This window comes from Providencia sp. R33 (assembly GCF_019343475.1).
Taxonomy (GTDB): Bacteria; Pseudomonadota; Gammaproteobacteria; order Enterobacterales; family Enterobacteriaceae; genus Providencia.
In genome coordinates this window covers 3,853,253-3,968,595 of sequence record NZ_CP072453.1, presented here as the reverse complement: position 1 = coordinate 3,968,595, position 115,343 = coordinate 3,853,253, and the positions used below count along the sequence as shown (strand labels likewise).

The window sequence follows — 115,343 nt, the reverse complement described above, 5'->3', positions numbered from 1 at the left end:
GTCAGTACTGAAGAACTTGTCGAGCACTTTGAGGTTAGCCCTCAAACCATTCGACGAGACCTCAATGACCTCGCTGAGCAAAATAAAATTCAGCGGCACCACGGTGGCGCAGCACTGCCTTCAAGCTCCGTAAACGCGGCGTATAATGACCGTAAAATCATGTGGTCAGACGAAAAAGCCCGTATTGCGCAGCATGTCGCTAGCCAAATTCCTGATGGCGCGACGTTATTTATTGATATCGGGACGACACCTGAAGCCGTTGCCCATGCGTTGGTTAACCATAAAAACCTGCGTGTGGTAACCAATAACCTTAACGTTGCCACGTTACTGATGCCAAAAGAAGACTTTCGCTTAATTTTAGCGGGGGGTGAAGTACGCTCGCGTGATGGTGGCATTGTGGGTGAAGCCACCCTCGATTTTATCTCTCAATTTAGATTGGATTACGGCATCCTCGGTATTAGCGGCATTGACATGGACGGCTCGCTACTGGAGTTCGATTATCATGAAGTGCGTACTAAGCGCGCAATTATTGAGAATTCACGCTGCGTGATGCTAGTCACCGATCACTCTAAATTTGGCCGTAATGCGATGGTCAACCTCGGTAATATGAATTTAATCGACTATTTATTTACCGACAAACAACCACCAGACAGCATTCTCAAAGTGATTGAGCAACATAACGTCCAGCTCGAACTTTGCTAATCAAATCATTAGGTTCATGATGGCAGTGCCCTTGCGCTGCTATCATGTTTTTGAATATCGCCGTTCTTCACAATCCCCCTATTTTTCTTTCTATTTCTCAATTCGTTTCTAATCATTATTTAACTAACGCGTTATACACAAAATAATTCTCATCACAGCTAGGCGGTAAATGAAGCTAAGCCCTAGGAGCGTACAACAAGTACGTGACTAGGGTTAGCAAGTGCGGCCAGCAACGCTGTGGTGGGAAGAATGACGTGTATGAAATTTGTTATCGACATCACGCAGTTGTTATTTTTCTTCATTATTAGTTGGCATACTAATGGAATTTGATTACAATCAAATGAGCGAAAACGAACATTATTGAAAGTGTTTCGAACATCTCAGGGGGATGCATGGAAACTAAAGACTTGATTGTCATCGGCGGCGGGATCAACGGCGCTGGTATTGCAGCTGATGCTGCAGGTCGTGGATTATCGGTATTACTGCTCGAAGCTCAAGACTTAGCGAGTGCAACCTCATCAGCGAGTTCAAAGCTGATCCACGGTGGCTTACGCTACCTCGAACATTATGAATTCAGATTAGTCAGTGAAGCACTGGCTGAGCGCGAAGTCCTATTACGACTGGCACCGCATATTGCGTTTCCAATGCGTTTCCGTTTACCGCACCAACCTCATTTACGCCCAGCTTGGATGATCCGTATTGGCCTGTTCCTTTATGACCATTTAGGTAAACGTGTAAGCCTACCAAGCAGTAAAAGCTTAAAGTTCAACCAGAACTCTGTCTTGAAACCTGAGTTAACCAAAGGGTTTGAATACTCTGACTGCTGGGTTGATGATGCGCGTTTAGTTGTTCTAAACGCTCAAGAAGTGGTACGTAAGCATGGTGAAGTTCGTACTCGCACAAAAGTAACGCGTGCTTATCGTGAAAATGGCTTATGGGTCGTTGAGGCACAAGACTTACGTACGGGCGAAACTCATACGTGGAAAGCGAAAGGACTGGTTAATGCGACGGGTCCATGGGTCAAAGAATTCTTTGACGATGGTTTGAAATTAAAATCGCCATATGGCATTCGCTTAATCAAAGGTAGCCATATTGTTGTTCCACGTGCTCACGATGAACCGCAAGCTTACATCCTGCAAAACGAAGATAACCGCATTGTCTTTGTTATTCCATGGATGGATGAGTTCTCAATCATCGGTACAACGGATGTGGAATACAAGGGCGATCCAAAAGACGTCAAGATTGATGATAAAGAAGTCAGCTATTTGCTTAAAGTGTATAACGACCACTTCAAAAAACAGTTAACGGTTGAAGATGTGGTATGGGATTACTCAGGGGTTCGCCCATTGTGTGATGATGAATCTGACTCACCACAAGCGATTACCCGTGACTACACATTAGATATTCACGATGAGCAAGGGCAAGCACCGTTACTGTCTGTATTCGGTGGTAAATTAACTACTTACCGTAAATTAGCTGAAGCCGCAGTGAATAAACTCGCCACTTACTACCCGAACGCAGGTAGCCCGTGGACTAAAAATGGTCAATTACCGGGTGGTGATATCGAAGGTTGTGACCGTGATGGTTATGCACGCGTATTACGCCAACATTATCAATGGCTTCCAGAAGGCATCGCCCTGCGTTATGCAAGAACTTACGGCAGCAACAGCAAACTCATTTTAGACGGCGCGAATTCGCTCAGCGATCTCGGTGAATCATTCGGTGCCAACGTCTATGAAGCCGAACTGCGTTACTTAGTGAAAAATGAGTGGGTAACAGAATTAGATGATGCCATCTGGCGTCGTACTAAATTGGGCATGTGGCTGAATGATTCAGAAAAACAGCGCATTGCACAATGGTTGTCAGAGCATACCTCTGCATAATCGTAAAAATCTCGTTGTTAGTACAAAGCCAGTCAAGTGACTGGCTTTTTTATATTTAAAGCCTATAGGTTGCTTAAATTGATTTTCTTTGCCTATAATATGCACGTCTTTTATCCTATCATTTAACTTAGCAGGTACTCCCTACGATGAATTAAGCACTGCCAGAAAATATTTCCCAATACCGCCTTGGTATTCATTTTTCTGTTCCTGGCAGGCAACGCTATTCATCGACGCTTCTTGATAAGTCAACGACGTTGTCTGCACTCTTTATTTTTGGAGGTGCCTATGACAATTGCGTGTCACTTTTCACAACTGAATATCGAATTTAACCAAACCGCCCTGTTTCCTCCTTTAAGCGGGACGTTATCTTGCCAAAAAAATGCCTTAATTGGTCATAATGGGCGAGGTAAATCGGTGCTTATGAAGCTGCTTGCTCAAGTTCTACCGCCTACACAGGGGAATGTGCATTGGAATATGCCCTTTATCCATATTAATCAGCTCACCCGCTTAGCAGGTGAAACGCTGATTGATGCTTTAGGTATTACGGAGCTGTATCATGCTTTTTCTCGCATTGAATCAGGTAATGGCTCACAGCGCGATTTTGAGCAAGTAGACGACAAATGGCATTTACCATCTCAATGGCAAAGTTTATTGGATTCCGCTCGGTTACCCATTTCGATGGACACCCCTATCGCCCATCTTAGCGGTGGCGAACGCACACGCCTTGCCCTATGCCGTGCCTTTTTACAGCAAGATAGCTTCTTACTGCTTGATGAACCAGATAACCATTTGGATGCGACTAGCCGTCAGTGGCTAAGCCAAAAACTGACTGAGCACCGAGCGGGTAGCCTTGTTATCTCTCATAACCGAGCACTGTTAAATGAAATGGCAACCATTTTTGAGCTCACCGAAAAAGGCTTGCAGGAATATGGGGGAAATTATGGGTTATATGACACCCAGAAGAATTTCGAAATTGCCGCGATTGATGCTCAAGCTGAGCGTTTAGAAAAGCGCATTAACCAAGAGAAAAAGCAGCAACAGGCCACGTTGCAAAAGGCCGCTCAGCGGAAAAAGCAGGGAGAAAAAATCCGTTATGGTGGTTCTCAATCCTTATTGCTACTCGATATGCAGAAAAACCGTGCGGAAAAAAGGCAGTCTAATGTTGCTGAACGTCATCAGCGAGTGATGGATAACTTGCAAGGCCAACAACAAGAAAACCAAGAGAAAATACACCATACTAAGCAGCAAAAAATGGTGATTGACTACCAGAGCGAGGGGAAAAAAGTGACAGTTTTCGCTTCAGATCTTTGCTTACCCTATGGCCATTTATCACCGCTGTCATTCACCGTATACAGTGGGGAACATTGGCATATTCAAGGTGATAATGGTTGTGGTAAATCCACCTTACTTAAGGTGCTTTCTGGGCATCTCCAAGCCCAATCAGGTGAATCTCGTTTAAGTGGCCATTTTTGTTATTTAGATCAGCACTTAAACTTGCTCGATAAAACGCTACCAGTAGGTGAAGCTTTACATCAATACCAACCCTCATTTACTGTTGAACAGTGGCGGACACAACTGGGTATGCTACGGATTAGAGGTGATAAATCCTTGTTGCCATTACAACAATTGAGCGGCGGCGAACAGCTCAAAGCCACATTATTAGCCCTGACTCATAGCCCAAACCCACCTGCGATTTTGTTACTCGACGAACCAGATAACCATCTGGATTTAGAATCGAAGCAGTTACTGGAGGATTTATTGAATCATTACCAAGGTACATTGCTACTGGTTTCCCATGATGACGCCTTTATTGAGCGCTGCAATATTACCCATACATTAAATCTTTCTGGTGAATAGAATTGAGAGCCACCTTCAAGGAAGGTGGTTAATTTTTAGCGAATAAACGTGTTTTTGACGCGGTTAGAGACTAAAAAATACGGTATCCATAACACACAATAGAAGCTGCCATTAATCGCTGCGATAACGTTTGAGTAATTAATTTCCATACCAAATGTATAAGGGAAGACAAAGCGGGCAACAAACACCATCAAGGTGTATAACAACATGGTTATGATAAATAACCACTTCGCACTTTTTTTCCATTTAACTGCCGCGATGAAGGCCCACAGTAGCAATGCAATGAGCACCCCATAACCCGTTTGTAACAGATAATAAGCCGTTGAAAACCCAGGCACATAAAAGTCGGAATCAACCCGCGTGGCAAGCGGCCAGACTGTTTTCACTTGGGAGATGTCTTGCATTAGCATCATGACCATTTTATACAACATATAAAACAGCCCAATGACTGGCCAAATCAACCAACCCCCTAGCCCTTCAAGCGATTTTTTCGGCGCAGGCTGTGGGACAACTTGCGCAGCAACCTGCTCTAATTGAACAGTGGGTTGAGAATTCTCCATTTAACGAACCTTTTTATCCTGTATTTTTTCTTCAATGTATTCTTTGAGTACAATCGCTTGATTATGTTCTGTATTTTTTGCGCTATACAATAGCGTCAAGTTGCCTTGTTGCGCCTGTGCAACTAACGTTTTCCACGCCTGCGTATTATTCAGTTCTTCATGGTATAGCTGCACAAACTGCTCGAATTGGTCGGTATGTTGGTGGAACCATTTGCGTAATTCATTAGAAGGAGCCACTTCTTTATTCCATTCATCACACTGTAGATCAGTTTTTTTAATCCCTCTGGGCCACAGCCTGTCGGCCAAAACACGGTAACCATCATTTTCAGTTGCTGAGTCATACACTCTTTTGCAATAAATCATTATGTCACCTCTATGACGGTATTTAATTCACAAAAGTATTTTTTACACGCTTAGAAACCAAAAAATACGGTATCCAAATTGCGCAGCCAATCAGAGCGCGAAGAATGTCGTGAATATCTGATGCTTCAACTTCTAAATCTAATAATGTGCCTGCCAGTATAATATCTGAAACAGTCAACACTAAAGAAAATAGCTGGAAAAAAATGTAAATTCTAATCGTGAGTTTTTTCTTCGTAAAAAAGACATAACACAAGAAAAGTAATAAAGCGTATAGAATCGCATTCCCTAAAAGCTCAAAATAAATAAGTTCTTTAAACAAGGGAATGAATGTATCGAATTGAGGATTGGTTAGCTCATCCCAGTACTCAATAACCTGAATATTTTGCCCGTAAATTGCAAATGGAAGAATAATAATGGATAGCACAATCCCTAACATAGGCAAAATTAGCCAACCACCAATCCCTGTTAATTCAGGTACAGGCTTCGAAGGGATTGAAGGGTTATGAGATGAACTGCAATCTTCAGTTTTCATTTCACTTCCTTATTAAATATAAACACCATGTTATTTACGAAATAATCAATCTCATTAAGATAACATACTTGTTCATTAAAATATGAGTTACTTAATACGCTAATACACAATATATTGGGATTAAAGAAAAATCTTATAAGGTCATCATAATGCAAACATTTACTGTTAATTTACCGCTCCCACAACCTTATCGCTCTGAGGACTTTTTTGCCTTTCATTTAAGAGACCAACAGAATGTGGCGGAGATTGTTGTCGATAATTGTTTGCAAAAAGGCCTAATTTGGCAAAACTACCCAACCAAAATTCAGTTAGCGATTGAAAACCAACAAGCGACCGTTTCTTTGGATATTGATTCTTCCAATATTTTCCCAACTGAAACAGAAATCAGCACCCTTGGGAAACACTTATTAGGCTTACATCAACCCGTTAATGAATTTGAAACGCTCTACCTAACAGACCCAGCGCTTGGTCAACTGATTGAAAAACAAAAAGGATTAAGAATTTATCAATCCTCTAACGCTTTCGAAGCCTTAGTATGGGCAATTATTGGACAGCAAATTAGTGTTCATGCCGCTATCGCTATCCGCCGGCGATTTATACAAGCTGTGGGAATACAGCACTCATCGGGAATTTGGTGTTTTCCTGATATCCAACAAGTGGATTTAGTCAGTGATGGCACACTCCGGCAAGCAGGCTTTTCATTAGGAAAAATTGTTGCACTCAGGGCGCTATGCGAAGCAATTAAAAACCAACAGATTGATTTATCAGTACAAGTCACCCATGACAATGCTGATGAGCTTACAGAGCAACTGCTCAAAATTAAAGGAATTGGCCCTTGGACGGTCAGTTATGCGCTCTTACGGGGCTTTAATTATCTCAATGGTTCTTTGCATGGTGATGTGGCTGTAAGGCGTAACTTGCAAACATTATTAGCCAGCCAAGAACAACCGACTGCTAAAGAAACAGAAAAGTGGCTGATGCAATTTTCACCATGGCGAGCACTCGTTGCCGCCCACTTATGGCGTAATCAATCAGCGGCAGGTTATTAACTAGCTGTCTATAAAGAAAAAAAGCCCAATCAATGATTGGGCTCCTTGGTTAACCAACAGCCCGTATTAACGCAACCAGTTAGTTTTCACCAATTGAACGACTTCATCACCGCGCCCGCTCATAATGGCTTTTAGCATATATAAGCTGAAACCTTTTGCTTCTTGCGCAGCAATTTCTGGCGGCATTGAAAGCTCTTGTTTTGCGGTTAAGACATCTACCACCACAGGGCCATCATGGGCAAAAGCCTCTTTAAGTGCACCGTCGAGATCTTCGCTTTTTTCGACTCGAATACCTTTAATACCCGCTGCATTCGCAATCGCCGCGAAGTTCGGATTATGCAAATCTGTTCCAGCAGTTAAGAAACCTGCAACCTTCATTTCCATCGCCACAAAGCCCAGTACCCCATTGTTATGAATGATAATTTTAACCGGTAGCTGCATTTGAGAGAGAGAAATAAAATCGCCCATTAACATGCTAAACCCACCATCACCACACATGGCAACCACTTGGCGTTTTTTATCAACCGCTTGAGCACCAATGGCTTGTGGCATCGCATTTGCCATCGAACCGTGATTAAACGAACCGATTAAACGACGTTTACCATTCATTTTCAAGTAACGCGCAGCCCACACCGTTGGTGTGCCCACATCGCAAGTGAAGATTGCATCGTCATCTGCCAGTTCACTAATTTTAGTCGCCAAGTACTGCGGATGGATTAATCCTTCATGCCCTAGTTTTGCAAGGTCGTCTAACCCTTTACGCGCTTCCTCGTAATGTTTCAACGCACCCTCAAGGTGTTTATTATCTTGTTTAGTTTGTAGATGTGGCTGCAAGGCATCCAAAGTTGCTTTAATATCGCCAATCAGCCCCATATCGATATGGCAGTGAGACCCTAAGCTCCCTGCGTTAATATCAATTTGAATAATTTTCGCATCATTCGGGTAGAAAGGACGGTATGGGAATTGTGTTCCAAGTAACACAACAGTGTCAGCATTCATCATTGCATGGTAACCCGATGAAAAACCGATTAAACCTGTCATCCCAACACTATACGGATTATCCCATTCAATGTGTTCTTTCCCGCGTAGTGCATGAACAACTGGGGCTTTCAAGGTTTCGGCGAGTTTGATCACTTCATCATGTGCGCCTGCGCAGCCATTACCACAGAATAATGTGACATTTTTAGATTCATTCAGCGCTTGCGCTAATTGTTCAATTTCTGAACGCTGTGGCATGATCAATGGAGCTTGTGGTTGATACCATGTGTCTTTAGCGGTCTCAGGCGCATCTTTTAATGCAATATCCCCCGGAATGACAACAACGGATACCCCTTTATTCAAGATTGCTTTGCGCATTGCAATGCCAAGCACTTGTTGGATTTGCTCTGGATTCGACACCATTTCACAATAATGGCTACATTCACGAAATAGCTCTGTTGGATGTGTTTCTTGGAAATAATTACTGCCAATTTCGCTTGATGGTATATGCGCCGCAATCGCTAATACCGGTACTCGGTTACGGTGGCAATCATATAATCCATTGATAAGATGCATATTTCCTGGCCCACAAGAGCCAGCACAAACAGCTAACTGCCCTGTAAGCTGAGCCTCTGAGCCCGCGGCAAATGCAGCAACTTCCTCATGACGAGTGCCTAACCATTCAATCGCCCCTTGGCGGCGCAAACTGTCGGTTAAGCCATTCAATGAATCCCCAGTAACGCCCCAAATACGTTTAACACCTGCATTATCAAGCACTTTTGCAATATAGGATGCAACACTCTGTTTTTTCATAATGGCACTCTTCTTCGTCGGAGGTCATACGCGCTTATCTTGTTATTCACTAAAATACCGCACGTACTCTTTTAGAAACCCAATAAAATTTATTTTCAATTTTATTGCATTCTCTGATTATCAAACTTATTTACAGTCATTTGTTTGATTGTAACCAAGTCAATTATTCATTCCTACTCATCAAGTCCATTATAAAACAGAACGACACAATCCTCCGTTATTATCAAAAGAAGATGATAATAACGGAATAAATTAAGAGTCTATTGTTAATATTAATCAACACAATAAGAATATCGTAAAATGAGCGATATAATTATCTAATCAGTTTTCGAATGTTTAAATTATACTTTCCATAGTAAAACACCCGTTTGATAACCTGCACCTAATGACCAGAAAATAATCAAGTCACCATCATGAAGTAACCCTTTTTTCAAACGACTCGCATAGGCAACAAATGGGCTATTTACACCTGTGTAACCATATTCATCACCTATATACTCAATATTATCCCAAGAAATATTTAATCCTTGTTGTATCTTTTTTATATTCGTTTTTGATAATTGAGAAAAGAAAAAGCAGCGAATATCTTGTAATTTAATGTGGTGTTTTTTAAGTTGATATTTAATACCCTCGATAGCAAAATCTAAACTTTGAGCGCCCGTAAAGTTATTCCAATAAAGCTTTTCTGTCTTCATATTTGTAGATTGCGAAACGCCATAGCGGGGGTAGACAATAGTGTCCACAAACTGACTATCCGTAAAATACATGCTATCAATTAATCCAGCGCCTGAATTATCCTCCGTCTTCTCCAGTACCATAGCAACAGCGGCATCCCCCATTAAGGCATTAGGCACTAATTCATTTGGATTAGTAAAATGAGAAAAAAAATCAGAAGCAACAATTAATGCCTTACGATAAGACACTTTAGATTTTAACATCATTGCGGCTTGCTCAAATATCGTTATCATACCTAAACAATTACTGTTCATATCTATACATACACAACTATGCTTAATATTTAATTCTCCATGCAGGCGAATAGCATGGATGGGTGAAATATATTCAACCGTTGTGGATGCAAAAAGAATAATGTCAATATTATCATCTTGAATAATAGGCTTAGCTGCATTAATTGACATCGTTAAGACATTTTCACTTGCCGGATCCGCAATATAACGTTTATCACAGCCGAATGACTCTAACATCTTCGCTATATTTTCTATTTCTGGATGCCTCACAATGAAATAATCATTACCTCTAACTTCTGAGGGATGATAAACATTAATTGCAGATATTTTCACTGAAGTATTCATCTCGTACTCCCAAAATACATAGAATATTCAGCATAGAAGAACCCCCAAAAAAAATAAACGTAACATTATGATTATTAATTACTTTATAGTTTAAACGCCGATTTATTCATTTAGTATATTATCGGCTCAAATAACATTTTGGTATAAACCTGACAACCCAAAACAAAACGCCGATTAAACAGTTAACTATGGATTAAAAGCCCATTGATTTTACATTTTCAAGATTTTAATGTACCATAGTTGACCTGTTTGGTTATTTTCAGGTGGTAAATTTTGCTTTATTTACAAAAAAACATGCCTTATTTTTCCCTCTATTCCCGCTGGATCGCCCCTTTATTTAGCGTCACTATAAATACTTAAAACTTATCAAATATTCATACAGCGTCTATTCTAAATAATAAGGTTTTTACGTTATTAAAGTATGAAAACCCACACCTTAAATGCGATTGATCTGGTTGTTGAAATTCAATTAAGAGGATGGTTTTATGAAATTCAAGAAGAAAAAAGAAAAACCCTTAAATATTAATGACATTACAATCATTGATGATGGTAAATTAAAAAAAGCAATTACCGCTGCTTCACTGGGTAATGCGATGGAATGGTTTGACTTTGGTGTATATGGCTTCTTAGCCTACGTTTTAGGTCAAGTTTTCTTTCCAGGCGCATCACCGAGTGTTCAGATGATTGCTGCACTAGCAACATTTTCCGTTCCCTTCTTAGTTAGGCCGCTAGGGGGCGTGGTATTTGGTATCTTAGGCGATAAATATGGCCGACAAAAAGTGTTATCGATGACCATTATTATTATGGCGATAAGCACTTTCTGTATTGGTCTTATCCCGTCTTATGAAAGAATTGGTATCTGGGCTCCGATTTTGTTACTCGTTGCCAAATTAGCACAAGGTTTCTCCGTAGGGGGGGAATATTCAGGAGCTGCAATCTTTGTTGCTGAGTATTCCCCCGACCGTAAACGTGGTTTTATGGGAAGCTGGTTAGACTTTGGTTCTATTGCGGGTTTCGTACTGGGCGCTGGTGTGGTTGTCCTGATTTCCAGTATTGTTGGAGAGGCAAACTTCCACGATTGGGGATGGAGAATTCCATTCTTCTTAGCCTTACCTTTAGGGATCATTGGGTTATATCTACGTCATTCCCTTGAAGAGACTCCCGCTTTCCAGCAGCACATTGAGTCACTAGAAAAGCAGGATAAAGCCAATATCCAAAATCCGCCAAAGGTTTCAGTGCGCGAAGTAGCATCTAAATATTGGAAAAGTTTATTAATTTGTGTGGGTTTAGTGATTGCGACTAACGTCACGTATTACATGTTGCTGACTTATATGCCAAGTTATTTATCACATAACCTGAATTATTCAACTGACCATGGTGTGTTGATTATTATCGCCATTATGATTGGTATGCTATTTGTTCAGCCCGTGATTGGCTTAACCAGTGACAAAATTGGCCGTCGTCCGTTTGTCATTATCGGTAGTGTTGGTTTAGTGTTCTTGGCTTACCCTGCTTTTATGTTAATTAACAGCGGCTCAGTTGGGTTAATTTTTGTTGGGTTGCTGATCCTAGCGGTATTACTAAACTGTTTTACTGGGGTCATGGCATCAATTTTACCCGCAATTTTCCCAACACATATTCGTTATAGTGCCTTAGCCATCGCCTTTAATATTTCGGTATTAATTGCGGGTGCGACACCAACCGTTGCAGCTTGGTTAGTTGAATCCACCACGGATTTATATATGCCTGCCTATTACTTGATGGTGATTGCGTTAATTGGTTTATACACCGGTATTCGTATGCCAGAAACAGCAAACAAGCCATTACGTGGTGCGACGCCAGCGGCATCGGATAAAGCAGAAGCGAAAGAAATCTTAAGTGAGCACTTTGACAATATTGAGCAGAAAGTCGAAGATATTGACCAACAAATTGCTGAACTTGAGAAAAAACGCCAGTCGTTAATTAATCAGCACCCTAAATTGGATTAACATCACAACGCGAGGAGGAAAGCGATGGCAGCGAAGCAGATTTGTCATCTTATTTGGTTTCGTCATGATTTACGCGTCACCGATAACAAAGCGCTTTCCTCGGCCTGCGCTGACCCGCAGGCCAATGTCATCGCTCTCTACACCGCAACACCAGAGCAATGGCAACAACACGATGTTTCTGCGCGGCAAATCGCCTTTATTCACCAAAATCTGGTGGAATTACAGCATTCCCTTGCGCAGCTAGGCATTCCGCTTATTTGCCATACCGCTGCATATTTTACCGATGCGGCTAAATGGGTGCTGGATTACGCCAAAGAACAGCAGGCCGATGCCCTGTTTTTCAATCGGCAGTATGAATGGAATGAAAAAAAGCGCGATGAATGGCTGATAGAACACGCACCACCAATGCAAATCCATGCTTTTGACGATGCGTTGTTACTGCCTCCAGGCGTAGTCACAAATCAAAAAGGCGAAATGTACCAAGTTTATACCCCGTTCCGCCGTGCTTTTATAACCCAACTCACCGTCACCGACAGCCGTTCATTACGTGCACCAGACAAGCGTTCAAAGCCATTAAACATTGAGACAACCTCGCCCCTATTTCCCCATGAGCATCAAGATATCGCGCAACCGTTCCCCGCGGGTGAACAAGCCGCCTTAAAACAGCTCAGGCAGTTCTGCGCTCAAAAAGTTGCAGATTACCAACACGATAGGGATTTCCCCTCAATTAATGGCACTAGCCAGTTATCACCGTATCTCGCAATTGGAGTACTATCACCTCGCCAGTGCTTCAATCGCTTACAAACTGAAAACCCACAGGTTCTTGACTACCCTGATAGCGGCGCATTCACTTGGTTAAACGAACTAATTTGGCGTGAATTTTATACTCACCTCTTAGTGGCATTTCCTCACTTGTGCCGCCACCAGCCCTTTATTCAATGGACGCAATATATTCACTGGAATGATTCACCTACCGATTTTGAAGCATGGAAAAGCGGAAAAACGGGCTACCCAATTGTTGATGCGGCCATGCGCCAGCTGAATACCACTGGCTGGATGCATAATCGGTTACGAATGATTGTGGCAAGCTTCTTAGTCAAAGATTTGCTCATCGATTGGCGAAAAGGGGAGAAATACTTTATGGCCCAGCTCATTGATGGGACTTTAGCGGCCAATAATGGTGGCTGGCAATGGTCTGCCTCTACAGGTGTGGATGCCTCTCCGTGGTTTCGTATTTTCAACCCAACCACACAAGGGAAAAAATTTGATGCACAAGGCTCGTTTATTCGCCATTGGCTCCCCGAATTAGGGGATATCCCGGATAAATATATCCATACCCCTCATGAATGGGCAGAAGAAAACAATACAACCATTGATTACCCTAAGCCTATCGTTGATCACAAACAAGCGCGTTTAAACACACTGGAAGCGTTTGAAGCAGGTAAACGCAATAGTCTTAAATACGATAAATAGCAAAGTTATTATTTGTGTTAATGGGTATTATGCAGACCTAACAATAAGGAGATGCAATCAATGAGCGTAATTTTACAGGTAGACTTCCCATACCAAGGCCCATGGGGCGAAGAAATGACAACAGCAATGAATGATTTAGCTGAGTCAATCAACCAAGAACCCGGTTTTATCTGGAAAATTTGGACTGAAAACCAACATACCCAAATGGCGGGTGGCGTTTACCTGTTTGCTTCTGAGTTAGAGGCAAAAGCTTACTTAGCCAAACACAGTGCACGTTTAAAAGCCTTTGGCGTGCCTGATGTCAGAGGTGAAATTTTTGCTGTAAATACTGCGCTCAGCCAACTTAACCAAGCGCAGTTTATTGCGAAATAAGCACTTATTGGCGATGAAATTCAAACAGCATTACGTCAGAAGTAAATGAACCGTCTGCTTGTACTGCAAAATGCTGTTTTGCCTCATCACTGAGAGTATTTTGGAATTGGCGAATTGCCTCAACCAACGGTTTTGGCGTTCGCATCCGCTCGACCCAACTGGTAAACTCAAGGGGTAAACGAAAGCTTTGAACCCCACTAACAAATAGCCCAGCATTATTAAACATCCCTGACCATTCTCCTGCAGAATAATCACGAATATGCGACGTATCCCTTAGCACTTCAACGGTTTGCAGGTAAATATCCAATAATGGATGGCCCGGCGAGACAACATCGATAAAAATACCTTTTCCACCGACTTTCAGGACACGGTGAACCTCACGCAGCGCTTTTTCGACATCATGCCAATGGTGCGCAGAATAGCGGCTAATCACCCGATCAAAATGATTGTCCGCAAACGGCAATTGCTCCGCTGTGCCCTTGCTCGTAGTAATATTGGTTAGCTGGCGCTCCTGTGCACTCTTTGCCACGACATTCAACATCGAGTCAGATAAATCATAAGCAGTGACCGATTTTACCCATGGTGCCGCACAAAAACTTGCGTGCCCCGCACCACAACCAAGATCAAGAATGTCTTCACCCTGACAACCTTGTAGCCGCTGCTGTAAAGCGAGTAAATCTTCCCCCTGAGCATGAACTGTGCTGGTTAAATAGGCGTTAGCTTGCTCATCAAATTGTTGATAAACCGCTTGGTGGTGCGTTTTCATCTCTGCTTCCTTACATTCTGTTGGCCATTTCCCCATCACAACAGAAAATGATTGAAAAAGCACCTATTTGTTCATGGCTGATTAATCAGTGAAAATCCCCAGTTCGGCGCTCCACTAGCGTTAAAATGCTATAAAGCGCTACGGCTGTACCCTCCTGGTTGAATACCTGCACATCCCATTCAACAACACCGTTTGGTTTATCTTCAGCTAATTTTTGAGGCTTTTTAATCTTTTTCTTGCACGTTAGGCGAACTTGAATGGTATCACCGATTTTTACAGGTTCGATAAAACGCAAGTTTTCCATCCCGTAATTCGCGATAACAGGACCAACCCCTGCATCAACAAATAAACCCGCCGCCGCTGAGACCACAAAATAACCGTGTGCGATACGCTCGCCAAACAAGGATTGTGCCGCGCCGATTTTATCGACGTGAACATAGAAATTATCACCACTAAGGCAAGCAAAGTTCGTAATATCCGCTTCTGTGACGGTACGCCTTGCGGTAAGCAAAGTATCGCCAATCACTAAATCTTCGAAATATTTTCTAAAAGGATGAACAACATCAGCAACGGTATCTGCACCACGGAGCCACTGCTGGTTAATAGCAGTTAACATTGATGGGCTAGCTTGAATTGCCGTGCGCTGCATATAATGCATCACTGCTCTCAACCCACCAAGTTCCTCCCCACCGCCTGCACGCCCAGGTCCTCCATGTACTAAAAGTGGCAATGGCGAACCATGCCCTGTGGACTCTACTGCTGATGCCTCATTTAGCACCAACATGCGGCCATGTGCTCGCGCACTCGCACGAATCACCGACTGTGCAACTTGTGCATCCGCTGTCACTAATGTACCTGCAAGGCTGCCGCCCCCTAAAATGGCAAGCTGTACCGCTTGCTCAAGATTTTCGTAACTCATTAGTGTAGAAACTGGGCCAAAAGCCTCGGTTTCATGAACGGCTGAAGATTTAAACGGCTCTGCACAATACAAGAGTGTTGGAGGGTAAAATGCACCGTTTTGACTATTCGCACCAATGACGTCTAATTGTTCGAACTGCCCACCGCAGAGCACCTCACAACCATTGCTACGCAGATAATCCACTTTAGCTTGCACATCTTGCCGCTGCTCTAAATTAATCAACGCCCCCATACGAACCCCATCAACCGCAGGGTCACCCATTGTGGTACCTGATAAGCGCTTAAGTAGCGCCTGTTTGACATTATCTAACTGGTTTTGCGGCACAATAATGCGGCGAATTGCCGTACATTTTTGCCCCGCTTTCGCAATCATTTCACGGGTAACTTCTTTGATAAACAATGCAAATTCAGGCTGTTCTGGTTGAACGTCATTACCTAAAATTGCACAGTTCAGCGAATCGGCTTCCATAGTGAAAGGCACCGATTTTTCAATAATGCGAGGGTGGGATTTAAGCTTTTGCCCTGTAGAGGCTGCCCCTGTGAACGTCACCACGTCCTCAAAATCAAGGTAATCAAACATATCCCCAACACCGCCACAAACTAGCTGAATAGCCCCTTCTGGGACAAGACCGCTGTCAGTCATCAATTTCACCATCGCTTGGGTAACTTGGGCGGATGCCGTTGCAGGTTTAATAATGGCAGGCATGCCAGCTAACCATGTCGGTGCCAATTTTTCTAACATTCCCCAACAAGGAAAGTTAAACGCATTAATATGCAGCGCAACACCACGGCGAGATGTCAAAATATGGTGACCAATAAATTGCCCCTGTTTAGACAAGGGAACCATATCGCCCTCAGGCCAAATAGTGTCATCGGGAAGCTCTCTACTTGCTAACCCTGAATAGGCGAATAGCGTCCCGATCCCCCCTTCAATATCCACCCAGCTATCTGTTTTCGTTGCCCCAGTTTGCGCAGAAATCGCATAGAGTTCGGCTTTATGTTCTAACAGGTACTTGGCAACCGCTTTTAGCATCTGACCCCGTTGCTGAAATGTCATCGCAGATAACGCTGCTCCACCTACATTTCTCCCATAGGCCAGACTCTCGGATAGCGGAAGCCCCTCTGTTGTCACTGCATATAAAGCTTGATTGGTTAACGCATGGTAAATCGTCCGCTCTTTCCCCTTACCCTGTACCCACTTCCCCATAATGTAACTTGTTAAATGCTGCATATCCGTCTCCAGAAATAAAGGTAATAAACAAAACCGATACTTAAATATGTATCATAAAAACAATCACAGATGCCACATTAAATTTAACAAACTAAGAACAAATTCGTCATTAAACCCATTCCATCACCAAATACACATAAAAAACGGCATCTTTATTATCATGTTTTAATTGAATTTAAAATAAAACCTTGTGAGACGCATCGCAAAACCAAGCTAATGAATATTGATCTTTTTGTTAACAATTTCTAGCATTGATGTTAAATAAATATGATTCGATATTTTAATTTAAAAATTAATTTTTGAATCACTTAATGGAAAAATCAATGAGCAATATAAATCAGGCTAACTTCGAAGCCAAAATCGAAGCAGATGTTTCCATCGAGCCCAGGGATTGGATGCCCGATGCCTATCGGCAGAACCTTATCCGCCAAATAGGCCAACATGCCCACTCTGAAGTGGTGGGGATGCTTCCAGAGGCCAACTGGCTAACGCGAGCACCTACACTACGTCGCAAAGCGATATTACTGGCCAAAATTCAAGATGAGGCAGGCCACGGTTTATACCTCTACAGCGCTGCGGAGACGCTTGGCTGCTCCCGCCAAGATATCTATCAAAAGCTGCTTGATGAAAAAATGAAATATTCCTCCATTTTTAATTATCCCACGCTGAATTGGGCGGATGTCGGGGTAGTTGGCTGGTTAGTGGATGGCGCCGCAATAGTGAACCAAGTTGCGCTGTGCCGAGCCTCGTACGGCCCGTATGCTCGTGCCATGGTGAAAATTTGTAAGGAAGAAAGTTTCCACCAGCGCCAAGGCTATGAAGCTGTAATGGCGCTGGCACAAGGAACTGATGAACAAAAAGCCATGCTGCAAGATGCGATAAACCGCTTTTGGTGGCCTGTTCTAACCATGTTTGGCCCAAATGACTCTGATTCCCCGCACAGTGCTCAAAGTATGGCGTGGAAAATCAAACGTTTCAGTAATGACGAGCTGCGCCAAAAATTTGTCGACAACACGGTGCCACAAGTCGAAGCACTCGGTATGACCATCCCTGACCCTGATTTAATTTGGGACGATGAGCTAGGTCACTACCGCTTTGGGGAAATTGATTGGGCAGAGTTTTACCAAGTGCTCAAAGGTAACGGCATTTGTAACCATGAACGCCTCAGTGCAAAGCGCAAAGGCTGGGAAGACGGCGCATGGGTGCGTGAAGGTGCCATGGCACATAGCCGCAAGCAAAAAACTGTGAAATCAGCCGCTTAACTTACTGATCGAAGCCGAGAAAAGGAAAATACCATGAGTAACCAAGACTGGCCTTTATATGAAGTTTTTGTTCGCAGTAAACAGGGTTTAGCCCATCGTCATGTGGGAAGTTTACATGCTGCAGATGACCAAATGGCACTGGAAAATGCTCGCGATGCCTATACCCGACGCAGCGAAGGCTGTTCCATTTGGGTCGTCAAAGCAGCGTATTTAATTGCTTCACAACCTGAAGATAAAGGCATGTTTTTTGACCCAGCAGACACCAAGGTTTACCGCCACCCGACGTTTTATACCATCCCTGATGGCATTAAGAACATGTAAGGAGTCGTCCATGAATCAGCAAGAACTGCTCCATTATTACACGTTACGACTCGGTGACTCCCCCTTAATTCTGGCTCAACGCCTGTGTGAGTGGTGCGGACATGCCCCTGAACTTGAAATCGACCTTGCGCTCTCCAATATTGGCCTTGATTTACTGGGGCAAGCTCGCAATTTTTTAAGTTACGCCGCCCAGCTAAAAGGCAATGGAAGTGATGAAGACAAACTGGCTTTTCTGCGCGATGAGCGAGAATTCAGCAATTTGTTACTCGTTGAGCAACCAAATAATGACTTTGGTGACACTTTAGTGCGCCAGTTCTTTATGGATGCTTATCACGTTCCATTATATGAATCCCTAATTCATAGTCGTGATGAACAACTTTCAGCTATCGCAGAAAAATCCCTCAAAGAGGCCATTTACCACTTACGCTTTAGCCGTAATTGGATTATCCGTTTAGGGGATGGCACGGCGGAAAGCCACCGACGAATCCAACGTTCCATCAATGAATTATGGCGCTTTACAGGTGAGCTTTTCCACGCAGATAACATTGAAATTACCCTTAGTGAAGCAGGTCTGGCCGTTGATCCTCGTTCATTGAAAGACGCATGGTTAACCACTATCACAGAAACTTTTGATGACGCTACACTCAGCGTGCCTGAGAAAGACGCTTACCGTTTAGGGGGCAAGCAAGGCAGCCACACTGAGCATCTCGGCCTACTCTTAACGCAATTGCAATTTATGCAACGCGCTTACCCAAATAGCCAGTGGTGATGCAATGGAACAGAGACTGCAATTAAGCGAGCTTCAATCACCCCAAGTTCATCAGATCTGGCAACAGCTGCATCAAATTCCCGATCCTGAGCTGCCTGCACTCTCTATTACTGATCTTGGCATGATCCGCAATGTGCTTCCAAGCGATCAAGGTTGGAAAGTTATTTTTACACCCACGTATTCCGGTTGCCCAGCCACTGAGTTTTTAATTAATGAAATTAAAACCATTTTGGGTGATGCAGGTTTCGAACAGGTTGATATCGAAGTGATGCTAACTCCTGCGTGGACAACCGATTGGATGAATCAAGATGCCAAAAGGCGCTTGCGCGAATTTGGTATCGCACCGCCACAAGGCACCTCTTGCGAGCACCCTGAACACAAAGGGGCGATTCGCTGCCCACGCTGTGATAGCGAACAAACGGAAAAAATTAGCGAATTTGGTTCAACAGCATGCAAAGCATTATATAAATGCACCGAATGCTTAGAGCCGTTTGATTACTTTAAATGTATTTAGGGGCATTCATATGACTGTATTTCATCGTTTAAGTATTGCCGCCATTGAGCGCGACACCCCTGACGCCGTTGCGGTGGCGTTCAATGTTCCTGACGCCTTGCGCGAACAATATCGCTATCGCCCTGGGCAACACCTCACCTTAAAAGCCGCCATTAATGGTGAAAATTTGCGCCGCTGCTACTCCATTTGCAGCTCACCCGACGAAGAGACACTAAAAATTGGTGTAAAAGCTATTTATGAAGGGCGCTTTTCTAATTTTATCAATCAACAACTGAACGTCGGCGATAGCCTCGATGTGATGATCCCGCAGGGGCAGTTTGGCTACCAGCCTGAAACACATACCCATGCACACTACCTCGCCGTTGCGGCAGGCTCTGGGATCACCCCTTTGCTTTCCATCATTAAAGCCACATTGCAAACCGAACCTAAAAGCCACTTTGTGTTGATTTATGGCAATCGTAATAGCCGTTCAGTGATGTTTAAAGAAAATATTGCGGACTTAAAAAACCGTTTTGCTGCGCGTTTTCAAGTGCTTTATCTCTTTAGCCAAGAACCTCAAGATAGCGAACTTCTTAGCGGTCGTATTAGCCAACAGCAGCTTTCTGCATTAGGCAATACATTGTTAAATTTCAAACAATTTGACCGTGCGTTTATCTGCGGCCCTGAAAGTATGATGGATGAAGTGCATGACACCCTCGTCAATTACGGCATGCCAAAAGAATTCGTTCACACTGAGCGCTTCAACACATCAGGGGCAAAATTTAAACCGACTTCAGTGCAGTCTAATGAAACACGCCAAGTCAGTATTCACCTCGATGGGCGCACCTTAGATATCAGTATGGACAGCCAAGATGACAGCATCTTAGATGCAGCATTGCGCCAAGGTGCCGACCTGCCATACGCATGTAAAGGGGGCGTGTGCGCAACTTGTAAATGCAAATTGCGCTCAGGGGAAGTGGAAATGGGCGTCAACTACAGCCTCGAACCAGACCAAATCGCCGATGGGTACATCTTAAGTTGCCAAGCATGGCCGAAGGGCGATGGCGTTGTTTTAGACTTTGACGTATAGGAAGCGTAATGGAAAATCCGTGGATTTTATCTCAACAAAACCAGCGCGTTCTCACCCTAACGTTGAACCGCCCCGAAGTGCGCAACGCACTCAGCACACCGTGCCTTGAACTCCTGGTACAACACCTTGAAGCGGCTGATAACAATGCGCAAATTGGTGCGATAGTGATCACTGGCAACCCGCGATTCTTTGCAGCAGGCGCAGATCTTAAAGAGCTACAACAGCAAACTATCGCCAGTGCGATGATAGATAAACGTCCTCAAGTGTGGCGTCGTTTATCCATGATATCAAAACCCATTATCGCTGCCGCCAATGGGTATGCACTTGGAGCGGGCTTCGAACTGCTCCTCGCCAGTGACATGGTGATTGCTGGAGAATCCACCCGTTTTGGGTTGCCCGAAATTACCCTCGGTTTAATGCCCGGGGCGGGCGGTACGCAACGTTTGATCCGTGCAGTAGGCAAATCTTTAGCCATGCAAATGGTACTAACAGGGGAATCGATTAATGCTAAACGCGCACTCCAAGCGGGGTTAGTCAGTGAAATTTGTGTCGATGATTTGGTTCTCGAACGCGCTCAGCAGCTTGCGCAACGTATTGCAACCCACGCACCTTTAGCTGTGCGCGCAGCAAAGGCCGCCTTAGTTCACGCCCAAGATAGCCACCTTACTGAGGGGTTACAGCTGGAGCGCCAATATTTTGTGGCCTTAGCAGGCACGCAAGATCGCCAAGAAGGGATCGATGCTTTCTTCGAAAAACGCCCACCTCAGTTTACAGGACAATAAAAATGACAAACGAAGCGATGATCCTCACCGCACTGGAAAATGGGGTTCTCACCATCACCTTAAACCGCCCTGATAGGCTCAATAGCTTTAACGATGAAATGCACCGCCAGTTAAGTGATGCCATCAAAATTGCAGAACGTGACGATTCCGTACGTTGCTTAGTGATCACGGGTGCAGGCCGCGGCTTTTGTGCAGGGCAAGATCTCAACGATCGTAATGTCAGCGTGGGTAGCGAAGTGCCTGATCTGGGTTTTTCTGTGGAAACCTATTATAACCCGCTGATCCGCCGTCTTACCGCTTTACCAAAACCAATTATTTGTGCCGTCAATGGTGTCGCAGCAGGTGCAGGTGCAGCTATCGCACTCGCTGGGGATATCGTTATCGCTGCCAAAAGCGCGAGTTTTATTCAATCATTTTGCCGCCTAGGCCTAGTTCCTGACTCAGGAGGAAGCTGGTTTTTACCCCAACTCGCTGGGCACGCCAGAGCAATGGGTATGGCATTATTGGGAGACAAAATCAGTGCAGAGCAAGCATTGCAATGGGGAATGATTTGGCAAGTTACTGAAAATGAGGCACTCACAGACACCGTTTTGCAACTAGCTCAACACCTTGCGACACAACCCACCTATGGTCTTGGTCTTATCAAAAAAGCCATTTACTGTGCAGCAACCAACACCCTAGACGAACAGCTAGACCTTGAGCGTGATTTGCAGCGTTTAGGGGGGCGAAGTGAAGACTATCGCGAAGGGGTAAATGCTTTTTTAAACAAACGCGAACCACAGTTTAAGGGGCGATAAGCATGACACTCCCTTTGAATTATGCCATCAAGACAGTCGCCGTTATCGGCGCTGGCACCATGGGTATTGGTATTGCACAAGTGGCCGCCACTGCAGGTCTCACCGTTTTACTGTTTGATATGAACCAAGATGTATTAACCCGTTCATTAAACACCATGGCGCAACGTTTGCGTAAACGAGTCGAACAAGGAAAAGCTGAGTCGAAAACCGCAGAAGCGCTCATTGCCAACATCCATGTTGCTAACAGCTTATCTGAATTGTCGAGCGCTCAGCTTGTCATTGAAGCTGTTGCAGAAAGACTGACAATAAAACAAGCTATTTTCGCTGAACTTGAAGATATTTGTCGCGAATCAACGATATTTGCGAGTAACACCTCTTCATTGTCGATTACAGCGATTGGTTGCCACTTGAAACACCCTGAACGGCTTGCGGGATTGCACTTTTTTAACCCCGCCCCAGTGATGAAATTGGTTGAAGTCATTCGTGGTCTAGAAACATCACTTGAAGTGATTGAACAATTGAAAGCATTAACTCTCTCATGGGGGAAAGTACCCGTTATTTGCCGCTCAACACCCGGTTTTATTGTTAATCGTGTTGCAAGGCCTTTTTATGCTGAGACTTTACGCGCCCTTGAAGAGCAAGTTGCCTCCCCAGCCACATTAGACAGCGTACTGCGCGATGCTGGTGGCTTTGCGATGGGGCCATTACAACTCACTGATTTAATTGGTCATGATGTTAACTATGCCGTGACGGAATCTGTATTTCAGGCATTCGGTTATGACCCGCGATTTCAAACCTCATTAATGCAATTGGAATTAGTGCAAGCGGGGCATTTTGGCCGTAAATCAAAACAAGGTTTCTATCATTATGATGATAATAAACCACATCCCACTGCGTCATTTGCAGCAAAAGTGCATCTTAGCCATCCCCAAGATGTAAAAATTCGTGGCGATTGGCAGATATTTCCTGAGTTTGCGCGGCTTTTATCTGAAAATGGGATCTCACTCGAAGGATTAGCACAACAATCAAATCAATCCCCCACCCTCATTGTTAATGACGTTATTATTATGTTAACAAATGGTGAATTGGCATCATATTATGCGCAACGATATAACCAAGCGGTGGTTTTCTTTGATTTATCGGCAAATTACCTTGCCTCAACCGCCATCACGCTAACCTGCGCAACGCAAAACAGTACGCAACAAAACCAGCACGCCATTGCCTTTTTCCAGTCCCTTGGAAAAAACGTGATTGTACTGCCTGATTACCCTGCGCTCTTAACGATGAGAACAGTTGCAATGTTATGCAATGAAGCGCTCGATGTAGTGAATAAAGGTGTTGCGACTGTACAAGATACCGACAATGCCATGCGCTTTGGCGTGAATTACCCCAAAGGCCCACTCGCTTGGGGGGCTCAACTGGGTTGGACACGCGTGTTATCAGTACTTGAGCAACTCGTGCAGTTTTATGGCGATAACCGTTATCGCCCCAATCCATTACTTAAACAGTTAGCTGCGGGTTATCAGTCTTTATCCTTCAAGGAGTCCCTATGATTTCAGTACCAAATATCACGACTGCTCAACAATCAGCTCACATTATGTATCGCGATGATGCATGTGCAAAAGCAATGGGTATGTCGATTGAAAAAGTCGAAGATGGCTTTGCGCAATTAAAGATGCCAATCACTGCAAAGATGCTTAATGGTCATAAAACCTGCCATGGCGGGCAACTGTTTAGTCTTGCCGACACGGCATTTGCTTACGCCTGTAATAGCCAAGGGTATGCTGCTGTTGCGTCGATGTGCTCAATTGATTTTGTCCGCCCAGGCTTTGAAGGGGACTTACTGACAGCTACCGCAACAATGAAGCACCAAGGTAAGCGCAACGGGCTATACGAAGTCGAGATAACTAACCAAGACGGGAAAATACTTGCCTTATTCCAAGGTCGTTCTCATCGCTTAGGGCACCGTTTAGAGGAAAACCACCATGATTGATGCTTATATTTGCGACGGTGTTCGTACACCGATAGGCCGTTATGGCGGCACACTTTCTTCTCTACGTCCTGATGACCTCGCCACTTTACCATTAAAAGCCTTGATGGCAAGGCACCCACAATTAGATTGGTCATTGACCGATGATATTATTTTAGGTTGCGCAAACCAAGCGGGTGAAGACAATCGCAACGTCGCTCGCATGGCGGGTTTATTGTCTGGCTTACCCATTTCGGTTTCAGGCACAACCATCAACCGCTTATGTGGCTCAGGGCTGGATGCTATCGCACTTGCCGCTCGCAGTATTAAAGCAGGTGAATCCGGGTTAATGATTGCAGGAGGTGTCGAGTCGATGAGCCGCGCGCCTTTTGTGATGGGAAAACAGGAGGCCGCTTTTTCGCGCCAAGCACAAGTGTTTGATACCACAATCGGTTGGCGGTTTATCAACCCATTAATGGAACAACAATGTGGCACTGACTCCATGCCAGAGACCGCTGAAAATGTGGCTGAAACCTACAAAATCAGCCGTGAAGACCAAGATGCATTTGCACTACGCAGCCAACAACGCACTGAAATTGCAAAAGTTAACGGTATTTTTGCGCAAGAAATTATCCCTGTCACCATTAAACAACGTAAAAACGAAATCGTGGTTACCGAAGATGAACACCCTCGTGCAGAAACCACTTTTGAGCAATTACAAAAGCTGAAAACACCATTTCGTGAAAACGGCACGGTAACTGCGGGTAATGCTTCTGGTGTGAATGATGGCGCTGCCGCGTTAATCATTGCATCCGAACAAATCGCGAAACAGCAAGGCTTAACCCCTCGGGCTCGCATTGTTGCTACCGCCACTTGTGGCGTTGAACCACGACTGATGGGGATTGGCCCGTTACCAGCCTCACAAAAAGTCTTAAAAATGGCGGGGTTAACTATCGACCAAATGGATGTCATTGAGTTAAACGAAGCATTTGCCGCACAAGCCATCGCCGTATTGAGGGGACTAGGCTTACCCGATGACGCGCCACACGTAAACCCGAACGGCGGAGCGATTTCCTTAGGTCACCCTTTAGGAATGAGTGGTGCAAGGTTAGCCATCGCCGCGATTAATGAACTTCATCGCAAACAAGGCCGCTATGCCCTATGCACCATGTGTATTGGCGTAGGGCAAGGCATCGCCATGATTATCGAACGAGTCTGAACAACGTATTCATATCAATAATATCCGCCTGAAACCCTACACCTGCTCAGGCGAAAACCAGTAACGTTATCAACGAAAACTGGTTACCATAATAATTATGAGGACTGGCAATTATGAGCATGATACAAGATAGCATCGACCCAATTGAATTTGCCTCACGAGATGAAATCGAGTCATTACAGTATTCTCGAATGAAGTGGACACTCACTCACGCCTATGAAAACGTGCCAATGTACCGTAAAAAGTTTGATGATGCGGGTGTGCACCCTGATGATTTTAAAAAATTAAGTGATATCGAAAAATTTCCCTATACCACCAAGCAAGATTTACGGGAAAACTACCCATTCAGTACGTTTGCCGTGCCAATGGACCAAATCATCCGTATCCATGCATCTTCGGGTACTACTGGCCGGCCAACGGTTGTTGGTTACACGCAGCGTGATATCGATAACTGGGCGGATTTAATTGCACGTAGTTTGCGCTCTGCGGGAACGGTACGTGGTGATAAAGTTCATGTAGCTTATGGTTACGGCTTGTTTACCGGCGGTTTAGGCGCACATTATGGCGCAGAACGCCTTGGTGCCGCCGTCATTCCAATGTCAGGTGGGCAAACCGAAAAACAAGCCCAACTAATTGCTGATTTTAAACCCGATGTCATTATGGTCACACCATCATATTGTCTGAGCATTATTGACGAACTCGAGAAAATCATGGGTGGTGATGCTAGTAAGTGCTCACTTAGATTAGGCGTATTTGGCGCTGAACCTTGGACAGAATCCCTGCGCACTGAAATCGAAACACGCTTAGGCATCAAAGCATTAGATATCTATGGGTTATCAGAAGTGATGGGCCCAGGTGTCGCCATGGAATGTGCTGACGCTGGTGCCAGCGGCCCAACCATCTGGGAAGACCACTTTTACCCTGAAATTATTTCCCCTGAAACTCTCAAAACATTAGGGGATGGCGAGCATGGTGAGTTAGTGTTCACTACCCTGACAAAAGAAGCTATGCCAGTAATTCGTTATCGCACACGGGATTTAACTCACTTAATGAATGGCGTGAATCGCAACATGCGGCGAATCGGTAAAATCACAGGTCGCTCCGATGACATGATGATTATTCGCGGAGTGAATGTATTCCCTTCCCAAATTGAAGAACAGATTATGCAGTTCAAAGAGCTATCCCCACACTACCAGTTAGAAATTGGTCGCCAAGGTAATATGGATAACTTATCAGTCCGTGTTGAGCTGAAAAACCCAGCGCAACTCACTTATGATGAACGCTGTAATATCTGTCACCACCTAAAACACCGTATCAAATCTATGGTAGGGATCAGCACGCGAGTCAGCATTGTGAATTGCGGTGACATCCCACGTTCACAAGGTAAGGCAGAACGTGTCATTGATACTAGAATTGCAATTTAAATCAATAAGTTAAGGCATATACAGAATTGATTTTTCTGATATGCCTAATTAATGAAACTGGCTCAATAAAAAACGAAGCGAGACAATATTCTATTTTATGTCTACTATTCAGGAAGCATTCTGATACAGAAAATTTATGGATGAAACATAAGTGAATACCAAACTCGACCAATTTATCCAACATGCCATCGCCAGTCAGCCCATTAGTGGCACGTCACTCATTAGCTCCTTATATGGTGATGCGCTACATCACCGAGGAGGTGAGGTTTGGTTAGGTAGCCTAACCAAATTATTAGAACCCATGGGGTTTACTGACCGCTTTGTACGCACATCCGTTTTTCGTTTGCAAAAAGAAGGTTGGTTAGATGTCGAAAAAATTGGCCGACGTAGCTACTACCGGATTTCAGCCCGCGGGCAAAGCCGATTTCGACGAGCAGAACAAAAAATTTACCTTGCAGAGCAACCTGATTGGGATGGCAAATGGAACTTATTGTTGCTAGAAGCCGCTGATAAAGAAGAAAAAATCAGATTAAAAAAAGAACTTAGCTGGCTAGGGTTTGGTCAGTTTAATACGTCTTTAATGGCCGCGCCAAGTTGCGCACAAAGTGACGTACCTGCGTTATTAAATGAGCTCAATGCCACTGAGCAAGCCATTTATTTTCATGCAGATTACCCCTACAGCCGTTCAGAAAAAAACCTGAAAGACTTGGTGTCTCAGGCATGGTCTTTGCAAGAAATTTCAGAGCATTATCACCAATTTATTTCATTATTCAGGCCTCTTGCATTATTGCTCAAGGATAATGCAGGAACACAAATCAGCCCTGAACATTGTTTTCAGTTACGGCTGCTCTTAATTCACTTTTATCGCCGTGTCACGCTCAAAGACCCGTTGCTACCTGATGAACTTTTACCTCCCCAATGGGAAGGCCATATTGCACGCCATTTGTGTACCAATATTTATCAACGTATCGACCAAGCTGCAACCCAATATGTTTCAGAGAATAGCGAAACAACTGTGGGTGAACTTCCTCAACCTTCTAGCGCTTATTATCGGCGTTTTGGTGGAGTATTGCGGGAAATTGCCGCTTAAATTAACCGTTAAGGAGCCTTTATGCCTTTTTATCAAATTGATGGAATTACACCTGTTGTCAGCCCAGACAGTTTTGTTCACCCTACGGCAGTCGTTATTGGTGATGTCGTCATTGGTAAAAATGTCTATATTGGCCCCAATGCCAGCCTACGTGGTGATTTTGGGCGTTTAATCATTAAAGATGGGGCGAATGTTCAAGATAACTGCGTGATGCATGGGTTCCCGCAATTTGACACCATTATTGAAGAAGATGGCCATATTGGTCACGGGGCTATCTTACATGGCTGCCATATCAAACGTAATGCTTTAGTCGGGATGAATAGCGTAATTATGGATGGTGCAGTAATTGGTGAAAATTCGATTGTTGGCGCCTGTGCATTTGTTAAAGCAGAGACAATATTTGCACAAAATAGCTTAATAGTCGGTACGCCAGCCAAAGTGTTACGCACGCTATCAGAACAAGAAATTACGTGGAAAAGTAACGGTACTAAAGACTACCAGCGCCTCGTCACGCGCTGTTTAAATACGTTTAAAGAAATTGAGCCATTAACAGAAGTCGAAGCCAATCGCCCTGTGCTTCAGTTTGAGAATATTATCCCAAAATCTCAGTTATAACTCATTAGGGCACCCATAAAACGGTGCCCTAACCCTCAGAATTACTTCGCATTATTACCAAATGGCGGCTTAGCGAACCAAACGGTGATGATTAGAACAATAAACACCCAGCCACATAGCCAGAAAATTTCATTCGCTGCGATAATTAACCCTTGGCTAGTAATTTGCTGCGCAATAAACCCCGAGGTCTGCTCCGTACTTAGCCCATGAGCAGCCATGCCTTGGTACATATCCAAAGACTCTGGGTTATAATCCGTAATAAACTCAGTAAGTTGGCTGTGATGCACAGATTCGCGGTCACTCCACATCGTGGTTGTAATTGACGTGCCAATTGACCCAGCTAATGTACGGAAAAAGTTTGCCAAACTGGAAGCCGACGCCAATTTTTCAGGGGGAAGCCCCGAAAGCGTCAATGTCGTCAATGGCATGAAGAAACACGCCACGGCCATGCCCTGCACTAATTGAGGCCAAACTACCGCGGAGAACCCCATGCTCGGCTCAAAGGTATACGCCCGCCAAAAAAAGCAAATGGCATAAAAAACAAAACTAAAGGTCACTATCCAGCGAATATCTAAAAAGTCGGATAATTTTGCCACTGGGGCTGAAAATAAAACAGGCAACAGGCCAATTGGTGCAAGTGCAAGCCCCGCCCACGTTGCGGTATAGCCATACACCTCTTGTAGCAATTGGGGCAACAATACAATCGCCCCAAAATACGCCATATAGGCCAAACTAACCGAAATGGTACCTATGGTGAAATTGCGGGATTTAAATAAAGACAGCTCGACAATCGGGTTTTTATCGGTCAGTTCCCAAATCACTAAGAATACCAACGCGATAGCCGAAACGACCGCTAAAATCACAATCTCATTTGACGCTAGCCAACCCAGCTCTTTCCCTTTATCCAACAGCACTTGTAAACAGCCAACACCGACGGATAATAACGCCAAGCCAATCACATTGAACGGCACTTTAACCACCGTCGATTCCATTCCTTTAAGGATAATAGAGCCCACAATAATCACGAAAATACCAAGAGGCACGTTCATAAAGAATATCCAGCCCCAATGGAAGTTATCACTAATATAACCACCAAAAATTGGACCGAATACGGGCGCTAAAATAATGGTCATCGACCAAAAGGCCAGCGCCATATTCTGCATTTTCGGTGGGTAACACCGCATAATCAAACTTTGGGATAACGGGATAACAGGCCCTGCAACAGCACCTTGTAAAACGCGATATAAAATCAACATTCCAAGGCTATCAGAGAAGCCACAAAGCAATGAAAACAAAGTAAAAAGCGCCGTTGCCCATAAGAAAACGCGAATCTCACCAAAGCGCTTAGCAAGATACCCCGAAATGGCAATTGAAATGGCGTTCGATACCCCAAACGAGGTGATCACCCATGTCCCTTGCGAAACGGAAACACCAAGGTTACCCGCAATTGTCGGGATAGCGACGTTTGCAATGGTGGAGTCGAGTACTTGCATAAAGGTCGCCAAGGACAATGCGATGGTTGCCCAAACTAGCTTCGCGCCTTTTAGGGGTTGGATATCTGCCACAGCCACTCCTTACGAGCTAATCCGCATTATCACTGATAATGTTGTCGATAATGTGGTCGACATCCGCCAATTTCAGCACTAACACATCGCTTTCAAATGCAGGTGTTGTACGCTGAACTTCAGCTAACACGGGGCCATTTTGGTCTTTAATATCAATGGTAACGTTCATCGATAAACCAATGCGTAATGGGTGTTTTGCCACTTGTTCAGGGTCAAGCTCAACTCGCACAGGCAACCGTTGAACGACTTTGATCCAGTTCCCAGTCGCATTTTGCGCAGGCAATAATGAAAATGCGCTTCCCGTTCCCATATCTAAGCCAACCACCGTACCGTTATACACAATGTCATCACCATAAAAATCACTGTTGATGGTGACTGGCTGGCCAATGCGCACTTTTTCAAGCTGAGTTTCTTTGAAGTTTGCATCCACCCAAACAGGTTGAACAGGCACAATCGCCATTAAAGAGCTTTGAGGGCTCACTTGGGAACCGACTTGCACATTACGCCTTGAAACGTAACCTGTCATTGGGCTTTTAATTTCAGTGCGTTGCAAATTAATCCATGCACTGCGCACACTATCAGCAGCTTGTTGGATGGCTGGCTGTTTTCTTAGTGCCGTGTTGCGTAACAAAGCGCGGTTCGCATTATATTGCTGAATGGAGATATCCAACGCAGCTTGTGCTAATTGCACAGCTTCTTGGGAATGTTGTAGGTCTTCTTTCGAAATGGTTCCGCTGCGCCCAAGTGCCGCACGGCGTTGGTAATCTTTTTGTGCTTGCGCAAGTGAAACGCGGTTTTTCTGTATTTGCGCCTGATACTCATCACCGTTGATGTATAACTCTTTTGTTTTACGCACCGTGGTGGCTAAATCATGCTTAGCTTGCTCGAATGCCAACTGAGCGTTAGTTTTATCCAACACCACCAGCACATCACCTGCTTTCACCAAGTCAGTATTTTCAAAATTAACTTGGGTCACGTTACCCGTTGTTTGCGCAATAATCGGAATTTGCAAACCCGAGACATAAGCATCGTCGGTATACTCTTGAAAACGTAAGACTAAAAACCAATAAACACCATAAGCCACAAATAATAAAATGATGATTATTGTGGCGATAGACATCCATACTGTTCTACGTTTTTCACTTTTCGTTTTTTGATTATTTGTTTCTGAATGGGCTGATTGACTCATAATAACTCTCAAGGCCTAAAATCACTATTAATCCTCCCCCTATATTCAGGAAGTAAATGTAATAAAGCAAGAGCTAATATTTTACAAATAAAACAATCACCCCGAAAAATAAATAACCAATTGATAATTTTAAAATAAATAAAACATTTAACCATCAGGAAAGATATATTCATTTTATGATTTATTTAAACAAAACCATTCATAATTAGATAGCTTTTATTCAACTTTAATAAATTTAATATCAATTAAATATACTGAATACGTTAATTCGACAATAACCATTCTTTTTTTGATTGATTATTATTATTTAAATGAAGCAAAAACCGGCACATTGGCCGGTTTGTATTTACCACTGTTTAATATTGCGGTCTTCTTGCGTCACTGAGGTGAGTTTTGCCAGTTGCGGTAATAATTTATGCTTTAAATCATCCATCAAACTGTAAATTACTGGTACAAATAGCAAACTCAAAATTGTCGAGCTCAATAAGCCGCCAATGACCGCGATAGCCATTGGCGCTCTAAATCCAGCATCTGCACCACTGGTTAAGACAAGGGGGATCATCCCAGCAATCATGGCAAATGTCGTCATGATAATTGGGCGAATACGCTCCTGACCCGCCTCAATAATTGCCGCTTCCCTTGGCATTCCTGAACGTTGTTTTTCAAGAATAAATTCCACCAACAAAATCGAGTTTTTGGTCACAATCCCCATTAGCATCAAAATACCGATAATCACGGGTAAATCGATCATTGCGCCATATAAAACAAGCGCGATAATGGCACCACCAATGGAAAACGGTAACGCCACCAGTATGGTAATTGGCTGCATAAAGTCTTTAAACAACACGATTAAGATGGCAAAGACCAACAAAATACTGAATACCATTGTGGTGCCAAAGCGCTCGAACATGTCAATCATATATTCCATATCGCCATATTCCACTTGTGAAACGCTGTGGGGTAATTGCTGATATTCAGGCAGTTGTGCCACTATTTCCAGCGCCTCACCGAGCGTCAACCCTTCCAAGTTTGCTTCTATCGACATCTGCCGTTGTCGGTTAATTCGCTCAATCAGTGAAGGCCCATCACTGGAATCGATTTTAGCGACCGATTTCAGCGGTACAGCTTGCTCCCCTGTACTATTCACATATAGATTATTCAGCACATCAATATTGTTTTGTTGATGCTCAGGTAAAATCACCTGCACAGCCAGTTGTCTGTCGGGTAAATTAAACTTGGCACTGCGTGAGTTGGCCTCCCCCATAGTCGCAATACGTAACGTATTAGCGATTTCCTCAACATTGACGCCTGCTCGGCCAATATCCACTAGATTGGGTTTAATAATCAGTTCTTTACGTAATAGCGGTTTTCGCACTTGAACGTTTTTTAACCCTTCCACTTTCGCCATCGCATCACGCAGCTTTTGCATTGATGCTTCAAGCTCTTGAGGGTTCGTCCCTGTAAACATTAAGGAGAACTCTTTGCCACCATTACTGTTGCTAAAGGTATAACGGGCATCTGTTTTTTCACTTAACCACTTTGATATTTCAAGCTCAAATTGCTTTTGTGATAATTCACGTTCACTTGGTTCTACGAGGGTGAGGATCATTTCACCTTTATGTTGAGCAACCCCCTCGGAATCGTCCGCGATCCCAGCAACCGTATACGTCGAAAGAATTTCAGGCCTATCTTTTAACTGTTTTGTTATTTCATTCATTTTTTGCTGCGTTTGCTCAACCGGCGTACCCGGTGGCAGCTCAATATTGATTTGGCTGATACTGATATCACCATCAGGCATAAAACCGACGGGTAACAAGCTGGTCACCGCCACAGAGCCGATTAAAAAGCTCCCTGCCAATGCAGACGCTAATTTTCGGTGCTTTAATGTGAGTAATAAAAACCGCGTGTAACGCGCTATCCAGTTCGGGATTTTCGCACCATCGTGCGCCCCCTTTTGTGGTAACAACACATAAGCGGCCATTAAAGGCGTCACCAAGCGAGCGACTAGCAATGAAGAGAGCACTGCTGCTGACACTGTCACACCAAATGGCACGAAATACTGCCCAACAAAGCCCCCAATAAAACTGACGGGCAAGAACACCGCCACAATGGTTAATGTGATTGCGACAATCGCAAAACCGATAGCATCAGACGCTTTTAATGCCGCTAAATAGGGGCGCTCGCCACGCTCGATATACTTTTGGATATTTTCAATTTCAACAATGGCATCATCTACCAATATCCCAATAACCAATGTCAAAGCCAGCAACGTAATACTGTTCAAGCTGTAATCAAACAGCGCCAATATAAAAAAGGTCGGCAAAATCGATAACGGTAATGCCACTGCCGCCACCAACGTTGCACGCCAGCTTTTCAAAAAGAAAAAAACGATAATGACGGTGAGAAATGCCCCTTCTAATAAGGTTTGAATCGTTAAAAAGAAGCTCGATTCTGTATATTTAACCGTTGAAGAAATCAGGCGAATATCAATATCTGGATTCGCTTTTTGCAATTTTTCGACCGCTTCAGTGACGCCTTGCCCTACTTTGGTGTCACTGGAGCCTTTAGCGCGATAAACCGCAAAACCGACCACATCCTGACCATTGAACTGCGAAATAGATTTCACATTCTTATGGCCATCATAAATATTGGCAATTTCACCCAATCGTACCGATTGCTGGTTATCAACGGGTAACATGATATTTTTAATCTCATCCGCGGTCGATTTTTCACCTAATACACGGATGGTATGCTGCAACGAATTATATTTTGAGTTACCACCAGCCGAGTTCTGGTGATTGTTTTTCAGTAATTCATTAATACTGGCTATGGAGATTTGCATCGCCGCGAGTTTGTTCGCATCGGGTTCAATGCGGATCACGCGTTCGGTATCCCCTAAGCGACTGACTTTTTGCACCCCTGGTACCGTGATCAATTGCTTACTGACCGTGTCATCCACAAACCAAGACAAATCCGCGAGAGATTCGGTTTCAGACGAAACGGCGTAGCGTAGAATCGCTCCACCCTCGACATCGATGCGGTTAATCAGCGGTTCATCTATTGTTTGAGGTAGCTCTCCACGAATTTGCCCCATTTTTTCACGCACATCATTGGTGGCAACATGGGCATCGACACTGAGGTCAAATTCAATGGTGGTGCTCGATGCGCCTTCGCTAATCGAAGAGGTAATATGGCGAATACCCGGTATGCCAGACACCGCGCGCTCCACCCGCTTGGTGACTGCATTTTCCAGCTCTGTTGGCGATGAACCATCTTGGGTCACTGTCACTGTGACTATCGGGAACGTCACTACTGGGTTGGCAGTCACGGGTAATTGATTAAATGAAAATAACCCCGCGATCGTTAATGCTAAAAACATCACTATTGTGGGGATCGGCCGCGTGATGGCCCAAGAAGATAACTGTAATTTCATTGGCTATCCTTTACAGGCACAACAGTGTCATCATCCGATAAAAAAGCTTGTGCATAAGCCACGACCTCTAAACTTGGCGCTAATGGTGTTAACACTTCCACTCGCCCTTGCTGAACTTTGCCAATTTGTATTTTTTGTTTCGCCACTTTGCCGTCTGCCACGGTAAAAATAAAACGTTCGCCATTAGGCTCTGTACGAATAGCGCTATAAGGTAGCGATAGCTGTTCGCGCGGTGAATTGCTGTACACCATGGTGCCTGTTTCACCTAGACGCACGTGTTTGGTTGGCTCAGTCAGCGCCACACGGATTTTCCCAAGTTGGGTTAATGCATCTATTTTTGGCGACAAATAGCGTAATTTACCCGATGTTGATTGATTTTCATCAAGGTTAATCACGACGGGATTACTGCCTACAATGCGAGAAAGCTCTGAAGGGTGTGCCTGCGCTTCAAATTCCAATTCATTATTTTCAATCAGCTTAAATAACAAGCTGTTATCTGACAGCGTGCCATTCATCGCATGACGCTCACTGATCACCCCCGAAACAGGCGCAATAATTTTCGATTTGTCTTCTTGGCTTTGTTCACGCATTAACTGGGCTTTGAGTTGGCGCAGTTCCGCACGGCTTGCCGTTAACAATGCACTCTGTGCGGCCGCTTCTGATTTGGCTTTACCAAATTCATTCGCCGAAATCACCCCTGTTTTTGCCAACGGTGATAAGCGTTGCAACTCTTGTTGAGATTGGGCGCTGAGCGCTTCTTGTTGCTTAATGTATGCGGCAGCTTTATCAATTTCTGCTTTTAATTGATTAACCCCTGCACTTTGGATGGGTGATTCCAACGTGGCGAGCAACTGCCCTTTTTCAACCCATTCCCCTTCTTCCACAAACACCGCAGTGACCATTTGCTGCTGCAGTGGAGAACCAATTGAAATTTCGTTTTTTGCCACAAATTTGCCCGGAATGCTGACGACATCAACTGTCATCACATTTTTTGGGTTTGTAACGCTTAGGCGAATTTCCTCTGCCTGTGTATTCAAGCAAATGAAAAATAATGAAATGGCTAAAAAAAAGTGTTTCATAAGTCATAAAATTCCCGAGTAGACGCTCGCGCTACTGTAATTTCGCTTAACCACAAACTCCATAAACCAAAGTTAAACCTTAATTTTTCGTTAAGCTTGGCAAAAATTATCAAGTGCATTTTTGCTATACGGGAAAATTATTAACTGAGATCAAATATTGACCATAAATTAGCTCACCAATCATTTATTTCCGATATGTTTTAGTGATAGTATTCGCAAACAATATAATTATCATTCTCATTTCTATTTGCTAGGGATTACTATGACTACGCAACATCACTACACACTTGTCGCCGCGGGTATTTGCGCGGCTTTGACTTCATTTAGTACAACAGCAGCAGAAGATTCAGACAAACTTATCGTCACCGCATCGGGTTATTCACAACAATTACGCGATGCCCCTGCCAGTATCACGGTGATCACCGCCGAACAGTTACAAAATAAACCTGTGCGCGACCTTGCTGATGCGGTTAAAGACGTAGAAGGTGTCAGTATTGTGGGTTCAGCCAATAAACAAGATATTAATATCCGTGGCTTACCCGGTGAATACACCTTAATACTGGTTGATGGCCGTCGCCAAAACAGCCGTGAATCACGCCCAAATGGCAGCGGTGGTTTTGAAGCGGGCTTTATGCCACCTGTCGAAGCCATTGAGCGTATTGAAGTGATCCGTGGGCCAATGTCTTCCCTGTATGGTTCCGATGCGATGGGTGGTGTTATCAATATCATCACTAAGAAAACCACCAATGAGTGGCACGGCAGCGTAACCACAGGTGCGATTATCCAAGAAAACAGTGATAGCGGTAATTCCACCGACGGTAACTTCTATCTATCAGGCCCATTAGTTAAAGATAAATTAGGCTTACAGTTATACGGTGGTGGTGATTATCGTCAGGAAGATAAAATTACAGATGGCCACTACAAAAAAGACAACAAAAGCCTCACCGCTAAGTTAAGTTTTACACCAACTGAAAACCAAACCTTCCTTTTAGAAGCAGGTAGAACACTGCAAGAAAGAGAAGAAACCCCGGGCAAATCCCTTGCTGAATATGAAATGCGCGGGCAATCAAAACAATATAATAAAAAAACCGAACTCTACAATAACCGAAACCACGCCGCGTTGACTTACAAAGGTGAATGGGATTCGTTTAATACAGAGTTAAGTGTCTATCAAGAAAGTACGAAGAAAAAAACCAAAACAGAAATTAAAGATGCCATCACTAAGCTGACTGAATACCGCTATGAAGACCGTGTACCTGAAATTACTAACACAGTGGTAGATGGTAAAGTTGTTGCGTTCTTACCTGACAACATCTTAACCGTCGGTGGTCAATACCAATACTCAAAACTCAAAGACAGTTCATTGGTTTCCAAAGGAAAATTTGAAAATAGCAGCATGAGTGTCGACCAATCTGCTTTATTCGTTGAAAACGAATTTACTGCAACTGATGACCTCATTCTAACGGGTGGATTACGATTAGATCACCATGAAACTTACGGTAACCACTGGAACCCTCGCGGTTATGCGGTTTATTATCTAACTGACGAAATCACCATTAAAGGTGGCGTATCATCTGCATTCCGTGCGCCAACACTGCGTGAGGTCAGTAAAGGTTATGGCACTTCTACAGAAGGTGGAAATGGGATTATTTATGGTAATCCAGACCTGAAACCTGAAAAAAGCGTCAGTGAAGAAATCAGCATTGCTTATAACCATGAATCTGGCTTTGATGCGAGCCTAACCCTATTTAATACTGACTTTAAAAACAAGTTAACCAGCTATAACACGGGCAATCCAGACCCGCTTTCAAACCTGAATCTCTATACTTATGACAATGTCGGCAAGGCAAATGTTAAAGGAGTTGAAGTCGCAACAGGTATTCCAATTGCTAAAGACTGGAAGCTAAGTGCCAACTACACCTACACTGATTCAGAACGTAAAAGTGATGATGAAAAACTCGGTAATGGTATTTCACTTAAAGGCTACCCATTGGATAAAACACCAAAACATATGGCTAACGCGAAATTAGATTGGCAGTTTAACGAAGATCTCAATCTGTATACGCGTGCACAATATACCGGTGAACAAGTGTGGGCTGCACAGCGCAACGGTTCAAAAGTACCTCGTTACCGTAGCGGCTATACCACCATGGATGTAGGTGCAACTTATCAGTTATTGAAAAATACCAAGTAGAACTTTGCGGTGCTCAATATTGGTAATGAAAAAGGCCCTAAAATTGATAAAGTAGATGGAAACTGGGATGTGGAAGATGGTCGCCGTTATTGGGCGAACGTTAACGTCAGTTTCTAATTTTAATTTTTGTAGGCTACCTATTCGATACTCTAAATCATTCAAGTTGCATGTAGGCGACAAGAGAAGGTATCCCGATGAGCATACAAAAGTATGTGATTCGGGTAGCTGAGCGTAGTCAACAACCATGCAGCTTGAAGGATGACGAGTATATACGCTAAACCATTCAAGCTGCATGTAGGCGACAAGAGAAGGTATCCCGATGAGCATACAAAAGTATGTGATTCGGGTAGCTGAGCGTAGTCAACACCCATGCAGCTTGAAGGATGACGAGTATATGAATAAACTCCTAATTTCTAGCCTACTACTGTGCATAACAACCAGCGTAATGGCTCGCCCTAGCCAAAGTATTCCACCTTTGGATGATAACGTCGCACAATTTTACGATATTAAACAGACGGATATGGCTTATGGCGACCGTGAGCTACGCATCTACAGTGCTGTGCCGTATAACGTCACGGCAAAGCGCCCTGTACTGTATATGCTTGATGGAAATGGGTTATATCCAAAAGTCGTCAACCGTGCGGTGGAAACACTCAATAAAGACTCGCTCCCGATTATTATCGGCATCGGCTACCCCGTTGATGAAGCCTTTCCAAAGGCTTTGCGCACCTATGATTATACCCCGCCTGTATCTGGGGAAGACTTTAGCCATGGTGGCGGTTCGCCTGCGCTGTACCAGTTTATCAGCCAAACATTGCGCCCTTGGGCTGAGCAACAATTTCCTATTGATAAGCAAAAACAAACCTTATTCGGTCATTCCTTTGGTGGGTTATTCACCTTAATGGCCTATCAACAAAAACCCGATGATTTTCAGTACTATGTTTCGGCAAGCCCGTCATTGTGGTGGGGGAAAGGGGAAATGGTAGAGCTCAAGAAACTCACGCAAAAACAAGCTGCAGCGCCTATTTTTGTCACCTTGGGTGGCTTAGAAGAGACCCCTGATTTATCCAAATTAACGCAAGAGCAAGTCCAAAATTACCAAAACCGCAAAAGTTGGATCAGCACCCGCCAAGTGTGCACTGAAATTCAAACCCACCAGCGAACCTGCGAATTCACTTTATTTGAGGGCAAAAGTCACGGAAGCGTGATCCCCGATGCCATCAATAAAGCGTTGGCAGTTGCCACGCACTAAGGGTTGTTTATCTTTGATGGTCTCGAATTAATGCCATTTTAGACAAGGCAAGAGGGTCGCCGCCTAGTCAACTACTAATGGGTTTTAGCAAGTCACTGTAAAGATCGGCTAAAACCCCATTGTCCGTGAATGATTTACGTATCCACTGAGTCACTTGCCCTGTAGCGGAATGCTGCGTGGCTAATAACATATTGGAATCTTGCCGCGGGTTTTGAATATTTTTGACCACTAACCGGCCACTCTTGGTATGCTCTTTCACCATATAGTCTGGCAAAAATCCGATCCCCTCGCCCAATATCTGGCATTGGCACTTGGTATTAAAGTCTGGCACCTGTATCGCTTCTTGCCCATGCAATAACCAGCCGACTCGTTTATTTATCGTGTCTGCGGTGTCTTCCACCATAATATTGGGGTAAAGACGCAACTGGCTTTCGGCAATAGGCTCTGGCATTAATGCGAGTGGGTGTGTTGCCGCAATGGCAAACTGCCAATGGATCGCCCCTATTTCCGTATAATCTATCCCCCCGCCATCCATTAATGTTCCCGGCGCACCAATCGCAATATCTGCATGGTTATTAATAATCGCATCCCACACGCCGTTATACACCTCAGTAGTGACGGTAATTTGGCAAGTGGCAAATTGCCTCTTTAAGATTTGCAGTAATTTAGCCGTATGGTAAGGGGTATATAAAAGTTGGTTAATACAGATACGTACTCGCGCTTCAATACCTTGCTCAATAGAATAAATACTTTTTTGAATGGAATGAAAGTTATTCAGTAAGTCCGTTGCTTTACGATAAAAATAATAACCCGCTTCCGTTAATTCAATATTGCGAGTGTCACGAATAAACAATGCAACATCTAAATAAGTTTCAATGCGCTTAATGGTATAACTCACGGCCGATGTCGTAATGCCTAACGCTTCTGCAGCTTTACTGAAGCTCGCAAATTTGGCTGCGGTGGTATAGGTCAATAAATTTTCTTCAGTAAAAATTGAGTTCATACTCGCCTTCCCAACGTGTTTTAATTTTAATCAAATTAGCTTTTTATGTGAATATTATTCAATAGATTGAAATTCAGGCTATTTTTCAATCGATTCTTAAATAGCTTAACAGAATAATTGCCAAGAAGAAGTGTTTTAATCTCATTTACCTTAAGTCGTCATTTAAACCACGAAAGCTGAAGGGCTATTAATAATCAAAATACTTAATATTATTGAATTAAATACCCAAACCAAGTATTAACATTTACCCTGATTACGATCAAATTAATCACAAATTTAACAATCACAAAACCTTCAATTTGATGTGCGTCACAGAACAGAATAATGACTTATTCTGATTTCCCATTTATCAAAAACAATCGATAAAAACGAGTAAAAAATAGGCAAAAAACTTCAAAAAAAGATAAAAAATAATGCGTACACGCACAAAAAAGGCTAATTATTGAATTCAATTCAACAATAGAGCCTCTCATTGATGAATTAAATTTAAATGGATTCTTTTTATTAATCGCAATTGGTATGCTCTAACCATCATAAATAATCTTTAAATTGTCTTTATCTATGTTGGCAATACTAATAAGCCAACCTAAGGGGAAAAGAATGACCACCAGCACACTCGCTCAAGAATTTTTAACTGCGGCTGAAAAAGGGCAATTAGAGTTATTAAAAAATTGCATTGAAAAAGGTGTGGATATTAATACCACCAACCGCCAAGGTCGTACTGCCATTGTGAATGCAAGTCTCAATAAACACTATGAATGTGTTTCTTTTCTGATTAATGCAGGTGCGGATATTGATAAACAAGACCAAACTTGTTTTAACCCATTTTTATTAAGTTGCTTGAATAACGACTTAACGTTATTACGCCTTGTGTTACCTGCAAAACCAAATTTAGATTTATTAACGCGTTTTGGTGGTGTCGGGATCACGCCTGCAAGCGAAAAAGGCCACGTTGAGATAGTCCGTGAACTGCTTGAAAAAACAGAAATTAACGTCAACCACACCAACTTTGTGGGCTGGACTCCGCTCCTTGAAGCTATCGTCTTAAATGACGGTGGCGAGAAGCAACAGCAAATCGTTAAGCTGCTACTAGAACATGGTGCCAACCCGCATATGACGGATAAATACGGCAAAAAACCGTTAGAACTCGCACGTGAAAAAGGCTATCACGAAATTGCTGAATTACTGGTTGCTGCTGGAGCGTAACTAAACCATATACTCTAAATAATTCAAATTGCATGTAGGCGACACCCATACAACTTGAAGTGTGACGAGTAGAGATAAGGAGGCACGTGAACGCATCCATATCCCATCGGCAAATATTATACGGGCTCACGGCTGATAACCATTTTCTCAACCTTTTACATCAGCCGCAGTCTTTAGGAAAAATAGAGCAGGTATTCAATAAAGCGATTAATTTTACGGTAGAGAATACCCTTTATACGTTACTTTGCTCTTCGTTAGATAATGCACCAAATAGTTGCCGATTAATAAATACAGACTTTTCTCTTTTAACATTAAAAGAAGGGGATCCTATTTATCTATCAAATAAAGAATGGAATATTGGTGAAAATTACACAATTTCATTTTCTTTATGTAAACACTGGCAACCGTTAACTATTAATTTTGATTCTAAGAAGTTAATTAAAGAAAACTATTTATTATATATAGCAAACCAAATTAAAAGTTTGGATTTTGTTTTACAGGATAACTCAAGCTCCCTATTTAATTATCAGGGCACAAACTTGTTTTATTTAACCGTATCAAAACAATTGATTCAATTACGTCTAAATCTCATTGAATCATTAATAAACAAAGACCAACAGAGTATTACCAAGATTATTAAGCAATTTGTTGGGTTAGGTATTGGGCTTACGCCTTCTGGTGATGATTATTTAGTTGGGTTAATGGCATTTTTGTTATTAAAAGGTCACCCCGCTTCAGCTTTATTCCCTGCGTTTTATCAAGGGATAACACAAAGCAAAAGCCAAACGACCCCCATTAGCGCCATCACGTTAGAAAAGGCCTTAAACCAAGAATATCGCGAAAATATGCAGCAATTAATTCAGTCATTAGTTGGTGCGCAAGAGACAAATATTTATCCACAATTTTTAGAGATTTTAAATATCGGGTCGAGTTCAGGCAGCGACATGCTATTTGGCCTTCGCGACGCTTTGTACCTCACTCACTATTTCGGAGAAAGATATGTCGACTAAAGTTGTCATAAAGAAAAATACCTATTTTGATTCTGTGTCATTGATGTCTATTTCAACTAAAGCCAATCAGCTCGATAATGTTGAGCAAGCTTTTGTTGCAATGGCAACGGAGATGAACAAAGGCGTTCTGCGTAATTTAGGGTTATTAACCACTGAATTAGAAGAAGCCAAAAATGGCGATTTAATGATTGTGATTAAAGGGCCAAGTGATGAAGCCAACGATGCAACATTAATTGCTATCGAAGAATTATTTAATAAGAAAAACCAAGGCGGCGGCTCCCATGAAGCAAAATACGCCACCATCAACTCCGCAAAAACGCACATCCCCGATGCCAACTTAGCGGTGATTTCTGTGAATGGGCAATTTGCCGCTCGTGAAGCGCGCATTGCGTTAGAAAATGACCTTAACGTCATGCTGTTCTCGGATAACGTCTCCATTGAAGATGAATTAGCTCTGAAACAGCTCGCCAGCAAAAAAGGCTTATTAATGATGGGCCCGGACTGCGGAACGGCGATTATCAATGGCACCGCACTGTGCTTTGGTAACAATGTACGCCGTGGCAGCATTGGTATTATCGGCGCATCGGGCACAGGTAGCCAAGAACTGAGCGTACGTATTCACGAATTCGGTGCAGGTGTCTCTCAATTAATCGGTACTGGCGGCCGTGATCTTAGCGAAAAAATCGGCGGGATCATGATGATCGATGCCCTGAAGATGCTTGATGCGGATGAAGAAACGAAAGTTATCGCATTGATTTCTAAGCCACCAGCACCGGCAGTTGCGAAAAAAGTGCTTGAGCAAGCTGAAAAATGCCATAAACCCGTTGTTGTCTGTTTCTTAGGTAGCCAACCTCTTCCTGATGATAAACCGGGGTTAACCTTTGCTCAAGGTACTAAAGAAGCAGCACTGAAAGCGGTTCTACTAACGGGTATTCGCAAAGAAGATTTAGACCTGCACCCACTGAATCTACCATTAATCGATGAAGTGAGAGCCAAACTCAAACCTGAGCAAAAATACATTCGCGGCCTGTTCTGTGGCGGTACGCTATGTGATGAGGCCATGTTTGCTGCGCTGGAAAAATATGACGATGTTTACAGTAATATCCAGCCAAACCCTGAATATCGCTTAAAGGATTTAAACAAAAGTATTGCCCACACCTTCCTCGACTTTGGTGACGATGACTTTACCAATGGTAAACCACACCCAATGATCGACCCAACAAACCGTATTGAGCGTTTACTGCAAGAAGCCCGCGACCCAGAAGTTGGCGTCATCATGATGGACTTTGTCCTTGGCTTTGGTTCTCACGAAGACCCTGTTGGCGTGATGATTGATGCTATCAAAGAAGCCAAAAATATCGCCAAAAAAGATGGCCGTGAATTAGAAATTTTAGGTTATGTACTGGGCACTGACCAAGACACGCCAAATATGGATGCGCAGGTCAAAATGCTGACTGACGCAGGTGTAATTTGGGCTAGCAGCAGCACGAATACTGGGTTATTGGGACGTGAGTTTGTGTGGAAAGGGGAGAAAGCATAATGACTACATTATTTAATCAACCATTAAGTGTCATCAATGTGGGTATTGAGATGTTCAGCGATGACCTGAAAAAACAACATGTTCCGGTGACACATTTAACATGGACGCCACCAGGACAAGGCAACGTTGCGGTTATTCGTGCTCTCGACCAAATCGAAGGAAATGCCGCGCTACAAGAAAAAATTGAAGCCGCTAACGCACAAGCTCTCGAACGCATTATTCAGTCTCAACCTGTATTAATCGGTTACGACCAAGCCATTAATGTCGTACCGGGTATGACTAAAAACACCATTTTACACGCAGGCCCGCCAGTGGAATGGAAAGACATGTGCGGTGCGATGAAAGGCGCAGTAACAGGTGCTTTGGTCTTTGAAGGTCTCGCGAAAGATTTAGCGGACGCTGAGCGTGTTGCCGCATCGGGTGAGATTATCTTCTCTCCGTGCCATGAACATGATTGCGTGGGCTCAATGGCAGGTGTGACGTCTGCATCGATGTTTATGCATATCGTTGAAAACAAAACTTACGGCAACCGCGCGTTCACAAACCTCAGTGAGCAAATGGCTAAAATCCTGCGTATGGGAGCAAATGACCAAAGCGTTATCGACCGTTTGAATTGGATGCGCGATGTATTGGGCCCAATGTTGCGTGATGCCATGAAGATCGTTGGTGAAATTGACCTGCGTTTGATGTTAGCGCAAGCATTACATATGGGAGATGAGTGCCATAACCGTAATAACGCGGGCACCACATTGCTTATCCAAGCACTGACCACGGGGATTATCCAAACTGATTTCTCTGTCGCACAGCAAAAAGACGTGTTTGATTTCGTCGCAAGTAGCGATTATTTCTCAGGCCCAACATGGATGGCAATGTGTAAAGCGTCAATGGATGCAGCACACGGTATCGAATACAGCACCGTGGTCACCACCATGGCTCGTAATGGTTATGAATTCGGCTTACGTATCAGTGGGTTACCAGGTTATTGGTTTACAGGCCCTTCACAGCAAGTTATCGGCCCAATGTTCGCGGGTTATAAACCTGAAGATTCAGGTTTAGATATCGGTGACTCTGCAATCACTGAAACCTATGGCATCGGCGGCTTTGCAATGGCAACAGCACCCGCAATCGTCGCACTAGTTGGCGGTACCGTAGAAGAAGCGGTGGATTTCTCTCGTCAGATGCGCGAAATCACACTGGGTGAAAACCCGAATGTGACTATCCCATTACTCGGCTTTATGGGTATCCCAACAGCCATTGATATTACGAAAGTTTCAGCTAGCGGTATTTTACCTGTCATCAACACAGCAATTGCCCATAAAGATGCAGGTATCGGTATGATTGGAGCAGGTATTGTTCACCCGCCGTTTGATTGCTTTGAAAAAGCGATGTTGGCTTACGCGGAAAAATACGCCTAGTTTCCATTTATAAAAATAACGCCTAACTTCGGTTAGGTAATAAAGTTAAAGAGACATATACCCTGATTAATTTTATTTGAAAAACAGTGCTGTAACTCAAAGCATAGAGGGACATACCCTAAATAATTTGAATTGCAGCTAGGCGGCAAGTAAACGAGACCCTAGGAGCATACATCAGTATGTAACTAGGGCGAGTGAATGCAGCCAACAACGCTGCAGTTCAAAGTATGACGGGTATACAGGGGAACACTTAAAATGAGTATACTTAATATAAAGTGGAAACGTGGTGACTTGGCGGCCTACTTCGGCTTAATGACCAATAACCTGACCAACCTCCTCACCATGATGGGCTTATTAATCTTCGTCGTTGGGATCCCATCCGAAATTGTTTACGGCCGTATCGCTCCCGCTTTTGGCTTCGCCGTTTTACTCGCCAGCATCAGTTATGCCTACTTTGGTCAGCAAATGATCAAGCAAACTGGTCGAAATGATGTGACTGCACTGCCTTCTGGCCCAAGTGCCCCGTCCATCTTCACCGTGACGTTCTTAGTTATCATGCCCGTGTACCAAACCACGCAGAATGCCGAGTTTGCCATTCAAATCGCCTTGGTTTGGTGTTTTGTGGAATCCATGATTTTAGTGGGTGGTTCATTCTTAGGTGAAACCATCCGTAAGATGATCCCACGTACCGTGTTGTTATCCTGTTTGTCTGGCTTAGGTTTACTGCTTCTGGCGATGAACCCAATGCTGCAAGCGTTTGAAGCACCGACCGTTTCTTTTGTGGTTTTACTGTTAATCTTCATTAACTGGTTCGGTAAAAAACCTATCTTTGCTCGCATCCCAACCGGTTTACTGCTGCTGATCGCAGGTACCGTATTAGCATGGGTTTCTGGCTTACAAAGTGCCGAAGCGATTAAAGACTCAATGGCATCATTTGGTTTTAACCCTCCAGGTATCCACATTGATAGCTTCTTCCAAGGTTTACCACACGCACTGCCATACTTAGCATCAGCGGTACCTCTGGGCCTCGCAAACTATATCTTTGACCTTGAAAACATTGAAAGTGCGCACGCCGCGGGTGATGAATACAACACACGTAAAGTCATGTTAGCGAACGGTTTATCTTCCACCGTTGGTTGCTTTATGGGTAACCCATTCCCTGTCACTGTTTACGTGGGTCACGCAGGTTGGAAAGCAATGGGCGCAAGCGTGGGTTATACCTTAGCATCCGGTATCACGATGTTTATCGTGCCGTTATTCGGTATCGGCGCATTCATGTTAGCCATTATTCCAATGACCGCTATCGTGCCAATTCTGGTATTTATCGGGGTTGTTACCGCTAACCAAGTGGTGCGAGAAACGCCGAAAGTGGAAGTCCCTGTTATCTTTATCTGCCTGTTCCCGTGGATCGCCAACTGGGCACTCACCATGGTGAATAGTGTGATGGGCGCCGCAGGCACCTCTGCAAGCGCGATTGGGACGGAAGTTCTGTTACACAAAGGCGTTTATTACCAAGGTCTTGTGCACTTAGGTAACGGGGCACCATTAGCCAGTATGCTGTGGGGTTGTATCGCTATCTTCGCTATCCTTAATCAACCATTACGTGGTGCGATTGCCGCAGCCGTGGGAGCCGTATTAGTGTTCTTCGGAATTATTCACTCCCCAGCGGTAGGAATTGCAACCGGTTCAACCTTGATGTTTGTTTACGCTTACCTCATGATGGCGGCTTTGTTTGTACTCAAGCATTTTTTAGATAGCCGTAAATCGGTTGAAGAACAACAAGCTGAAAAGTCTGAGAAGCTCAGCAAGTCAGTGTAACGTAGCCAACCTTGCCTAGTAGGTGTGCGCTGTACACCTACTATCCGAACTCTCTGTATCAGGAAATATTAACAATGAAAGAACTCGTGGTTGTTGCCATCGGGGGCAACAGTATTATCAAAGATAACAACAGCCAGTCTATCGAAGCTCAAGAAAAAGCCGTCCAAGAAGTCGCACACCATATTAGTGACATGCTTGAAGGCGACTACAACATTGTTTTGACTCATGGAAATGGACCTCAAGTTGGGCTGGATTTACGCCGTGCAGAAATCGCACATGAAACCGAAGGTTTGCCATTAACGCCCCTCGCTAACTGTGTTGCAGACACTCAAGGTGGGATCGGCTATTTAGTTCAGCAAGCACTCACTAACGTGCTAGCTAAACGCCATAATCGCCAAGCGATTACGGTTGTCACACAAGTAGAAGTGGATAAAAACGACCCGAACTTTAGCGCACCGACTAAGCCAATCGGCGCATTCTTCACGCAAGAACAAGCCAACGAGCTGCAACAAGCCAACCCAACGTGGCATTTTGTGGAAGACTCTGGCCGCGGTTATCGCCGTGTTGTTGCCTCTCCAGAGCCAAAGCGAGTGATTGAATCGAAAGCCATCCGCACCTTAACAGAGCACGATTATGTGGTCGTTGCGGCTGGCGGTGGGGGGATTCCTGTCATTGATAACGGAAATGGTGGATACAAAAGCGTTGATGCGGTAATTGATAAAGACTTATCAACTACGTTGCTCGCCAAAGAACTGAACGCCGATATTTTGATTATCACCACGGGTGTTGAAAAAGTGTGTATTCACTTCGGTAAACCAGAGCAAAAAGCCCTCGGAGAAACCTCCACCAGCGATATGCAGCGCTATATGGAAGAAGGCCATTTCCCTGCAGGTAGCATGTTGCCCAAAATTGAAGCAAGCCTATCGTTTATTGCCAACGGCGGTAAGCGTGTGATTATCACCACCCCTGAAAAATTGCCTGAAGCCCTACGTGGCGAAACCGGTACCCATATCGTTAAAGGGTAAATATTCAATTCGCGGATCTTCTCATCGGGATCTGCGAATTAACTGCCCATTTCACAGTTAAATTGCCTCCCAGATCGTTTGAACATGATCTGGGCGGTTAAGTGCCATCCAAAAAAGGAGTTTCTATGACAGCAGAAAGACCATCCGGCAGAAGAGAGTTCCTATCCACAGGCGCAAAAGTGGCTGCCGCTTGCACCTTGTTTGGCGCGATGTCGAGTATCGCCAATGCACAAAACGAACCCGCAGGGCAATCCACTATTTCAAGTATCACCGACAAGCACTACTACCTCGATGATGTGTTACTTGAAACAGGGTTTAATTTCCGCGATTCAACGGTAGTCGGTACGAAAACGGCCTTGCAAACCATTGAAATCGATCAGGGTAAAATTGTTGCGGTTCTACCGAATAAACAACATGCTAATAGCACCTTAAATGCCTATAGCGCACAGGGAAAATTGATGTTGCCTGCGTTTCGCGATATGCATATTCACCTCGATAAAACCTTCTACGGTGGCCCATGGCAAGCCCCTGCTTCTCGCGAAGGTAAAACGATTATGGATATGATCGCACTTGAGCAAAAAATGTTGCCCGAGTTGCAACCTTTCACCGAAGAAAGGGCGCACGCGCTGATCAACTTGATCCAATCCCAAGGATCCACCATTGCACGCAGCCACTGCAATATCGAACCTGTTTCTGGATTGAAAAATTTAGAAGCGCTACAAAAAGTATTGGCTGAGCATCAACAAGATTTAACCTGCGAAATTGTCGCGTTCCCGCAGCATGGGTTATTACTCTCTAAATCAGAGCCATTAATGCGTGAAGCCATGCAGGCAGGTGCTCATTACGTCGGCGGCTTAGACCCAACCAACGTCGATGGGGCGATGGAAAAATCCCTCGATTCCATGTTCCAAATCGCTTTGGATTACAATAAAGGCGTCGATATTCATCTACATGAAACCAGCCCTGCGGGTTTTGCCGCTATCGAGTATATGATTAAAACCGTGGATGAAAACCGCAGCTTGCGTGGAAAAGTCACCATCAGCCACGCGTTTGCGCTTGCTACACTTAGCCCTGAGCAAGCCGAAAAAACGGCAAAACAGCTAGCAGAACAACAAATCACCATTGCCTCGACCGTGCCGATTGGCACACTGCATATGCCATTGAAGACACTCAATAAAAATGGCGTATTTGTGATGACCGGAACCGATAGCGTGGTTGATCATTGGTCGCCATTTGGCCTAGGGGATATGCTGGAAAAAGCTAATTTATACGCGCAGCTTTATACCCGCCCTGACGAGCTTTCGTTATCACGTTCTTTAGCAATCGCGACTGGCAATATTCTGCCGTTGGATGAAAAAGGAACGCAGGTGTGGCCTGCAAAAGGGGACGATGCGAGCTTTGTGTTAGTTGATGCGTCTTGCTCCGCTGAAGCTGTCGCGCGTATTTCGCCAAGGCATGCTAGCTTCCATAAAGGCAACCTTGCCCATGGTGTTATGCAAAAATCTGGTGCGTAGCATAGCTATAAAACAAAATAGCGCCGACTGGCGCTATTTTATTGTTGAGTAATTTTTAATAACTTGAAAGATTAAATCTAATAGTTTTTGATTATCAACTGATTGCAGCACCTTGATGGGTTTCGTTTTTAACGCTGGGATCCCCACACGTAGTCGCAACGGCTCAAGACGGTAGCTTTTCCCTCTAAGTGCCCCTTGTAACTCAATATCCACTTGCTGCAATTCATAAGTCACCACGCTTTTATCCAATAACCATGCGACGGTTAATACATCGTGGATCCAACACCCAGCAAGCTGCCGTGTTGCTCGCGAATAGTCTATCCATGGTCGCATGGTGCTCACCAGAAACTGGCTCAATGGCGAGGCGAGCTCAGCAAACCTATCGAGGTCGCTATGCACCATCTGGGTTTGTACCGTCACATCCATAGGAACTAACGTAATATTCGCGCCGCTGTTTAATACTGCATGAGCCGCTTCAGGGTCTAAACCAAAGTTAGTGTCTTTCACATAACCTGGCACATTAAAGACCGCACCCATAATAATAATTTCAGCCACATTTTCAGCAAGCTCAGGGAATAACTGCATCGCCATCGCTATATTGGTTAGAGGGCCAATGGCGATAATAGTAATTTTTTTTGGGTTTTCGCAGACTAATTTACCAATGCGTAAAGCCGCTTCAGGAATCGATTCAGGTAACACTGGCACAGAAGGAAGGTTGTCCCATAGATGAGTAAGCTTCGCTCTTTGTGCACCGTTGTCTAGTTGCTCCCGCCATGGCGCACTAGCTTCGATTAGGGCGGATGATGCGCCTCGATAGACGGGGATATTTTCGTTTAATGAGCGCACCAAATGGCTCGCAACATTATACCCCACGTTGCTAGGCGTATTACCAGAAACCGTGGTGATCATCTCTAACTGGATTTCAGGTGCCGCAATCGCAAGTGCAAGTGCGAGCCCATCGTCGACATTCGCGCCAGCAACCCCGTTACCCGGATCACAATCAATAATTACACGCATAATTTTCCCTGAAATATTAAATCGTTAACACCCGCAAGAGTGCCCAATCTGTAATTCAAACTCAACCTCACAGACGGCTTCTTTATATGGCCAGTTTTGTAAGATGTGTATCGCTTTTTCAGCAATTTTATCAACGGGTTGGCGGACGGTTGTCAGCGTAGGAACCGTATACTCAGATTGAACGGTACCGTTAAAACAAACCAGTGCAATATCCTCAGGGACTCGTACTTTTAGCTCCGCTAACGCCTTTAAGCAACCGAAAGCCTGTAATTCATTCGTCGCAAAAATGGCCTCTGGTAAACCGACTTTTTGCATTTGATAAATCGCCTGATATCCCCAATCACGGGAGTATTCTCCCGCTAAAATCCATTTTTGCTGCACTTCAAGGCTTGATGTTTCTAACGCTTCTTGCCAGCCGCTCAAGCGGTCTTGCGTATTGAGCATTTCATTTGGCCCGCAAATAATGCCAATATTTTTATAACCATGCTCTATCAAATGGCGGGTGATTTTATAAGCCGCGAGTTTCTCATTCACTTGAATAGTGCTCACACCTTCAGAGGCTTCTACCCTATCAAGCATCACACATGGCGTACCTGACGACTGAATCAGGTCAATATAAGGATGCCTATCAACACTGGTGTAAATCAGCCCTTCAACTTGCCGTAACAGCAAATTATTGATTAACTCTTTTTCACGAGCCCTCGAGTCGCCAGCATCCCCAAGTAATAAAACATGGCCATGTTTAAAGGCTTCCCGTTGTAGTGCATGGGCTATCGAAGCCAGAAAAGGGTTGGAGATATCAGGGATCACTAACCCGTAAGTCTGCGTGCTGCCTGATGCAAGTGCTTTGGCAATCCCATTGGGGCGATACCCCGTTTTCTTGATTGCCGCTAACACTTTTTGTTTTGTCGCTTCCGCAACAGGGCGGGGGCCGTTATTAATCACATAACTGACCACCGCAACCGATGTTCCCGCTTCGCGGGCAACATCTACCCGCGTCACTTTACGGCTATTTGCATCAGACACTCTGCATTCCTTATTCTGTTACCCTTATTTTCTCCAAAGAATAGCAGTCGTCTGGGCTTTTATATACCACTTATATGGCATCTTCAGGCAAGTTAAGGTCACGACCTCGCGTTTCTGGTGCAAAGAATGTTGTCACAAGCCCAATACACGCCATTCCCATAAAGTAAATCGCAATTGGCCACCAATGCCCTGTCCAAGACAATAATGCCGCAGCGACCAGAGGCGCTGTACCACCCGATAAAATAGAACCAAGTTCTTTAGCAAATGCCATTTTTGTGTAGCGGTTACGCACACCAAACAATTCAACACCCCATGCCGCTTGTACCCCGAAAATACCCAGTGATGCTAACCCCATTCCAACCACAATCGTTGGGATAACAATCATTGGCTCACGGGAATCGAGCAACATAAATGCAGGTACGGCATACAACATCAATAAGAAACAGAACCAGCGGTAAACAATACGGCGACCAAATCGGTCAGATAACCAACCCGCAAATGGAATAATGGCAAACCCCAAGATTGATGCGATTAATACCGCAGTAGTGGGAACGGATTTCTCTACCAGCAATATTTTTGTGACGTAGCCAATAATAAAACCTTGAGCAAGATAAGACGGGCCATTCTCGCCAATTCGCAAGCCAACCATTGTCCAGAATGCTCGCGTTTTCTGCCAAAATGAGCGGTTATCAACAGCATGGATGATAGTGTCTGATTCCAATGCTTTACGGCGCTCTTCTGCGAGCAATTCTTTTTGGCGTTCAAATACGGGGGTTTCGCGCATATGTTGGCGAATAAATAACGCAGCTAATGCAATTAAAATACTGCCAAGGAACGGAATGCGCCATCCCCATGACATTAGGCTCTCTTTGTCTAATTGCAATACAATCAACCAAATCATTGATGCCAACAATGTGCCACTGTTTGATCCCAATGCGATGATTGAAGATACTAAACCGCGGCGCTTCACTGGAGCATATTCCCCGAGCATCACGGTACCACCCGATAGTTCTGCGCCCGCCCCTAAACCTTGAGCAAAACGTAAGATGACCAAGCATACGGGAGCCCAAACACCAATTTGGGCATGGCTAGGGATTGCCCCAATAAGCGTAGTGGATAGGCCCATCAGCGCAATGGTGATCACCATGACCATTTTCCGCCCATGTTTATCGCCGAGCCACCCAAAAAACAGTGCACCAATCGGACGAGCAATAAACCCGACAGAATAGGCTGCAAAACTTGAGAGTAATGCCATAATCGGTGTCGCATCAGGGAAGAAAACATCACCGAAAATGATACCTGCAGCTAAACCATAAAGAGCAAAATCCGCATACTCCATGGTTGTTCCTAACCAACATGAAAAAATCGCCCGACGGAAATCTTTCTTCCCTTCAGGCGTATTTAACCGCTCTTGTGCAGCTTGTTGATTAGTCTCAACATTTGATTGTGTGACCATAGTCATAAACCCTTGGTGTTGGCGCAAAGCCGATTAATCAAAAAATGTAGCTTGTGGTTTTATTTACTTAAAGCATAGTCTACGCGCGTAGAATTAAGCAAACGAGGTAATCCTATTTTGTGAGCGTTATCACTTGATGATAGAAATATGAAATTTATATGACTGAAAATACAGGAATAAATGACTGAAGGTAAAAACAGAAATAAAAACCTCCCGAACCCACTAAGGCACGAGAGGTTGAGTCTCTAAAAACCGTTATTCTACCGCTCTATCTAAACGAATTTTCCGCTCTTCATAAATGGCGACAACACCTAACATCACAATCCCCACCGCCGTTGCAGCAAATAATAAATAGAATGTATCTGACCAGCCATGCAATGTGAGACCACCCAATGAAATACCATCTCCTTTTGGGTCTGCAATGCGAGAAACGAGGACTTTTGCCATCCCATCACCGAATAGGTAACCAAAGAAGCCAGGAATTGAGTTAACCACCGCAGTGGCACATTTTGGCGCAAACCCAATGATAGAAATACCAATCAGGATCACAGGGCCAAAAATAAAGAACCCTTCAAAAAACAAGGCAATATAGATTCCCCAAACACTGGTCATATTTTGATAAGCAATCAATGGGAAAATCACAGAAATCATACACAGCATACCCAGTAGCGCACGCCTTCCACCCATTTTATCCGAAACATAACCCCACGTTAGCGAGCCTAAAAAGCCACCAAGCTCAAGGGCAGTGATTGTACCAATCGCAGAAATATCATCCCAGTTGAGCGCCATTTTAACGTACGCCACACTCCAGTTATCCACCCCAATCCGAATGGTATACACACATAAATTCGCAAAACATAAAAACCAAACGGCAGGGTTTTTCAGCACATATTTGACGAAAATATCACGCTTAGACATGCTTTCTGCCGCGGTATCTGCTTTAGAAACAGGCTCGTCAAAAATTTCTTCTGGCGTATTCCACCCAAGCTCAGACGGGTCATCTTTCCCAAAAAATAGGCCAAACGTAGCAATAACGGCGGCAAATAAAATAGGGAAAATAAACATCCCAGCGACATTGCCGTTAAAGGCGTATTCCATCCCAAACAAAGCAATAGGGCCTGCTAAGATTGCACCAATATTATGAGACGCATTCCACCATGAAATATAACGGCCACGGTTCTTTCTTGGCGTCCAGCGGTTAATGGTTGAGTTTGAGCAAGGCCCACCCGGTGCTTGGAATAATCCAGTCAGCGCCCAGAGGAAAATAAATATCCCTAGTGAATGGCCTGAAGACAGCAAAAACATCCCAATCGCGAATGAAGATGCACAGGACAGCAATAGCAAGAAACTGAGTATCTTCTTGGTATTCTTCCCATCAATATAATAGGAGAGCAATACCCGCCCTAAGCTATAGGTAATGGAGAAACCAAACCCCACGGTACCTAAATCACTCAACGTAAAATCTGTTTGTTCAATAATGAACGGGGTTGCAGCTTTGAAGTTATAGCGTAGAAAGTAGATCCCTGTGTAGGCGAGACACATCACCAAGAAGGGTTCCATAAATTTGCGTAGCCATAAATCGCGTTGTACAGAGAGAGGGACCTTGCCAATCGGGAGTCTTTTAATATCAAAAAAGGAAAGTTTAGAACTCATTTTGTTGCCCTTTTATCGTTCTTAATTATTTTAATATTTTATTTTTTTAATTACTGAAGGAACGTATCGAGCTGTTGATAGACATCAGGGCTCGACGCTAAAACATAACCTCCTTTCATCAGAAAATCGGGGTGAGAGAAATAATCGTTGGTTATACCGCCCGCTTCTTGAATTAATAACAACCCAGCAAGGCAATCCCAAGAATTGAGGTGTGGTTCGAAGTAGCCAATCAGCCTGCCAGCCGCAACGTAAGCTAACATCAATGCCGCTGAACCATTGCGGACAAACATGCCATTAGCGTGGAGTAATTTATCTAGAAATGGAATAATAGTTTCAGGTGGCATTCTAGTTGAAATACCCACACCTAATAAGCCAGCATTCAGAGAATGGACAGGGTTAACATTCACACGTGTATCATTGCAATAGCAGCCATGGTTTTGCATTGCATGAAATAAGTCATCGTGGACGGCGTCATACACTGCCGCAATCACCGTATTTTTGTGCTCATCAAGCAGCGCGATGGAAACGCACCAAGAGGCAAGGCCAAAAATAAAAGCACTAGTCCCATCGATGGGGTCAACCACCCAGGTATAGCCTGATTTTCCTTGTGAAAAGCCGCCTTCTTCACCAAAAATGGCGTCGTCAGGGAAACGATGATTAATTTTTTCACGAATAAAATTTTCTGTATTTTTATCCGCAACCGTCACAAGGTCTTGCCCATCACCTTGTTTCTTTTCAATATTTAATTGCCCACGTTGATGGTAATAAGCAACCGCTAACTTACCTGCATCAATAGCAACCTTTTGAATAAACTGATACCTGCTCGAAATAGTGACCATTTCAACCTCTCGAATTGAAATTATTATTTCGAACATTACATTTGTTGAACTATTTATTTTGTGATCGATTTCAAGGCATGAAAAATTAATGTTAATTTTATTTTATAAAAAATAGTTAATTTTGCTGTTAGCTCATTGATATAAATGCCACTAAACTCAAATTAAATATAGCCTAAAGAAATATATCTATTTTTACTTATTCAAAATAAGAATAAATAATGCATAAACCCATCGTTTTATGATGGCAAAATGAAAAAAAAAGCCGCAAATTAATGACTTGCGGCTTTCTAAATATTAGGGGAAAGAAGGAAAAGTATGGGCAAGATAATTGACAATATCCTGTAAGTTATACCATTTCATCCAAACTTCATCTTGGAGAGGAACTTCTGTGTATTGCTCAATCGCGGTTATCAGCTCCAACATTTCAAGTGAATCAATGTGCACATCTGCAATTAATGCGGAATCCACGGTAAAGTTATTCGCAATACCTGAATAGGTTCGGATTTGCTGAATTTGTTCTGATAACCACAGCCAATGAATATCTGATGAAACGCTCATTCTATTCACCTTGTAGTTTATTTATATACGCTAATTTTTCATTTAAATTACGCGTCATTAGCCCTTCTGCGGACAATACCACCTTATCGTCATTATTCATGTACGATGTTCTATAGTGAGAGGCATTTTTAATCGCTAAATAGGACTCACTCTCTGCCTGCTTCGGGGATTTATTCTGCACAGGTTCTCTATTATGGGTCAGCTTTACCCCATTCGGCACTTTATTGTCGATCAAATAGCTGCCGTAATGGCTACCCATTTTAGGTTTAATATCCATTGGCTGGCTATTTTTCTGCGCTAATTCCGTCGCTAATTTAAACTGATCTTTAGTCGACTGGACTATTTTTTCTTCCTGAGTAGACGAAGGTTCCCACGGAGCATCAACATGACTTGGCTCGATAAAATGACGTGATTTAACGGTGTCAATCTCTTGGCTATTTTGAGCAGAATGATGAAAAAAATCGTAGTCTGGTAAAGGTTCTTGAGCCTGAATCTTTAAGGCCACACGCGGTAATTTGACACCTATCTGATCTCCCTTTTGTGGTAGGGCACCCGTATCATCAAACCACTGATGATAAGCACCTTCACTTTCCACTGCCGCTTGGGGCTCTTGATGAGGTTCTGAACCCATTGCATTGTTCTGATTAGTCGCCTGTTTAATCGACTCTCTGAGCGGAGAACTAAAGTAATTCGTTATGGTCGTTGTGTTATGACTATTTGACGTATAATTCGGCAAATTTTCTGCCTTTTCATGTGGAAGCTTGACCCCGTCGATTTCATCAGGAGACTGTGCCTTATTGTCTGTACTTTGTTTTATACCGTCAGGCGTCGGTGTTTTATCTTCCCAACCAACGGTCACCGTCAGTGTTTTCACTATCTCTAAGTATTCTTCTAATATCCCAAACATATTATTCATATAACAGCCTTTATCAACGGACGGGTTTATTCCATCTTTTTGATACGCATTTTTGAGTTCTGCTATTTCACTTTGCTTTTGTTGATATTGAGTTGAAAGTAAACAATCTTCAATTGAAAGATTTTTTATATCTCCCTCTGATAGATGTGGCATTAATAATTTTTCAAATTCAGATTTTATATATTCATTTTTAAATCTATTCTCCATCGCAGAGAAATTGTTTTCGTTTATTTTTGATAACGATTTTTTTATTTTTCTATCAAACTCATTAACCGATCCCCGAATAATTTTCTTATCGTTATTACTAGATAACGTCTGCATATCCTTAATCATTCTGGCCGCACAATCGAGTAATCCATCTACCATTTCATTTGGTTGAAGTAGTGTTAAAATAATTAAACTACTCTCTGGCCGATAATGAAGTGATTGCTGGTTTAAATTCCCCATCCCATTTGAATTTAAAGCATGCGAAATCATTTCTGTCGTTACCCCTTGTGTCGCTAATGAAGGGTTGTCTTTAAACAATTGAATCAATTTATTAACTTGCTTCTCGCCATTACATTTATGTAGATCTTCCTTTGTTACCAACAGGATGTTTTTATTGGTTTTTCTCTCCGTATTGGCACGTATTTCTCCTTCTGTTCCGACTGATTTTATCGATGATATTTGTGATGGGAAATCTTTAATATCGCGAAACTGACTTTTTACTGATGATAATGTAGATTGTGGCGATAACATCGAACTTGTAATACTACTGGGCATAGTAATTCCTCACAAACGTGATTAATTTTTAGAATAGAAAATAGAAAAGATAAATAAAAAATAACACCAGTTACATATTTATTAATCCATTATTATATTGATTAAGGTCTTTCATTAACTGAATAAGTAATTGAACGAGTGTATCGAAATGGCTATTATCTTGCCGAAATGTTTCCAACAATCGAGAAACACCGCTATTAATTGCGCTTTTTTGGCTATCAATCGCAGTTTGGAAACTTTGTACGCTTTGTGCGAGAACCTTATCACTCTGATCCCATGGTGCAGGGCTATCATCCATGATCCTGTATATTTCTTTTATCGGTTTAGGATCGGGTAATATTTTTATATAATCATTTTCATATTTAACGATCAGGCCCTGGGATGATAACTTCTTATCCCAAAAATGATATTGTTCTTGGTTCCCCTTAAACGTCATAAGCGGAGTAATATCATTATGGCTAGGGTTCCAGCTTGGAAAGTACTTTTTAGGGTCACTACCTGAGTATTTCAGCCCAAAATATTTGCTGGCGCTCTTGTCTATTTTTTTCGCATAATTATGAATTAACAGTTTCAGTGATCCCCCATCCTCAAGAATACAATCACTCATTGTCGCAATAGCAGTATTCATTTCCTGCATATATTCAGTGGCTTTCTTGATAATGTCTCCATACGTTTTTTGGTAGCCTGTATGAATATTGCGGATCAATCCATCTAATGGAGCAATATGTGTTCGCCCATCCGCTACCGCACTGTACTGATCCCGTTTTGCACTGAGTCCATTAACGAAATCTTCCGTTTGGTTAAATTCACGCTTTGCTGCTTGCATCTGCGCTTTTACACGGTTTAAATCACCGCTCACCGTCCCGCCATGAAAGTGAGATCCCACGGTTGGGTGACCTATTTCCCGAACAAATTGCATTGCTTGCTCATAAGGGTCCGCGGTCTCGCTTGGCAATAATACCCCTTCAATAGAGGGAGTATTCGTCACAGGGACCTCCAGCGTAAAGTTATGGTGAGCCCGCTGGCTGGCCAAAAATTTATTCGATGTGATTTCCACGATCAGCCCCTCACCATACTCTGCATAGTTCTTAGTTGGCTTTCTCGGATGTCTCGTAAATGTTCATGCATTTGTTTGACAAGGTCTTTATCTTTATCAATTTGCTTGTCTTTATCCGAAGAAACAGTACGTGCGATATCCGCCACTGACTGCTGGCGCATCTTACTCGCTTCTTCTTCTTTGACATTAATCTGATTTGCGGATGTTGCCATTTGCCCCGCATTGTCTGATAGGCGAGAACCTTGCTCTGCAATGCTACTGTGCGTTCGTGTTTTATTCATAATACGGTCATGCTCTTGGCTTTCCGCTAACCCTAATTTATTCGTACGCTGCACCGATTCAGTACTACGTTTCGCCGCAAGATTTTGCTGTGAGGCACTTGATGTATCAACCATCTCAATCGTACTACCATCTTTTGCTTTTAAGCTTAATGGGCTGGCACTTTTCGTCATATTGCTGTTGTTCGCTATCCCTGATAAACGGTCTGCATTCGCACTATTTTGGTTAGCTTTTACCAAGTTATTTTTGATTGATAGTGATTGAGTGCGCAGCGACTTTAATTGAAATGCAGCACCTGCACCGCTGATTGCCATCGATGTCGCAAAGCCAATTAATGCGCCTTTAAACATCTCCTTGCCTTCTTTAATCGTCGATTCCGCCGCAGCTTCCGTCATCTTCCCACTTAAGATTAAAAAGTTAGAACTAATCCGGCGATCTGAAATATTTAGCTCTGCAACCACTTTACGAATGATTTTCATCAATTCCATCAACACATCACTGCTTGCTATCCCCACAAACTGGCTAGATTTCACCTCTGCTGCTGATATCGCCTTGTTAGACTCCGTTCCTGAGTCTAACTGCTTCGAAAAAGTCTCTTTAAAAAAAGAACTGGCAAGCATGACTTGAATTGCCTGGGAAAGTTGTTTTATTTCCGTTTCATCTGGCTGTTGTGCATCTTGGAAAACCTGTTCAATCGCAGATTTTTCCTCTGTCATCACGGTCAATACAGCTTGCTGCATTTGCTCTGGCGTAATGGCTAAAAACTGACGAATATCCCCCAGTAATGCCGCTTTTTCTTCCGAGCCTAACTGACCCAGCGCACTTAATAACTGCTCAGTATCAATCGTTGTATTCCCCATTTTTAATACTGGCTTTTCGACACTCAGTGCTGCGATATTTGATGAAAGCACCTGTAAATCAATATCCTTACGTACCCCAATTACAGTGCTATTTTGTTCTACTTCTTTATTTGAATGGGCTAACGCAGTTGACGTTAATAACACAGGTGTATAGGTTTTAGAATTTGTAATATCCATTTGTTTTCCCTTAATTAAATTAGGCATAACGCGCTGCTAACATGTTAGCTTTACGGCTTGAAGAGTCTTTCAGTGACGACATCATTCCAGTGAACATTTCATCAAATTGTTCATGGTTTTTTGACATGGCTTTAATTAATTGATTGATGATTTCAGTAATTGCCTCAATAACATCACTATTTAGCATCATTCCTGCCAGTAACTCTTTTAAATCTCGCGCCTTCGCTGCGGAATCAAGGCGAAGCCCGCCCGTTGTTGCCGCATTAGAGATAGATAAACCCGCACTAGCCGCTTTCATGCCCACTTCCACTCGTGCCATTGTGGCACTTTGGGTATTCACACTTTTTACAGAGGTATCCGTAAATGATGTGATATCTGCGGCGTCATCAGCTTGATTTATAGATTGATTAACTGTTTTTGAAGCATCTTTTACATCATCAAATTTATCCGCTATCTTGGTAAACTTGGTCAGTTTTGCCGCATTTGTTGCACTGTCTGCGACAGAATCCCCTACATTCACCATTTGCCCACCAATTGAGACTAAATTAGAGGATTTATTCACATTGTTGGTCACTTGATTTGCAGTACTCGCCCAGTCCTCAATATCATCAAACTTGTCCGCTATTTTGGCGAATTTAGACAGTTTCGCCGCATTTGAGGCACTATCTGCAACGGCATCGCCCACATTGACCATTTGCCCACCAATTGACACCAAATGAGTGGATTTTTTGATGTTGTTCGTGACATGGTTAACGGTATTCGCCAATGCTTCTGCATCATCAAATTTATCGGCTAACTTAGTCATCTGGGTCAGTTTTGCCATGCTATCCGCACTATCAGCGACAGAATCCCCCATTTTCATGCCCTTACTACCAATATTACTGAGCGCATTAAGTAAATTTTTGGGTATTGCCTTGAGCGAACTTTTCAGTAAGTTCCCCACATTTTTTAGCACTAACTGAGCAACATTTTTAACCGTGCTTGCAATATTTTTGAGCATTGATCCCATTGAAAATAAGGAGATAGCTAAAAAAGCAATTGCAGCAACGATCATGCCGACAATACTACCAATTTGCTTTGCTTTATCTTCATCCATCCCAAAACTGACCAACATATCAGTCACGCCAATTGATATTTCATTGGCGAGCATTTGCATCAAACTTCCATGCCCTGTTTCTTCTAATACAATATCAGCGACTGAAATGGCGATCCCTATCGCGGCAACGGCTAACATTAATGGGGATGCCGCCCCAAAGGTTGCCACTGTGGCAATAACTGAAACGGCTAACATCACATAGCTAAAAATTTTGCTGGCACAAGATGCCGCTTTATTTGAATCCGCGGCTTTACGTTCCGCTTCTGCAGCTTCTTTCGCTTTTTTGTCAGAGTCTTTACGAGAGGCTTCATTGATTTTCATCATCGTTTCCTCCTGCTCTTTCATATTGCGCAAGGAATCTTCATTCATCGCTTTTTTCAATTGTGCCGTCAGCATCGTTAACAGTGCTAAGGTGTTTTCCCACTTCTCACCATCAACTTCAGTAAGGCGCGGTGCCTCATCAATAAACGTATTCAGGTTTTCTCTATGGTTTGAAGATTCTTTGGCCACATCGACAGAAAGGTTTAGCGTTTTGACGAGTTCCGCATCGAAAATATCAATCTTTTGATTTAGTACCACACGCTGTTCAATAAGTTGCCCTTTCAATGAAGAGAGTTGCTGAATTTCGTTGGTTAACTGCGTCAATGAAACCAATAATTCATTTTTTGTTCTGAGCAGATCTTTAGCCGTTGACTTATCTTCCAAGGTCATCGGTGGCGTTGGGACGAGTGTCATTAACTGCTCGACTTCATCCAATTGCATTTGTACTGTTTGTAACTGTGCACCATTGGATTGAAGGCCATTTTCTGTTTTAGTCAGTGCCGTATCTATCGTCATAATCTGCTCATGAGCAGCGGCAATCTCTTTTTGTTTTTTATCAACCGTGTTCGTTAATTCAGCCAGCTTTGATGTGCTTTGAGAAAAACTCTCCAATAACTGGCTTCCTTTATGACGTAATGATTCAGATTCAAAGTTGATTAGCTGTAAACGACTATTGAGCGCGTTAATATTTCCGTCATGGAGTAATTGGCGTATTGATGCAAATGCTTCAATCAGTGTCGCATTCGCATTAAACTTGGTTTCCTGTTTTGCTTCTGCTTGAGCTAGGGCTGGAACAGCCGCTCGGGTCATTTTAGGGGGAGTGAGTTTAGGCGTACTACTTTCATTACGGTAACGCTTTACCTGCTCATTCGATGCTAACTCCCCACATGCTTCTTCTAAAGCAAGTAGCGCTTTGGCACTATCCTCCGCAATACCTAGTGGGTTGCTGCCTTGCAAAAACTGGTGAATATTATGGATACGGCTATCTGTACTTGAGCCTGTAACATGAGACATATTTCCTCCTTTTAAGCTTTATCGTTACTCGGTTCAGAAACCGTTTTTTCGACATTCTTTTTTAACGCATCAAGATAAGCCTGTGATTTTTTTCGTAAATCTGCTTCTGAGCTGCTTTCCAAAACACTCTCAAAACAATGAATTGCTGCACTGGCTTTTTTCATCATTAAATTGCACTGACCTGCATGGAATAAAGGGCGATAATCATTTTTAGCGAGCACAAAAGCCAAGGCATATAATTCCGTCGCTTTTTCATAACGCTTAGTTAACTGATATACCGCAGCCAGCCCCATGACATAATCTGTGTTATAAAAATCATAGATACTTAAAAAACGGAAAAAGGTTTCCGCCTCTTTTAATTTACCCTGTTGATAAAATTCATAAGCATAAGAATAAATGCCATCCATTGTGCTTTGTGGGATCCCATGAATATCTTTATAAGTCGAACCTTCCATCAGAGCAGTAGTAATATTTCCGAGCAATGCTTCCATATCGACATTTTGCTCCTCTAAGTGCAATGTATTACTCATATATTTACCTTTGTGTTAAAATTTAATATATGATGAAAAAATAAACTTTTTTATCATAATTAATCAAAAAAACCTTGGCTTTAAAAAAACGATTTTATTTATTGAATTATATTTATCATTCATCTGGCTTTATAAATTAGTCGTCTATTTATCAATTTCTTCCTCAAGCAAACTATCAACATCTACTCCCATGCGAATAAGTTCAACGCGAATTAACCACGAAACAATATTCATTATTTCTTCTAGTCCAGTTTCATCAATAAACCGATCTTTTTTATAAGAGCGCCATATCTTTCTTGCTAACGGAATGTCTCTAACGACAGGGACGCCCTGTTTTTCAGCATATTTAATAATTGCTTTTGCTTGTAACCCACGGCTTTTAGAAAATAAAAAAGGGAGTGGTGCAATATCAGGGTCATAATAGATTAATAATGCAATGTGGGTTGGATTGGCCATCACAAACGTTGAGTTACGGACATTTGATTTCACCTCTTCAGATAATAACTCTTGATGCAGGCCTCGACGCGCACTTTTAATGTGAGGGTCCCCTTCGTTATCCTTATATTCTTTTTTAACCTCTTGTTTTTCCATCTTTAAATTTTTAATAAACAAGAAAAATTCGGTGATCATATCGATGACTATTATCAATAATGCAACGGCTAAAAAGACGATAATAAACGTCGCTGACAGACTCGCCCATTGTCTGATCATGCCATCGAGTGCAGTACGATAAAGCATAAAAATCTCATGCCGCCAGAGGTAAAAAAACACACCCGCTGATATTGCAAAAACAAGTAAATATAAAAATGCTTTCACTAATTCCTTTAGTGAATTAAGCGAAAATATTTTTTTAAACCCCGCAATTGGGTTAAGTTTCGTAAAGTCAATTTTTACTGCTTCAGTGGCTAATCTAAATCGACTTTGTAGTAATGAAACCAATGTTCCTGCTAAAAAGCAGGCTAATAAAATAGGTAATAGCACACGAATGAAAATAGAAAAAAACTCCCACAATAGCGTGTCTATATGAATATTCGTTGGTGAAATTAATATTTTTTTCGTTAATATAGCCAAATCATTTAAATTTGTTATCCCATCAAAAACAAAAGCACTCACAATAAGCACAATAGCTGCTACCGAATCTTTACTTTTATAGCTTTGTCCTTTTTTTGCAGAATCTTTTATTTTTTTGTCGGTTGGTTTTTCTGTTTTCTCTGCCATCGTTTTCCCCCATATTAAAATTTATTACGTTGAGAGGAATATTTGTGATAATGGTGATAATGAAATCATATTGACCAAAATATCAGGCACTTCATTCTGGAAATAAAGTAAAAACACAATAAATGCAATAGTCGATTTTATTGCTAAAGATAATGAAAATGCATTTAATTGTGGGCAAAATCGAGAATATAGTCCTAAGGCAACTTCAGTAATAAACAATGTCACAATAATGGGCGCAGCTAAAATAACACCTTTTACAACCATGTTATTCATCCATTCACCTAGGGGTAAACTATTAAATGAAGAAAATCCCTGCCCCAACGGCAATAAGTGATAGCTTTGTGCAAAAATCGTTGAGAGTTGATACATGCCACCTTGAGCCAAAAAAACCATACACACGATATAACTCAAGAAAACAGCAAGTTCCGAAGCTTCTGCCCCACTTGCAGGATCAACAATGCTACTAATGGTTTCCCCTCGCTGAGTATCAATTAATTCCCCGATGATATTCGCTATCATAAAAGGTAAACCCAATATGAAGGCAAGCACTAAGCCAATAGTGATTTCATAAAGAAAAATTTCAACCAAACCAATGCGTTCCCACTGAACTTCTGCTGTGGAGAAAAATGGCCATAAACCGAGAGCTAAATACACAACCACACAGTTTTTTATCATGCCGCTATTAAGCAACTTATTACTTAAAAAAGGTAAAAAAAACATCACCGGGGCGATTCGTAGCCACGCAAGTGCCAATTTAATCAATCCCTGTTGAAAGAGAAAAAATAAATATGACGCCAGCGAAATAAACTCCTGGCTCATTAAAATAGCCCCACCGCGGGAATTGCAGTCGTGATTACCTCAATAGCGTAATTCATCACCTTGTCAGCTAACCAACCTGAGATCATAAATAAAGAACCAAATACCGCTAACAACTTCACCCCAAAAGGTAAGGTCTGTTCTTGGAGCTGCGTGACCGTTTGAATTAACCCCACTAATAGCCCAACAACCGTAGCAACAATGACAGGGATCGCCGATAAAATAACAATCAATAACATCGCTTTATTACTGGCATAGACAATCTCATCCATCTTATTACCTCGCGTCAATGTTGTGCTAATTCAAAATATTGCATCACAAGCCCTTTAGAAATCAGCGTCCAGCCATCAATCGCTACAAAAAGAATCAGTTTTACAGGCACCGATATTGTGACAGGGCTCATCATCATCATGCCTAGTGCCAGTAAAATGCTGGAAATCACTAAATCAATCACAACGAAGGGCAAATAAATATAAAAACCAATTTGAAACGCTGACTTAATCTCACTTAATGCATAGGCAGGTAATAATGAAAAAAGTGTTGGCGCAGTACCATCCGCACTTATTTCTTCCTCACTGCGCCCTTGCTGAATGGACTCAAAAAAAGTCACTAGCTGCGGGTCTGAATATTTCTGCAAATAGGTTTTATAACGCCCTAATCCGTCATCCACAAAATGGTCAATAGAGTCTATATTGCTAAAATCCACACTTTCTTGGCGCATATAATTATTCACATCTTGCAAAACTGGCATCATGACGAAGATAGATAATAATAATGCAATGGCGTTTAATACCATCGTTGAAGGAACTTGCTGTACCCCCATCGCATTGCGAACCATAACCAATACAATAGATATTTTTAAATAGCAGGTTCCTGCTGCAATCACAAAAGGGAGTAATGTGGAAAATGCAATTATTGCTAATAATGGAATTTCTTGTGGAACAGTTGGCATATTAAACTCTTTTATCACCAAGGCTAATAATGCGAGTAATTTCCAAACCTAAGTCATCGCCATCCCCAATATAGATTAATTCACCTTCCGCAATTAACTGTTTATTAGCATAGACTTTCACTTCTCGCTCTTTATTTTCACCAATTGAAAAAACAGAACCTATCTGAATATCACTCAACTCATTAATTTTAATATTCGTGCTTCCTAATACAAAGCTCAGTTGAATATTCATTTCGTTAATATTAAATGGGCGTACAACTTCATCTTGATAATCTTCTGTAGATTGAATGTTATTTTCTGTTGAAATGAGTTCTTCAATCATAAATAGTCCCTCTTCTTGTTTTTGAAAGCGTGCGAATAATTGCCCAGCTATTTTCATGTTTAAGGTTAATTGTTGAATACACAGTACATCTCCTAACGCTAAAGAACTTAATAGCGACACACTGATAGTACTGTGCCCTAAAACCCAATCCATGGAGAGTAATAGATTGTCATAGGAATAATGTGCAATATTTCGAATGGGTAGCCCTTCAAATGGCGCATCTATCAATACCGTGCCAAGTTGATTTTCGAATACAGATAAACCAAACCTTTCAATTTTATTATGATTAACAACATCTACTGAATGGCAATAAAACTGAGTGGTAAAAAAAGATTTATTGTGATTTTCAAATTTGAATATTTCGCACACGCTTTGATCATCTACCCCCTGCCATGCATAATGCGCTAAATGAGGCCAACGGTGTTGGCACCAGCCATGTACATCAATCATCATTTGGATTTGCTGGTTATCATTTTTTAAACACACATTAAAGTAACGCTTTTCTACATTATCTTTATTGAGAATTGCAATTGCTTGGTATTGCTTCTCCCAAGTTTTTAGTTGTTTTTCATGTTGGCTAATTCGCCTTATTTTCAACATACTTAATCTTCTTCTTGTTGATTATGTTCCCGCTGCTGGTGATGTTGCCCACGTTCTTGATGCTGCTCTTGTCGAAAATAAACATCGTGTTCACTATTTAGTAAGTGCTTATTTTCTTTTAGGGTTTCTTGCACTTCTCGACTCTGAGTCATCACAACCAATTCAGTTTTCGTCGCAAGTTCAAAAGTGACTGACGGTGCGTTTTTCCATTGATGGAACGTGTAAGTTAATGTTCTTGGCTCATGTTCATTTGTTATCGCCAAATGAGAAATCACGTTATGCTCAACTATTTGACTGATACTCTGAGAGTGGGTTGTTGCATCTCGAAATGGCAAAACCTGAGCTTGGCGATACACTTCACCAACTGCATTAATCTGTGGTGGGCGATTCTGGACGATATTAACGTCTTCAATATCTGCCATCTCTTGTAAAACAGGTGCTTTTTTCTCATTTTTCGTCAATTCAGGCCTAAAATCAGCTAATGCTTGATTCAACGGCAATTGCTCATTAAATGTTTTTTTACCCAAAAAATGTGGTGGATCGCCATCAAGCAAGACATTTTCTTTGTCATTACCAATATCTATATTCACCGTATCACGAGGGCTATTTTCCAGATGATGTAGCTCAGAGTTATCATTATGATGCATGGCTTTTTGATCACTATTCAACACGGTATTTACCGTGCGGTAAGCATTATTTTCCACATGGGGTAACTCAATAAAAGGCGTATTATCCGTATATTGCTCATCAATAACGCCAAAATTTAGCGGCGTATTTTCAGGCATAGCTGCGGCCTGACTGAGGCTTAATAATGGCTTTACTGGCAAAGCGTTATCGCAAAATGGAATCACAATCCCCCCATTAATATTCACCAGTGGAAACTCATCATCAAACTCACGTTGTGTTAATACATTTTCGTCTGTCTGTGTCTCATCAAGAGTGACTTGAATATCATTTATCCCAACTGCTTCATTTTGAAAAAAGGCAAACTCACTCCCTTTAGAAAGCTGAGTTTTATTGGAGCTATCGTTTATATTAGGAAAAAATAAATTCACAGTATTTAAATCAATAAAGTTTTTATCCTTGCTATTAGGCAACACAGAAAAATCCGAGCGTATAATTGAGTGATTAATTTCCTTATTCGGATAAAGAATATTTTCCTGTAGGTTATTATTTTGCAGAGTTTCTTTGGGTGTAATACATTTTTCAATTTCACTTGATTGAATAGAAATATTCTGTGCTACATTTGATGGTGTATTATTTTTGTTCAAATTCATGATTATTTTTTTAGCCATCATTTGTAAACCTGTATTTTTATTCCCCTTTTTATTTATTTGGGCATAATCCAATATTGTTTTATCTGAGGGTTTTGCTATTCCCACACCAGAAGAAGTTATAACGGTTTCCCTTTTAGGTGAATTTATTGCGAACATGAACGAAGATCTCCTCTATTTCAGTATGCTGTTGCCGCTCTAATTTTAAACGCCGAGTGATAGATTGCTGTTTAAGATATTTTTGGAATTTTTCACACTTACCTTGTAATACTTGCACCTGCGTCGCCATTTGCTTAGCCAAGAGTTGATATTTGTCTATTTGAGTCGACATTGTGTCAATCTCGTATTCAAACTGGGCAATATCACCAAGCACTGCCGCTTTTAGCCTTTGGCGTTCCCAAAAAGCAATAGGGCTCAGCTCTTGGGATTTTTCATATAACGCAACCTGTGCAGATAAGATCAGGATACGTTCCCTCATACTTTGAGAGGCACTTTGTAACGCACTAATTTGCGAATTAAGTTGCCCCTGCTCATAGCGAATTTTGTCTAAACGACGTTCAGCCAACTGCAATAGATTTTTGACGCTCATGATGCCAATTGGCTTAAGTGACTTAACAACGTTTCTACAGAGGCGCTCTCAGTCATTCTTTGCTTTAAAAAAGTCTCAATTGCGGCTTGTTTATCTAGCGCTTCATCGTTCTCTGCATTTTCCCCACGCTGGTATTCACCAAGGTCAAGATACAGTTGAAGTTGTTCAAGTCTTCCTAACATCTCACGGACTCGAGCTGCCGATTGTTGATGCATAGGTTGCGTGACTTTAGAAAACACACGACTAATGCTGTTTAAAACATCAATGGCAGGGTAATGACCGCGGCCTGCCAGTTTCTGGCTAAGGTAAATGTGGCCATCTAAAATAGAGCGGATCTCATCACCAATCGGGTCAGCTTCCTCTTCGCTTTCTAATAACACTGTATAAAAAGCGGTAATTGACCCGTTTTTGAGACGCCCAGGGCGTTCGAGTAATAACGGTAATTGTTCAAATACAGAAGCAGGATAACCCCGCCTTGCAGGTAGCTCACCTGAGGCCAATGCCACATCACGTAAGGCCCTTGCATAACGCGTCATGGAGTCCACATAAAGCAGAACGTTTTTTCCTTCATCACGATAATATTCCGCAATCGTCGTCGCTAATAATGCCGCATTACACCGTTCAACGGGTGGGCTATCCGACGTGGCATACACTAAAATTGTATGCTCTGCCTGAGGAGAAGATTTCAACTCTTCAATAAATTCAATAACTTCTCGACCACGCTCACCGATTAACGCCACTACATGGATATCAGCCTCCGCCTGATTAATGATCATATTCATCAGAGACGTTTTTCCGCTTCCCGCAGCAGCAAAAATGCCAATACGCTGCCCCTGACCACAGGTTAACAACCCATCAATCGCTCGAACACCAGTGAACAAAGGTTGATCTATTGGTTGCCTTTTAGTGACACTAACGGGTGGATTATCAATACGTTGTAATCGGTTATCAATATACGTGATCTCATTTTCGCCTTCAGTTAGCCGCCCAACCGCTTCCCCAGTCGCGTCAAAAATTTTGCCCGTAAGGTACTCACCAACAGGAAAAACAAAAGGATAGCCGCTAGGCCGGATAACCACTTCACGGGTTAATCCTTGAATACGACCAACCAAACTCAGCACAGCAAGCCCTTCTTTAAAGCCCACAACTTGTGCTTTAGCAATAATGTGAGTATTCGAAATCGACTGCTCGATAAAGCAAATTTCACCGATAAAAACACCTTGCAATGGAGCTTCAATAAGGCTGCCATGAATGCGCACAGGATGTGCGCACGTATCGAAAAATTTCATCATTTAAGCGGATAATAATTGGCGTAATTCAATTACACGTTCAAAAAATTCTTCAAAGCTATCTGAAAATAATGACATTTCATTCAATGAAGCTGGTTTTAATACCGCAGATAAAATCAATTCATTCTCAACAAGATTCAATGCGGGTTGCCCTGACTGAAAATTACGCGGCGGATATTCAATAATAGATTTTAATAATAAAACACTCATGGAATCGAGAAGGCTATAATTACATGGCAATAAATTACACCAAATAATGATATCATCCGAAGAAAGATCAATATTAATTGCAGGCACGTCATTCATCTCTAACTGAATATTTGAATGGCAATCCAATTGACCATTAATTAAATCACTGCGCCCCATTACACTTAAGTATTCGTTCAAAACTTCAATAAAACGGTATTTCATATTACATTCCTTATTTAAATGGTTTTAATCACATTGACTTTTATGGTGTCTGAAATCTCATTAAAAGAGAGAACCTCTAGCTCAGGGAAACGTCCTTCTATGATTTTTTTCACAAAACGGCGGATATCAACAGGGACGAGCACACTGATATCCCTAATTGATAAATAATTATTTTCTAATGCCAACTCTGCCGATTGAATTAAGGCATTACTTGCTTCTGGCTCAAGGTGCAAATACACGCCACCCGATGATTGGCGAATTCCTTGGCGAATAGTGTCTTCAAACTCTGAGTTAATCATTAAAACATTGAGGCGCCCATCTACCGCAAACCTTGATGAGATATACCTCGCCATCCCACTACGAATATGCTCAACAAGCATCAAACTGTCTTTTTCTTTCGGTACCCACTGCACTAAAATTTCAATAATCAATTTCATATTCCGCACTGAAATTTTTTCCATCAATAAACGTTGGAAAACCTCAGTAACTTTCTGCACAGTGGCATGGCGATAACACTCTTTGAGTAATTCAGGGTATTTACTATCGAGGTCATCAAGCAAATTTTTGGTTTCTTGAATACCAAAGAATTCATTAATATGGCGCAGCATAAGTGTGCTAACACAATCAATCATTTCTGAAATATCATCACGAGCATACAGGCCTAATTGCTCAATATTTTCTTTATCTTTATTATCAAACCAAATATTTTTTGAGCCGTACTCATCAGCGTACTCGATTAAATCAACACCAAGGTATTTCAATTCATCCGTATTTGACAATAACCGATGGCCATAGAAACAAATATCATATTCCCCTGCTTTTACTTCATTAATTAATATGACTATTTTATTTTCTTCAATTATCGGCGAGTAATTTATTGCAATATCAGGGATTCGATAACCATAACGAATAAAAACATCTTTTTTCAAGCGAGATAAAAAATTATTATCTTCTAAATGTGTTTTATAATTTTGATTTACTGAAATAATAATAGGGAGTGTCTCTGGAATATATTCATCAACAAAGTCTTGGTTAACGCGTTGCGTTTCCCCTTCGGTCACATCTGAAGTAACACTTTCTATTTCTTGCTGTTTTTCATTGACCATTTTCTGACGTTTTTTATAGTAACGTACGGCAAAAAGCCCAATCAGCAATGCAGAAAGAAAGAGAAAAATTGTCGTTGGAAACCCAGGTAAAAACCCCATGAAAAGCACAATCAAAGCGGTAATTAATATCGTAAAATCATTAGCAAATAATTCAGAAACAATATTCTCACCCAAATTTTTGTCATTTCCACCAACACGCGTCACAATGAAACCCGCACTGATTGAAATCAGTAATGCCGGTATTTGAGCAACTAGGCCATCGCCTATTGTTAACAGCGAGAACGTATTTAGCGCTGTCGAAACATCCATGCCCTGTTGTGCAGTACCGACAGAAATGCCGCCGATTAAGTTGACAAAAATGATCACAATACCCGCGATAGCATCACCTTTGATAAACTTCATAGCCCCGTCAAAAGACCCAAATAACTGGCTCTCTTTTTCGAGGTCTCCCCGTTTTTCTTTCGCGGTGGCTTCATCAATCACACCCGCGCGCAAATCAGCATCAATGCTCATTTGTTTGCCAGGCATTGCATCAAGAGAAAACCGCGCAGCCACTTCCGCAATGCGCTCGGAACCTTTTGTAATAACAATAAACTGCACAATTGTCACAATGGCAAACACTACCATTCCCACAACGAGGTTATCTTGAATAACAAATTCGCCAAACGTGGCTATTATATCGCCTGCATCGGCTTCTAATAGAATTAAACGGCTTGTACTAATTGATAAGGCTAATCTAAATAATGTACTTATTAATAGAATGGATGGAAACGACTGAAAGTTCAGCACCCGGGTAATATAAAAAGAACTCATAAAAATAAGGACTGAAATCATAATATTCAGACCAATTAATAAATCGACCAAAACCGTTGGTAATGGAATAATCAACATGGCGATAACCATCACCATAATCACCAATACCATTAATTCAGGTCGCTGTCGGAGCTGTAATAAAAACCCTGTTAAATTTTTCATAGAATGATAAATTTCCTATTTATTTCTTTGCTGTTGCTCTTTAGCCACAATGTCACTCATATGCACTTTTAAATATGACAATAATGCATCTCTATCTTCCAATGATGGAAAAACAGCGACAGGTATCATTGAGAATGCCAACAGTAATAACTGCAAAAATTGAGCACGTATTTCGGTATGAGCAATACGGAGTTCTTTATTAATAAAAGAGATTATTTTTTCTTCAAATATTGTTTGCCCACGTATCCCGCTGGTAAAAACTTGGCTCAGTGATTTTTCCAATATCGGCTTATTTATATCAGTGCTGTTCTGAAAGCATGTTGATAGAAAAAATTGCTGGCTAAAGATAGAGTCAAGTGACTGTAATTCCCTTAGTCGCCCGACCCGAATAAAAAAATTACCAAATTCACTAACATTGATATCCCCCAACGGCAATGCCTGTAAATCACACGCTAATGCACGCGCTAAATAACGCATCATGTTTTCGCGTTCTTGAAACTCTAGCTCGTCAACCCACTGCTCATATAAATAAACTACTGGGCCGTCATAGCTAATAAACTCACGATAAACCGCCCTCAGGTTCCCAGCGCTTTGCTTTAGTTTTTTAGCAAATGCTTTAGCTAATAGCGCGACATTCGCACCAGCTTGGGCACTACGCGCATTTTCATCATTTAAAAGATGCTCATTCAGTGTCTCAAGGCTATCAATTTGTTCCTGCTTTAGCTTTCTGCGGTGAATTAATGTTGCAAGCGCCATTAATAAATCGCTGGGATCTGGGAAAAACTGCAACAATAATGCACGTAATTGCTGCGGTGTCATAAGCTGCTTATTTAGCAACCCCTCGATTTTCATCACTTTTTCATCGGCATCATTGTCTAAAATGCGTTCAGAAAAACGTGTCCACTCCTCTTCAGGTGCCTTTCGAGAGCTCCCTCGGCGCACATGACTCGCGGCCAACATAGCCATTGACGCGTATTCACTACTGCTATCAATGACACCTAAACCACGGGCAACCTCGTCGCCATCATCACTATTGCTCTTTGATGATGCACGGCTTTTATCCTGAGTGTTGGATAAAAACCGGTTGCTGTAATTCATTGGCGTTATTGCCATGATTCACTCATATATTGCTGTAAAAACTGTACCGTGCCATGCAACTGGCTATCACGCTGAGTAATACGCGTTTTTTCTGAGAACTGACGGCCATCCCATGCTTCATTTTCATCCAATAAACGCGGCTGAATAAGAAAGAGGCGTACCATTTTCTGCTGGTTAACTGAAGAGCTACTAAATAAACCACCAATCCAAGGAATATCTCCTAACCCAGGGATTTTACTTTCATTTTCAATATATTGCTCACGAGTGTAGCCACCTATCAGTAAACTACTGTCCTTCGCAATCCGTGCAACCGTGTTAATACTCGTTCGGTTAATAGACGGTAGCCCTTCAACACTGGAAGCCTTGCCATCACTACCATGGCTTTGTGCACCATCTTCAATATTGACTTCCATTTCAACTTGATGACCCGCTGAAATACGTGGCATGACGCTGATCATGGTACCGTAAGTGACTTGCTCCAACGTCGCAATCCGCTCACCTTGTAATTTGGCGTAAAAGCTGGTGTTGTTATCAAATAATGCTGGAATATTTTCTTGTGTCAGTAAAACAGGGCGGGACACGATATGCCCATTACCTTTTTTGCTAAGTGCATCAATTTGCAGTAAAAACTCTTGGCTATTTGAGAGTGTGCTACGGTTAAAGGCAATTGCCCCTCGACCCGCTTTAAATGTCCCTACTTCCCAACTCACACCTAAGTTATCTAACTCAGAGCGGGTGATATCGATAATCCATAACGAGAGTTCGACTTGACGCCGACGGACATCCAGTGTACGAACTAGCTGTTTTACATAGTTAATTTGTTCTTGGCTGCCTTTAACGATTAAGCTATTACTGTCTGGATGCGCGACCAATGAAAGTGCCTTTTTACCCGATGAACGATTAACAATAACCTGCTTTTTTTCCGACGTTCCTTCACCTATTGGGGCATCCATTAATTCATCGATTGAATCCCCAGATACATTAAGTTTTGCAGGCTGAATATTAACGGTTTCTTCCACGGTATTGCCGCTATCTTTAAACAATGTACTAATCACTGTCAGCATCCCTGGCACTGTTGTGCTCTGGCCGCGAGATGAATATGTACGGTCAGTGACTGAAGCATGTTTCAATGAAATAACAGCTACTTCACTGCTTGTTGACTCTTCTTGGTTTAACTGTTTTTCGAGGTACAGCGTGGCAGCTTTGATCAGCTCAACATACAGCGGGGGCCCAGAAACAAACAATAAATTATCAGCACCTTGGGAGCGCACAGGGAATCGTTCATCATATATCCCGTTACGCTGAATGTAGTTCAGCACTTGCCCACTGCTCACACGCTGTGTTGGTACAATAACACTGCGCATTTCACTGTTATCATAAACATAGATGCTGGCACCATCGTCATACCACACTAGCGCAATACGCCGCGTCAAGGCTTTAAACATTTCATCCGCATTCGTAAGGTTAAAGTTACCTGTGACTTTTTTCTGAGCCGCTAATTTGCTTAAAATAATGGGTTTATTTAACTGTTCAGCCACAGCTTCAAAAACTTTAGCCACCGCAATATTATTCGCGACAAAAGTTTCATGGTTTTTTTCTTGTGCCACAGGCTCTGCAATAAATATTTCAGATTGAGCCGCGTAAACATTAAAATTCAGTAAAAAGAGCGTCAGCAATATTGCTCCTTTTCTTTTACTGCTCATATAAATTTGCTCCAAGATGTCTTATTTCTGAAGGCGTTAACCCCAGTTCTTTTTTGATATCATTGGTGAAATGTGAGGCTGAGCAATAACCCGCTTCTAACCCAACATCTAAAATGGAACTTTCACTCTCAATTAACTGTAAAATTGCGTTCGCCATACGAACACTCATAATTTTACGTTTTGCTGTTTTATTAAAGTTTTCTCGATAAAGTTGTCTAAAATAAGACGCTGATACACCATAACGGGCACAAAGCTGATTGATATTGGCATTCTTATCACTCTGTGCAGCTTCCAAAATAAAACGCATCATTCCGTAAGCTTCATATTTACGTAATACATTGCACCAACAGTTAAATAACGGGTGTATTCTTATAACCAAATCGATAACAACATTTCTAATTGAAACACTGGTAGAAAGCTCTTCATCCAATGAAATAAATTCTTGTGTGATTTGTTCATTTAAGCTGTAAATTTCCTTCTTTGAAAGAAATGACTGCCCCATCGCTGTATCAATCACCGCAAGAATCTCAATCAACTCTGACAATGCGATTGAATAGAGCTCCCAGCATGGGTTTTCATTACTCTCTAACACTTCATCATTGGCAATAAATATAGATGATTGCTCAAATGAAATATTTAAATTTGAATATGGCGATTTATAAAAAAACGCCGTTGCGCTATCACCTGGTACTGCCAAAAATAATTTATCCTGCAAAGAAAAACAGAAATTTCTATTCTCTAACAGCGCAGTAATATCTTTCTTTGTCATGATATATAAGCCCTATCTATGTATTTTTTCAAAAACCAGCTTGAAATATATGCCCAATAAACTCAAAGGAATAAAAAGGAATACTTTGCACTTAAAAAAACGTTCATCTAGTCATAACGAATCAGATTAATTCAGCTGACAGTATTTTTTTCATTCTGTTTAATACACTCAACTTATTTTTATAGAGATTATATACGTGACAGATATCCATAATCAGACTTACATGATGAAAATCATGAATGGTGAAATGCAAGACCATGAAATAATAATTAATTTAAATGCTAATTTAATTATTATTGGTGAGGAAGATATATATAAGGCTAACATAACTGATGAGGGCTTTACTGGCTACTCAATACCTAGCCATCAAGACGCTTTTACTTTCTCAATTATTTCCCATGAAGGCCAGATTGCCATCGACCTACACACAGGAAATCACAATGAAATCATCTTAATTGATTTGCAACAAACTGTTTTAAAAGAGCTATTCCCATTTACACTTAAGAAAATTGATACGCCTTGGGAAACATCGCGAGTGGTTGAAGATAAGCAATGTAAGCCTATTAAAACAGAAAAAAATCATAATAAATTTAATAAATCGCCATACAACTATAAACTTATTGCAGGTCTATCATTATTCGTTTGTATTCTTGTTGGTTATTTCTTTCTTCCTAAAAATTCTCATTTACAAAAAGATATCCAATTGCAGTTTATTGAAAAAATGCTTATCGGCAGTACACAAAAAATTGTTGTGACCAAAGATGATAAAAATGCTGCCCTTATATTAGTACAATCTCAACGCGATTATGATTGGGCGATGCAACAATTATTAAAAACAAAATTTCGCAACAATTTTTCTATCAAGATCCTTCACCAATTAGAAAATGAGATAGAAAATAAAATATCGAATAATATTCCTGAATTATTAAAGATTGACCTAACTGACCCTTGCAACCCCGTAATTAAATCATTATCTAATCCGCAGATAGTAAAAAATAATGATTTTTTTAACAAGACATTCTCCAGCAATTTTAGTTGCTATGAAAGCTATACTACACACACTATCAATATCGATGAATTACTAAAAAATGCCGAGCTAGGATTAACAGAAAGCCACGTAAAATGGCATAAAATCACTAAAAATAATAAATCCATATTTATTATTAAAGATAGTTTAAACGATAAACAAACTATCTCATTAATTAACTTCGTTAATTCATTTAATCAGCAATGGGGGGAGCGACAAGTTCAATTCTCAATATCATTAGCCAATAATGAACTAGCCGGTCAATCTTTTATCACAAATGAAGATGGTTATATTTTATTAGGTAATAACCATTGGAAATTTAATCCAAAAACACATTAATCAATAAACAATGAGGACAATATCATGGCAACAATTGGTATGGGTACAACAACAGATTCAAGTAATAAAACAGTTAGCACGGGTGAATGGGATGGTTCTGCCTTTGAAGCAAGTGGAAGTGCAGATAGTAAATGGGGAATGATGTATCGTGCATCAGCAGGCTTAAGTGCACGTACAAAAGTCATTGCAGATAAATTAAAAGACACATTAGACAACCCAAATGTTGAAGTTGATAACCCATTAGTACTTGGCCAAATTACCACACTGAGTGGAAATTATAATATGGCACGTCAACTGCAAAGCAACGTGATGAAATCAATTAAAGATGCGGCTCAAGCCATCATTCGTAACGTTTAATACTCAACTGTGCACCCTATAAATGGGTGCTCTATTTTATAGGATATTTTTATGATTACTCCCATGACATCTTCAGCTCTTACCCAAATTGACAGTGACCTAACAACAGCAGTCCCCATGGGCTCATTTGAAGATAAAGTGAAGCAATTATTCGCTGAATATACTGTCGCGGTTGGAAGTGAAAAAGCAGATTTAATCAATAAAGCGAACAATATTGATGTTAGCAACCCTGCTGAATTACTCAAAATTCAAAACCAAGTCGGTAATTATAACCTTGCGATGAGCACAATTAGCACGCTCACTCATAAAAGTGTTTCTGCCATCGATACGATATTAAAAGCACAGTAAAATCATGAACATTTTAAAAAGATTTTTGCTAATTGGGGTTATAGCTTTATTAGTCGGTTGTGACAATCAATTATTACTGAGTAACTTAAGCCAAAGGCAAAGCAATGAAGTTCTCGCGATCTTGCAAGCCCATGGCGTCGATGCAACTCGCAAGCACGATAATAAGAGTGGAGATACCATCCGTGTCTCGAGCGATAATTTTGTCATTGCCGTTGATTTGCTGCAAAAATACAACCTACCCTCAAAAGACCCAGTTGAGATTATTCAAGCCTTTCCTGGTGACTCGCTTGTCGCATCACCGCAAGCGGAGCGAACCCGTTTATTATCTTTAATTGAACAACGCTTAGAACAGTCATTATTATCTATCCCCGACGTAGTCAATGCGAGGGTACATGTGAGTTACCCTTTAAATGGCAATGGTACAGTAAAGCCAGTACAAAAAGTCTCCAGCTTGGTGACTTACTCGGGAAATGAAGACCCGAAAATGATGATGAGCAAAATAAAACTATTTTTAAATAGTAGTTTTTCAGAAACAACTTACGACAATGTCTCAGTTGTTGTCATTAATCGTCCACCACTTCAATACCAATTAAAATCGACATCGGAGAATAGTTTTCAGCCTATCTTGATAGGGACTATTTTTGTTGTGATTGTGTTTCTCTTTAGCTTATTTGCATTTATTTTGAAACGACAATCAAATAAAAAACAATCTGATGAAATCGCTGAGAATAATTTAGATGTTATTACTAAATAAGCTTCTTATTGACCAAAAAAATATTTTTTTAGCACCGGGGAATTACTTTCATGATGAATTTAATCTCCCCATTTATCATCAATTACCCGCAAAATTGCAGCAGCAACACAATCAAAATTTGATTGAAAAATACGCATTAAAGATGCCAAATGAAAATACCCGAATATTACCCAGTTTATTATCAAATAATTGGGGAGCATTCCCTACGATTGCAATAACACTCGGTCATTTATGGCAAAGAAAATCATTAAATAAAGATATGTTACCTAAGGAAAACATTCCACAAGCACTGTCTGCCTTTGGTGCGGCCCAGCTTTTAGCTTACCTTACTCCTTTCGGTAACATTTATGTTTCACGTGCAAAATATATGTTTAGTCAAAACACTCAACAACTTATTCCTACTTATTCCAAAGGAGCATTACCTTGGGATCTAATCGAGGAGGCGTGTCACCATGTCAGCAGAAATCGAAAATAATGAAACAGGTTTGCAAGTGATGGCAACTTCACAAGAAAAAGTACTCATTAAAAGACAAGTACTGAATGCAGAGAAATATGAAAAAAACATCCTGCAATACGCTAAAAAGAAAACAGCAGATCTGTACCAACAAACACAGGAAAATAAGGCTCACTTACACAAAATTGCTTATCAGCAAGGCTATAATGATGGAGTAAAACAGCTTTTACATGATTTTATTGCTGGGTTAGAACACAGCAAAATTGCCTTTCAGGAACAGGTAAATCAAAGCCAAGTCAGGCTTGAAAACCTATTGATGTCGCTGTTTAATGATGACCGTTTGAAAGATATTATTGCGCATTACTTTGCTCACTCCCCTGAAATAGCATCAAAAACAACCTTACATTTGCCAGCGCAGATACATGCAAATTTAAATGATATAAAACAAAACATTACGATACTGCCCCATTCTGATTATGAATCCATTGCGTTAGAAGCTAATAACCAAATTTGCTATTTCTCACCTTCAATTGCAACTAAAAATACATTACCACAGATTTTCTCCATCCCTGCTCGTTGCCAAATACTTGATGAGCAAAAAATGGCATACCAGAAACTTATTGATAGAATAAATATAGAGAAAGACAATAATGAAGATACTCCCCAATAAGCCCATTAATACACTAATACCAATAAACTCTGTCGTGCCAATAAACCACCCCCACGATAAAATAAACCTTATCGCAAAAGGCACGACACTTTCAGCATCAAGTACAATAAAACACACCGTGAATATCTCACCTAAGACACAAGAGAAAATAGATAAATTTATTGAAAAATTTCAATCAAAAGAAACAGATAAAGAGTTTTTTTCTACTATTTTTAGTACGCTCATTCGGCTTAAAAAAAATGAAAAAGAAAATTTTATCGCAGGTACCGCTCAAGTACTCAAATCGCTACCGAATGATGGAATGCCATCACTCTATGATAAATTCACAAATGGATTAAAGCGTTATATGGCGATAAATTTAATGAACCAACCGTTTACTGAGCAACTTAACAAAAATATATCTAGCTTTAATATTGATGGCAATGATGAAGATGACTGAGCTTAAAAACGATAACCACCGTCAATATTAGACCTATTTTTATAGAGGTAAAGTTAGTACGCATGTTGATAATTATTTACCTCTTTTATATTTCCTTTCTATTCCCCTCCTCTAAAAAATAAAAATTATGTATATTTTTTTGATATATATATCCTAACGATATGGGTTAAATTTATCCTAACAATAAATTCAGAGCTATTATAAAAAAACGACTTAATTTTTTTTATTTATTATCGGCTCCTGTTTTTTTATATTGAAGCATATTTTAGTGGAAGTTAGGATATGACTAATTTCTTACCCAATTATCATTTATAGGAAAGTATATGAGTAGTATGGAATACACGGGAATAGAACCCATGATTTTGTTATCCGAAGAAGTTGTTTATAACCCACTAAAAAGAACACTTTCCAAAGGAAAAAAATCTATCAGTCTTACAGAAAATGAGTCTTGCCTCTTAAAATTATTATTAGTAAAAACAAGTAATAAAAGAGAGATTATGTACGAAATTTGGGAAAAAAGAGGAACAATTGTGACTGAAAGCAGTTACTACAAACTCGTGAGACAGTTACGCCAATCTTTTAAAAAAGTTGAGTTAGATGAAAACCTTATCATGACACTACCAAGAATTGGTATTTTATATACTGGTGATAAATCTGAAATGCCAGTTTTATCGAAAAATCATCAAGATAGAAAAAATGTTTATTCTTATATTCGATGCTTTTTTCAAAAAGTTTTTGTCCGCTCATTCCAATAAATCCATACGTAGAAGAAATTAATCATGCATTTTATCAATATATTAAAAAAAATTATTCATCTTTCATTTATTTTGGCCTTTATTAGCTTGCTACTTGGTTGTAATCAATTATCTAAAATTATAATGCTAGACTTATCCCATAGCCTTGAAGGGAATATATATTCACATACAAACATCCCAGATAATGCAGAAATAACATTATCAATCAGCCCATTAGAAATGAACATCTCGAGTAATGATACCTATAGCTATCACTTTAAAACGAATACAACTAACCGTGCGGTTTATTTTAAAATGAATATCCCAGAGCATATTATGATAAGCAAAGTACCTCTAGGAATTAGTATAAGAATAGAAAAAAACAAAGAGTTAATCATGATGACCAATAAAATTACGCCACTCCCTCTGTCTTTCTCAGAAAAAATGTTACTACCCGTTTTATCAATGCAGTAATAAATTTATTATCTATTACTCCTAATTACTTTAAGCCTAATCGCTTGGCTAATCGGTGCAAATTTGCAATATCCAACGATAAATCGCGAGCACTTGCCGACCAATTATAATGATTTTGTTCCAATATTTGGGTAATCATTTTACGTTGAAAATCATCCGTTGCATCACGCAAGTTAGCGCTCACTGGTAGCGTAAGTGGCTGGTCAACTACCTGCTCAGGCTCAGGATGGTTAAACGTAAAATAGTGTGGCTGTAAAATAACATCGCCTGTATGAGTAGATGCCCGAGCAAGTACAATTGCACGGTGGATAGCATGCTCTAACTCCCTGACATTTCCAGGCCACACGTAATTAAGCAAATACATTTGCAATGATGAGCTTAATACCACACTCGATAAATTAAAACGTTGGCGGTATTGTTCGCAGAAATACCCCGCAAGCAAAATAATATCTTCGCCTCGCTCTTTTAATGGCGGAACAAATAATGGGAACACACTAAGCCGATGAAATAAGTCAGCTCTGAAACGCCCTTCTAAAACCTCTTCGCGCAAATCACGGTTAGTTGCTGCCAATACCCGCACATTGACCCGCAAACTGCGATCATCTCCCACTCGCTGAATATCACCATATTGTAAAACACGCAATAATTTTGCCTGCAATGATAATGACAACTCACCAATTTCATCAAGAAACAATGTGCCATTATCTGCCATCTCGAACTTACCACTTCGGTGGCTTATTGCCCCTGTGAATGCCCCTTTTACGTGCCCAAACAATTCACTTTCAGCCACATTTTCAGGTAATGCCGCGCAGTTTAAATACACCAATGGCTTATCTGCTCGCAATGATTTTTCATGTATGGATTTAACAACTAGCTCTTTTCCTGTTCCCGTTTCGCCTCCCACAAGTACATTCAGATCAGATGCAGCAACAATATCGATTTCTTTTTTCAATTGCTGCATACGCAGGGATAAGCCAATAATTTCTGTTTGCCCTGTGGGTTTAAATAAGCCAGGTTGGCCTGGTAAAACATTCTGGTTTTCAAGCTGTTCAATCAACAAGGCATTGTTTAGTGCTCCCGCCGCAAGTGCAGCAATTAACCTCAAAGACTCATTACTAAAGGCATCAAATTGGTCAGGAGACAGTCCATCTAAAGTTAATGCACCGATAAGATTCTGCCCTGCGTATAAAGGTAGCCCTACGCAAGCATGAACTTTAAGGTGTTGATGATGTGGGATTAAACCATCATAAGGGTCTGGAAGTTGGCTATCCGCTGGGAAACGTACTACATCCCCAGCGCGTGCAATCGCTTCGAGTCGTGGGTGCCCTTCTAATAAAAAGCGCCTTCCCAGTACATCGGCCATTAAACCATCAATTGCTAAAGGAATGAACTGGCCTGATTCATAACGAAGTAATGCACAAGCATCACATTTCAGGGATTGCCTCAATGTGGTAATCAGCCGTTGAAAGCGATCTGAGTGTTCAATACCACTTTGTAACTCAATCGCGATTTGCGCTAACGCATCGACAGAAAAACCCATCATCATTCCTCATTGTCAATTTGACTATTATTATAGTCATAATGACCCATTTTAGCATAGTCATTTTGACATATTTATTTTTCTAAAAATAATAAAGTTATTTAAAATCAATTAGATAAAAACATGGCATGGTTATTGATTATGTCTTTGTATACTCCAAAGAAATATAGGGCAAAATTAATATGGCGATTCATGTAAAAAATAACATTCAGTGGGTAGGTCAACGTGATTGGGAAGTGCGTGATTTTCATGGTACTGAGTACAAAACACTCAAAGGAAGTAGCTATAACAGCTATTTGATTTGTGAGGGGAAAAATGTCCTTATCGATACGGTAGACCATAAATTTAGCCGCGAGTTTGTACAAAATCTACGCAGTCAGATTGATTTAAATGATATCGATTACATTGTTATCAATCATGCAGAAGAAGACCATGCAGGAGCCTTAACTGAGCTCATGAGCTATATTCCTAACACGCCTATCTATTGCACCGCAAACGCTATTGACTCAATCAATGGTCACCATCATCACCCTGAATGGAATTTTAATGTCGTCAAAACAGGGGATACCCTAGATATTGGCAATAATAAGCAGCTGATATTTATTGAAACCCCCATGCTCCACTGGCCTGATAGCATGATGACTTACCTTACTGACGATGCCGTTCTTTTCAGTAACGATGCGTTTGGGCAACACTATTGTGATGAACGGTTATTCAACGATGAAGTCGACCAAAATGAACTGTTTGATCAATGTCAGCGATATTACGCCAATATTCTGACACCCTTTAGCCGCTTAGTGACCCCGAAAATTAATGAGATCTTAGGCTTTAACTTGCCAGTCGATATGATTGCAACGTCACACGGTGTGGTATGGCGAGATAATCCAACGCAAATTGTTGAATTATATTTGAAATGGGCGGCTGATTATCAAGAAGACCGCATCACAATTTTCTACGATACCATGTCGAATAATACCCGTTTAATGGCCGATGCCATTGCACAAGGTATTAATGAGGCTGACCCTAATGTTGCCGTTAAGATTTTCAATATCGCAAGAAGTGACAAAAACGACATCATTACACATGTATTTCGTTCTAAAGGCGCCCTTGTCGGCACATCAACCATGAACAACGTGATGATGCCCAAAATTGCAGGCATGCTTGAGGAAATTACTGGGTTACGATTTTTAAATAAAAAAGCGGCAGCATTTGGCAGCTTTGGCTGGAATGGTGGCGCCGTTGATCGAGTGCAAACGCGGCTAATGGATGCAGGGTTTGATACCGCCTTATCATTAAAAGCAAAATGGAAACCAGATACTGCAACGCTAGAAAGCTGCCGTGAATATGGCCGAGATATTGCACGTAAATGGGCTTTATCTGCATAAACGTACTGACCAAAGCACAATAAGAATTTTATGATTTTATAGAGGACACCTCACATGCAATTAAGAGATAAAACACTTGGCCAGCTTGCCTTATCGATTCCAAGAGCATCAGCGCTTTTTCGCCAATACAATATGGATTATTGCTGCGGCGGAAAACAAACGCTCAATCGAAGTGCAGAAAAATTGAATTTAGACATTGAAACATTAGAAAAACAATTAGTGGAATTATCAAACGAAACATTAGAGAAAGACTGGCGAGCGGCCCCGCTAGGTGAAATTATTGATTTTATTATTGTCCGTTATCACGATAGACACAGAGAACAATTGCCTGAACTGATTTTACAGGCACAAAAGGTCGAGCGAGTTCATGCCAATAAGCCAACCGTTCCGAGTGGTTTAGCAAAATACCTTGAAGCGCTGCTTGAAGAATTAACAAGCCATATGATGAAAGAGGAACGCGTATTGTTCCCGATGATTAAAAATGGTTTAGGGCAAAATGCAGCGGGCCCAATTAGTGTCATGGAACAAGAACATGATGATGCTGGGGATTTATTAGAAGCGATTAAAGGCATCACAGATAATGTGACACCTCCCGCAGAAGCCTGTACCACTTGGCGTGTGCTTTATAATGGGATCAATGAATTAATAGATGATTTAATGAATCATATTAACTTAGAAAACAACTTACTATTCCCAAGAGCATTAGCGGGCGAGTAAACATTTTTCCAAATATTATTGCTGCTTTTTACTAAGCGGCGATAATATTTTTACCAAAGGCCTTCTGACTCCAGTCCTATAGATACAATATCAAATACACCTTCATTCATTTCATTCTCCGTACAGGTAAAAACCAGTTTAGTTGGTGGAGTAAACCCCGTTTTTGCATCAGTCCCTTTTGAGCCAAAAACAAATGCAAGCAGAGCCGTAAAAGGTGCAGAATTTATCGCCAAACCATTGAGGATAAAGTGTATTTTTTTTACTTCCACTTCATTTTCAAAAGAACCTGTCGCATAGATATGAATAACACTTTCATCTCTATTTGCATTTTTAATATTAGGTAATAGAAAATCAACAGCTTTAGCTGTAAAGCGATATTGTTTAGACATAGATAATTTTCACCTTTATTTAAGAGAGTAAAAATGACGGCTCAACAGTTGAGATGCCGTATCTATGTATAAATAAAAAAACGTTAAATGAAAAACTTATCAATTAGTACAACTTAAAAAAACATAATCAGTTATACGCTATTATTTCTTATCAAAAAAAAACGACCTAATGAATAGGTCGCTCTTTTATTATTTTTAATGATTGCTACTGGTAGCTTTTTTTAATTTCTTGTGAAATAGCTAAGCCACGTTTAGCTTCTTTTTCTGCTATCTCAACGGACAGACCAATATAAGAACGCGGGTCAAGCATCGCTTTAATTTCATCATTGCTAAAAGCAGCTGAAATCACACTGTTTTTGGTTAGATTAGTATAGAAATCCTCACCGTCCGCCGCAGTCTTGATCGCTTCTTCATATAGCAGCTCATGGGCTTTATCTTTCCCCAGCTTTTCTGCCATTTTCATCATGACGTATTCAGTATTGTCTAATCCTTTATTTCTCAATACGTTATGCAGCATTCTATCTTCATGAGGAACGATAGTTCTTGAAAGCTCTTCAGTTCTTAATAGGATTTCTGTCGTTAACTCTAACGCTTCTTCAATTAAGCCATCGAATAACATATAAGAACTACTGTCGCCTTCATAAGGGCGTACCGCTGAGTACATACCCACACTTGGCAAAGAGTATAATTTCTGTGAATTCGCAATAATCCCTTTTGCTAATTTAGGGTTAATCTTGTGAGGCATCGTGCTGCTACCCACCGTGCCCTTGGTAAATCCTTCAGAAACTTCAGCAATTTCTTCCAATGTGGTGCTGTAAACTTCCTCGCCAATTTTATGGCAGATATTCGCCATCAGCGCCAAGTTCGCCATATATTCTAATTTATGGGTACTTAGGTTTCTTGATGGCACTTCCATCGCATGCATACCCGTTAGCTCAGCGACGCGTTTTTGTACTTCTAGGCCAATACCTGGCATAGAGTTAAATGCGCCAACCGCCCCTCCCATCATGATAGTGAATACGCGTTTCTCACACTCTTTCATACGCTGGTAGCAGTCAATAAAATCACTGATCCACACCGACACTTTATAGCCGTAAGTGATCGGGATTGCATGGCGCCCATGAGTTCGACCCGGCATGACCATATGTTTGGTTTTTTCTGCCAATCCCGATAAGTTCTCAATGATTTCACTCAGTAACAGCATAAATTTGTTGTGTACTGTTTTCATCATATACAGCTGGGAACTTTGCTGAATATTCTGAGTGGTAATACCGTAGTGGATATATTTACCACTCTCTTCTGAACATGCATTTACTAATACTTTCAGAAAAGGTACAAATCCATGGCCAATTTTTTGGTAAATACGGCTCATTTCTTCGAAATCAATATTTTCAATAATGGCCTTTTCTTTGATTTCATCAGCTGCGGACTGGGGAATAAACCCCTGTTCCGCTTGTGCTTGAGCCAACATAGATTCAAACATTAACCAAGTCGTATATTTCGCTTCATCAGATAAAAGCGCCTTAATACCTCGGTCATCAATGGTTTTACTTTTAGAATCGTATAATGCTCTCATTTCGTATCCCTTCTTTATTTCTTCATTGCTTCATCAACAGCATTGCGAACGAATTCAACCTTCGGCCCATAAACGACATGGACATGGTTTGCCGATGGAAAGAAGAATGCGGTACATCCTGATTCCAACATTAAATCTTTATCAATTTGATTCACTTCACCCACATCAATACGCATACGAGTAATACAGTTATCCACGTTACGAATATTTTGTTTGCCGCCTAACGCTTGGATTAAAATTTCCGCAATTTCGCCATAACGCTTTTCTTTAATTAAGGTATTTTTCAGATTGCTGGACTCTTCACGACCCGGGGTTTTGATATCAAATTTAATAATCGCCCAGTAGAAAATAAAGTAAGTGACGACGGCTAAACAGCTACCAATGATGACCAAGAATATCCAGTTGGTGTGCTCATATAGCAATCCAAATATCGTGAAGTCGAATACCGTTCCTCGGATATAACCGATAGCAACACCCGCGAAAGAAAGTAATACCGCCCCAATACCGACAATAATCGCGTAAATGAGATACAGCAGTGGCGCAATAAATACGAAAGTAAATTCGAGCGGTTCGGTCACGTTACCCAGCATCGCGGTCAGTACCATTGTCACCAACATCGACTTCACTTCTGCGCGGTTTTCTTTCTTCGATGTTCTGTAAATTGCCAGTGCGATAGCAGGGAATAAGAACAGCGTTACTAACATTTGTTGCTGCGCCATAAAGCGGGTCAAACTTGGCATCATTGCCCAATATTCGCTGTTAGGGCCTTGTTTGAATAACACTTCAGTTAATGCAGGAACAACACCAACAAAAGTTTGCCCATCAATAACATAAGTACCGCCCGCTTCCGTGAATCGGAACAACACGTTCCAGACGTGGTGCAACCCGAACGGAATGAATAAACGCTCACCACCTGCGGTAAAGAATGGCCCAACTGGACTCAAAAACACGGCGGATAGCTTCATTAAGCCTTGAACTAAAACTTCCCAGATAAACGGTAACAATGCGCCGACCATGATCATTAAACCAATCATGATAATAGACACTGATTTTTTACCAGAGAAGAATGCAAACGCGGTTGGGAGCTCAAGGTTATAGAACTTGTCAGTCGCCCAAGAGGCAATTAAACCGGTAATAATCCCCCCTGCGGCACTGATATTCAGAGTTTGTATTCCAAGGACTTTAATCTGCCCCACTTGGCTCATAATCGCTGCATCAGCGAGCTTGCCGGTGAGAACCAACCAAATATTCATGGTAATGATCAAGGATAAGTAACCGACTACCGACGCAAAGACGGCAATCCCCTTATCTCTCTGACTCATCCCATAAGCAACCCCCATCGCAAACAGCAATGGGATATTATCGAAAATCACCCCTGCAATAGAACGAATGCTAACTAATAGAGCGTTAACTGTTTCATTTCCGAGGAAAGGAAAGCGTGCAATCATATACGTTTGCACTAACGCACCGCTGATACCCAATATCATACCGATAGGTGCAAGCACACCAATCGGAAGGAGTAATGTTCTCCCAAAGCGTTGGATAGATTCACCAAACTTTCTTCTGGCCATACTTTTTCCTTATGACTTCTATTATTAGAATTAAAGGCATACTAGCTTGGGGGTTTTATAAAAGAAATGATGTCCCGGTTTTAAAAATTATCTTAGGTCATAAATTATGACCTAGGTCATTTTGAAACATCATTATTGTTAAAAATAACAATAAAAAGGTGATGATATAAAAAGGGTAAGTTAAGGAAGTTATCTAAAGTAGATTTTCTAACTCATTGATAAGTAAATCAACTAAGATAAAAAAACCGATACGGGACTTGGTGTCATCCCTTTTAGTATCGTAGCTGTCTGCGAAACAAAAAAGCGTATTATCGGTATAACTGGTTAATTCATTGGTATTGAATGCCGTCATACTAATGATATTCGCCCCTTTTAATTGGACAATTTTAGCGGTTTCAATAATCTTTTTTGTGCCGCCAGAAAGGGAAATAAATATCACCGTATCATCTTTGCTAACGAGCCTAGTGAAAGAATCAGACAAATTGTAGTCATTAATAAAAAAACAGTGCAGACCTAATGCAAAGAGTAAGTGCTCAAGATAATAACCCACTGCCTTACTGGTTCCCCTCGCAACAATAAAAATATTTCGCGATTTATGTAAGATATTCGCACAGTCATTTATTTGATCTTCATTAATCAGCGTAAAGCTTTTATTAATGTTTTTCTCAAGTTGTTTTTTGTAGGAAGCGGGAGTGACTTTTTCAGTTTTATTTTTGGACAGAATATAATTATTAATTTGAAATTTAAGCTCTTTAAAACCACTAAAGCCTAATTTCTGCGATAAATTAATAATGACTGTTTTAGACACATACGTTTTAGCAACTAAATCATTGATATTTAAGTATGGTATATCGGCAATATTGTCGTTCAGGTATTTTAAAGCCTTTTTTTCACTGATCGTTAAATTATCGTAATTTTTTAAAAATTCCAACATATCCCACCTGACCAATTTTGCCGAAAAATCCCATTATACTGCAGGGGCCAATAACGTGATGATGATTAATAATGATGAAATAGCACAAAATAATCAATTTGCTGATTATACGCCAGATAGAGACTTTATGTAGAATTCAGGGAGGTAAATTTGTGAGATGCTGCAATTATTTAATTAAAACAATATGTTCTAAAAAAATAACTTAGTTTATTAAGATATTTCCCTGAGCAATACAGATTTAGTCATATTGCCCGCTAAAGAGGGAATTTATCGATTATCCTTTGGTATGTCACCTTTTGTTATGCAATTTTCTACCTAACTGTTTCCATATTGTTACTATGGATTTATTTTTTTTAGTAATTATAATTAGCGCCCATCATTTATGTAGTAGTTCATTACATTGAGTTCGAACATGATGCTCAGGTCTGTCTTGAATGATTGAAAAATGAAATTCGCCGCGGATAGGTTGTTTTTAACGACCTAGCCTTGGGCTTTCTTATCAATTAACAAGGAGACGCTGATGCAAGTCAGTCGACGGTCTTTTTTCAAGATCTGTGCCGGTGGTATGGCAGGAACTTCCGCTGCACTACTTGGTTTTGCCCCAAATGTATCTTTCGCAGGTTCTCGCCAATATAAGCTCTTACGCTCTATCGAAACACGTAATAACTGTACCTATTGTTCCGTGGGTTGCGGTATTTTGATGTACAGCTTAGGTGATGGCGCAAAAAATGCAGAAAAAAATATCTATCACATCGAAGGCGACCCTGATCACCCTGTTAGCCGAGGCTCGTTATGCCCAAAAGGGGCGGGGCTTATCGACTATATCCACAGTGAAAACCGCCTAAAATACCCAGAATACCGCAAACCGGGTTCCGATAAATGGGAACGTATTTCATGGGATGAAGCGATAGACAAAATTGCGCGTTTAATGAAAAAAGACCGCGATGAAAACTTCGTTACGCATAATGAAAAAGGCCAAGAAGTTAACCGCTGGCTGACAACAGGCATGTTGTGTTCATCGGCGGCGAGTAATGAAACAGGCATTCTCGATAATAAATTTTCTCGCTCATTAGGCATGCTCGCTATCGACTGCCAAGCCCGACTCTGCCATGCCCCAACTGTTTCCGCACTTGCCCCGACATTTGGTCGTGGTGCAATGACCAACAACTGGGTTGATATTAAAAATGCCAACGTCATTTTAATTATGGGTGGAAACCCGGCGGAAGCTCATCCCGTTGGTTTCAAATGGGTTATCGAAGCCAAGATCAAAAATAATGCCAAAGTCATTGTTGTTGACCCACGCTTTAACCGCAGTGCATCTGTGGCAGATATGTATTCTCCAATTCGTGCGGGTTCAGATACGGCATTTTTACTTGGTGTTATCCGCTACCTTATTGAAAATAATAAAATTCAACATGAGTATGTCAAAGCCTATACCAATGCTCCATTAATCGTTCGCGAAGACTATCACTTTGAAGATGGGCTTTTTAGTGGCTTTGATGATAATAAACAGCAGTATGACCGCAGCTCTTGGCATTATGAAACCGATGCAAATGGCCATGCGCTCAAGGATGAAACACTTCAACACCCTCGCTGTGTCTGGAATCTATTAAAGCAACACGTTTCTCGCTATACGCCTGAAGTTGTCACAACCTTGTGTGGTACACCACTCGACGATTTTATCTATATTTGTGAACAACTTGCCTCGACTTCTGGCAAAGATAGAACGTCGACCATTTTGTATGCTTTAGGGTGGACTCACCACACTGGCGGGGCACAAACTATTCGTACCGCAGGTATGATCCAGCTATTACTAGGTAACGTAGGTATGCCGGGTGGTGGTGTTAATGCGCTACGTGGCCACTCCAACATCCAAGGCTATAGCGATTTAGGGTTACTCTCTTTGAATCTACCGGGCTATATGCCGTTACCCAATGAGAAACAGGATTCACTACAAACCTATCTGTCGCAAATCACACCAAGCTCAATCGTGCCTGACCAAGTGAACTACTGGAAAAGAACGCCCGATTTTTTCATTAGCTTAATGAAAAGCTTTTGGGGTGACAATGCCACCGCAGCCAATGAATGGGGTTATCACTGGCTACCTAAATGGGATAAGAGCTATGACATCATGGCGCAAACCCAAATGATGGTTGATGGCAAAATGAACGGCTATATCGTTCAAGGTTTTAACCCATTAGCTGCATTCCCTGATAAAAACAAATGTAGTGTAGCGCTTTCGAAGCTCAAATATCTGGTCATCATTGACCCTTTGGTTACTGAATCATCAAACTTCTGGCAAAACCATGGCGAGATGAACGATGTCAATACCGCCGATATTCAAACCGAAGTCTTCCGCCTTCCATCCTCATGTTTTGCAGAAGAAAATGGCTCAATCGCAAACTCTGGGCGCTGGTTACAATGGCATTGGGCGGGCTCACGACCACCCGCTCAAGCATGGCATGACGGTAAAATTTTGGGGCATTTATTGATGCGCCTACGCCAACTATACCAAGAAGAAGGCGGTGTTTGCCCTGAGCCATTAATGAATCTCTCTTGGAACTATGTTGACCCTTATGATCCACAACCGGAAGAAGTGGCAAGGGAAGCGAATGGCCAAGCGATGCAGGATATTTATGATGATGCGGGCAAGCTATTATTCAAGAAAGGGCAGCAACTTGATGGCTTCCACCAATTGAAATCCGATGGCTCAACAGCCAGTTTTTGCTGGGTCTATTCTGGTTGCTGGACAGAAAAAGGCAATCAGATGGCAAACCGCGATAATGCAGATCCATCTGGTTTAGGTTGTACCCCGGGTTGGGCGTTCGCATGGCCGCAAAACCGCCGTGTTCTCTATAACCGTGCGTCAGTCGACCCAAGTGGAAAACCATGGGATGAAAAACGCCAACTCATTAAGTGGGATGGTACCCAATGGGGGGGCTTTGATGTTCCTGATTTTGGTAATGCCCCGCCAAACAGCGGTGTAGGGCCATTTATTATGCAGCCTGAGGGTGTTGGTCGCTTATTTGCCGTGGATAAAATGGCTGACGGCCCATTCCCTGAGTTCTACGAACCGTTTGAATCCCCAGTAGAACATAATATTTTGCATCCAAAAGTGTCGCGTAACCCAGTAGCCCGTTTATATAGCTATGATAAAGATCACTTAGGCAATGCAAAAGATTTTCCTTATGTAGCAACCACTTACTCCATTACTGAGCTATTCCGTCATTGGACGAAACATTCGTTATTAAATGCCATTGCGCAGCCTGACCAATTTATCGAAATTGGTGAGCAATTAGCCTCACAAAAAGGCATTAAACAAGGTGATGAAGTCAAAGTCAGTGCCAAACGAGGCTTTATTAAAGCCAAGGCCGTGGTCACCAAACGTATTCGCCCATTAACCATCAATGGTAATGTGGTCGAAACCATTGGGATCCCTTGCCATTGGGGCTTTGAGGGAGCAACACAAAAAGGTTTCCTTGCCAATACATTGACGCCATCGGTTGGTGATGCAAATGCATTCACGCCTGAATATAAAGCGTTTTTAGTCAATGTTGAAAAGGCGTAAGGAGAAATTATGTCACTGCAATCTCAAAATATTATTCGCCGTTCGGCAACGAATAGCCTTACACCAGCACCACAAGTGCGCAACCATCAAGAAGAAGTCGCAAAACTGATTGATGTTACGGTCTGTATTGGCTGTAAAGCCTGCCAAGTGGCCTGTTCAGAATGGAACGATATTCGTGACCAAGTGGGCACCAATATTGGTGTTTATGATAACCCTATCGACTTAACGGCAAAATCTTGGACGGTTATGCGCTTTTCTGAAGTTGAAGAAAATGGCAAATTAGAATGGTTAATCCGTAAAGATGGTTGCATGCACTGCGCTGACCCGGGTTGCTTAAAAGCCTGCCCAGCGGAAGGTGCTATTGTCCAATATGCTAACGGTATTGTTGATTTTCAATCGGAGCACTGTATCGGTTGTGGTTACTGCATCGCAGGTTGTCCATTTGATGTCCCTCGAATCAATAAAGAGGATAATCGTGCCTATAAGTGCACATTGTGTGTCGATCGTGTCGAAGTGGGTCAAGAACCTGCATGTGTAAAAACCTGCCCAACCGGTGCAATTCATTTTGGCAGTAAAGAAGATATGAAACATCTTGCTCAAGAACGTGTTGCTGAGCTGAATACCCGTGGCTATCAAAATGCCGGGCTTTATGACCCACAAGGTGTTGGCGGAACTCACGTTATGTATGTTCTTCATCATGCCGATAAACCCAATCTTTACCATGGGCTCCCTGAAAATCCAGAAATCAGTGAAACGGTAAAATTCTGGAAGGGAATTTGGAAACCTTTGGCCGCAGTGGGCTTTGCAGCAACCTTTGCTGGCGCTATTTTCCATTACTTCGGTATTGGGCCTAACCACACCACAGAAGAAGATGAGGAAGAAGCGCAAAAAGATAAAGAAGCGGCTTCTCAAACTGTACCGTCTGAGCACAAAGAGGATCAACACTGATGAAAAAGCACAGCGACACGATTTTACGCCATAGCGCATCTGAGCGTATTAATCACTGGTTGGTGGTCATTGCCTTTATTTTTACGGCATTCAGTGGGTTAGGTTTCTTTTTCCCCTCATTAAACTGGTTTATGAATATCTTAGGAACGCCACAATTATCACGCTTACTGCACCCGTTTGTCGGTAGCGTCATGGCATTCTTATTTATTTTTATGTTTTTCAGATACTTAAAATATAATTTTGTGGATAAACAAGACCTTATTTGGGCTAAAAACATTCATAAAGTTTTACGTAATGAGGAAGCTGGCGATATTGGTCATTATAACCTTGGCCAAAAAGGGATTTATTGGGTTCTCAGCCTGTGCCTTATCGTCCTCACAGTCAGTGGGATTATTATTTGGCGTCCTTACTTCGCGGATTATTTCTCGATTTCAATCATCCGCGCGGCATTACTGGCACACTCACTGTCTGCAATCGTTCTGATTATCACGGTTGTTGTTCATGCTTATGCAGCCTTTTGGGTAAAAGGCTCTATTCGTAGTATGGTCGAAGGCTGGGTAACACGTGGATGGGCAAGAAAACACCATCCTCGTTGGTATCGAGAAGTATTAGAAGAAGAGAAAGAGAAGAAAGAATAATCGTAAATTAAAACCGCCAAGCAGCGTCATTTATGGTGCTGTTTGGCAAATTTTTACCCGCAGATGCCATTTACAGCCCACCTCTTCTTAGTGCCAACACAACAATATTCCCTCATAAATCAATTTATCTCCGGGAACGAAACCAGTATCACAAAAATGCACTTTGTGCTTCAACAATTCCATACTTTCTGCACACTGACTCTTTTTAGTACGACTAAAAAGTATGAAAAGTCATCATGCTTAATCACTCGTATTTAGGTATCATCACACACATTTATGACATATTATATTTAATTTTAGGAAAATTAATTATTTTTAGTTAATTTGTTGTGAGTATATAGCGAAATGTAACGAGGTATAAATGAGATCATAATGACTAAACGTAAATTTATTACACGCACAGAAGTTAACGCTCTATTACATGCAACCAAACAGGGGCGATATCCTAATCGAGACTATTGTTTGTTATTAATGAGTTTTTTACATGGTTTGAGAGTCAGTGAACTTACTCATATCACCATGTCTGATATTGATTTAGTCCAAAAAGTCATCTATATCAGACGATTAAAAGGAGGGCTATCCACTGTTCAACCTATAATCCCAGAAGAATTTACAGCAATAGAAAGATGGCTAATTGAAAGAGACTCATGGAAAACATCCAGTTCAGATTGTTTGTTTATCTCGCAAAAAGGGAGCCAAATTTCTCGTTATCAAATTTATCGTTTATTTGAGCAATACGGCAAGATAGCCGGACTTCCCGTCAAGCTTCACCCACATATGTTAAGGCATGCGTGTGGGTACGCATTAGCTGACCTCGGCAGAGATACTCGATTAATTCAAGACTATTTAGGGCATCGAAATATCGCCCACACTGTAATTTATACCGCAAGTAATGAAAAACGCTTTAGCGGTATTTGGTCTAATCAATAGACAATTTAATGACTTGTGTCAACATGAAACCAAAGTTCAATATTATAAAATGAATTAAACACCAAAAATACCTCAGTTATTTAACCAATTGGTTTTATAAAACTGAGGTATTCTTATAAATAGTGGGTGTAATGATTATTTTTAATACCGCAAATAAAGCTATAGATTGACTACTTTCAAAAAACCTAAAATAAGATTAGTTAATAATTTTATTTATTCTTCTTTTACCAATTATCATAATTTAATTACTCCAATTACGAGTACGCCTAAAACCGCATTAAATTAACATACCACTACCAATTCAGATACACAAAAAAAACATTTACATTCATTTTTAGACAGTCATATGAAGATTTTTAATGCTTTGAGTAATGAAATTTAAATATCAATGGAATTTAGTTCTGTACAACCACAATAAAAAAGAAATATATATTATATACTTGACAAATAAAACAAAAAACAAGTTAATTGTAAAGAAAATTAACAATAATTCAGTTAAAACAATGATAAGTTTTAAATTTCATTTAAAATCAAATAATAATGCAACATAATAAATCAAAATGTTTAAAATGCCTAATAAGTATAATTCTGAGACTAACCAAAATCAAACAGCATAAAAATCTGTTTGCACAATACATTTTAGAGGCAATCAGCAATTAATGTAAAATTTTATTATCTACAACAAAAAGTTACCATCCGTGATGTTTTAACCATTAAAATGTGCCAGTAAAATATTCTTCATTTACTAACCAAAAACACAAATTAAAGATTTTAATCCTGACGATGCCAATATATAAAACAAAATCGCTAAAACCAATTTAACGCAACATTTTGATTTATTTTGTTGCGTTTTTTTGAGTCAAAAACAATCAAGTCGTTTACTTTGTAGGCAGGTCTGACTGTAACCTAACTGACATAACGCTTTATTGGTGAGATATGAAAAATAATAAGTTAAAAACCAGTATAGATAACTTTCAGAAAATACTAACTGAACAAATTGGTTTGGAATTATTTCATCTTAGAAAAGAAAAAGGGCTAAGTGGTAAAGAGCTAGCTAAAAAATTAAAGATATCACAACAACAAATTTCTCGGTATGAAAGAGGAATATGTAGCATTAACTGTGCAATGCTATTTTCAATCTTATTCTATCTAGATACTAACCCTAGTGCGTTTTTCGAAAGTATAACATTGAAAATAAATGAAGAACATTCAAATGCTAATTCATTTATTCATAAAAATGAAAGCCTCTTCGATGAGAAAGATAATTGTCATTATATTTTCAATCGACAAACAGAAATTATTTTAAATTCTTTATACAGCAAATAGTTATTTAAAAAATATAAAACTTTAACTATGCCCACTTAATTGTTGGGTAATCATCACGTTGTTATATATAAATGAGGTTCAAATGAAAAAAGTATTTTTAGCAGCACTTGTTTCTGCCGCTATCGCTTCTCCAGCACTCGCTGATCAAGGGCATGGTAAAGTTACATTTAAAGGTGAAATCATCGATGCACCTTGCTCAATTAGTTCTGACTCTATTGACCAAACAGTATGGTTAGGCCAAATCGCTAACTCTGTTTTAGCGAATGGCGGTACTTCTACTGCTAAACAATTCAACATTGAATTAGAAGACTGTGTATTCCCTAAAGATGCAAATGACAAAGTCTATAATGACAAAGTTAACATCACATTCTCTGGTTCTAGTGCCGCGTTTAACCCTAAATTATTAGGTGTAACTGGCTTAGATGCAACTGATCCAACTATCGCAGGTAACGTCGGTATTCAATTAACAGATACCAATGGTGCAGCATTAGATATGGGTGTTGCTACAGCACAAGAGCACCAACTACAAGCAGGTGATAACACTCTACGTTATAGCGCTTATGTACAAGGTGCAAACGTTGCAGTGGATAAAATTCCATTAGGTAAATTCGAAGGCGTAACTAACTTTACCTTAACTTATAACTAATTGATTAGTTAAAGAGGAATACATCCGTATTCCTCTATTAGTCACCTAATTAAGTCAGAGGTTAAAGTGAAAGGACTTATCTATTCACCAAGAAATGCATTATCTCTATTTCTACTTACATTATTTCTTTCGCCACAAATGGCGGCATCACCTCATGGATGGGGAAAAGTCACAATGAACGGCGAGATAGTCGATACTGCCTGTGCAATAGATATCGGGTCTAGGGATCAGACTATTAATATGGGGGTGCTTCCAACAAGCTATATTCGTGAAGTTGGGAAAGGCCCCATAAAAGAATTCAATATTAAACTTGTTGATTGCCGTTGGGAAAAATATTCAAAAGATAATAACGAATGGAATTCACTCGAAGTCACTTTTGATGGTCCATCAGAAGGTAATTTCTTCACACTCTCGGGTGAAGCAAAAGGAGTGCAATTGGCATTGCATGATATATCTGGATATTCCATTACACCAGGAAAGCCATTACCAGCATTAGGAATTACACCTGGCACAATGATATTGAAATATCAAATGCAATTAGTCACCAATTATCACCCTGTTAAAGCGGGTAATTACCAAACCTTATTAAGGTTCAAGGTCGATTATTATTAATTCTAAAAGTTATATTGGTGTTTTAGGGATGTTTTTTATGTTTTTTAAACAACACAAAATAAATATAATAACGACAACGATAATGTTCACTTTTGGATCATTATCCGCCCAGTTATATGCTGCTGATACCATACAATTTAATACAGCATTATTTGATTTAGAAGACAAAAAAAACATTGATATTAAGCAATTCTCACGTGCTGGTTATATTATGCCTGGCACTTACCCTCTGAAAATACAATTAAATAAAGAAACTCTGCCTGAGCAACGATTTTCATTTTATGCGCCGAAGAATGACCCTGAAGCGAGCCTTGTGTGTATTACTCAAGAACAAGTCCAGCTGTTAGGATTAACGGCAGATTCACTGAAGAAAATCACGTGGTGGCATAATAATGAGTGCCTTGATTTACTCAGCTTGCCCGGTTTTCAAGCTCGAGGAGATTTATCTGACTCAACATTATACCTGAGCATTCCTCAGGCCTATCTTGAATATAGAACGGCCAACTGGGATCCACCTTCCCTCTGGGATGAAGGGATCTCTGGGGCGCTTTTCGACTACAACATTAACGCAAGAGCCAATAAACCCCATGATAACAACAGTAACTATAATGTGACAGCAAACGGCGTTGCAGGCGTGAACCTTGGTGCTTGGCGCTTCAGGGGTGATTGGCAAGGACGTGCTCAACGAGAAACTAGTTCGAATAGTAAAAATGAGCATGATTTCCAATGGAGTCGGTTATACGCCTACAAAGCATTAACCAGTATTAAAGCTAAATTGACCTTAGGTGAAGACTATTTTAACACTGATTTATTCGATAGCTTTCGATTTACAGGTGTTAGTTTACGCACGGACATCTTAATGCTTCCACCTAACTTACGTGGATATGCACCTGAAATTACAGGAGTTTCGACCACCAACGCGACAGTAATTATTAGCCAACAAGGGCGAATTATTTACCAAGAACAAGTCGCTGCAGGACCTTTCCGTATCCAGAATTTAAGTGATGCAACGACAGGTAAACTGGATGTTCGAATCGAAGAGCAGGATGGTTCAGTTCAAGAATATCAGGTTGAAACGGCTAATATTCCTTATTTAACGCGACCCGGTAGTGTTCGATATAAATTATCCATGGGTCGACCAACGAATATGAAGCACCATGTTAATGGATATACATTCGCTAGTGGTGAAATGTCGTGGGGTGTCACCAACGGTTGGTCATTACTCGCAGGCTCATTAAATAGCCAAGACTATAATGCATTCAACGTAGGTGTAGGCCGAGACCTATTAGCATTTGGCGCTTTATCTTTCGATATTACACATTCTATTGCAAATATTCCGAATGATAAAAAACTGACTGGTAATTCATATCGAATAAACTATTCGAAGCGCTTTGATGACTATGATAGCCAAGTCCAATTCGCAGGCTACCGCTTCTCTGAGCGTAGCTTTATGACAGTGACTGATTTTTTAACGGCTAAAGACTCTGGCGAACGCCAAGGCAGTAATAAGGAAATGTATGTGATTTCCCTAAATAAAAACTTTAGGGAGTCAAGAATTACAGCTTATTTAAACTATTCACACCAAACGTATTGGGATAAGCCAGAAAGTAATCGCTACAATTTAATGGTCACAAAAACCTTAGATTGGGGTAGCCTGAAAAATATTAATATTTCGTTATCAGCTTATCGCAATAAATATAACGAAACAAATGATGACGGCCTTTATATCTCAGCATCAATGCCTTGGGGAAATGGCGCCAATATCGGCTATTCATTACAAGCAACACGGGACGACACCGTTAACCGGGCAACTTATTATGACAAGCTGTCTGATAGAACCAATTACCAAGTCAGCGCAGGATCAACCAACAAAGGTGGAACCGCTAGCACCTATATTACTCATTACGGCGATAATACGAAGTTAACCGCAAATGCCAGCTATATTCACAATAATTACACGTCATTTGGATTAGGGGCTCAAGGCGGATTCACTATGACGTTAAAAGGAGCAGATGCTCACCGAGTTTCAAATATTGGCGGCACTCGTTTACTTATCGACACTGACGGCGTAGCTAAAATTCCCGTATCAGACCGCGGTATCCCTATTGCATCAAATGCATTCGGTAAAGTGGTTGTGCCTGACTTAAATAGCTACTACCGCAGTAAAGTTAAAGTCGACTTAAACGCTCTACCAAATAATGCCGAAGTGACTGATTCTATTGTTCAAGCAACATTAACAGAAGGCGCGATTGGCTACCGTAAATTTAATGTGTTATCTGGTGAAAAGATGATGCTTTCAATGCGTATGTCTGATGGTTCTGCGCCACCTTTTGGTGCTCAGGTTACCAATTTGGCAGGAAAAGAAACAGGAATAGTCACTGATAATGGGTATGCCTACGTGAGTGGAATCAACCCGAATGAAGTCATGATTATTCATTGGGGTGGTGCAGCTCAATGTGAAATTCATTTTCCTGAGAATTTAGAAACAATTAGCCAAGGATTATTCATTCCTTGTAAACCATTATCAAATAAACGTAATGAAACAGATAATAATCTGTAGATGAGTGATTGCGATGAAAAAATTAACTAATTTATATATCAGTGCTATTTTATTAAGCAGTTTAGTTAGCGGAAGTGCTTTCTCAGCAATTGCTTTAGATAGAACTCGCATTATTTTTAATGGCGATCAAAAAAGTGTATCAATCACTATTACCAATAAAAATAACCAACTGCCTTATTTGGCTCAAGGCTGGGTAGAAAATATTCAAGGGGTGAAAATTACCTCTCCCTTTGCCGTATTACCTCCTGTGCAAAGAGTTGAACCGGAAAAATCAAGCCAAGTCCGTATTGAGGCACTCCCTGAAATAAGCCAATTACCTCAAGATAGAGAAAGTGTTTATTACTTTAACTTAAGAGAGATCCCACCTAAAAGCGATAAACCCAATGTTTTGCAATTAGCATTACAAAGCAAAATTAAATTATTTTATCGCCCCAAAAGCATCATGCTAAGCGAAACTGAAATGTTGAATAACCCTTGGCAAGAAAAAACACAGCTTATTAAGCAAGGCGACCAATATATTATAAAAAATCCAACGCCCTTTTACATCACTATTATTGGTGCTGCGGAGCGTATCAACTCACCGGTAAATCAAAACTTTAAAGCTGTTATGGTCGCGCCATTTAGCCAAGAAAACCTAGGTGTTCCAAGCTCTACTGTTGGTGCGAACCCTGTTCTCACCTACATCAATGACTACGGTGGCCGTCCTAAATTGCAATTCAAATGCCAAGCCAGCACATGTCAGGTTGTTCCTGAAAATAAATAGAGAGGAAAAGATGATTAATCAAAAAAGTCTTACCTTGCTTCTCGGGTTATCTCTGATATTTCCACCGTCTGTCATATATGGGGCATCCTCGAATGCCTTTCATAACGCCACAGGAAATTGGGATGTCGAAGGCGCCAATGGAAAAATTTTTGTTTACGGCTCCTTAACTGAGAGTGCTTGCCATTTATCGATGGACTCTGCATTTCAATCTGTTGATTTGGGGAATGTTGAAACTGCGTCATTAAAAGCAATTGGTGCACAAGGCCATAAGACTCCGATTAATATTGAATTACTAGATTGTATCGAAACGCCAACCATCCTAAGAAATGATAAATCGGGTAATGTTACATGGAGTAATTCTCAGCCGGGGATGAAAATTCGGTTTATTGCCCCTGTCATACCGTTTCGTCCTAGCATTGCTAGTGTCGAAGGCGTTACAGGGTTGGGGTTACAAATCACCAACCCAAAAGGGAAAGAGATCGCTTTTGGTGAATACAGCGAACCACAACTTATTTCGTCTGGGCAAAATATTTTAACCTATTACGTAGCCCCCGTTAGAGTTGCCGAAAAATTACAGGCAGGTGCGTACCGAAGCGTTATTTCTTTTCAAATAACCTATGAATAAGCTCACTCAATTTTGCGAATGTAGCATTGAAGGTATTTATATGAATAACTTAAATTTCAATTTTTATAAATTTAAAAAAATAATACTCTCCATGCTATTAAGTTTGTTATTTTTTTCATTACCGAGCCATGCAAAAAATGGTCAAATCGGTGAAATTAAAATACGAGGGCAGCTTGTTGCTGAAGCTTGTACAGTAAGACCTGGTGATGAAAATATCATTGTAGACTTTGGTACTATCGTCAATAAGTATCTCTATATCAACCAAAAAACACCTCTAGAAAATTTTAATATTCACTTAGATGACTGTGATAATAGTATATTTAAAACGGTAACCGTTAAATTTACAGGAACCGAAAATACCAATCTACCAGGCCTTCTCGCATTAGATTCAGGCAGTATGGCTTCGGGTATAGGCATTGAAATTTTAGAATACAGTGGTAAAAAAATCCCCATTAATAGTACGACGCCCGCATATAATCTAGAGAATGGTACGAATATATTAAGTTTTAATGCGAATGTACAAGGGGAACCCGATGCAATCAAAAATAAAAGTATTGCGTTTGGCCATTTTACTGCAACCGCTATTTTTAGTTTAATTTATGATTAAGGTATCAGTAACAATGAAGATATTAATATTACTTCTCGCAACCTTATTATTTTCCCCCACCATTTTAGCATTCCAATGTAAAACAAATGGGGGCCAAGAGGTCGGCGGTGGAACACAAAGTATTAATGATGTTCCTCTTGATAATGATATTTTTGCGGTACCTAATCGAATTAATGAATTCGCAGATGTGAGCGATTTTATGACTTGCCGTAATGAAGCACCCACTGCGTACGTTGATTACCTCAATGTCACAGGCGCTGATTTAGGCCCCGCATTTAAAAACAATCCTGAATTAAAAGCGGGTGTTGTTGTACGTGGTGCTTATTATTTAGCGCCTTTTAGTGGGAAAGAAATTCAAGTTTTTCGTTTAACCACCGCCTCTGAACCTTTACAAATTAAATTATATTTACAAGTAAACGTTAAACCTACGCCTTCTGTGTTAGTCAGAAAAGGCGATTTATTGATGACGTTGGATCTCCATAAATACGCGACATATGTGAATAGTAGCCAACATATTGACCACGCCTATTTTAAATGGAATTTCTATGCTGGAAATGATGTGGTAGTCGGAACAGGGACATGCGATATCAATAATAACCAAATCATTATTGTTGATTTTGAAACAGTCAATGCATCAGGTATTTCAACCGTAGGTAGCGCGAGCCGTTTTCAGCGCAATGTTGAGATCACGTACAGCTGCGAAGATAATAACTTAACAGCACCAATAAAAATGATTTTGAGCGGGGAAACCTCAACTTTCTCATCTGATGCACTACTCATTAGAACTGGCGATATCGGCAGCCAAGGTGCGATTATGCCTGGATTAGGCGTAGAGGTATATCATCAAGGGCAACGTATTTCACCAATAAATGGGCATTTCAATTCAAAAATCGAAAACGGCCATGGCCGAGATACATTAATGTTTACGTTAGTGAAAAAACCAAATTTATCACCAAATGAACTAACAGAAGGCTATTTTAACTCTGCGGCAACAATTATTATGTCCACACCATAGCGATAGAAAGGGGCTTTTAATGAATAAAAGCCCCTTTCTTGTTAGCTATTCACAATTCCCAACTGAGTAATACTTATCAAAAATAACAATATATTTTCGGCTTTTCTTTTTTAAGCGTACATCGTTAAACTCTTGATTAGGCAACAAATAAAAGACGTAAGGCTCCGAGTCATCATTAGCATCACAGCTTTCATGCAGTAGCACTCTAAAGTAGGTATTCCCTGTATTTTTCAGCACGCCTTCATTTGAATTAAGGTTGTATTTAAAATCAGGTTTTTTGGGTCTCACAACAAAATAGGTTTCTAAACTAACAGTTGGGTAAAATAATGGCTGCTTTTTTTCCCCGTCATCATTGCGCATATCTAAAGGCGTTTCGCTAATAATAATCTTATAATAACGCTCTGTTTCATCCGCTTGCCCTCGATAAAATATTTTAAAAAATTCTTGCTCTCCCGGTAATAAAATTTTCTTCAATGGCGTAAAAATAATTTCACCGTTGAATATCGGCTCACCCTGTTCTTGGCCACCCGGTTTATCAATTTTATAAGCACTAAAATTATATAAATTCGTTTTTTTTGTATCATTAACGTATGGCTTAGAAAAAAACTCTTGCCCCGAATCCATCGAAGAAATATCTGAATTGATATATAACGCAAATGCGTTGTTGTAGAACGAAAACAATACCATCAAGAATAGGATTTTAAGCAAAGAAAAGCGTTTCATAATAAAAATCCGATATTGAATTGAAGGAAGAATTGGTGCCAATGAAAGGGCTACTTGCGTCATTACAAGTAGCCACAAAATAGTTGTAAGATTTATTGAATATCCGGCCCTGTCCAAATCGCCTTGACGGTGATCGTCCCACTTGCTGAAACTGTCCCGAGCCAATCAATGCCGTCTAATGTGAAAAATGAATTAGCATCATTCATTGGGAACGATAAATCTAAATTAGTGCGATAAAAAGAACCGAGATCTTCATTTGGCCTATCCCATGGCGTTTCCGCCCATAACGCATTTTTCAATGAAATTTCATTACTATCACAACTTGCGCGATATGATTCTTTCACACCACTGCCATTTTTAAAGGAAAGATAAGCGGAAAAAGGCACGTTCAGTTTGTTATCGTTTGATGTAAATAAACAATACGATTGGCCTTTTAATGTTGTTTGGGGGCCTTCAACTTTTGCTGTAATAGAGTCAGCCTGCCTTGGGCCACTGGTGGTTACAATGTAATTAAATTCTATTGGTGGCTCTTCGCTACCCACCTTACCCGTTTTCGATTGATTTGGATTAAAATCCGCGGGAATAATACTAATTCCATAATCTCTCGGTTTAATAATTAGGTAGTTTGAGGGTGTAAATTCATAAAAACCAGACTGTGGCAGTGGAGATTGAAAACCAAACGTATAAACACTGTCTGCCAATGTCACGGTTGAATTCGGCGAGGCATCAACAATCGATTTCAAATAAGCATTAGAGAGAAAAACTTCAATATTCTGTGAGCCATTATTAAAAATCTCAGACATATTTGTTGTTGAAGACCAATTCGTCCAGCGTGTGCTATTACTGCCTTTGTATTGGATTTGGGCAGCAGCAGGTGCCCTTGCTAAACCTAATTTTGCACTATCAATGTACATACGAACCGTAAAAGACCCACTAATTGATGAGCCTTTAGTTTCTAACTCCACCAATTTACAAATTACGCCAGACGCATTTCCAACAATACCGGTAGAACAAAAGTTCGAACCCAGCCCAATGGTTGGGTTCCCATTACTGTCCACAAACACTTCTTGCAAGGCACCAGTACCTTTCAAAATAATGTTCCCTTTTTTATTGGTTGGAATGTAATGTTGCTGTGTACTTGTTCGTCCCCCGCTGGTCATACAGGTCGTATTACTTAAATCATAATCATCACGGCTCGTACATGTTCTTAAATCAAAGGTGTATTCGGTTCCTGGCGGAATTTCCGCTAACCAGCGATAAAACGCTTCCGAGAAAATAGGCCTTGAATAACCCGATTCACCCGGTGTACCTGTTTGCTGTATTTTATATGCTCCATTATCCCGTAATTGCTGAGCTGGCCAATAAGAGGTTGCAGGGCAATTTCGGTTGTTCGTCATACAACGGTTTCCAATAAACGGTTGGTTGACAGGGGAGTTTTCTAACCAAATATCGCCCATATTATAAGCCGAACTAAATGGCGTACCGGTATATCCCATATAACCTAAACTCAATTGGCTATTACGTTGGTATTTTGTGAAAACATTGGAGCCCGAAAAACGCGGGTCAACCCTATTTGCCACAATAAAAAATTCATTATCAATCTGGTTTTCAACAATGACATATTCTTGCAGTGGAGCAGTTGCTGCAAAAGAATTCGGCGTTAAAACAGCGAATGAAAAAAAGAATGCTGTTATCGATAATAATCGCATATTAAATTAGCCTTTAAAGAGATAATTAACGTTTAGCAAATGCTTCTTGAGGCTCACAAGTCACCTCACCAACCCATAATGCACCGCGTGCACCTTGCAGGTTTAAATCGGCTTCGCAAATAGTCTGTTGGTCGTCTTGTAATAGTGATATCACGGGATATCGAACATCAACGTCCATGGAAAACTCACCATTTTGGTCTGTTTTTGTTCGACCGATGTGGTTTCGAATGGAGGCATATTTTATATATTCACCATTAGGGGATTTCAGACGACCAAATACGGTCACTAATTGCCTGACTTCGGGTTGATAAAGAGCAATATTTCCAGGATATAATGTGACGGATTTATTCCGGCCAGAGACAATATCAAAACTGTCTTTTGATTTACCATCGTTCATTAATTGGATGTCATAGTCAGAATAAGGAGACAATGGAATAAACGTATTTTTCCCACTGATTGGGTAGTTTTGGCCATTCACTTTAGCCACCATGCTGCCACTACCTTTAATATCTGAGTTAATAATGACGCCAGATTTACCTTGCTGTCCGCTCGGCGTGATCATTCCGTTACTGTAGGCCACTGAACCACGTGAAGTTAAGTTACCATTGAGTCGGTTATTATCAGGCCTATTAATCGTCACAGTCCCTGAATTATATTTCGTGTCGTAAGACGCATAACCTAGCGTTGAAAAATCAGACTCGCCATTATCTTTATCACGAACTAATTTTGAAACTGAAACCCCCGCATTGGTAATCACAGAGTCTTCAAAATTCTTATTCGCATAAATATTGGCTTTTACGTTCCCGTTTGTCGAAGAAACGCCAGTGCTAAGCCATGTAGAGAGCGGCAAAGAGAAGTCAAGATTCACATATTTTTCGTTGGTACTGTTTTGATTATCATAATGATAACGCTGAACACCCGCCCTTAACCCTACTGTGCCATAACGACCAGAGAATAATGTATTGGCGTATTCATAGTTAATTGAGTCACTGCCAACACGGCGGTCTTTGGTATTACTGATAGTAAACGAGCCTGTTCTATCAATAATTTTGTCAAAATTAATGGTACCGCCATAAGAATAACTATCCGCATCATAAAGTGGTAAATCGCCCGTCACGACGGTCTTTTCTTTAGATGCCCATAAAGAACCGTACCCCTCGGGGATATTGACTGAAATCGTTGCAATATTACGATGGCTACCATGATTTTCTAACATGCCTTGCCAAGCAACTGAAATATAGTTATTTAAAGAGGCATTAACACTTGTTTCTTGTACAACAAATTTATCAAACCCATAGTTGGACATTTGGAAACGAACACCCGATAACACCGGGAAGTTATAGGCAAAAGAAACACCCGCTAAATAACTTTTTTCAGGGGTCTGGCTATGTGAGCCCTCACCTCTTACATAATGGCGCTTATCAAAATCAATATATCCACCGTAAATTTCCCAATTTAGCTTGTCGTAATTTCCCGTTATTGCACCGAAGGATTTATTAATTGTTTGGTGCTGCGTAGTGACAACTTTTCCATCAACAACCGTTTCGATAGTGACTTCATAAATACCATAAGGCAATACGCTCGTATCAACTTCAAAATTACCCATCGGGAAATTTTGAATATTTAATAATTTACCTTGGCGGTAAATACGCACTTCCCCAGGGCTATTTAAAAAAGCATAAATGGGCGTTAACGACTGTTGTTTGTTTACTACCATACTGGATGAATTATTTCCGATGGAAGCGGCATAAATTTTACTGCTACTGAGGGCGGTTAAACTGGCAATCGATTGTAAATTCCATGTGCTCATTAAACCTAGCGCAAAGCGAAATCCATTAAAATCGCGTTCATACATTGCACGGTAAAGCTCAACGTTCGAGTTCGATTTTCCAATACTGTAAGCCGAAGCATTTACATTAAAATGGTGCTCTGCGGCAGCAAATAAGGCATCTAAATTAAAATAGCTACTTGATGAGTCTTTCGCGTCTTTGACTCTGCTCTGAAATACACCTAAATCATAATTGGCGACGGCTGAAAGTGAATTAACTGAAGAATTTCCTAAGACAGATTGTCTCGCATGCTCTTTTGCTGCAAATGCGGATTTATCAACATCTAATGATAGGTTGAATGAAGAGATATTTAATTGAAGAACGGCATTGTTATCAATAACAATGCCATTATTTTCATTAAAAATGGCATTTTGCTTACTTTCAAGCTTATCAACTAATAAGTTATTAAGTTTCGCACCCTGATCATTATCAATGAGATGAAGACTTGATAATTTAATTTTATCCTGATCAATGACAATAACTGCATCCGCAATTTTGCTTTCACTCTGGCTTTTTTTAGCCTCATCATTCAGACGTAAAAAAACAGGTACAGACATTCCTTCCTCCAATGCACTCACAAATGCAGGAGGAATAATATATCCGCCAATCTTAATACTTTTCATTTCATCAGCATTAATCGAATTCGAAAATATAATACTCAATATTGATAAAGCAATAGCACTCTTACGCATGATTTAAGTCCATTCTTCATTATTTGACAACAATGAACTCTCCTTTGTGCCAAATACCTACGCTTGATTTTTTATTTGAGAGATCGACAAATTGCAATTTAACGGCTAAATGTGGCATAAGGTAATATCGCTCACGGCAAACACCATCCACTGCATATTTTTGTTTTTCTGCTAAACAAGGTCCTGAAGCCACAACACGAAAAGAACTATTACCCGTATTCGCAACCTGGGAATTAATATATTGGTAATTAAAATTTTCAATTCTTGGTGCGACAACTAAAATCGTACTAATTGTTGCCGATGTTGTTGCTGATGCAGATTTTGAACTTTGCGTAACCCCACTTTCACCAATAGGGTCATCTTTCCAATTCAATCTGTAATAACGTTCTTTATCATCCTTTGGCCCCTGATAAATAATTTTAAAAACATCTTTTGCTTTACCAGGAAGAATTAAATTAGCTGGTGTTGACAATATTTCATTAGGATCATTGACAGGAATAACCTTTCCATTTTCAAGTGGAGAGTCAATTTTTTCGATTGTTAGATTTACCAATCTTGCTGTATCAACTGTATTTTCAATTTCTTTCGCTATTGTGTCTTCATCGGATGGTATTATCTCAGTAATATTCCCCACATTAACAGCGAAGCTATTTTTTAATGGGAGCCATGATAATAAAATTAATGCTAATGTTATTTTTTTCATAATCATAAATTTCTAAGAAAGGAATAACGATAAAGATATTATTTCCCTATAGTATCTTTATCGTAGTATTCAATTATCCAATAAAGGGATAATTAAGGAGCTGGAGTAAAAGTACCGTCCCAAGTTGCGGTAAATTGAACTTTCACATCACCATCCCATGTACCGTCTGTCAATGCTTTAAAGTCTGTTGCTGCACCAGCCGCTTCAGCACTTGCAATAACAAAGGTGAATTCACCACGGTCTGTAGCACGATCAGAACCATTGTAGATACCATCAGCTGCTAAATTATCTAAACCAGAAGTTAAACCTTTTGATGTATCAATTAAGACTAAATCTGTATTTTTATTTAGATCTTCGCCATTCCATTTAACACCAACCGTTAATTTGGAATCATCAGTTGTTCTTGCTAATGTGTTAGCAATAATTTTTGATGCTAATTTAAAATCTGTAGCGCCAGCTTGTCCTTGAATTGCAATGTCGAATGCACCATTTTGCTGGTTAAAGCTTTTTTGGCCTTCAGCATAATTAAACGTTAAACTTTTTAATGGAGTAACAACTAACATACTTGTTGTATCTTTAATTGCTGTTGCTTGCCAAGTCGCAGTCGCTTGAGCAGTACGTGTATCGGCATTAGCAACGGTTGCAAAAGAAGCAGCAATAACTGTTGATAGCAAAACAGATGCCATTTTTTTATTTAACATATTATTCTCTCTAATTTAAATTTATATCAAAAAATAATTACATAGTATAAAAAACACTTTTAACCGTGCTTTTTATAAAATATAATCAATAAAATAATCAGAAAATCTGATTATTTTATTCGGATTACCCTAATAATTAGAAGTTATTTATAAAGCTTTTAGTAGAATAGCCTTTCCATGAAAGATATTTATTTTTACTTTCATTTTTTTCTGTTTTTATTCCAACCACTGATTCATCTTCAAGAAACCGAATTACATCTATCCATCTTTTATCCAGTATTCTCAAAAATTGTTCTAATTGATCTAGCGTAATAGATGTAGTTCCTATTTCATAACGCGAAATTTGTTGTTGGCTAACATTCATTAATTTAGCCAACTGTTTTCCTGTCATATTTTTTTCTTTACGGGATCGCCTTAAGAAAATACCAACATGACTACTGATTATATTAGATTTCATTAACTACACTCCAATATAAAATAATTAATTAAACATTTAATTCTCATTAATAATAAATACATTGAAATAAGAGTAAAAACGTTTATACCGATCAAACAGCGAAATTTGATAGTCGCAGCCTATTAAATGATGAGTATTGATCACTTTAACTTATTGATATACGCATTACATGGGTATTTAAGATAAGGAATAGATAATTAACTACCTGATAAATATATTAATTAAATATTATTAGTATATTTTAATTTATGGCGGGTATTATTGCGTGTAATTCCAAGCGAGTAATTACTCTTATAAGGATTAAAACACATAAAGTTACATTGAATTACAAATTGACACAAAGTACATTAATTTTAATCACATGAACTCATAATATGAGTAAAACAATAAACTATAAACATAGATAGTTTTGGTTTTTACTCATTAACAGTAATAACAAACTCAGTATATATCTCTAAATAAACAAAAATTCATCTTAATAAATCAATTAGAGGCTAAGGAAAAGTAAGGCTATCAGCCTCTTTACATGCCATATTCATCATTACCCATATTTCGAGTATGCGTAAATCAAATTTATTTTCGATATTTAGGTGAATACGCGCTTAAGACCAAAAGGGAAATCAACGCCTTTAAAACAAAGCACCGATAGTAAGTGGATTCACCTAGAAGAACAATCAATATTATAATATTGAAATAAAAGAAGGGATTTATTAAAAAACATCTCACTAAAAGCGCCATCAAAGGTAGCGCTTCAGTGCTTAATTTTCAGGTCTATCTAAATACTAATTCTTGCATGAATTCAATCGTTTTACTGTCTCTTCAATATCTATTTCATCTTCTGAAAACGTCAACGTCGTTCCATGCAGTGTGGTGATGGCTAATTTTTTCAGTGAGCGCATATCACCGGGCTTAACTTCCGTTTTTGGGCGAATACTACTCATCAATGCACCGACCGATAACACGGTATTCGCTTTATCAATACCCGCATCCGCAGGAACTTCTTCACTGTAAACGAGGAAAGATTTAATCGCAGTGAGTTTTAAACGCTCACCTGCAATAAAAATATACTTGCTCTCAGGGATCACTTTGACAGCAAAAGCAGACAAACCTTTATTGTTAGTTGTGGGTTCAAAGGTGACTTCAGCGCCTTTTTTGATCAGTTCAGGGTTAGCAACCTTAATCACATGGAAATAACGGTTATCACCGTTTTCATCTTTGATAAATCCAAAGCCTTTATCGTCAAACCACGTTGTGATTGTTCCTTTCATTGCATTACCACCTAATTAATCGTTTATAAACTCAGTTTCTCTGGCAGCAGTATAAAGCACAATGCAGGCTCAGACCATGCCTTTGATTTTCAGCTTGATGATAATTTTTCCACCGTGTAAAGGCGACGATTGACGGCAAATTCGTTATTATTCGTTGCCATTCTTTATTTAGAGAACCCGATGTCTACAATTATTGATACCTTCATTGCCCCCCCTTGCCATGAGCAGATTGATATCCTCTATCAAGACGAATATTTATTGGTTATCAATAAACCATCAGGGCTACTCAGTCTTTCTGGGAAAAATCCCCAGAACTTGGATTCTGTGCATTATCGATTAGTAACGTTATTTCCAGATTGCACCCTTGTCCATCGCTTAGATTTTGGCACTTCAGGGCTAATGATCATTGCCCTCAATAAAGCCATCAACGCAGCACTTTGCCAGCAGTTTAGCCAACGAACCGTTGCTAAAGTTTATCAAGCATTACTGTGTGGGCACTTGGATGATAATGAAGGGATAATTGATGCACCGATTGCAAAAGACCCAGCGCTATTTCCGCGGATGTCTATTAGTGAAGTGAATGGAAAGCCCGCACGCTCCCGTTATTTGGTGAAGGAACGCTTTCAACAGAAAATGGAAGAAGGTATAACTATCCCGTTAACACGAGTTCAGCTCACACCTGAAACGGGTCGCACCCACCAGCTACGCATTCATTGCCAATATTTGGGGCATCCCATTTTGGGATGTGATTTATATGGCGGTCAGTGTTTGCCTGGTACAGAACACGCGCCAAGGCTGATGTTACACGCCAGTGAGCTACGTTTTACACACCCAATTAGCCAAAAACCACTTCATTTTATTCATAGTAGCCCGTTCTAATACTCTATATAGCCCAAACTTTAATACTCTAAATAATTCAAGTTACAGCTAGGCGACAAGAGAATGAGACGCTAGGAGCATACATAAGTATGTGACTAGTGCGAATGAACGCGGTCAACAACGCTGCAGCTTGAAACGGTCTTTTAATACTTTAAATTGCCTTTAATACTCTAAATAATTCAAGTTGCAGCTAGGCGACAAGAGAATGAGACGCTAGGAGCATACATAAGTATGTGACTAGTGCGAATGAACGCAGTCAACAACGCTGCAGCTTGAAGTATGACGAGTATTACCACATCAAATCATCAGGGATCTGGAACTCCGCATACGGATCATCTTCATCCAGTTCTTCTTCACTCAATGCATTATTTAAGACAATACTCTCGACATCTCTTTGAGTAATTTTATCGGCGACAACCGCTGGGATAATTGCATATCCATTTACATCACTGTTATCAATGACCAAACGGGCAATCGCCAAACGCCCACTAATCAGTTGTTTTTGCGTGGTTTTATCTACCATCACTTGTTTAATAACATTGTTGTCGGTGAAGTTAAACGCAATATCGCCTTTTACTATCTCAATTTTATTCATTTCGATAAGCTGCTTCACTTGCGCTTTGTATTCTTTCGACAAAGCGACTTGTTTTTGCTGCTCGCTCAACTGCTTATCACGCTCAAGTTGCGCTTTTTTGTTTTCTTCTACTGCTTCTCTAGCCTCACGAGCTTGTACTCGTGATTTTTTCGCGGTTCTTTGGACTTTGGCCATTTTTTTACTGGTGACCAGCCCTGCCTGTAGCATCTGTTCTTGTAAGGTGAGTTTTGCCATTTCTATTTCCACATCAATCAAATTGTCAGTGAGATAATGGAGGATTATACCTGTAATTTTGGAGAGTGTACCGAGTCGAGAGAAGAGGTTGGCATGTGAATGTAAAAAATACCACCTATTGTGGTATTTGAGGTTGCTGATAAAGTAGGATAAAAGCATTTTTTTTCCTGCTTTTTATTATCAGCCCCAAATTAATTAAGCCTGTTTTCTAGTCATAAGTAAAAGTGACACCAATAATAGACTGTACTTTTCCTGCTGAAACTTGGCCTGAAGTACGTCCATATCGTGCACTTAGGCCAAGGCTGACAGCCCCTGTAGTGACTCTACCTAAAGCTACTTTTTGATTAACAGCTATTGCATTCCCATTACGAACCAGTTGAATACCGACACCTTTTGCCGAGTTTGTTCCCGAAAACGTATTCGCAAAAATATTTGAACGAGTATCAGTAGTTCCTGAAAGATAATAATACAGGTTTTGCCCTGAAGCACAGTGGACCGAAAGCGGTACAGGCGCAGTGCCAGGGTATTCAGGTAAATTTACAATAACATTTCGTGAAGATACATCACACCCACCAATAGGAATGAGTACATCATTATTAGTGTAGAGGTTCCATGTAAAGGTAGCCGTATGTACGTTACCACCGCCAATAATATTAGAACCCACTTGATACATGACAAGAGTGGCAAAATGTGTACCTTTTTTAATGGCAATCCCGCCCGCGGCATTAATAGGTGTTAGGAATAATTGAGTATTCCAAGGGGTATAATTCCCAGACGGAAAACTTTGTTGGTGCGTGGGTTGCACAAGGGGAAACGTATTGTTGATACCATAGTATTTTAGTGAGCCATTAAAGTTGGCAAGTGCCCCACCAAATGCAGACCCTCTAATCATACTCACCAAGTCCCGACGTGTTGTTGGTGCATCGTTTTTACATGAAATGGATTGTGATAAGTCGACGACTAGATTTTGCCCAGGTTGCACACTTGGTTGTAGGTTCACATAAGCATTCGCAGTCTGTGTGACATTGCTGCTTTGTAATATGTTACCCGTA

The 115,343-nt window shown here is 40.9% G+C and carries 101 protein-coding genes and 2 pseudogenes (2 of these 103 running past the window's edge); 53 read left to right on the top strand and 50 right to left on the bottom strand.

What is annotated here, in order from left to right:
- The 3 genes from J6836_RS18620 to J6836_RS18610 form a co-directional block, all read left to right on the top strand.
- Window positions 1–702: the 3' portion of a DeoR/GlpR family transcriptional regulator gene (locus J6836_RS18620; RefSeq protein ID WP_004262881.1), read on the top strand. It extends 57 nt beyond the left edge of the window; only the last 702 of its 759 coding nucleotides appear in the window; the start codon falls outside the window, past its left edge; it ends in the stop codon at window positions 700–702.
- Between the two features lie 392 nt (window positions 703–1,094).
- Window positions 1,095–2,585 (top strand): glycerol-3-phosphate dehydrogenase, encoded by a 1,491-nt coding sequence (gene glpD, locus J6836_RS18615; protein WP_219245352.1) that lies wholly within the window; start codon window positions 1,095–1,097, stop codon window positions 2,583–2,585.
- 285 nt (window positions 2,586–2,870) lie between these two features.
- Window positions 2,871–4,442, top strand: a complete 1,572-nt coding sequence (locus J6836_RS18610; RefSeq protein ID WP_219245351.1) for an ATP-binding cassette domain-containing protein — start codon at window positions 2,871–2,873, stop codon at window positions 4,440–4,442.
- Between the two features lie 35 nt (window positions 4,443–4,477).
- On the opposite strand, the gene J6836_RS18605 is transcribed toward J6836_RS18610, so the two are convergent.
- Genes J6836_RS18605 through J6836_RS18595 form a run of 3 tightly spaced genes read right to left on the bottom strand, consistent with a single transcriptional unit; the run spans window position 4,478 to window position 5,897 of the window.
- The gene (locus J6836_RS18605; RefSeq protein WP_219245350.1) at window positions 4,478–5,002 is read right to left on the bottom strand and encodes a DUF2569 family protein; all 525 of its coding nucleotides are present in this window, start codon (window positions 5,000–5,002) and stop codon (window positions 4,478–4,480) included.
- Entirely contained in the window at window positions 5,003–5,365 is a 363-nt protein-coding gene (locus J6836_RS18600; RefSeq protein WP_219245349.1) for a DUF488 domain-containing protein, read from the bottom strand. It abuts the gene before it with no gap.
- 22 nt (window positions 5,366–5,387) lie between these two features.
- Complete coding sequence (locus J6836_RS18595) at window positions 5,388–5,897, bottom strand: DUF2569 domain-containing protein (RefSeq protein WP_219245348.1); 510 nt, start codon at window positions 5,895–5,897, stop codon at window positions 5,388–5,390.
- 149 nt (window positions 5,898–6,046) lie between these two features.
- On the opposite strand from J6836_RS18595, the gene J6836_RS18590 reads away from it, so the two are divergent.
- A complete protein-coding gene (locus J6836_RS18590) occupies window positions 6,047–6,946 on the top strand; it encodes a DNA-3-methyladenine glycosylase family protein (protein ID WP_219245347.1) in 900 nt (299 codons plus the stop codon).
- A gap of 66 nt (window positions 6,947–7,012) precedes the next feature.
- Here the strand turns inward: J6836_RS18590 and poxB are convergent, their stop codons facing one another.
- Both poxB and J6836_RS18580 read right to left on the bottom strand, forming a co-directional pair.
- Window positions 7,013–8,737 (bottom strand): ubiquinone-dependent pyruvate dehydrogenase, encoded by a 1,725-nt coding sequence (gene poxB / locus J6836_RS18585; RefSeq protein ID WP_219245346.1) that lies wholly within the window; start codon window positions 8,735–8,737, stop codon window positions 7,013–7,015.
- Window positions 8,738–9,078: 341 nt separating this feature from the next.
- The gene (locus J6836_RS18580; RefSeq protein WP_219245345.1) at window positions 9,079–10,050 is read right to left on the bottom strand and encodes a 3-oxoacyl-[acyl-carrier-protein] synthase III C-terminal domain-containing protein; all 972 of its coding nucleotides are present in this window, start codon (window positions 10,048–10,050) and stop codon (window positions 9,079–9,081) included.
- Window positions 10,051–10,535: 485 nt separating this feature from the next.
- On the opposite strand from J6836_RS18580, the gene proP reads away from it, so the two are divergent.
- Genes proP through J6836_RS18565 form a run of 3 tightly spaced genes read left to right on the top strand, consistent with a single transcriptional unit; the run spans window position 10,536 to window position 13,883 of the window.
- Window positions 10,536–12,038, top strand: coding sequence for a glycine betaine/L-proline transporter ProP (proP, locus tag J6836_RS18575; protein ID WP_219245344.1), 1,503 nt, complete (start codon window positions 10,536–10,538; stop codon window positions 12,036–12,038).
- Between the two features lie 24 nt (window positions 12,039–12,062).
- A complete protein-coding gene (gene phrB, locus J6836_RS18570; RefSeq protein ID WP_219245343.1) occupies window positions 12,063–13,511 on the top strand; it encodes a deoxyribodipyrimidine photo-lyase in 1,449 nt (482 codons plus the stop codon).
- Window positions 13,512–13,571: 60 nt separating this feature from the next.
- The gene (locus tag J6836_RS18565; RefSeq protein WP_219245342.1) at window positions 13,572–13,883 is read left to right on the top strand and encodes a monooxygenase; all 312 of its coding nucleotides are present in this window, start codon (window positions 13,572–13,574) and stop codon (window positions 13,881–13,883) included.
- Window positions 13,884–13,887: 4 nt separating this feature from the next.
- On the opposite strand, the gene J6836_RS18560 is transcribed toward J6836_RS18565, so the two are convergent.
- Both J6836_RS18560 and paaZ read right to left on the bottom strand, forming a co-directional pair.
- The gene (locus J6836_RS18560; RefSeq protein ID WP_255586262.1) at window positions 13,888–14,649 is read right to left on the bottom strand and encodes a class I SAM-dependent methyltransferase; all 762 of its coding nucleotides are present in this window, start codon (window positions 14,647–14,649) and stop codon (window positions 13,888–13,890) included.
- A gap of 85 nt (window positions 14,650–14,734) precedes the next feature.
- On the bottom strand, window positions 14,735–16,798 hold the full coding sequence (paaZ, locus tag J6836_RS18555) for a phenylacetic acid degradation bifunctional protein PaaZ (RefSeq protein WP_219245341.1): 2,064 nt from the start codon (window positions 16,796–16,798) through the stop codon (window positions 14,735–14,737).
- Window positions 16,799–17,121: 323 nt separating this feature from the next.
- On the opposite strand from paaZ, the gene paaA reads away from it, so the two are divergent.
- The 13 genes from paaA (at window position 17,122) to paaY (ending at window position 28,629) form a co-directional block, all read left to right on the top strand.
- Window positions 17,122–18,060 (top strand): 1,2-phenylacetyl-CoA epoxidase subunit PaaA, encoded by a 939-nt coding sequence (gene paaA / locus J6836_RS18550; protein WP_219245340.1) that lies wholly within the window; start codon window positions 17,122–17,124, stop codon window positions 18,058–18,060.
- A gap of 33 nt (window positions 18,061–18,093) precedes the next feature.
- Window positions 18,094–18,381: a 1,2-phenylacetyl-CoA epoxidase subunit PaaB gene (paaB, locus tag J6836_RS18545; protein ID WP_219245339.1), complete on the top strand. Its 288-nt coding sequence runs from the start codon at window positions 18,094–18,096 to the stop codon at window positions 18,379–18,381.
- 10 nt (window positions 18,382–18,391) lie between these two features.
- Entirely contained in the window at window positions 18,392–19,150 is a 759-nt protein-coding gene (paaC, locus tag J6836_RS18540) for a 1,2-phenylacetyl-CoA epoxidase subunit PaaC (protein ID WP_219245338.1), read from the top strand.
- Window positions 19,151–19,154: 4 nt separating this feature from the next.
- Window positions 19,155–19,664, top strand: a complete 510-nt coding sequence (paaD, locus tag J6836_RS18535) for a 1,2-phenylacetyl-CoA epoxidase subunit PaaD (protein ID WP_219245337.1) — start codon at window positions 19,155–19,157, stop codon at window positions 19,662–19,664.
- 10 nt (window positions 19,665–19,674) lie between these two features.
- Window positions 19,675–20,733, top strand: a complete 1,059-nt coding sequence (gene paaE / locus J6836_RS18530) for a 1,2-phenylacetyl-CoA epoxidase subunit PaaE (RefSeq protein WP_219245336.1) — start codon at window positions 19,675–19,677, stop codon at window positions 20,731–20,733.
- A gap of 8 nt (window positions 20,734–20,741) precedes the next feature.
- Entirely contained in the window at window positions 20,742–21,515 is a 774-nt protein-coding gene (paaF, locus tag J6836_RS18525) for a 2,3-dehydroadipyl-CoA hydratase PaaF (RefSeq protein WP_219245335.1), read from the top strand.
- 2 nt (window positions 21,516–21,517) lie between these two features.
- Window positions 21,518–22,312, top strand: coding sequence for a 2-(1,2-epoxy-1,2-dihydrophenyl)acetyl-CoA isomerase PaaG (gene paaG / locus J6836_RS18520; protein WP_219245334.1), 795 nt, complete (start codon window positions 21,518–21,520; stop codon window positions 22,310–22,312).
- Between the two features lie 2 nt (window positions 22,313–22,314).
- Window positions 22,315–23,865 (top strand): 3-hydroxyacyl-CoA dehydrogenase, encoded by a 1,551-nt coding sequence (locus J6836_RS18515; RefSeq protein ID WP_219245333.1) that lies wholly within the window; start codon window positions 22,315–22,317, stop codon window positions 23,863–23,865.
- Window positions 23,862–24,305 carry a hydroxyphenylacetyl-CoA thioesterase PaaI gene (paaI, locus tag J6836_RS18510; RefSeq protein WP_219245332.1) on the top strand — a complete coding sequence of 148 codons (444 nt, stop codon included), beginning with the start codon at window positions 23,862–23,864 and terminating at the stop codon, window positions 24,303–24,305. Before J6836_RS18515 ends, paaI begins: the two co-directional genes overlap by 4 nt.
- Window positions 24,298–25,500 carry a 3-oxoadipyl-CoA thiolase gene (gene pcaF, locus J6836_RS18505; RefSeq protein ID WP_219245331.1) on the top strand — a complete coding sequence of 401 codons (1,203 nt, stop codon included), beginning with the start codon at window positions 24,298–24,300 and terminating at the stop codon, window positions 25,498–25,500. Before paaI ends, pcaF begins: the two co-directional genes overlap by 8 nt.
- 113 nt (window positions 25,501–25,613) lie before the next feature.
- Window positions 25,614–26,924, top strand: coding sequence for a phenylacetate--CoA ligase PaaK (gene paaK / locus J6836_RS18500; RefSeq protein WP_219245330.1), 1,311 nt, complete (start codon window positions 25,614–25,616; stop codon window positions 26,922–26,924).
- Between the two features lie 151 nt (window positions 26,925–27,075).
- Window positions 27,076–28,014, top strand: coding sequence for a phenylacetic acid degradation operon negative regulatory protein PaaX (gene paaX / locus J6836_RS18495; protein ID WP_219245329.1), 939 nt, complete (start codon window positions 27,076–27,078; stop codon window positions 28,012–28,014).
- 21 nt (window positions 28,015–28,035) lie between these two features.
- Window positions 28,036–28,629, top strand: coding sequence for a phenylacetic acid degradation protein PaaY (gene paaY / locus J6836_RS18490; protein ID WP_219245328.1), 594 nt, complete (start codon window positions 28,036–28,038; stop codon window positions 28,627–28,629).
- Window positions 28,630–28,670: 41 nt separating this feature from the next.
- Here the strand turns inward: paaY and J6836_RS18485 are convergent, their stop codons facing one another.
- From J6836_RS18485 to J6836_RS18470, 4 genes are all read right to left on the bottom strand, one after another.
- On the bottom strand, window positions 28,671–30,194 hold the full coding sequence (locus tag J6836_RS18485; protein ID WP_219245327.1) for a DHA2 family efflux MFS transporter permease subunit: 1,524 nt from the start codon (window positions 30,192–30,194) through the stop codon (window positions 28,671–28,673).
- A 16-nt stretch (window positions 30,195–30,210) separates the two neighbouring features.
- On the bottom strand, window positions 30,211–31,383 hold the full coding sequence (gene emrA, locus J6836_RS18480; protein ID WP_219245326.1) for a multidrug efflux MFS transporter periplasmic adaptor subunit EmrA: 1,173 nt from the start codon (window positions 31,381–31,383) through the stop codon (window positions 30,211–30,213).
- Between the two features lie 346 nt (window positions 31,384–31,729).
- The gene (locus tag J6836_RS18475) at window positions 31,730–34,816 is read right to left on the bottom strand and encodes an efflux RND transporter permease subunit (RefSeq protein WP_219245325.1); all 3,087 of its coding nucleotides are present in this window, start codon (window positions 34,814–34,816) and stop codon (window positions 31,730–31,732) included.
- Window positions 34,813–35,895, bottom strand: coding sequence for an efflux RND transporter periplasmic adaptor subunit (locus tag J6836_RS18470; protein ID WP_219245324.1), 1,083 nt, complete (start codon window positions 35,893–35,895; stop codon window positions 34,813–34,815). Before J6836_RS18470 ends, J6836_RS18475 begins: the two co-directional genes overlap by 4 nt.
- Window positions 35,896–36,157: 262 nt before the next feature.
- On the opposite strand from J6836_RS18470, the pseudogene J6836_RS18465 reads away from it, so the two are divergent.
- Both J6836_RS18465 and J6836_RS18460 read left to right on the top strand, forming a co-directional pair.
- Window positions 36,158–38,206, top strand: a pseudogene (locus tag J6836_RS18465) (TonB-dependent receptor domain-containing protein).
- Between the two features lie 277 nt (window positions 38,207–38,483).
- The gene (locus tag J6836_RS18460; protein ID WP_219245323.1) at window positions 38,484–39,341 is read left to right on the top strand and encodes an alpha/beta hydrolase; all 858 of its coding nucleotides are present in this window, start codon (window positions 38,484–38,486) and stop codon (window positions 39,339–39,341) included.
- A 67-nt stretch (window positions 39,342–39,408) separates the two neighbouring features.
- On the opposite strand, the gene J6836_RS18455 is transcribed toward J6836_RS18460, so the two are convergent.
- Window positions 39,409–40,344 (bottom strand): LysR substrate-binding domain-containing protein, encoded by a 936-nt coding sequence (locus J6836_RS18455; RefSeq protein WP_219245322.1) that lies wholly within the window; start codon window positions 40,342–40,344, stop codon window positions 39,409–39,411.
- Window positions 40,345–40,944: 600 nt separating this feature from the next.
- On the opposite strand from J6836_RS18455, the gene J6836_RS18450 reads away from it, so the two are divergent.
- The 7 genes from J6836_RS18450 (at window position 40,945) to J6836_RS18420 (ending at window position 49,872) form a co-directional block, all read left to right on the top strand.
- On the top strand, window positions 40,945–41,550 hold the full coding sequence (locus tag J6836_RS18450) for an ankyrin repeat domain-containing protein (protein ID WP_219245321.1): 606 nt from the start codon (window positions 40,945–40,947) through the stop codon (window positions 41,548–41,550).
- An 86-nt stretch (window positions 41,551–41,636) separates the two neighbouring features.
- Window positions 41,637–42,560: a DUF2877 domain-containing protein gene (locus J6836_RS18445; RefSeq protein WP_219245320.1), complete on the top strand. Its 924-nt coding sequence runs from the start codon at window positions 41,637–41,639 to the stop codon at window positions 42,558–42,560.
- Window positions 42,550–44,100, top strand: a complete 1,551-nt coding sequence (gene fdrA / locus J6836_RS18440) for an acyl-CoA synthetase FdrA (RefSeq protein WP_219245319.1) — start codon at window positions 42,550–42,552, stop codon at window positions 44,098–44,100. The genes J6836_RS18445 and fdrA overlap by 11 nt, the downstream gene beginning before the upstream one ends.
- On the top strand, window positions 44,100–45,515 hold the full coding sequence (locus J6836_RS18435) for a DUF1116 domain-containing protein (protein WP_219245318.1): 1,416 nt from the start codon (window positions 44,100–44,102) through the stop codon (window positions 45,513–45,515). The genes fdrA and J6836_RS18435 overlap by 1 nt, the downstream gene beginning before the upstream one ends.
- Window positions 45,516–45,770: 255 nt before the next feature.
- On the top strand, window positions 45,771–47,333 hold the full coding sequence (locus J6836_RS18430) for a solute carrier family 23 protein (protein WP_219245317.1): 1,563 nt from the start codon (window positions 45,771–45,773) through the stop codon (window positions 47,331–47,333).
- A 74-nt stretch (window positions 47,334–47,407) separates the two neighbouring features.
- A complete protein-coding gene (locus tag J6836_RS18425; protein WP_219245316.1) occupies window positions 47,408–48,358 on the top strand; it encodes a carbamate kinase family protein in 951 nt (316 codons plus the stop codon).
- A 125-nt stretch (window positions 48,359–48,483) separates the two neighbouring features.
- Window positions 48,484–49,872, top strand: coding sequence for an amidohydrolase family protein (locus tag J6836_RS18420; protein WP_219245315.1), 1,389 nt, complete (start codon window positions 48,484–48,486; stop codon window positions 49,870–49,872).
- Window positions 49,873–49,905: 33 nt separating this feature from the next.
- On the opposite strand, the gene J6836_RS18415 is transcribed toward J6836_RS18420, so the two are convergent.
- The 24 genes from J6836_RS18415 to J6836_RS18300 form a co-directional block, all read right to left on the bottom strand.
- Window positions 49,906–50,889: a nucleoside hydrolase gene (locus J6836_RS18415; RefSeq protein ID WP_219245314.1), complete on the bottom strand. Its 984-nt coding sequence runs from the start codon at window positions 50,887–50,889 to the stop codon at window positions 49,906–49,908.
- Window positions 50,890–50,913: 24 nt separating this feature from the next.
- Window positions 50,914–51,915 (bottom strand): LacI family DNA-binding transcriptional regulator, encoded by a 1,002-nt coding sequence (locus J6836_RS18410; RefSeq protein ID WP_219245313.1) that lies wholly within the window; start codon window positions 51,913–51,915, stop codon window positions 50,914–50,916.
- A gap of 70 nt (window positions 51,916–51,985) precedes the next feature.
- A complete protein-coding gene (locus J6836_RS18405) occupies window positions 51,986–53,371 on the bottom strand; it encodes an MFS transporter (RefSeq protein WP_219245312.1) in 1,386 nt (461 codons plus the stop codon).
- A 255-nt stretch (window positions 53,372–53,626) separates the two neighbouring features.
- A complete protein-coding gene (gene uhpT / locus J6836_RS18400; protein WP_219245311.1) occupies window positions 53,627–55,024 on the bottom strand; it encodes a hexose-6-phosphate:phosphate antiporter in 1,398 nt (465 codons plus the stop codon).
- Window positions 55,025–55,074: 50 nt separating this feature from the next.
- Window positions 55,075–55,863: an inositol monophosphatase family protein gene (locus J6836_RS18395; RefSeq protein WP_219245310.1), complete on the bottom strand. Its 789-nt coding sequence runs from the start codon at window positions 55,861–55,863 to the stop codon at window positions 55,075–55,077.
- 294 nt (window positions 55,864–56,157) lie between these two features.
- Entirely contained in the window at window positions 56,158–56,421 is a 264-nt protein-coding gene (locus J6836_RS18390; protein ID WP_219245309.1) for an acyl carrier protein, read from the bottom strand.
- Between the two features lies 1 nt (window position 56,422).
- Entirely contained in the window at window positions 56,423–58,099 is a 1,677-nt protein-coding gene (locus J6836_RS18385; protein ID WP_219245308.1) for a hypothetical protein, read from the bottom strand.
- Window positions 58,100–58,169: 70 nt separating this feature from the next.
- Entirely contained in the window at window positions 58,170–59,156 is a 987-nt protein-coding gene (locus J6836_RS18380; RefSeq protein WP_219245307.1) for a hypothetical protein, read from the bottom strand.
- A gap of 2 nt (window positions 59,157–59,158) precedes the next feature.
- The gene (locus J6836_RS18375; protein ID WP_219245306.1) at window positions 59,159–60,472 is read right to left on the bottom strand and encodes an IpaC/SipC family type III secretion system effector; all 1,314 of its coding nucleotides are present in this window, start codon (window positions 60,470–60,472) and stop codon (window positions 59,159–59,161) included.
- 19 nt (window positions 60,473–60,491) lie between these two features.
- A complete protein-coding gene (sctE, locus tag J6836_RS18370; protein ID WP_219245305.1) occupies window positions 60,492–62,903 on the bottom strand; it encodes a type III secretion system translocon subunit SctE in 2,412 nt (803 codons plus the stop codon).
- A gap of 11 nt (window positions 62,904–62,914) precedes the next feature.
- A complete protein-coding gene (gene sicA / locus J6836_RS18365; RefSeq protein ID WP_219245304.1) occupies window positions 62,915–63,433 on the bottom strand; it encodes a type III secretion system translocator chaperone SicA in 519 nt (172 codons plus the stop codon).
- A gap of 144 nt (window positions 63,434–63,577) precedes the next feature.
- Window positions 63,578–64,651 (bottom strand): EscU/YscU/HrcU family type III secretion system export apparatus switch protein, encoded by a 1,074-nt coding sequence (locus tag J6836_RS18360; protein ID WP_219245303.1) that lies wholly within the window; start codon window positions 64,649–64,651, stop codon window positions 63,578–63,580.
- Window positions 64,652–64,675: 24 nt separating this feature from the next.
- The gene (sctT, locus tag J6836_RS18355) at window positions 64,676–65,470 is read right to left on the bottom strand and encodes a type III secretion system export apparatus subunit SctT (protein WP_219245302.1); all 795 of its coding nucleotides are present in this window, start codon (window positions 65,468–65,470) and stop codon (window positions 64,676–64,678) included.
- Window positions 65,470–65,739, bottom strand: coding sequence for a type III secretion system export apparatus subunit SctS (gene sctS / locus J6836_RS18350; RefSeq protein ID WP_219245301.1), 270 nt, complete (start codon window positions 65,737–65,739; stop codon window positions 65,470–65,472). The genes sctT and sctS overlap by 1 nt, the downstream gene beginning before the upstream one ends.
- A gap of 14 nt (window positions 65,740–65,753) precedes the next feature.
- On the bottom strand, window positions 65,754–66,419 hold the full coding sequence (locus J6836_RS18345; protein WP_219245300.1) for an EscR/YscR/HrcR family type III secretion system export apparatus protein: 666 nt from the start codon (window positions 66,417–66,419) through the stop codon (window positions 65,754–65,756).
- A 1-nt stretch (window position 66,420) separates the two neighbouring features.
- Window positions 66,421–67,341 (bottom strand): FliM/FliN family flagellar motor switch protein, encoded by a 921-nt coding sequence (locus J6836_RS18340; protein ID WP_219245299.1) that lies wholly within the window; start codon window positions 67,339–67,341, stop codon window positions 66,421–66,423.
- Window positions 67,342–67,343: 2 nt separating this feature from the next.
- Entirely contained in the window at window positions 67,344–68,774 is a 1,431-nt protein-coding gene (locus J6836_RS18335; protein ID WP_219245298.1) for a SpaN/EivJ family type III secretion system needle length determinant, read from the bottom strand.
- A complete protein-coding gene (locus tag J6836_RS18330) occupies window positions 68,752–69,204 on the bottom strand; it encodes a hypothetical protein (RefSeq protein WP_219245297.1) in 453 nt (150 codons plus the stop codon). Before J6836_RS18330 ends, J6836_RS18335 begins: the two co-directional genes overlap by 23 nt.
- Window positions 69,201–70,493: a type III secretion system ATPase SctN gene (gene sctN / locus J6836_RS18325; protein ID WP_219249547.1), complete on the bottom strand. Its 1,293-nt coding sequence runs from the start codon at window positions 70,491–70,493 to the stop codon at window positions 69,201–69,203. Before sctN ends, J6836_RS18330 begins: the two co-directional genes overlap by 4 nt.
- Before the next feature lie 3 nt (window positions 70,494–70,496).
- Window positions 70,497–70,904, bottom strand: a complete 408-nt coding sequence (locus J6836_RS18320) for a type III secretion system protein (protein WP_219245296.1) — start codon at window positions 70,902–70,904, stop codon at window positions 70,497–70,499.
- Window positions 70,905–70,918: 14 nt separating this feature from the next.
- Window positions 70,919–72,985: an EscV/YscV/HrcV family type III secretion system export apparatus protein gene (locus tag J6836_RS18315; protein WP_219245295.1), complete on the bottom strand. Its 2,067-nt coding sequence runs from the start codon at window positions 72,983–72,985 to the stop codon at window positions 70,919–70,921.
- Window positions 72,986–73,000: 15 nt separating this feature from the next.
- On the bottom strand, window positions 73,001–74,098 hold the full coding sequence (gene sctW, locus J6836_RS18310) for a type III secretion system gatekeeper subunit SctW (RefSeq protein ID WP_219245294.1): 1,098 nt from the start codon (window positions 74,096–74,098) through the stop codon (window positions 73,001–73,003).
- Entirely contained in the window at window positions 74,089–75,786 is a 1,698-nt protein-coding gene (gene sctC / locus J6836_RS18305; protein WP_219245293.1) for a type III secretion system outer membrane ring subunit SctC, read from the bottom strand. Before sctC ends, sctW begins: the two co-directional genes overlap by 10 nt.
- Window positions 75,776–76,555 carry a helix-turn-helix domain-containing protein gene (locus J6836_RS18300; RefSeq protein ID WP_219245292.1) on the bottom strand — a complete coding sequence of 260 codons (780 nt, stop codon included), beginning with the start codon at window positions 76,553–76,555 and terminating at the stop codon, window positions 75,776–75,778. Before J6836_RS18300 ends, sctC begins: the two co-directional genes overlap by 11 nt.
- Window positions 76,556–76,751: 196 nt before the next feature.
- Between J6836_RS18300 and J6836_RS18295 the strand changes: the two genes are divergently transcribed.
- The 9 genes from J6836_RS18295 (at window position 76,752) to J6836_RS18255 (ending at window position 82,151) form a co-directional block, all read left to right on the top strand.
- Complete coding sequence (locus tag J6836_RS18295; RefSeq protein ID WP_219245291.1) at window positions 76,752–77,921, top strand: PrgH/EprH family type III secretion apparatus protein; 1,170 nt, start codon at window positions 76,752–76,754, stop codon at window positions 77,919–77,921.
- A gap of 24 nt (window positions 77,922–77,945) precedes the next feature.
- A complete protein-coding gene (locus J6836_RS18290; protein WP_219245290.1) occupies window positions 77,946–78,278 on the top strand; it encodes an EscF/YscF/HrpA family type III secretion system needle major subunit in 333 nt (110 codons plus the stop codon).
- Window positions 78,279–78,329: 51 nt separating this feature from the next.
- Window positions 78,330–78,626 (top strand): type III secretion system inner rod subunit SctI, encoded by a 297-nt coding sequence (sctI, locus tag J6836_RS18285; RefSeq protein WP_219245289.1) that lies wholly within the window; start codon window positions 78,330–78,332, stop codon window positions 78,624–78,626.
- Window positions 78,627–78,630: 4 nt separating this feature from the next.
- Window positions 78,631–79,380 carry a type III secretion system inner membrane ring lipoprotein SctJ gene (sctJ, locus tag J6836_RS18280; protein ID WP_219245288.1) on the top strand — a complete coding sequence of 250 codons (750 nt, stop codon included), beginning with the start codon at window positions 78,631–78,633 and terminating at the stop codon, window positions 79,378–79,380.
- The gene (locus J6836_RS18275; protein ID WP_219245287.1) at window positions 79,364–79,855 is read left to right on the top strand and encodes a hypothetical protein; all 492 of its coding nucleotides are present in this window, start codon (window positions 79,364–79,366) and stop codon (window positions 79,853–79,855) included. The genes sctJ and J6836_RS18275 overlap by 17 nt, the downstream gene beginning before the upstream one ends.
- Complete coding sequence (locus tag J6836_RS18270) at window positions 79,833–80,504, top strand: hypothetical protein (protein WP_219245286.1); 672 nt, start codon at window positions 79,833–79,835, stop codon at window positions 80,502–80,504. Before J6836_RS18275 ends, J6836_RS18270 begins: the two co-directional genes overlap by 23 nt.
- Window positions 80,485–80,943: a hypothetical protein gene (locus J6836_RS18265; RefSeq protein ID WP_255586261.1), complete on the top strand. Its 459-nt coding sequence runs from the start codon at window positions 80,485–80,487 to the stop codon at window positions 80,941–80,943. The genes J6836_RS18270 and J6836_RS18265 overlap by 20 nt, the downstream gene beginning before the upstream one ends.
- 323 nt (window positions 80,944–81,266) lie before the next feature.
- Window positions 81,267–81,698: a winged helix-turn-helix domain-containing protein gene (locus tag J6836_RS18260; RefSeq protein WP_219245285.1), complete on the top strand. Its 432-nt coding sequence runs from the start codon at window positions 81,267–81,269 to the stop codon at window positions 81,696–81,698.
- A 24-nt stretch (window positions 81,699–81,722) separates the two neighbouring features.
- Complete coding sequence (locus tag J6836_RS18255; RefSeq protein ID WP_219245284.1) at window positions 81,723–82,151, top strand: hypothetical protein; 429 nt, start codon at window positions 81,723–81,725, stop codon at window positions 82,149–82,151.
- A gap of 25 nt (window positions 82,152–82,176) precedes the next feature.
- On the opposite strand, the gene norR is transcribed toward J6836_RS18255, so the two are convergent.
- Complete coding sequence (norR, locus tag J6836_RS18250; RefSeq protein ID WP_219245283.1) at window positions 82,177–83,691, bottom strand: nitric oxide reductase transcriptional regulator NorR; 1,515 nt, start codon at window positions 83,689–83,691, stop codon at window positions 82,177–82,179.
- 182 nt (window positions 83,692–83,873) lie between these two features.
- Here norR and norV point away from each other — a divergent pair.
- Both norV and ytfE read left to right on the top strand, forming a co-directional pair.
- Window positions 83,874–85,070 (top strand): annotated as a pseudogene (gene norV / locus J6836_RS18245) (anaerobic nitric oxide reductase flavorubredoxin); the annotation flags it as partial.
- A 60-nt stretch (window positions 85,071–85,130) separates the two neighbouring features.
- Window positions 85,131–85,793, top strand: a complete 663-nt coding sequence (gene ytfE / locus J6836_RS18240) for an iron-sulfur cluster repair protein YtfE (RefSeq protein ID WP_219245282.1) — start codon at window positions 85,131–85,133, stop codon at window positions 85,791–85,793.
- A 50-nt stretch (window positions 85,794–85,843) separates the two neighbouring features.
- On the opposite strand, the gene J6836_RS18235 is transcribed toward ytfE, so the two are convergent.
- The 4 genes from J6836_RS18235 to J6836_RS18220 form a co-directional block, all read right to left on the bottom strand.
- Window positions 85,844–86,182, bottom strand: a complete 339-nt coding sequence (locus J6836_RS18235) for a hypothetical protein (protein ID WP_219245281.1) — start codon at window positions 86,180–86,182, stop codon at window positions 85,844–85,846.
- 205 nt (window positions 86,183–86,387) lie between these two features.
- Window positions 86,388–87,758: a class-II fumarase/aspartase family protein gene (locus J6836_RS18230; RefSeq protein WP_219245280.1), complete on the bottom strand. Its 1,371-nt coding sequence runs from the start codon at window positions 87,756–87,758 to the stop codon at window positions 86,388–86,390.
- A 14-nt stretch (window positions 87,759–87,772) separates the two neighbouring features.
- Window positions 87,773–89,329: a PTS transporter subunit EIIC gene (locus tag J6836_RS18225; protein ID WP_219245279.1), complete on the bottom strand. Its 1,557-nt coding sequence runs from the start codon at window positions 89,327–89,329 to the stop codon at window positions 87,773–87,775.
- Between the two features lie 193 nt (window positions 89,330–89,522).
- Window positions 89,523–90,263, bottom strand: coding sequence for a MurR/RpiR family transcriptional regulator (locus J6836_RS18220; protein ID WP_219245278.1), 741 nt, complete (start codon window positions 90,261–90,263; stop codon window positions 89,523–89,525).
- A gap of 520 nt (window positions 90,264–90,783) precedes the next feature.
- Here J6836_RS18220 and fdnG point away from each other — a divergent pair.
- The 12 genes from fdnG (at window position 90,784) to J6836_RS18160 (ending at window position 104,501) form a co-directional block, all read left to right on the top strand.
- Window positions 90,784–93,831, top strand: coding sequence for a formate dehydrogenase-N subunit alpha (gene fdnG, locus J6836_RS18215; protein WP_219245277.1), 3,048 nt, complete (start codon window positions 90,784–90,786; stop codon window positions 93,829–93,831).
- Between the two features lie 9 nt (window positions 93,832–93,840).
- Window positions 93,841–94,779: a formate dehydrogenase subunit beta gene (gene fdxH, locus J6836_RS18210; protein WP_219245276.1), complete on the top strand. Its 939-nt coding sequence runs from the start codon at window positions 93,841–93,843 to the stop codon at window positions 94,777–94,779.
- Entirely contained in the window at window positions 94,776–95,417 is a 642-nt protein-coding gene (fdoI, locus tag J6836_RS18205; protein ID WP_219249545.1) for a formate dehydrogenase cytochrome b556 subunit, read from the top strand. Before fdxH ends, fdoI begins: the two co-directional genes overlap by 4 nt.
- Window positions 95,418–95,789: 372 nt before the next feature.
- A complete protein-coding gene (locus J6836_RS18200) occupies window positions 95,790–96,347 on the top strand; it encodes a tyrosine-type DNA invertase (RefSeq protein ID WP_219245275.1) in 558 nt (185 codons plus the stop codon).
- Between the two features lie 936 nt (window positions 96,348–97,283).
- On the top strand, window positions 97,284–97,673 hold the full coding sequence (locus J6836_RS18195; RefSeq protein ID WP_219245274.1) for a helix-turn-helix domain-containing protein: 390 nt from the start codon (window positions 97,284–97,286) through the stop codon (window positions 97,671–97,673).
- Between the two features lie 82 nt (window positions 97,674–97,755).
- Complete coding sequence (locus tag J6836_RS18190; protein WP_219245273.1) at window positions 97,756–98,319, top strand: fimbrial protein; 564 nt, start codon at window positions 97,756–97,758, stop codon at window positions 98,317–98,319.
- A gap of 66 nt (window positions 98,320–98,385) precedes the next feature.
- Window positions 98,386–98,931: a fimbrial protein gene (locus tag J6836_RS18185; protein WP_255586260.1), complete on the top strand. Its 546-nt coding sequence runs from the start codon at window positions 98,386–98,388 to the stop codon at window positions 98,929–98,931.
- 28 nt (window positions 98,932–98,959) lie between these two features.
- The gene (locus J6836_RS18180) at window positions 98,960–101,491 is read left to right on the top strand and encodes an outer membrane usher protein (RefSeq protein WP_219245272.1); all 2,532 of its coding nucleotides are present in this window, start codon (window positions 98,960–98,962) and stop codon (window positions 101,489–101,491) included.
- A gap of 13 nt (window positions 101,492–101,504) precedes the next feature.
- Window positions 101,505–102,254 carry a fimbria/pilus periplasmic chaperone gene (locus J6836_RS18175; protein WP_219245271.1) on the top strand — a complete coding sequence of 250 codons (750 nt, stop codon included), beginning with the start codon at window positions 101,505–101,507 and terminating at the stop codon, window positions 102,252–102,254.
- Between the two features lie 10 nt (window positions 102,255–102,264).
- The gene (locus J6836_RS18170; RefSeq protein ID WP_219245270.1) at window positions 102,265–102,879 is read left to right on the top strand and encodes a fimbrial protein; all 615 of its coding nucleotides are present in this window, start codon (window positions 102,265–102,267) and stop codon (window positions 102,877–102,879) included.
- 40 nt (window positions 102,880–102,919) lie between these two features.
- Window positions 102,920–103,486 (top strand): fimbrial protein, encoded by a 567-nt coding sequence (locus J6836_RS18165; RefSeq protein WP_219245269.1) that lies wholly within the window; start codon window positions 102,920–102,922, stop codon window positions 103,484–103,486.
- Between the two features lie 13 nt (window positions 103,487–103,499).
- The gene (locus tag J6836_RS18160; protein WP_255586258.1) at window positions 103,500–104,501 is read left to right on the top strand and encodes a fimbrial protein; all 1,002 of its coding nucleotides are present in this window, start codon (window positions 103,500–103,502) and stop codon (window positions 104,499–104,501) included.
- Between the two features lie 45 nt (window positions 104,502–104,546).
- On the opposite strand, the gene J6836_RS18155 is transcribed toward J6836_RS18160, so the two are convergent.
- The 7 genes from J6836_RS18155 to J6836_RS18125 form a co-directional block, all read right to left on the bottom strand.
- A complete protein-coding gene (locus J6836_RS18155; RefSeq protein WP_219249542.1) occupies window positions 104,547–105,224 on the bottom strand; it encodes a fimbrial protein in 678 nt (225 codons plus the stop codon).
- A 92-nt stretch (window positions 105,225–105,316) separates the two neighbouring features.
- Window positions 105,317–106,933 carry a fimbrial protein gene (locus J6836_RS18150; RefSeq protein WP_219245267.1) on the bottom strand — a complete coding sequence of 539 codons (1,617 nt, stop codon included), beginning with the start codon at window positions 106,931–106,933 and terminating at the stop codon, window positions 105,317–105,319.
- 25 nt (window positions 106,934–106,958) lie between these two features.
- Window positions 106,959–109,454, bottom strand: a complete 2,496-nt coding sequence (locus J6836_RS18145; protein ID WP_219245266.1) for a TcfC E-set like domain-containing protein — start codon at window positions 109,452–109,454, stop codon at window positions 106,959–106,961.
- Window positions 109,455–109,473: 19 nt separating this feature from the next.
- Window positions 109,474–110,157 carry a hypothetical protein gene (locus tag J6836_RS18140; protein WP_206085167.1) on the bottom strand — a complete coding sequence of 228 codons (684 nt, stop codon included), beginning with the start codon at window positions 110,155–110,157 and terminating at the stop codon, window positions 109,474–109,476.
- Between the two features lie 92 nt (window positions 110,158–110,249).
- Window positions 110,250–110,858, bottom strand: a complete 609-nt coding sequence (ecpA, locus tag J6836_RS18135; RefSeq protein ID WP_219245265.1) for a common pilus major fimbrillin subunit EcpA — start codon at window positions 110,856–110,858, stop codon at window positions 110,250–110,252.
- A gap of 136 nt (window positions 110,859–110,994) precedes the next feature.
- Window positions 110,995–111,249, bottom strand: a complete 255-nt coding sequence (locus tag J6836_RS18130) for a helix-turn-helix domain-containing protein (RefSeq protein WP_255586255.1) — start codon at window positions 111,247–111,249, stop codon at window positions 110,995–110,997.
- Between the two features lie 848 nt (window positions 111,250–112,097).
- Window positions 112,098–112,583, bottom strand: coding sequence for a cold-shock protein (locus J6836_RS18125; RefSeq protein WP_219245263.1), 486 nt, complete (start codon window positions 112,581–112,583; stop codon window positions 112,098–112,100).
- A 180-nt stretch (window positions 112,584–112,763) separates the two neighbouring features.
- On the opposite strand from J6836_RS18125, the gene J6836_RS18120 reads away from it, so the two are divergent.
- Window positions 112,764–113,462 (top strand): RluA family pseudouridine synthase, encoded by a 699-nt coding sequence (locus tag J6836_RS18120; RefSeq protein WP_219245262.1) that lies wholly within the window; start codon window positions 112,764–112,766, stop codon window positions 113,460–113,462.
- A gap of 289 nt (window positions 113,463–113,751) precedes the next feature.
- Here J6836_RS18120 and J6836_RS18115 read toward each other — a convergent pair whose 3' ends face one another.
- A complete protein-coding gene (locus tag J6836_RS18115) occupies window positions 113,752–114,291 on the bottom strand; it encodes a DUF2058 domain-containing protein (RefSeq protein WP_219245261.1) in 540 nt (179 codons plus the stop codon).
- Between the two features lie 208 nt (window positions 114,292–114,499).
- Window positions 114,500–115,343, bottom strand: the 3' portion of a protein-coding gene (locus tag J6836_RS18110; protein ID WP_374447332.1) for a fimbrial protein. Its footprint extends 89 nt past the window's final position; the window shows 844 of its 933 coding nt (coding positions 90–933); the start codon falls outside the window, past its right edge — the gene reads right to left on this strand; its stop codon occupies window positions 114,500–114,502.

Coding starts and splice junctions, on each gene's coding strand:
- glpD (WP_219245352.1), top strand. CDS start 1,095: ATGGAAACTAAAGACTTGATTGTCATCGGCGGCGGGATCAACGGCGCT.
- J6836_RS18610 (WP_219245351.1), top strand. CDS start 2,871: ATGACAATTGCGTGTCACTTTTCACAACTGAATATCGAATTTAACCAA.
- J6836_RS18605 (WP_219245350.1), bottom strand. CDS start 5,002: ATGGAGAATTCTCAACCCACTGTTCAATTAGAGCAGGTTGCTGCGCAA.
- J6836_RS18600 (WP_219245349.1), bottom strand. CDS start 5,365: ATGATTTATTGCAAAAGAGTGTATGACTCAGCAACTGAAAATGATGGT.
- J6836_RS18595 (WP_219245348.1), bottom strand. CDS start 5,897: ATGAAAACTGAAGATTGCAGTTCATCTCATAACCCTTCAATCCCTTCG.
- J6836_RS18590 (WP_219245347.1), top strand. CDS start 6,047: ATGCAAACATTTACTGTTAATTTACCGCTCCCACAACCTTATCGCTCT.
- poxB (WP_219245346.1), bottom strand. CDS start 8,737: ATGAAAAAACAGAGTGTTGCATCCTATATTGCAAAAGTGCTTGATAAT.
- J6836_RS18580 (WP_219245345.1), bottom strand. CDS start 10,050: ATGAATACTTCAGTGAAAATATCTGCAATTAATGTTTATCATCCCTCA.
- proP (WP_219245344.1), top strand. CDS start 10,536: ATGAAATTCAAGAAGAAAAAAGAAAAACCCTTAAATATTAATGACATT.
- phrB (WP_219245343.1), top strand. CDS start 12,063: ATGGCAGCGAAGCAGATTTGTCATCTTATTTGGTTTCGTCATGATTTA.
- J6836_RS18565 (WP_219245342.1), top strand. CDS start 13,572: ATGAGCGTAATTTTACAGGTAGACTTCCCATACCAAGGCCCATGGGGC.
- J6836_RS18560 (WP_255586262.1), bottom strand. CDS start 14,649: ATGAAAACGCACCACCAAGCGGTTTATCAACAATTTGATGAGCAAGCT.
- paaZ (WP_219245341.1), bottom strand. CDS start 16,798: ATGCAGCATTTAACAAGTTACATTATGGGGAAGTGGGTACAGGGTAAG.
- paaA (WP_219245340.1), top strand. CDS start 17,122: ATGAGCAATATAAATCAGGCTAACTTCGAAGCCAAAATCGAAGCAGAT.
- paaB (WP_219245339.1), top strand. CDS start 18,094: ATGAGTAACCAAGACTGGCCTTTATATGAAGTTTTTGTTCGCAGTAAA.
- paaC (WP_219245338.1), top strand. CDS start 18,392: ATGAATCAGCAAGAACTGCTCCATTATTACACGTTACGACTCGGTGAC.
- paaD (WP_219245337.1), top strand. CDS start 19,155: ATGGAACAGAGACTGCAATTAAGCGAGCTTCAATCACCCCAAGTTCAT.
- paaE (WP_219245336.1), top strand. CDS start 19,675: ATGACTGTATTTCATCGTTTAAGTATTGCCGCCATTGAGCGCGACACC.
- paaF (WP_219245335.1), top strand. CDS start 20,742: ATGGAAAATCCGTGGATTTTATCTCAACAAAACCAGCGCGTTCTCACC.
- paaG (WP_219245334.1), top strand. CDS start 21,518: ATGACAAACGAAGCGATGATCCTCACCGCACTGGAAAATGGGGTTCTC.
- J6836_RS18515 (WP_219245333.1), top strand. CDS start 22,315: ATGACACTCCCTTTGAATTATGCCATCAAGACAGTCGCCGTTATCGGC.
- paaI (WP_219245332.1), top strand. CDS start 23,862: ATGATTTCAGTACCAAATATCACGACTGCTCAACAATCAGCTCACATT.
- pcaF (WP_219245331.1), top strand. CDS start 24,298: ATGATTGATGCTTATATTTGCGACGGTGTTCGTACACCGATAGGCCGT.
- paaK (WP_219245330.1), top strand. CDS start 25,614: ATGAGCATGATACAAGATAGCATCGACCCAATTGAATTTGCCTCACGA.
- paaY (WP_219245328.1), top strand. CDS start 28,036: ATGCCTTTTTATCAAATTGATGGAATTACACCTGTTGTCAGCCCAGAC.
- emrA (WP_219245326.1), bottom strand. CDS start 31,383: ATGAGTCAATCAGCCCATTCAGAAACAAATAATCAAAAAACGAAAAGT.
- J6836_RS18475 (WP_219245325.1), bottom strand. CDS start 34,816: ATGAAATTACAGTTATCTTCTTGGGCCATCACGCGGCCGATCCCCACA.
- J6836_RS18470 (WP_219245324.1), bottom strand. CDS start 35,895: ATGAAACACTTTTTTTTAGCCATTTCATTATTTTTCATTTGCTTGAAT.
- J6836_RS18460 (WP_219245323.1), top strand. CDS start 38,484: ATGAATAAACTCCTAATTTCTAGCCTACTACTGTGCATAACAACCAGC.
- J6836_RS18455 (WP_219245322.1), bottom strand. CDS start 40,344: ATGAACTCAATTTTTACTGAAGAAAATTTATTGACCTATACCACCGCA.
- J6836_RS18450 (WP_219245321.1), top strand. CDS start 40,945: ATGACCACCAGCACACTCGCTCAAGAATTTTTAACTGCGGCTGAAAAA.
- fdrA (WP_219245319.1), top strand. CDS start 42,550: ATGTCGACTAAAGTTGTCATAAAGAAAAATACCTATTTTGATTCTGTG.
- J6836_RS18435 (WP_219245318.1), top strand. CDS start 44,100: ATGACTACATTATTTAATCAACCATTAAGTGTCATCAATGTGGGTATT.
- J6836_RS18430 (WP_219245317.1), top strand. CDS start 45,771: ATGAGTATACTTAATATAAAGTGGAAACGTGGTGACTTGGCGGCCTAC.
- J6836_RS18425 (WP_219245316.1), top strand. CDS start 47,408: ATGAAAGAACTCGTGGTTGTTGCCATCGGGGGCAACAGTATTATCAAA.
- J6836_RS18420 (WP_219245315.1), top strand. CDS start 48,484: ATGACAGCAGAAAGACCATCCGGCAGAAGAGAGTTCCTATCCACAGGC.
- J6836_RS18415 (WP_219245314.1), bottom strand. CDS start 50,889: ATGCGTGTAATTATTGATTGTGATCCGGGTAACGGGGTTGCTGGCGCG.
- J6836_RS18405 (WP_219245312.1), bottom strand. CDS start 53,371: ATGGTCACACAATCAAATGTTGAGACTAATCAACAAGCTGCACAAGAG.
- uhpT (WP_219245311.1), bottom strand. CDS start 55,024: ATGAGTTCTAAACTTTCCTTTTTTGATATTAAAAGACTCCCGATTGGC.
- J6836_RS18395 (WP_219245310.1), bottom strand. CDS start 55,863: ATGGTCACTATTTCGAGCAGGTATCAGTTTATTCAAAAGGTTGCTATT.
- J6836_RS18390 (WP_219245309.1), bottom strand. CDS start 56,421: ATGAGCGTTTCATCAGATATTCATTGGCTGTGGTTATCAGAACAAATT.
- J6836_RS18385 (WP_219245308.1), bottom strand. CDS start 58,099: ATGCCCAGTAGTATTACAAGTTCGATGTTATCGCCACAATCTACATTA.
- J6836_RS18375 (WP_219245306.1), bottom strand. CDS start 60,472: ATGGATATTACAAATTCTAAAACCTATACACCTGTGTTATTAACGTCA.
- sctE (WP_219245305.1), bottom strand. CDS start 62,903: ATGTCTCATGTTACAGGCTCAAGTACAGATAGCCGTATCCATAATATT.
- sicA (WP_219245304.1), bottom strand. CDS start 63,433: ATGAGTAATACATTGCACTTAGAGGAGCAAAATGTCGATATGGAAGCA.
- J6836_RS18360 (WP_219245303.1), bottom strand. CDS start 64,651: ATGGCAGAGAAAACAGAAAAACCAACCGACAAAAAAATAAAAGATTCT.
- sctT (WP_219245302.1), bottom strand. CDS start 65,470: ATGAGCCAGGAGTTTATTTCGCTGGCGTCATATTTATTTTTTCTCTTT.
- sctS (WP_219245301.1), bottom strand. CDS start 65,739: ATGGATGAGATTGTCTATGCCAGTAATAAAGCGATGTTATTGATTGTT.
- J6836_RS18345 (WP_219245300.1), bottom strand. CDS start 66,419: ATGCCAACTGTTCCACAAGAAATTCCATTATTAGCAATAATTGCATTT.
- J6836_RS18340 (WP_219245299.1), bottom strand. CDS start 67,341: ATGTTGAAAATAAGGCGAATTAGCCAACATGAAAAACAACTAAAAACT.
- J6836_RS18335 (WP_219245298.1), bottom strand. CDS start 68,774: ATGTTCGCAATAAATTCACCTAAAAGGGAAACCGTTATAACTTCTTCT.
- J6836_RS18330 (WP_219245297.1), bottom strand. CDS start 69,204: ATGAGCGTCAAAAATCTATTGCAGTTGGCTGAACGTCGTTTAGACAAA.
- sctN (WP_219249547.1), bottom strand. CDS start 70,493: ATGAAATTTTTCGATACGTGCGCACATCCTGTGCGCATTCATGGCAGC.
- J6836_RS18320 (WP_219245296.1), bottom strand. CDS start 70,904: ATGAAATACCGTTTTATTGAAGTTTTGAACGAATACTTAAGTGTAATG.
- J6836_RS18315 (WP_219245295.1), bottom strand. CDS start 72,985: ATGAAAAATTTAACAGGGTTTTTATTACAGCTCCGACAGCGACCTGAA.
- sctW (WP_219245294.1), bottom strand. CDS start 74,098: ATGGCAATAACGCCAATGAATTACAGCAACCGGTTTTTATCCAACACT.
- sctC (WP_219245293.1), bottom strand. CDS start 75,786: ATGAGCAGTAAAAGAAAAGGAGCAATATTGCTGACGCTCTTTTTACTG.
- J6836_RS18300 (WP_219245292.1), bottom strand. CDS start 76,555: ATGACAAAGAAAGATATTACTGCGCTGTTAGAGAATAGAAATTTCTGT.
- J6836_RS18290 (WP_219245290.1), top strand. CDS start 77,946: ATGGCAACAATTGGTATGGGTACAACAACAGATTCAAGTAATAAAACA.
- sctI (WP_219245289.1), top strand. CDS start 78,330: ATGATTACTCCCATGACATCTTCAGCTCTTACCCAAATTGACAGTGAC.
- sctJ (WP_219245288.1), top strand. CDS start 78,631: ATGAACATTTTAAAAAGATTTTTGCTAATTGGGGTTATAGCTTTATTA.
- J6836_RS18275 (WP_219245287.1), top strand. CDS start 79,364: ATGTTATTACTAAATAAGCTTCTTATTGACCAAAAAAATATTTTTTTA.
- J6836_RS18270 (WP_219245286.1), top strand. CDS start 79,833: ATGTCAGCAGAAATCGAAAATAATGAAACAGGTTTGCAAGTGATGGCA.
- J6836_RS18265 (WP_255586261.1), top strand. CDS start 80,485: ATGAAGATACTCCCCAATAAGCCCATTAATACACTAATACCAATAAAC.
- J6836_RS18260 (WP_219245285.1), top strand. CDS start 81,267: ATGAGTAGTATGGAATACACGGGAATAGAACCCATGATTTTGTTATCC.
- J6836_RS18255 (WP_219245284.1), top strand. CDS start 81,723: ATGCATTTTATCAATATATTAAAAAAAATTATTCATCTTTCATTTATT.
- norR (WP_219245283.1), bottom strand. CDS start 83,691: ATGGGTTTTTCTGTCGATGCGTTAGCGCAAATCGCGATTGAGTTACAA.
- ytfE (WP_219245282.1), top strand. CDS start 85,131: ATGCAATTAAGAGATAAAACACTTGGCCAGCTTGCCTTATCGATTCCA.
- J6836_RS18235 (WP_219245281.1), bottom strand. CDS start 86,182: ATGTCTAAACAATATCGCTTTACAGCTAAAGCTGTTGATTTTCTATTA.
- J6836_RS18230 (WP_219245280.1), bottom strand. CDS start 87,758: ATGAGAGCATTATACGATTCTAAAAGTAAAACCATTGATGACCGAGGT.
- J6836_RS18225 (WP_219245279.1), bottom strand. CDS start 89,329: ATGGCCAGAAGAAAGTTTGGTGAATCTATCCAACGCTTTGGGAGAACA.
- J6836_RS18220 (WP_219245278.1), bottom strand. CDS start 90,263: ATGTTGGAATTTTTAAAAAATTACGATAATTTAACGATCAGTGAAAAA.
- fdnG (WP_219245277.1), top strand. CDS start 90,784: ATGCAAGTCAGTCGACGGTCTTTTTTCAAGATCTGTGCCGGTGGTATG.
- fdxH (WP_219245276.1), top strand. CDS start 93,841: ATGTCACTGCAATCTCAAAATATTATTCGCCGTTCGGCAACGAATAGC.
- J6836_RS18200 (WP_219245275.1), top strand. CDS start 95,790: ATGACTAAACGTAAATTTATTACACGCACAGAAGTTAACGCTCTATTA.
- J6836_RS18195 (WP_219245274.1), top strand. CDS start 97,284: ATGAAAAATAATAAGTTAAAAACCAGTATAGATAACTTTCAGAAAATA.
- J6836_RS18190 (WP_219245273.1), top strand. CDS start 97,756: ATGAAAAAAGTATTTTTAGCAGCACTTGTTTCTGCCGCTATCGCTTCT.
- J6836_RS18180 (WP_219245272.1), top strand. CDS start 98,960: ATGTTTTTTATGTTTTTTAAACAACACAAAATAAATATAATAACGACA.
- J6836_RS18175 (WP_219245271.1), top strand. CDS start 101,505: ATGAAAAAATTAACTAATTTATATATCAGTGCTATTTTATTAAGCAGT.
- J6836_RS18170 (WP_219245270.1), top strand. CDS start 102,265: ATGATTAATCAAAAAAGTCTTACCTTGCTTCTCGGGTTATCTCTGATA.
- J6836_RS18165 (WP_219245269.1), top strand. CDS start 102,920: ATGAATAACTTAAATTTCAATTTTTATAAATTTAAAAAAATAATACTC.
- J6836_RS18160 (WP_255586258.1), top strand. CDS start 103,500: ATGAAGATATTAATATTACTTCTCGCAACCTTATTATTTTCCCCCACC.
- J6836_RS18155 (WP_219249542.1), bottom strand. CDS start 105,224: ATGAAACGCTTTTCTTTGCTTAAAATCCTATTCTTGATGGTATTGTTT.
- J6836_RS18150 (WP_219245267.1), bottom strand. CDS start 106,933: ATGCGATTATTATCGATAACAGCATTCTTTTTTTCATTCGCTGTTTTA.
- J6836_RS18145 (WP_219245266.1), bottom strand. CDS start 109,454: ATGCGTAAGAGTGCTATTGCTTTATCAATATTGAGTATTATATTTTCG.
- J6836_RS18140 (WP_206085167.1), bottom strand. CDS start 110,157: ATGAAAAAAATAACATTAGCATTAATTTTATTATCATGGCTCCCATTA.
- ecpA (WP_219245265.1), bottom strand. CDS start 110,858: ATGTTAAATAAAAAAATGGCATCTGTTTTGCTATCAACAGTTATTGCT.
- J6836_RS18130 (WP_255586255.1), bottom strand. CDS start 111,249: ATGACAGGAAAACAGTTGGCTAAATTAATGAATGTTAGCCAACAACAA.
- J6836_RS18125 (WP_219245263.1), bottom strand. CDS start 112,583: ATGAAAGGAACAATCACAACGTGGTTTGACGATAAAGGCTTTGGATTT.
- J6836_RS18120 (WP_219245262.1), top strand. CDS start 112,764: ATGTCTACAATTATTGATACCTTCATTGCCCCCCCTTGCCATGAGCAG.
- J6836_RS18115 (WP_219245261.1), bottom strand. CDS start 114,291: ATGGCAAAACTCACCTTACAAGAACAGATGCTACAGGCAGGGCTGGTC.